General features: G+C 64.7%; 90 protein-coding genes, 1 tRNA gene and 1 pseudogene. 54 read left to right on the plus strand and 38 right to left on the minus strand.

What is annotated here, in order from left to right; genetic code table 11:
* Window positions 1-153 precede the first annotated feature (153 nt).
* Window positions 154-1,518 (minus strand): AmpG family muropeptide MFS transporter, encoded by a 1,365-nt coding sequence (locus EAV90_RS20875; RefSeq protein ID WP_129144546.1) that lies wholly within the window; start codon window positions 1,516-1,518, stop codon window positions 154-156.
* A 188-nt stretch (window positions 1,519-1,706) separates the two neighbouring features.
* On the minus strand, window positions 1,707-2,909 hold the full coding sequence (locus EAV90_RS20880; protein ID WP_122406010.1) for a DNA recombination protein RmuC: 1,203 nt from the start codon (window positions 2,907-2,909) through the stop codon (window positions 1,707-1,709).
* A 170-nt stretch (window positions 2,910-3,079) separates the two neighbouring features.
* Between EAV90_RS20880 and def the strand changes: the two genes are divergently transcribed.
* From def to truA, 3 genes are all read left to right on the plus strand, one after another.
* Window positions 3,080-3,607 carry a peptide deformylase gene (gene def, locus EAV90_RS20885; RefSeq protein WP_122406009.1) on the plus strand — a complete coding sequence of 176 codons (528 nt, stop codon included), beginning with the start codon at window positions 3,080-3,082 and terminating at the stop codon, window positions 3,605-3,607.
* Window positions 3,608-3,739: 132 nt separating this feature from the next.
* Window positions 3,740-4,663 carry a methionyl-tRNA formyltransferase gene (gene fmt / locus EAV90_RS20895; RefSeq protein ID WP_129144548.1) on the plus strand — a complete coding sequence of 308 codons (924 nt, stop codon included), beginning with the start codon at window positions 3,740-3,742 and terminating at the stop codon, window positions 4,661-4,663.
* A complete protein-coding gene (gene truA / locus EAV90_RS20900; protein WP_122406007.1) occupies window positions 4,663-5,400 on the plus strand; it encodes a tRNA pseudouridine(38-40) synthase TruA in 738 nt (245 codons plus the stop codon). The genes fmt and truA overlap by 1 nt, the downstream gene beginning before the upstream one ends.
* Window positions 5,401-5,569: 169 nt before the next feature.
* Here the strand turns inward: truA and dapE are convergent, their stop codons facing one another.
* The 11 genes and pseudogenes from dapE to rpmH form a co-directional block, all read right to left on the minus strand.
* On the minus strand, window positions 5,570-6,736 hold the full coding sequence (gene dapE / locus EAV90_RS20905) for a succinyl-diaminopimelate desuccinylase (protein WP_129144549.1): 1,167 nt from the start codon (window positions 6,734-6,736) through the stop codon (window positions 5,570-5,572).
* Window positions 6,733-6,822 (minus strand): annotated as a pseudogene (locus EAV90_RS40680) (DUF805 domain-containing protein); the annotation flags it as partial. The pseudogene EAV90_RS40680 and the gene dapE, both read right to left, overlap by 4 nt.
* Window positions 6,823-7,668 carry a 2,3,4,5-tetrahydropyridine-2,6-dicarboxylate N-succinyltransferase gene (gene dapD, locus EAV90_RS20915; protein WP_129144550.1) on the minus strand — a complete coding sequence of 282 codons (846 nt, stop codon included), beginning with the start codon at window positions 7,666-7,668 and terminating at the stop codon, window positions 6,823-6,825.
* A 237-nt stretch (window positions 7,669-7,905) separates the two neighbouring features.
* Window positions 7,906-8,598, minus strand: coding sequence for a pyrimidine 5'-nucleotidase (locus EAV90_RS20920; protein ID WP_129144551.1), 693 nt, complete (start codon window positions 8,596-8,598; stop codon window positions 7,906-7,908).
* A 14-nt stretch (window positions 8,599-8,612) separates the two neighbouring features.
* A complete protein-coding gene (locus EAV90_RS20925) occupies window positions 8,613-9,599 on the minus strand; it encodes a DUF1036 domain-containing protein (RefSeq protein ID WP_122406975.1) in 987 nt (328 codons plus the stop codon).
* Window positions 9,600-9,757: 158 nt separating this feature from the next.
* Window positions 9,758-10,645: an acetylglutamate kinase gene (argB, locus tag EAV90_RS20935; protein ID WP_122406003.1), complete on the minus strand. Its 888-nt coding sequence runs from the start codon at window positions 10,643-10,645 to the stop codon at window positions 9,758-9,760.
* Window positions 10,646-10,871: 226 nt separating this feature from the next.
* On the minus strand, window positions 10,872-11,237 hold the full coding sequence (locus EAV90_RS20940; RefSeq protein ID WP_162500660.1) for a DUF423 domain-containing protein: 366 nt from the start codon (window positions 11,235-11,237) through the stop codon (window positions 10,872-10,874).
* Window positions 11,237-11,890, minus strand: a complete 654-nt coding sequence (gene yihA, locus EAV90_RS20945) for a ribosome biogenesis GTP-binding protein YihA/YsxC (RefSeq protein ID WP_122406001.1) — start codon at window positions 11,888-11,890, stop codon at window positions 11,237-11,239. Before yihA ends, EAV90_RS20940 begins: the two co-directional genes overlap by 1 nt.
* Before the next feature lie 166 nt (window positions 11,891-12,056).
* A complete protein-coding gene (gene yidC, locus EAV90_RS20950) occupies window positions 12,057-13,913 on the minus strand; it encodes a membrane protein insertase YidC (RefSeq protein ID WP_129144553.1) in 1,857 nt (618 codons plus the stop codon).
* A 16-nt stretch (window positions 13,914-13,929) separates the two neighbouring features.
* Window positions 13,930-14,346, minus strand: a complete 417-nt coding sequence (gene rnpA, locus EAV90_RS20955) for a ribonuclease P protein component (protein WP_129144554.1) — start codon at window positions 14,344-14,346, stop codon at window positions 13,930-13,932.
* 26 nt (window positions 14,347-14,372) lie between these two features.
* Window positions 14,373-14,507: a 50S ribosomal protein L34 gene (rpmH, locus tag EAV90_RS20960; RefSeq protein ID WP_008542748.1), complete on the minus strand. Its 135-nt coding sequence runs from the start codon at window positions 14,505-14,507 to the stop codon at window positions 14,373-14,375.
* A gap of 349 nt (window positions 14,508-14,856) precedes the next feature.
* On the opposite strand from rpmH, the gene EAV90_RS20965 reads away from it, so the two are divergent.
* From EAV90_RS20965 to queD, 3 genes are all read left to right on the plus strand, one after another.
* Entirely contained in the window at window positions 14,857-16,356 is a 1,500-nt protein-coding gene (locus tag EAV90_RS20965) for a sensor histidine kinase (protein WP_122405998.1), read from the plus strand.
* A 362-nt stretch (window positions 16,357-16,718) separates the two neighbouring features.
* Window positions 16,719-16,795, plus strand: a tRNA-Arg gene (locus tag EAV90_RS20970).
* A gap of 84 nt (window positions 16,796-16,879) precedes the next feature.
* Complete coding sequence (gene queD / locus EAV90_RS20975) at window positions 16,880-17,236, plus strand: 6-carboxytetrahydropterin synthase QueD (protein ID WP_122405997.1); 357 nt, start codon at window positions 16,880-16,882, stop codon at window positions 17,234-17,236.
* 224 nt (window positions 17,237-17,460) lie between these two features.
* On the opposite strand, the gene rnk is transcribed toward queD, so the two are convergent.
* From rnk to EAV90_RS20990, 3 genes are all read right to left on the minus strand, one after another.
* A complete protein-coding gene (gene rnk, locus EAV90_RS20980; protein ID WP_122405996.1) occupies window positions 17,461-17,874 on the minus strand; it encodes a nucleoside diphosphate kinase regulator in 414 nt (137 codons plus the stop codon).
* Between the two features lie 9 nt (window positions 17,875-17,883).
* A complete protein-coding gene (locus EAV90_RS20985; protein ID WP_129144555.1) occupies window positions 17,884-18,369 on the minus strand; it encodes a GreA/GreB family elongation factor in 486 nt (161 codons plus the stop codon).
* A gap of 254 nt (window positions 18,370-18,623) precedes the next feature.
* Window positions 18,624-19,400, minus strand: coding sequence for an IclR family transcriptional regulator (locus EAV90_RS20990; protein WP_129144556.1), 777 nt, complete (start codon window positions 19,398-19,400; stop codon window positions 18,624-18,626).
* A 68-nt stretch (window positions 19,401-19,468) separates the two neighbouring features.
* Here EAV90_RS20990 and EAV90_RS20995 point away from each other — a divergent pair, with 68 nt between their 5' ends.
* Window positions 19,469-20,035, plus strand: coding sequence for a tripartite tricarboxylate transporter substrate-binding protein (locus tag EAV90_RS20995; RefSeq protein ID WP_245509574.1), 567 nt, complete (start codon window positions 19,469-19,471; stop codon window positions 20,033-20,035).
* Window positions 20,036-20,298: 263 nt separating this feature from the next.
* On the opposite strand, the gene EAV90_RS21005 is transcribed toward EAV90_RS20995, so the two are convergent.
* Window positions 20,299-20,835 carry a VOC family protein gene (locus EAV90_RS21005; RefSeq protein ID WP_129144557.1) on the minus strand — a complete coding sequence of 179 codons (537 nt, stop codon included), beginning with the start codon at window positions 20,833-20,835 and terminating at the stop codon, window positions 20,299-20,301.
* A gap of 210 nt (window positions 20,836-21,045) precedes the next feature.
* On the opposite strand from EAV90_RS21005, the gene EAV90_RS21010 reads away from it, so the two are divergent.
* On the plus strand, window positions 21,046-21,927 hold the full coding sequence (locus tag EAV90_RS21010) for a LysR family transcriptional regulator (protein ID WP_129144558.1): 882 nt from the start codon (window positions 21,046-21,048) through the stop codon (window positions 21,925-21,927).
* A gap of 74 nt (window positions 21,928-22,001) precedes the next feature.
* Here EAV90_RS21010 and EAV90_RS21015 read toward each other — a convergent pair whose 3' ends face one another.
* Window positions 22,002-22,328 (minus strand): hypothetical protein, encoded by a 327-nt coding sequence (locus EAV90_RS21015; RefSeq protein ID WP_122406974.1) that lies wholly within the window; start codon window positions 22,326-22,328, stop codon window positions 22,002-22,004.
* A 129-nt stretch (window positions 22,329-22,457) separates the two neighbouring features.
* On the opposite strand from EAV90_RS21015, the gene EAV90_RS40690 reads away from it, so the two are divergent.
* The 5 genes from EAV90_RS40690 (at window position 22,458) to EAV90_RS21040 (ending at window position 29,366) form a co-directional block, all read left to right on the plus strand.
* Window positions 22,458-22,778 carry a hypothetical protein gene (locus EAV90_RS40690; RefSeq protein ID WP_244607835.1) on the plus strand — a complete coding sequence of 107 codons (321 nt, stop codon included), beginning with the start codon at window positions 22,458-22,460 and terminating at the stop codon, window positions 22,776-22,778.
* 35 nt (window positions 22,779-22,813) lie between these two features.
* On the plus strand, window positions 22,814-24,955 hold the full coding sequence (locus EAV90_RS21025; RefSeq protein WP_129144559.1) for a GumC family protein: 2,142 nt from the start codon (window positions 22,814-22,816) through the stop codon (window positions 24,953-24,955).
* Entirely contained in the window at window positions 24,952-26,106 is a 1,155-nt protein-coding gene (locus EAV90_RS21030) for a glycoside hydrolase family 5 protein (RefSeq protein ID WP_244607834.1), read from the plus strand. Before EAV90_RS21025 ends, EAV90_RS21030 begins: the two co-directional genes overlap by 4 nt.
* 90 nt (window positions 26,107-26,196) lie before the next feature.
* Entirely contained in the window at window positions 26,197-27,723 is a 1,527-nt protein-coding gene (locus EAV90_RS21035; RefSeq protein ID WP_164937037.1) for a hypothetical protein, read from the plus strand.
* Between the two features lie 323 nt (window positions 27,724-28,046).
* Window positions 28,047-29,366 carry an aminotransferase class V-fold PLP-dependent enzyme gene (locus EAV90_RS21040; protein WP_129144561.1) on the plus strand — a complete coding sequence of 440 codons (1,320 nt, stop codon included), beginning with the start codon at window positions 28,047-28,049 and terminating at the stop codon, window positions 29,364-29,366.
* A gap of 29 nt (window positions 29,367-29,395) precedes the next feature.
* Here EAV90_RS21040 and EAV90_RS21045 read toward each other — a convergent pair whose 3' ends face one another.
* Both EAV90_RS21045 and EAV90_RS21050 read right to left on the minus strand, forming a co-directional pair.
* Entirely contained in the window at window positions 29,396-30,418 is a 1,023-nt protein-coding gene (locus tag EAV90_RS21045) for an LLM class flavin-dependent oxidoreductase (protein WP_122405989.1), read from the minus strand.
* 341 nt (window positions 30,419-30,759) lie between these two features.
* Window positions 30,760-32,295: a PAS domain-containing sensor histidine kinase gene (locus EAV90_RS21050; RefSeq protein ID WP_129144562.1), complete on the minus strand. Its 1,536-nt coding sequence runs from the start codon at window positions 32,293-32,295 to the stop codon at window positions 30,760-30,762.
* 384 nt (window positions 32,296-32,679) lie between these two features.
* Here EAV90_RS21050 and EAV90_RS21055 point away from each other — a divergent pair, with 384 nt between their 5' ends.
* The 5 genes from EAV90_RS21055 (at window position 32,680) to EAV90_RS21075 (ending at window position 37,065) form a co-directional block, all read left to right on the plus strand.
* Entirely contained in the window at window positions 32,680-33,954 is a 1,275-nt protein-coding gene (locus EAV90_RS21055; RefSeq protein ID WP_129144563.1) for an SDR family oxidoreductase, read from the plus strand.
* Entirely contained in the window at window positions 33,954-34,433 is a 480-nt protein-coding gene (locus tag EAV90_RS21060) for a DUF2269 family protein (protein WP_122405987.1), read from the plus strand. Before EAV90_RS21055 ends, EAV90_RS21060 begins: the two co-directional genes overlap by 1 nt.
* Window positions 34,434-34,710: 277 nt before the next feature.
* Window positions 34,711-36,024 carry an adenylate/guanylate cyclase domain-containing protein gene (locus EAV90_RS21065; protein ID WP_129144564.1) on the plus strand — a complete coding sequence of 438 codons (1,314 nt, stop codon included), beginning with the start codon at window positions 34,711-34,713 and terminating at the stop codon, window positions 36,022-36,024.
* A 365-nt stretch (window positions 36,025-36,389) separates the two neighbouring features.
* The gene (locus tag EAV90_RS21070) at window positions 36,390-36,605 is read left to right on the plus strand and encodes a dodecin family protein (protein WP_122405984.1); all 216 of its coding nucleotides are present in this window, start codon (window positions 36,390-36,392) and stop codon (window positions 36,603-36,605) included.
* A 160-nt stretch (window positions 36,606-36,765) separates the two neighbouring features.
* Window positions 36,766-37,065 carry a hypothetical protein gene (locus tag EAV90_RS21075; RefSeq protein ID WP_122406971.1) on the plus strand — a complete coding sequence of 100 codons (300 nt, stop codon included), beginning with the start codon at window positions 36,766-36,768 and terminating at the stop codon, window positions 37,063-37,065.
* A 525-nt stretch (window positions 37,066-37,590) separates the two neighbouring features.
* Here EAV90_RS21075 and EAV90_RS21080 read toward each other — a convergent pair.
* The 4 genes from EAV90_RS21080 to EAV90_RS21095 all read right to left on the minus strand — a co-directional run bounded on the left by EAV90_RS21080 (window position 37,591) and on the right by EAV90_RS21095 (window position 43,093).
* Window positions 37,591-37,812, minus strand: a complete 222-nt coding sequence (locus EAV90_RS21080) for a hypothetical protein (protein ID WP_129144565.1) — start codon at window positions 37,810-37,812, stop codon at window positions 37,591-37,593.
* Between the two features lie 352 nt (window positions 37,813-38,164).
* A complete protein-coding gene (locus EAV90_RS21085) occupies window positions 38,165-38,755 on the minus strand; it encodes a PAS domain-containing protein (RefSeq protein WP_164937038.1) in 591 nt (196 codons plus the stop codon).
* A gap of 397 nt (window positions 38,756-39,152) precedes the next feature.
* Entirely contained in the window at window positions 39,153-40,295 is a 1,143-nt protein-coding gene (locus EAV90_RS21090) for an MBL fold metallo-hydrolase (protein WP_129144567.1), read from the minus strand.
* Between the two features lie 776 nt (window positions 40,296-41,071).
* Window positions 41,072-43,093: a YgiQ family radical SAM protein gene (locus EAV90_RS21095; RefSeq protein ID WP_129144568.1), complete on the minus strand. Its 2,022-nt coding sequence runs from the start codon at window positions 43,091-43,093 to the stop codon at window positions 41,072-41,074.
* Between the two features lie 101 nt (window positions 43,094-43,194).
* Between EAV90_RS21095 and EAV90_RS21100 the strand changes: the two genes are divergently transcribed.
* A complete protein-coding gene (locus tag EAV90_RS21100; RefSeq protein WP_129144569.1) occupies window positions 43,195-43,479 on the plus strand; it encodes a hypothetical protein in 285 nt (94 codons plus the stop codon).
* 6 nt (window positions 43,480-43,485) lie between these two features.
* On the opposite strand, the gene EAV90_RS21105 is transcribed toward EAV90_RS21100, so the two are convergent.
* Entirely contained in the window at window positions 43,486-44,181 is a 696-nt protein-coding gene (locus tag EAV90_RS21105; protein WP_122405979.1) for a GntR family transcriptional regulator, read from the minus strand.
* A 7-nt stretch (window positions 44,182-44,188) separates the two neighbouring features.
* The gene (locus EAV90_RS21110) at window positions 44,189-45,601 is read right to left on the minus strand and encodes an FAD-binding oxidoreductase (protein ID WP_129144570.1); all 1,413 of its coding nucleotides are present in this window, start codon (window positions 45,599-45,601) and stop codon (window positions 44,189-44,191) included.
* A gap of 177 nt (window positions 45,602-45,778) precedes the next feature.
* On the opposite strand from EAV90_RS21110, the gene EAV90_RS21115 reads away from it, so the two are divergent.
* The 6 genes from EAV90_RS21115 (at window position 45,779) to EAV90_RS21140 (ending at window position 54,777) form a co-directional block, all read left to right on the plus strand.
* Window positions 45,779-46,663 (plus strand): dihydrodipicolinate synthase family protein, encoded by an 885-nt coding sequence (locus EAV90_RS21115; protein ID WP_164937039.1) that lies wholly within the window; start codon window positions 45,779-45,781, stop codon window positions 46,661-46,663.
* 181 nt (window positions 46,664-46,844) lie between these two features.
* Entirely contained in the window at window positions 46,845-49,166 is a 2,322-nt protein-coding gene (locus EAV90_RS21120; RefSeq protein ID WP_129144572.1) for a TonB-dependent siderophore receptor, read from the plus strand.
* Between the two features lie 5 nt (window positions 49,167-49,171).
* Entirely contained in the window at window positions 49,172-50,365 is a 1,194-nt protein-coding gene (locus tag EAV90_RS21125) for a PepSY-associated TM helix domain-containing protein (protein ID WP_129144602.1), read from the plus strand.
* A 71-nt stretch (window positions 50,366-50,436) separates the two neighbouring features.
* On the plus strand, window positions 50,437-51,669 hold the full coding sequence (locus EAV90_RS21130) for a rhodanese-like domain-containing protein (RefSeq protein ID WP_122405975.1): 1,233 nt from the start codon (window positions 50,437-50,439) through the stop codon (window positions 51,667-51,669).
* 125 nt (window positions 51,670-51,794) lie between these two features.
* Window positions 51,795-53,039 (plus strand): phosphoglycerate dehydrogenase, encoded by a 1,245-nt coding sequence (gene serA, locus EAV90_RS21135; RefSeq protein ID WP_129144573.1) that lies wholly within the window; start codon window positions 51,795-51,797, stop codon window positions 53,037-53,039.
* 76 nt (window positions 53,040-53,115) lie between these two features.
* A complete protein-coding gene (locus EAV90_RS21140; RefSeq protein WP_164937040.1) occupies window positions 53,116-54,777 on the plus strand; it encodes a tannase/feruloyl esterase family alpha/beta hydrolase in 1,662 nt (553 codons plus the stop codon).
* A gap of 39 nt (window positions 54,778-54,816) precedes the next feature.
* Here the strand turns inward: EAV90_RS21140 and EAV90_RS21145 are convergent, their stop codons facing one another.
* A complete protein-coding gene (locus tag EAV90_RS21145; RefSeq protein WP_430644738.1) occupies window positions 54,817-56,418 on the minus strand; it encodes a DHA2 family efflux MFS transporter permease subunit in 1,602 nt (533 codons plus the stop codon).
* Window positions 56,384-57,634, minus strand: coding sequence for an HlyD family secretion protein (locus EAV90_RS21150; RefSeq protein WP_129144574.1), 1,251 nt, complete (start codon window positions 57,632-57,634; stop codon window positions 56,384-56,386). Before EAV90_RS21150 ends, EAV90_RS21145 begins: the two co-directional genes overlap by 35 nt.
* A gap of 141 nt (window positions 57,635-57,775) precedes the next feature.
* On the opposite strand from EAV90_RS21150, the gene EAV90_RS21155 reads away from it, so the two are divergent.
* The 7 genes from EAV90_RS21155 (at window position 57,776) to EAV90_RS21185 (ending at window position 65,419) form a co-directional block, all read left to right on the plus strand.
* On the plus strand, window positions 57,776-58,387 hold the full coding sequence (locus EAV90_RS21155; RefSeq protein ID WP_312016188.1) for a TetR/AcrR family transcriptional regulator: 612 nt from the start codon (window positions 57,776-57,778) through the stop codon (window positions 58,385-58,387).
* 48 nt (window positions 58,388-58,435) lie between these two features.
* A complete protein-coding gene (locus tag EAV90_RS21160) occupies window positions 58,436-58,942 on the plus strand; it encodes a MarR family winged helix-turn-helix transcriptional regulator (protein WP_129144605.1) in 507 nt (168 codons plus the stop codon).
* Window positions 58,914-59,684 (plus strand): enoyl-CoA hydratase, encoded by a 771-nt coding sequence (locus tag EAV90_RS21165; protein ID WP_122405970.1) that lies wholly within the window; start codon window positions 58,914-58,916, stop codon window positions 59,682-59,684. Before EAV90_RS21160 ends, EAV90_RS21165 begins: the two co-directional genes overlap by 29 nt.
* Window positions 59,685-59,801: 117 nt before the next feature.
* Window positions 59,802-61,883 (plus strand): methyl-accepting chemotaxis protein, encoded by a 2,082-nt coding sequence (locus tag EAV90_RS21170; RefSeq protein ID WP_129144575.1) that lies wholly within the window; start codon window positions 59,802-59,804, stop codon window positions 61,881-61,883.
* Window positions 61,884-62,008: 125 nt separating this feature from the next.
* Window positions 62,009-62,947 carry a dihydrodipicolinate synthase family protein gene (locus EAV90_RS21175; protein WP_129144576.1) on the plus strand — a complete coding sequence of 313 codons (939 nt, stop codon included), beginning with the start codon at window positions 62,009-62,011 and terminating at the stop codon, window positions 62,945-62,947.
* 394 nt (window positions 62,948-63,341) lie between these two features.
* Window positions 63,342-64,742: a selenium-binding protein SBP56-related protein gene (locus EAV90_RS21180; protein WP_129144577.1), complete on the plus strand. Its 1,401-nt coding sequence runs from the start codon at window positions 63,342-63,344 to the stop codon at window positions 64,740-64,742.
* Window positions 64,743-64,825: 83 nt separating this feature from the next.
* Complete coding sequence (locus tag EAV90_RS21185; protein WP_129144578.1) at window positions 64,826-65,419, plus strand: hypothetical protein; 594 nt, start codon at window positions 64,826-64,828, stop codon at window positions 65,417-65,419.
* A gap of 3 nt (window positions 65,420-65,422) precedes the next feature.
* On the opposite strand, the gene EAV90_RS21190 is transcribed toward EAV90_RS21185, so the two are convergent.
* The 3 genes from EAV90_RS21190 to EAV90_RS21200 are packed head-to-tail and all read right to left on the minus strand — an operon-like array spanning window position 65,423 to window position 68,001.
* Window positions 65,423-66,121, minus strand: coding sequence for a DUF1045 domain-containing protein (locus tag EAV90_RS21190; protein ID WP_129144579.1), 699 nt, complete (start codon window positions 66,119-66,121; stop codon window positions 65,423-65,425).
* Between the two features lie 18 nt (window positions 66,122-66,139).
* Entirely contained in the window at window positions 66,140-67,333 is a 1,194-nt protein-coding gene (locus EAV90_RS21195) for an alpha-D-ribose 1-methylphosphonate 5-triphosphate diphosphatase (protein ID WP_129144580.1), read from the minus strand.
* The gene (locus tag EAV90_RS21200; RefSeq protein WP_164937041.1) at window positions 67,330-68,001 is read right to left on the minus strand and encodes an LbetaH domain-containing protein; all 672 of its coding nucleotides are present in this window, start codon (window positions 67,999-68,001) and stop codon (window positions 67,330-67,332) included. The genes EAV90_RS21195 and EAV90_RS21200 overlap by 4 nt, the downstream gene beginning before the upstream one ends.
* Before the next feature lie 174 nt (window positions 68,002-68,175).
* On the opposite strand from EAV90_RS21200, the gene phnC reads away from it, so the two are divergent.
* The 4 genes from phnC to phnE (EAV90_RS21220) all read left to right on the plus strand — a co-directional run bounded on the left by phnC (window position 68,176) and on the right by phnE (EAV90_RS21220) (window position 71,782).
* Entirely contained in the window at window positions 68,176-68,985 is an 810-nt protein-coding gene (gene phnC / locus EAV90_RS21205) for a phosphonate ABC transporter ATP-binding protein (RefSeq protein ID WP_129144582.1), read from the plus strand.
* Between the two features lie 60 nt (window positions 68,986-69,045).
* On the plus strand, window positions 69,046-69,981 hold the full coding sequence (gene phnD / locus EAV90_RS21210) for a phosphonate ABC transporter substrate-binding protein (RefSeq protein WP_129144583.1): 936 nt from the start codon (window positions 69,046-69,048) through the stop codon (window positions 69,979-69,981).
* Window positions 69,982-70,052: 71 nt separating this feature from the next.
* Window positions 70,053-70,937, plus strand: a complete 885-nt coding sequence (gene phnE / locus EAV90_RS21215) for a phosphonate ABC transporter, permease protein PhnE (RefSeq protein ID WP_129144584.1) — start codon at window positions 70,053-70,055, stop codon at window positions 70,935-70,937.
* Window positions 70,934-71,782, plus strand: coding sequence for a phosphonate ABC transporter, permease protein PhnE (gene phnE, locus EAV90_RS21220; RefSeq protein ID WP_129144585.1), 849 nt, complete (start codon window positions 70,934-70,936; stop codon window positions 71,780-71,782). Before phnE (EAV90_RS21215) ends, phnE (EAV90_RS21220) begins: the two co-directional genes overlap by 4 nt.
* Before the next feature lie 158 nt (window positions 71,783-71,940).
* Here phnE (EAV90_RS21220) and phnF read toward each other — a convergent pair whose 3' ends face one another.
* A complete protein-coding gene (gene phnF / locus EAV90_RS21225; protein ID WP_122405960.1) occupies window positions 71,941-72,669 on the minus strand; it encodes a phosphonate metabolism transcriptional regulator PhnF in 729 nt (242 codons plus the stop codon).
* Window positions 72,670-72,838: 169 nt separating this feature from the next.
* Here phnF and phnG point away from each other — a divergent pair, with 169 nt between their 5' ends.
* Genes phnG through EAV90_RS21270 form a run of 9 tightly spaced genes read left to right on the plus strand, consistent with a single transcriptional unit; the run spans window position 72,839 to window position 79,765 of the window.
* On the plus strand, window positions 72,839-73,252 hold the full coding sequence (phnG, locus tag EAV90_RS21230; protein ID WP_430644739.1) for a phosphonate C-P lyase system protein PhnG: 414 nt from the start codon (window positions 72,839-72,841) through the stop codon (window positions 73,250-73,252).
* A gap of 4 nt (window positions 73,253-73,256) precedes the next feature.
* On the plus strand, window positions 73,257-73,865 hold the full coding sequence (gene phnH / locus EAV90_RS21235) for a phosphonate C-P lyase system protein PhnH (protein WP_162500487.1): 609 nt from the start codon (window positions 73,257-73,259) through the stop codon (window positions 73,863-73,865).
* 3 nt (window positions 73,866-73,868) lie between these two features.
* Window positions 73,869-74,972, plus strand: a complete 1,104-nt coding sequence (locus EAV90_RS21240; RefSeq protein ID WP_122405957.1) for a carbon-phosphorus lyase complex subunit — start codon at window positions 73,869-73,871, stop codon at window positions 74,970-74,972.
* Entirely contained in the window at window positions 74,969-75,865 is an 897-nt protein-coding gene (locus EAV90_RS21245) for an alpha-D-ribose 1-methylphosphonate 5-phosphate C-P-lyase PhnJ (protein ID WP_122405956.1), read from the plus strand. Before EAV90_RS21240 ends, EAV90_RS21245 begins: the two co-directional genes overlap by 4 nt.
* Window positions 75,858-76,655 carry a phosphonate C-P lyase system protein PhnK gene (gene phnK / locus EAV90_RS21250; RefSeq protein WP_122405955.1) on the plus strand — a complete coding sequence of 266 codons (798 nt, stop codon included), beginning with the start codon at window positions 75,858-75,860 and terminating at the stop codon, window positions 76,653-76,655. Before EAV90_RS21245 ends, phnK begins: the two co-directional genes overlap by 8 nt.
* A gap of 8 nt (window positions 76,656-76,663) precedes the next feature.
* A complete protein-coding gene (gene phnL, locus EAV90_RS21255; RefSeq protein WP_164937042.1) occupies window positions 76,664-77,362 on the plus strand; it encodes a phosphonate C-P lyase system protein PhnL in 699 nt (232 codons plus the stop codon).
* A gap of 12 nt (window positions 77,363-77,374) precedes the next feature.
* Window positions 77,375-78,532: an alpha-D-ribose 1-methylphosphonate 5-triphosphate diphosphatase gene (locus EAV90_RS21260; protein WP_129144587.1), complete on the plus strand. Its 1,158-nt coding sequence runs from the start codon at window positions 77,375-77,377 to the stop codon at window positions 78,530-78,532.
* Complete coding sequence (phnN, locus tag EAV90_RS21265; protein ID WP_129144588.1) at window positions 78,529-79,125, plus strand: phosphonate metabolism protein/1,5-bisphosphokinase (PRPP-forming) PhnN; 597 nt, start codon at window positions 78,529-78,531, stop codon at window positions 79,123-79,125. Before EAV90_RS21260 ends, phnN begins: the two co-directional genes overlap by 4 nt.
* Window positions 79,126-79,153: 28 nt before the next feature.
* A complete protein-coding gene (locus EAV90_RS21270) occupies window positions 79,154-79,765 on the plus strand; it encodes a pyridoxamine 5'-phosphate oxidase family protein (RefSeq protein WP_129144589.1) in 612 nt (203 codons plus the stop codon).
* Between the two features lie 172 nt (window positions 79,766-79,937).
* On the opposite strand, the gene EAV90_RS21275 is transcribed toward EAV90_RS21270, so the two are convergent.
* Window positions 79,938-80,669 carry an SDR family NAD(P)-dependent oxidoreductase gene (locus EAV90_RS21275; RefSeq protein WP_129144590.1) on the minus strand — a complete coding sequence of 244 codons (732 nt, stop codon included), beginning with the start codon at window positions 80,667-80,669 and terminating at the stop codon, window positions 79,938-79,940.
* A 390-nt stretch (window positions 80,670-81,059) separates the two neighbouring features.
* Here EAV90_RS21275 and EAV90_RS21280 point away from each other — a divergent pair, with 390 nt between their 5' ends.
* Together EAV90_RS21280 and EAV90_RS21285 are read left to right on the plus strand one after the other, a co-directional pair.
* Window positions 81,060-81,305: a hypothetical protein gene (locus EAV90_RS21280; RefSeq protein ID WP_122406964.1), complete on the plus strand. Its 246-nt coding sequence runs from the start codon at window positions 81,060-81,062 to the stop codon at window positions 81,303-81,305.
* A complete protein-coding gene (locus EAV90_RS21285) occupies window positions 81,302-82,249 on the plus strand; it encodes an aliphatic sulfonate ABC transporter substrate-binding protein (RefSeq protein ID WP_129144591.1) in 948 nt (315 codons plus the stop codon). The genes EAV90_RS21280 and EAV90_RS21285 overlap by 4 nt, the downstream gene beginning before the upstream one ends.
* A gap of 14 nt (window positions 82,250-82,263) precedes the next feature.
* Here the strand turns inward: EAV90_RS21285 and EAV90_RS21290 are convergent, their stop codons facing one another.
* The 4 genes from EAV90_RS21290 to EAV90_RS21305 form a co-directional block, all read right to left on the minus strand.
* On the minus strand, window positions 82,264-82,767 hold the full coding sequence (locus EAV90_RS21290) for a DUF6496 domain-containing protein (protein WP_122405950.1): 504 nt from the start codon (window positions 82,765-82,767) through the stop codon (window positions 82,264-82,266).
* A 68-nt stretch (window positions 82,768-82,835) separates the two neighbouring features.
* Window positions 82,836-83,618 carry an alpha/beta fold hydrolase gene (locus tag EAV90_RS21295; RefSeq protein WP_129144592.1) on the minus strand — a complete coding sequence of 261 codons (783 nt, stop codon included), beginning with the start codon at window positions 83,616-83,618 and terminating at the stop codon, window positions 82,836-82,838.
* 4 nt (window positions 83,619-83,622) lie between these two features.
* Window positions 83,623-84,918 carry an O-acetylhomoserine aminocarboxypropyltransferase gene (locus EAV90_RS21300; RefSeq protein ID WP_129144593.1) on the minus strand — a complete coding sequence of 432 codons (1,296 nt, stop codon included), beginning with the start codon at window positions 84,916-84,918 and terminating at the stop codon, window positions 83,623-83,625.
* A gap of 253 nt (window positions 84,919-85,171) precedes the next feature.
* Window positions 85,172-85,972: an IclR family transcriptional regulator gene (locus tag EAV90_RS21305; protein ID WP_164937043.1), complete on the minus strand. Its 801-nt coding sequence runs from the start codon at window positions 85,970-85,972 to the stop codon at window positions 85,172-85,174.
* Window positions 85,973-86,111: 139 nt separating this feature from the next.
* Between EAV90_RS21305 and EAV90_RS21310 the strand changes: the two genes are divergently transcribed.
* From EAV90_RS21310 to EAV90_RS21335, 6 genes are read left to right on the plus strand one after another with little or no spacing between them, the layout of a single operon-like run.
* Window positions 86,112-87,077, plus strand: coding sequence for a Bug family tripartite tricarboxylate transporter substrate binding protein (locus tag EAV90_RS21310; RefSeq protein ID WP_129144594.1), 966 nt, complete (start codon window positions 86,112-86,114; stop codon window positions 87,075-87,077).
* Between the two features lie 3 nt (window positions 87,078-87,080).
* Window positions 87,081-87,698 (plus strand): flavin reductase family protein, encoded by a 618-nt coding sequence (locus tag EAV90_RS21315; RefSeq protein WP_122405945.1) that lies wholly within the window; start codon window positions 87,081-87,083, stop codon window positions 87,696-87,698.
* A gap of 52 nt (window positions 87,699-87,750) precedes the next feature.
* Window positions 87,751-88,611, plus strand: coding sequence for a fumarylacetoacetate hydrolase family protein (locus tag EAV90_RS21320; protein WP_129144595.1), 861 nt, complete (start codon window positions 87,751-87,753; stop codon window positions 88,609-88,611).
* A 3-nt stretch (window positions 88,612-88,614) separates the two neighbouring features.
* A complete protein-coding gene (gene hpaH / locus EAV90_RS21325) occupies window positions 88,615-89,418 on the plus strand; it encodes a 2-oxo-hept-4-ene-1,7-dioate hydratase (protein ID WP_129144596.1) in 804 nt (267 codons plus the stop codon).
* 22 nt (window positions 89,419-89,440) lie between these two features.
* Entirely contained in the window at window positions 89,441-89,836 is a 396-nt protein-coding gene (locus tag EAV90_RS21330) for a RidA family protein (RefSeq protein ID WP_129144597.1), read from the plus strand.
* 12 nt (window positions 89,837-89,848) lie between these two features.
* Window positions 89,849-90,724 carry an amidohydrolase family protein gene (locus EAV90_RS21335; RefSeq protein WP_129144598.1) on the plus strand — a complete coding sequence of 292 codons (876 nt, stop codon included), beginning with the start codon at window positions 89,849-89,851 and terminating at the stop codon, window positions 90,722-90,724.
* 166 nt (window positions 90,725-90,890) lie between these two features.
* Here the strand turns inward: EAV90_RS21335 and EAV90_RS21340 are convergent, their stop codons facing one another.
* Window positions 90,891-91,898 carry an LLM class flavin-dependent oxidoreductase gene (locus EAV90_RS21340; RefSeq protein WP_129144599.1) on the minus strand — a complete coding sequence of 336 codons (1,008 nt, stop codon included), beginning with the start codon at window positions 91,896-91,898 and terminating at the stop codon, window positions 90,891-90,893.
* Between the two features lie 110 nt (window positions 91,899-92,008).
* Here EAV90_RS21340 and EAV90_RS21345 point away from each other — a divergent pair, with 110 nt between their 5' ends.
* On the plus strand, window positions 92,009-92,494 hold the full coding sequence (locus EAV90_RS21345; RefSeq protein WP_129144600.1) for a Crp/Fnr family transcriptional regulator: 486 nt from the start codon (window positions 92,009-92,011) through the stop codon (window positions 92,492-92,494).
* Window positions 92,495-93,109: the final 615 nt, after the last annotated feature.

Below are 93,109 nucleotides of genomic sequence, written 5' to 3' on the forward strand. Positions count from 1 at the left end.
TGCGGATAGCGGCCAGTCCGTCGGAAGGATGATCGAGCAACATCGTCGTCTCCAGGTTGAATGGATTCAGCAACCCTCAGTCTGGCCTCAGACCTGGTCGCTATCCACTCCCCATGGAATCTTCGCTTCGCTCGCAAGACGGCGGGTAGAGCGTCAAACCCGCACCGGCCCCAGCGCCTCGAAATGCCCGCGCTTCTGCAGGTACGCCAGCAGGATCAGGCTCGGGATCGCCACCAGCACGCAGATCACGAAGAACAGCGCCCAGCCCGTGGTATCGGCCACGAAGCCGGCGCCGGATGACAGATAGGTCCGTCCCACCGCCGCGAGCGCGGTGAGCAGCGCATATTGCGTCGCCGTGTGCAGCGGGTTCTGGCACAGCGCCGAAAGATAGGCGACGAAGATCACGGTGCCGATCGCGCTGGTGAAGTTCTCGGCGCAGATGGCGAGCGCCAGCGCCCATTGATTGGTGCCGACCACGGCGAGCCAGGAGAAGGACAAATTGGCGAGCGCCTGCACCACGCCGCCGATCCAGAGCGAGGTCGCCAGGGAGTAGCGGCGCGCGACGAAGCCGCCGGCAAAGCCGCCGATCAGCGTCGCAGCGAGCCCGACGCCCTTTACGATCGCCGCATAGTCGTTGCGCGAGAAGCCGAGGTCGATCACGAACGGCGCCGTCATCGTGCCCGAGAAGGCGTCGGTGAACTTGAACAGCACCACGAAGGCGAGCGCAGCGAGCGCATCCTTGCGCGAGAGGAATTCCGAGAAGGCGCCGATCGCCGCGTGCAGCACGCGCGCGAACGCAGTCTCGGCCTTGGTCGCGGCTTCGGCGCGCACCGATTGCTCGGGCTCGGTCGCGATCAGCGCCGTGATCGTCCCGATCAGCACCATTGCCGCCATCACCACATAGCCCCACATCCACGCCGAGGTGCGGGTGATGCCGGTGCCCTCGAAGCCGGAGACGATGAACAGCGCGCCCGCGGTCGACACCAGCATGCCGATGCGGTAGGCAGCGACGTATGATGCCATGCCGGCGGCCTGCTCGCTCTCGGGCAGGCTCTCGACGCGGAAGGCATCGACCACGATGTCCTGCGTCGACGATGTCGTCGCCACCAGCAGCGCGCCGAGCGCGACGTAGAACGGCGACCGTGCCGGATCGGTGATCGCCAGCAGCAGGATCGCGACGATCAGCAGCAACTGCGAGAATACAAGCCAGCCGCGCCGCCGCCCGAAGACGCGGGTGAACAATGGCACATGCATCGCGTCCACCAGCGGCGCCCACAGGAATTTCAGCGTATAGGGCGTGCCGACCAGCGCGAACAGCCCGATGGTCTTGAGATCGACCCCGGCCTCCCGCATCCACACCAGCAGCGTCGAGCCTGACAATGCCAGCGGCAGCCCCGAGGAGAAGCCGAGGAACAGCACGATCAGCACCCGCGGCTGCAGGTAAACGGCAAGGCTGTCGCGCCAGGAGATGGCGGGTGCGGAAGTCGCGGCAGGGGAAGTCGCGTCGGGTGCGGTCATGGGGTGGTGTTAGCAGATTCTGGGGACGGGTGTCGTTCCTGTCGCCACAAAGGAGCTGTCGTCGCCCTCTCGGTGTCATCGTCCGCGAAGGCAAACGATCCAGTAATCACCAGCGTCTCGGTTCAATCACAGCCGCCGCGGCGTACTGGATGCCCCGCCTTCGCGGGGCATGACAGTGTGCCCTAATCTCACTCCCCCGCCTGGAGCTTCCGCGGAAACAGTTCCGGCGCAGCCGTCGCGACCAGCCGCGGGCCCTCCGCCGCCGCATCGCTCTTGCTGAAATCGAGCTCCTCGATTCTCCCCGCGCGCTTTTCGATCTTGTCGGCGGAGATCAGCACCTGGCGGACGTCCTCGTTCACATCGGCAAAATGTTTTTGCAGCTTCAGCACGCGGTCGCGCAGGCGGCCCAGGTCGTCGCCGAGCTTGATTACCTCGGTGCGGATCTGGTCGGCGGCGTCGCGCATGCGCGCATCCTTCATGATCTGCTGCATCACCTGGATCGCGAGCATCAAGAGCGAGGGCGACACCAGCACGATTCGGGCGCGATAGGCCTTCTGGATCACGTCGTCGAAGCCGTCATGGATCTCGGCATAGACCGATTCCGACGGCACGAACATCAGCGCCATCTCCTGGGTCTCGCCGGTGACGAGATATTTTTCGGCGATATCGCTGACATGCTTCATCACGTCGGCGCGCAACCGTTGCGTAGCAACGCGCCGCTCTTCGTCGGTGCGGGCGTCGTGCAGCGCCGTCATCGCCTCCAGCGGAAACTTCGCGTCGATGCAGAGCGGGCGCTGGTCGGGCAGGAACACGACGCAGTCCGGGCGCTTGCCGGTCGAGAGCGTGAACTGGAACTCGTAGGAGCCCTTGGGGAGACCGTCCTGGACGATCGCCTCCATCCGCGCCTGGCCGAAGGCGCCGCGCGACTGCTTGTTGGCGAGCACGTCGCGCAGGGTGGTCACCTGGGTGGTGAGGTCGGTGAGGTTCTTATGCGCGCTGTCGATGATGCCGAGCCGCTCATGCAGCGCGCGCAGGCTCTCCATGGTGTTGCGGGTCGAATGTTCCATGGATTGGCCGACGCGGTGGGTGACCGAATCCAGCCGCTCGTTGACCGCGCGCGCCATCTCGGCCTGCCGGCCGGCCAGCGCCTGGGTCATGGCGTCGACCCGGCCCGAGGCTTCGCTCTGGGCGCGCAGCACCTCGCTGAGGCGCTCCTCGAGCTCGTCGGCCCGGATCGCGTGCGCCATCGCGAGTTCCGCGCCGCGCCGCCCCGAGCGCGCGATCACCACCGCAATCACAACCAGCAGGATGAGGACCAGGGCGCCGAAGCCGATCAGCGCATCGACGGTGCGCACCGGCCAGTCGCCGAGCATGACAATGATCTCGTTCATGCCAGCCCTTCTAGCCGATTCGCGGTCGGGCACGAACGAAGAGGGAACGTCGGCGGTTAACAACTCCCTACCTTTTATGGTCAACGAAACCTGAAGCTTTTGGTCAGCGGAGGGTTAACGGGGTTCCTGGCCGCATTGACCGCACCCGGCGCGCAGCTTAAATCGCCGCCATGGCCCTACGAGAAATCATCATCCTGCCCGACAAGCAGCTGCGCCTGGTCTCCAAGCCGATCGAGAAGGTCACGGCCGAGATCCGCAAGCTTGCCGACGACATGTTCGAGACCATGTACGACGCGCCCGGCATTGGCCTCGCTGCGATCCAGGTCGCGCAGCCTTTGCGTCTGATCACCATGGACCTCGCCAAGCGCGACGAGAGCGGCGAGACCAAGCACGAGCCGCGCGTCTTCATCAATCCCGAGATCCTCGCTTCCTCCGCGGAACTCTCCACTTACGAGGAGGGCTGCCTGTCGATCCCCGAATATTACGAGGAGGTCGAGCGCCCCGCGAAGGTGCGCGTGCGCTTCACCGATCTCGACGGCAAGGTGCATGAGGAGGACGCCGAAGGCCTCTACGCAACCTGCATCCAGCACGAGATCGACCATCTCAACGGCGTGCTGTTCGTCGACTATCTGTCGAAGCTGAAGCGCGACCGCGTCATGAAGAAGTTCGAGAAAGCCGCCAAACGCGCGGCGGAATAGGCCTCTCTCACGTCGTCATGGCCGGGCTTGACCCTGCCATCCACGCCTTGCTTGCTTTGTCGCCGAGACCGTGGATGCCCGGGACAAGCCCGGACATGACGGAGAACCAGAGCTCTCACCGAACGCAGCCACATGCCCCTCCGCCTCATCTTCATGGGCACGCCCGACTTCTCCGTGCCGACGCTGCTCGAACTCGTCGCGCATGGCCATGAGATCGCGGCGGTCTACACCCGCGCGCCGAAGCCGGGCGGGCGGCGCGGCCTGCAATTGCAGCCGACGCCGGTCGAGGAAGCTGCACGAAAGCTCGGCGTTCCCGTGCTGACGCCGAAAACGCTGAAGACGCCGGAGGCGCTGGAAGAGTTCCGCGCCTTCGATGCCGACGCGGCCGTCGTCGTCGCCTACGGCATGATCCTGCCGCAGGCGATCCTCGATGCGCCCGAGCTCGGTTGCTACAATCTGCATGCTTCGCTGCTGCCGCGCTGGCGCGGCGCCGCGCCCATCAACCGTGCGATCATGGCGGGTGATGCCGAGAGCGGTGTGATGGTGATGAAGATGGATGTCGGCCTCGACACCGGCGACGTCGCCATGGCCGAGCGCATCGCAATCACCGACAGTATGACCGCGCAGGACCTGCACGATCGCCTGTCCCGGTTGGGAGCCGACCTGATGGTGCGCGCGATGGCCGCGCTCGACCGCGGCGGCCTCCAGCTCAAGAAGCAGAGCAAGGACGGCGTCACCTATGCCGCCAAGATCGACAAGGCCGAGGCCCGGATCGATTGGACCAAGCCGGCGCGCGCGGTGCTTCGGCACATCCATGGCCTCTCGCCGTTCCCCGGCGCCTGGGCCGAGCTCGAGAATGCGCGCGTTAAAATCCTGCGCTGCGAATTGGCAAAGGGCTCCGGCGTCCCTGGCGAGGTGCTCGACGATCTCCTCACCGTCGCCTGCGGCGACGGCGCCATCCGCATCATCGAGCTGCAGCGCGAGGGCAAGGCGCGCATGCAGGCCGCGGAGTTCCTGCGCGGCGTGCCGGTCAAGCCGCCGATGCGGTTTTCTTGATGCCCCGCTACAAGCTCACCATCGAATATGACGGCGCGCCGTTCTTCGGCTGGCAGGTGCAGGAGACGCTGCCCTCGGTGCAGGGCGCGCTGCAGGCGGCCGTGAAGGCGATGACCGGCGCGGATTTGCGGGTGCATGGTGCCGGCCGCACCGATGCCGGCGTGCATGCCCGTGGCCAGGTCGCGCATGTCGACGTCGACAAGCAGTTTCCGCCGGGCCGTTTTCGCGACGGCCTCAATGCGCATCTGCGCCCGCATCCGATTGCGGTGCTCGAGGCCGAGATCGTGCCTGATACGTTCGAGGCGCGTTTTTCGGCCGTCAAGCGCCACTATCGCTACCGCATCATCAACACCCGCGCCAATCTCGCGCTCGACGTCGGCCACGCCTGGCGCGTGCCGCGCAAGCTCGATGCCGACGCGATGCATGCGGCGGCACAGCGCCTGCTCGGCAAGCACGATTTCACCACGTTCCGCGACACCGAGTGCCAGGCCAAATCGCCGGAGAAGACGCTCGACCAGCTCGACGTGATCCGCGACGGCCGCGAGATCACGGTCATCACCTCGGCGCGCTCGTTCCTGCACAGCCAGGTGCGCTCGATGGTGGGCTCGCTGGTCTGGGTCGGCGAAGGCCGCTGGACCGCCGACGATCTCTCCGCCGCACTCGCAGCCCGCAACCGCGCCGCCTGCGGCATCGTCGCCCCGCCCGAGGGGCTGTATCTGATGAAGGTGGACTATTAGGCGAGCGGCGCACAGGGCACGCTCTTGCCAAACCCTCGGTGTCATGCCCCGGCTTGACCGGGGCATCCAGTACGCCGCGGCCTCTCGGCTCAATCGCTGCCGTCTCTGGAATACTGGATCGCCCGGTCAAGCCGGGCGATGACGGCGGAATGTTCGGCGATATCGTGCCTCAAGCAAAATACCTCGCCAAAATCCCGCGATACACCTTCGTCAGCTTTTCCAGATCCGCCACCGGCACGCGCTCGTCGACCTGATGCATGGTCTGCCCGACCAGGCCGAACTCGATCACCGGGCAATAGCTGGAGATGAAGCGCGCATCCGACGTGCCGCCCGAGGTCGACAGCTCGGGCTTGCGACCGGTGACCTCCTCGATCGCGGACACCGCAAGATCGGTGAACGGCCCCGGCTTGGTCACGAACACATTGGAGTTCGAGGGCTCCCAGACGATGCGGGCCTTGATGCGGTTGCCGCAGGCTTTGGCGAGACGCGTCTCGACCAATTCGCGCAAGGACGCCTGGGTGTGGTTGTCGTTGTAGCGGATGTTGAATTTCGCGCGGGCCTCGCCCGGGATGACGTTGAAGGCCTTGTTGCCGACATCGACGGAGACGAATTCCAGATTGGAGGCCTGGAATTGCGCGCTGCCGTGGTCGAGCGGCTCGTCGGAGATCGCAACGATCAGCCGTGAGATATCCGGCACCGGATTGGAGGCGCGGTGCGGATAGGCGACATGGCCCTGCACGCCGTCGACGTAAAGTGTGCCCGATTGCGAGCCGCGCCGGCCGACCTTGATGGTGTCGCCGAGCGTCTCGACATTGGAGGGCTCGCCGAGCACGCAATGATCGAATTTTTCGCCGCGCTCGGCGACCCATTTGAGCAGCTTGATGGTGCCGTTGATGGAGACGTCTTCCTCATCGCCCGTGATCAGGAACGAGATCGAACCCTTGCCGTCGCTGCGCGGCTTGCCGCCATTGGCGGCGAGATGCTCCAGCGCTGCAGCGACCGAGCAGGCAATACCGCCCTTCATGTCGACCGCGCCGCGGCCGTGCAGGACGCCGTCCTTCACCTCGCCCGAGAACGCGCCGACACTCCAGGCGCTCTCGTCGCCCGGCGGCACCACGTCGGTGTGGCCGGCAAAGGTGATGTGCGGTCCTTCCGTGCCGATCCGCGCATAGAGATTGTCGACGTCGGCGGTGCCTTCCTCGCTGAAGGTCACGCGGTGGCAGGTGAAGCCGGCGGCGCCGAGGGCTTTTTCGAGCACCCCCAGCGCACCGGCATCGGCCGGTGTCACCGAGGGGCAGCGGATGAGGTCACGGGCAATGGAGAGAGCATCGGTCATGCGCCCCGCTTAACATGCATGCCGCCGGGTGGGCTAGCGCTGGGCGGGACAATTTCGATCTCGCGGCTCTGGTCCCAGCCCTCCGATCAATCCCGCAGCAGCTCGTTGATGCTCGTCTTCGACCGCGTCCGCTCGTCGACGCGCTTGACGATCACGGCGCAGGCGGTGCTCGGGCCGATCTGACCGTTCTTCATCGGCTTGCCGGGCAGCGCGCCGGGCACCACCACCGAATATTCGGGCACTTCGCCCATGAAGACCTCGCCGGTCTCGCGATCGACGATCTTGGTCGAGGCGCCCAGGAACACGCCCATCGCCAGCACCGCGCCCTTGCGCACGATCACGCCTTCGGCGACTTCGGAGCGCGCGCCGATGAAGCAGTCGTCCTCGATGATGACAGGTTCGGCCTGCAGCGGCTCGAGCACGCCGCCGATGCCGGCGCCGCCGGAGATGTGGACGCGCTTGCCGATCTGCGCGCAGGAGCCGACGGTGGCCCAGGTGTCGACCATCGTGCTCTCATCGACATAAGCGCCGAGATTGACGAAGGACGGCATCAAGACGACGTTCTTCGCGATGAAGGCCGAGCGGCGCACCACTGCCCCCGGCACCGCGCGAAATCCGGCATCGCGAAAACGGTTCTCGCCCCAGCCCTCGAACTTCGAGGGCACCTTGTCCCACCAGGTCGCCTTGCCCGGGCCGCCGGGAATGACGCCCATGTCGTTGAGGCGGAACGACAGCAGCACGGCCTTCTTCAGCCACTGATTGACCTTCCACTTGCCGTCAGCGCCGCGCTCGGCAACGCGCGCCTCGCCCTTGTCCAGGGTCTCCAGCGCCTGGTCCACGGCCTCGCGCACCTCGCCCTTGGTCGTGGTCGAGATGCCGTCACGCGCCTCGAAGGCGCTGTTGATGGTGGATTCGAGGGCTGCAAGGGACATCGGGATTTCCTCTGGGGACGCGGGAATTTTGACGAGATTGGAGCGCTTTTTCGGGATTTGGAAGGGTGGAGTCAAGCATACTCTCCCGTCATCCCGCACAAGCGCGCCCTCAGGCGCGCGCAGTAACCACAGGGAGCGCTTTTGGCGAAGACTCGGAAGTTGCGACCTCGCGCTGCGACCAAATCCCGTAGTCATGGGGCCCGGGTCTGCGCTTATGCTCGCTCGGGACGGCGGCGGCTATTGTGGTGACAGCCTGCCCAAAAACCCCGCCAGATCATCCGTGACGTGATCGACATGGGCCGCGTCCCGACCCTCCAGCTCCCAGTCCTCGCGCACCACTTCTTTCGTCCCGTCCGGCACCACCAGCACCGTGGTCATGCCGAGCTGGTGCGGGACGGTGAGGTTGCGGGCGAGGTCTTCGAACATGGCGGCGCGGGTCGGCTCGACCGCATGCTGGCTGAGGAATTTCTGGTAGGTCTGCGGCGCCGGTTTCGGTTCGAACTCGGCGGCGATGATGTCGAACACGCCGTCGAAATGTCTGGCGAAGCCAAGCCGCGCCAGCACCGCATCGACATGGTCGACCGAGCCATTGGTGAGGATAAGCTTCCGGCCCGGCAGCTTTGCGATGGCTGCGCCGAGAGCCGGGTTCGGCTCGAGCGGCGAGTGGTCGATCTTGTGGACGTAAGCGAGATAGTCGTCGGCGCGGACGCCATGCAGCGTCATCATGCCGCGCATCGTGGTGCCGAAGCGAAGGTAATAATCCTTCTGGATCTTGCGCGCTTGCTCCGGGCCGACGTTCAGCCAGTTGCAGACGAACTCCCCGATCCGCGCATCGACCTGCTGCCACAGATTGACGTGATGCGGATAGAGCGTGTTGTCGAGATCGAACACCCAGGTGTCGACATGCGCGAAGCTGCGGGGAGTTTTCATGACAACCATCTCGATCACGGCACCGCGAACCGCAGCGTCTTGCCGCCGCTCGACATGTCGACGGTGCCAAAGCCCGTCGGCGTAAAACCGCGCGCGCCGCAATCGGTCTGCTCGCTGGTCTCGAACTTGGTCTCGCGCGTGCAGAGCTGCCTGTCGCCGCCCCAGTTCAGCGGCCGGTCCTTGAGCTTGACGACGCGGTTGTCGGCATCGACCGCTTCCGCGAAGCTGAAGATCTGCTTCGGCTGACCGGTCACGTCGGGGTGCAGGCAGGTCTTGGGATCGATGCGATACCAGCCGCGGCTCGTCACGGACTTGCCGTCATCGGTCGCGATCGCCGCCATCACCTTGTGCGGCGTGTCGTTGCACCAGGTCAGCCCGGTCGCGGAGGGCGTCTGCACCGCATCGACCATGGTCTTGAAGAAGGTTTGTGAGCCCACGATGTCCGACGACAGGCCGCGGCTCTTCAGGAAGGCGGCGAGCGCGGCTTGCGTCTTCGGCCCGTCGACTCCGTCGATCGGCGCTGCGTCGTAGCCGGCGATCACCAGCAGTCGCTGGATGCCGGCGAGGCGCGCCTGCTCGTCGTCATATTCGGAATCCTCGGCGAGGTAGGCAACGAGGTTGCCGTCCGCGCCTTGCGTCGGCGTCACTTGCGTGAACGGGACTTGCGTCTGCCCGCTGCGGCACTGTCGTGCCGCGGCGATGACGAAATTGTCCTGCGCCACGCAGAGCATGTCGCTGCCGCTTTGCGGGATCGGGGAGGCGCCGTAGACGCCGAGCGCGCGGGCGTTGAGCAGGATGCGGTCGGCGGTCAGCGTGCCCTGCACCACCACGCGGCAGGCGGCGGGATCGATCCTGAACCAGCCGCGCGTCGCGGTCGCCGCCTTGTCGTCGATGCCGATCGCGGCTTCGACGACATAGGACATGCGGTTGCAGATTTTGAGATCGGCCAAAGCCGGCGCGGAGGAGAAGAGGAACGACACGACCGCGGCCGGCACCGTCATCATGAAGCGGGTGAGGGACGAGCGGTGGTGTTGTCTCTGCTCTCTCCGCTCGTCACGCCCGGGCTTGTCCCGGGCATCCACGTTGTTGACGCGGGACGAAAGATCGTGGATGGCCGGGACGAGCCCGGCCATGACGGCTTTCCTTTTCCGCTCCCGCATCACTTGTGGATCAGCGTGCCCGTGCCCTGGTTGGTGAAGAGCTCGAGCAGCACCGCGTGCTGCATCTTGCCGTCGATGATGACGACGCCCTGCACGCCCTGTTCGAGCGCGTAGATGCAGGTCTCGACCTTCGGGATCATGCCGCCCGAAATGGTGCCGTCGGCGATCAGCTTTCGCGCGTCCTTGATCGACAGCTCCGGAATGAGCTTCTTGGACTTGTCGAGCACACCAGGCACGTCGGTGAGCAGCAACAGGCGCTTGGCCTTCAGCGCGCCCGCGACCGCGCCGGCAAAGGTGTCGGCGTTGATGTTCAGCGTCTGGCCGTCGTGCGACGTCGCGAGCGGCGCCAGCACCGGGATCAGCTCGTAACCGATCAGCTGGTTGAGCAGCGTGAGGTCGACCTTCTCGGGGTCCCCGACGAAGCCGAGATCGACCGCCTTCTCGATATGCGAGTCCGGATCCATGATGGTGCGCGTCGTCTTCGACGCCTTCACCATGTTGCCGTCCTTGCCGCAGAGGCCGACGGCCTTGCCGCCGGCCTCGTTGATGTAGCCGACGAGCTGCTTGTTGATCGAGCCCGCCAGCACCATCTCGACGATCTCGATGGTCGCGGCATCGGTGATGCGCAGACCCGCGGCGAATTCCGAGACGATGCCGAGGCGCTTGAGCATGGTCGCGATCTGCGGCCCGCCGCCATGCACCACGACAGGATTGATCGCGGTCTGCTCGAGCAGCACGATGTCGCGGGCAAAGTTCTTCGCAGTCTCCTCATCGCCCATGGCATGGCCGCCATATTTGATGACGATGGTTTCCTCGTCATACTGCTGCATGTGCGGCAGCGCTTCGGACAGGATGCGGGCCTGGTCGAGCGGGGAGATGTCGGTCATATCGCGGTCTCGCTGGCGGGTCGGTCGGTGCGCGTTCTATCCGATTGGCGGGGGCAGCGCAAAGCGATGTTCTTCCCCTCTCCCCTCGTGGGTCTCCTCGTGGGAGAGGGTGCCTTGCGAAGCGAGGCGGGTGAGGGGCCTCTCTCCGCGAGCACTCCTGTGGAGAGACACCCCTCATCCGGCGCTTCGCGCCACCTTCTCCCACAAGGGGAGAAGGAAGAAAGCATCACTTGCTAGGCACCAGCGCCGCCAATGTCACCGTCAGCCAGCTCAAGATCATCACCGTTCCCCCGGTCGGCGCCGCGTACGGAAACAGCGAGTGTCCGGCATATTGCCGCAAGGTGAGATCGCCCGCGAACAGCGCGGCCCCGATCACGAAGCCGAACGCCGCCACGAGTCCAATTCCGCCGTGCAGAAGGCCGCGCGCGAGCAAGGCGACGGTCGCGAGTATGGCCGTTGCATGAAACAGCAGCATGGCGCTCGCCGAGGCAAGCCGGCCGGCATCGGCGCCATGAGCGGAGGCGGCGGCCAGCGCAACGCCGGCGGCGCCCGTCAAACCGGCAAGCCCAAGCAACAGGCGGTGCGCGAGCATCACGGGGCCCGCTCTTCCAACAGCTTCGCCATCGCGGCGCGCAAGCTCTCCATGCCGGTCGAGCTGCGTGACGAGGTCGCGAGCACGGTCGGGAACGCGGCCGGGTGTTTGGCCAGCGCGGCCTCGGTCTCGGCGATGCGCGTTTGAAGCTCGGCGGCTTTCACCTGGTCGGCCTTGGTCAGCACGATCTGGTAGCTGACGGCGGAGCGATCGAGCGTCTTGAGGACTTCGAGATCGACGTCCTTGAGGCCGTGCCGTGCGTCGATCAGCACGTAGACGCGCGCCAGCGACGCGCGTCCCAGCAGGAATTTGTGGATCAGCTCGGTCCAGGACGCGACCTGGCTCTTGGGCGCCTTGGCGTAGCCGTAGCCGGGCATGTCGACGAGCCGCAGGTCGGTCTTGCCGGGGACCTCGAAGAAGATCAGCTCCTGGGTGCGGCCCGGCGTATGCGAGGTGCGCGCGAGGTTGTTGCGGCCGGTGAGCGCGTTGATCAGGCTGGACTTGCCGACATTGGAGCGGCCGGCAAAGGCGATCTCCAGCCCCGCCATCGGCGGCAGCGTTTCGATCGAGGGCGAGGCCCAGATGAACTGCCAGTCGCGGGCGAATAGTTTTCGCCCGGCTTCGATCAGTCGCTCATCGGTCTTGTCGTTCATCCGCTCGGTCTACCCTCTCGTCGTGGCCGGGCAAAAGCGCGAAGCGCGTCTTCCCGTTCAGATGTCCCGGCCATCCACGTCTGGCTGTCGAGCACCCTCCTAAACGTGGATGCCCGGGACAAGCCCGGGCACGACGACGTGGAGGCATTTGCGCCCGCAATGACGATTACGTCGCCTTCCTCGCGAACGTCGCCTTGAGATTGTCGAGCAGCTCCACCTTCACGCCGTTGCGGCGCATGATGTAGCTCTGCTGGATCACCGAGAGCAGGTTGTTCCAGGCCCAGTAGATCACGAGGCCTGCCGGGAAACCGGCCAGCATGAAGGTGAAGATCAGCGGCATCCAGTTGAAGATGATCTGCTGCGTCGGATCCGGCGGCGTCGGGTTCAGCTTCATCTGGAACCACATCGTGATGCCCATGATGATCGGCCAGATGCCGAGCGCGAGGTAATGGCCGAACACCGGAATCGTGGTCGGATCGAACGGGATCAGTCCGAACAGGTTGAACAAATTGGTCGGATCCGGCGCGGAGAGGTCCTTGATCCAGCCGATGAACGGCGCGTGCCGCATCTCGATGGTGACGAACAGCACCTTGTACAGTGAGAAGAACACCGGGATCTGGATCACCACGGGAAGACAGCCGGCGACCGGGTTGATCTTCTCCTTGCGGTAGATTTCCATCATCTCCTGCTGCTGCTTCACCTTGTCATCAGGGTAGCGCTCCTTGAGCGCCTGAAGCTGCGGCTGGATCGACTTCATCTTCGCCATCGAGGCGTAGGACTTGTTCGCCAGCGGGAAGAACAGCAGCTTCACGATCACGGTGACGAGCAGGATCGAGATGCCGAAATTGCCGAAGAAGCGGTAGAAGAAGTCGAGGCCGAGGAACATCGGCTTGGTGATGAAGTAGAACCAGCCCCAGTCGATCAACAGATCGAAATGGTTCAGCCCCAGCGCCTTGTTGTAGCCGCCGAGACCCGCAAACGGGAACACGCCGACGACGCCGGCTTCCTTGGCGCCGGCGAACAGCCGCGCATTGGCGGTCCCGGTGCCGCCGATCGCGATGGTGACGGGATCGAGCAGATAGTCGGTCTGGTAGGTGTGGAGATTGCCCGATGGGTTCGACGAGAATCGCGCCTGCAGCTTGGCGTTGGTGTCGGGCAGCAGCGCCGAGGCCCAGTACTTGTCGGTGATGCCGAGCCAGCCGTTGATGACGTTGTTGAAGTTCACCTGCTTGGCTTCGTCCACCTTCTTGTAAGCGTATTCCTGCAAGCCCTGGTCGCCGAGATAGCCGATCAGGCCTTCATGCAGGATGTAATAGCCCGAAACTTGCGGCGCGCCGTGGCGCGAGATCAGCGCGAACGGATAGAGCGTGACAGGCGCATTGCCGACATTGCTCACCTCGTCCTTGACCGTGAAGAGATAATGGTCGTCGACCGCAATGGTGCGGCGGAAGGTGAGGCCGTCGCCATTGTCCCATTTCAGCACCACCGGGCTCGTCGGCGTCAGGCTGCCGCTGCCCTCCTGCTGCCAGACGGTCTGGGCATCGGGCATCTTCGCCGTGACGCCCGTCGCCGCCACCCAGCCGAATTCGGCGTAATAAGGCTCGGCGGTGCCCGAGGGCGAATAGAGGACGATCGGCGGCGATTTCGGGTCGACGGTTTCGCGGAATTGCACCAGCGCGATGTCGTCGATGCGGCCGCCCTTCAGCGAGATGCTGCCGGCGATGCGCGGCGTGTCGATCTTCACGCGCGGGCTGGCGGCGATCGCGGCGTCGCGGCTGACGACCGGCTGCGCCTGCTGGTTCGCGGCCGGAGTGGACGGCTGTGCCGTGCTGCCGGGCTGCGGCGCGGCGCCGGGCGTTGCGGAGGCCGTCGGCTGCGGCGTGCTGCCCTTCTGGAGCTCGGACTGCGCCTGCTGCTGGGCGCGCTGCTTCTCCATCTGGGGCACATTGTAGAAATATTGCCAGGCGATCAGGACGAGGCCCGACAGAATGACGGCGAGAATGGTATTGCGATTGTCGGTCATCTCTAATGTCTCGTCATCAATCCGGTTTGCGGCTGGCGGGGGCGCCTGGCCTCTGGCCACGTGCTTTCGCGGGACCTTTGCTCGGGCCCTTGTCTGTCCCCTTGGCCGTATGCCGCGCGGGCTTAGAGAAGGCTATGCGCAGATCGTCGAGCATGGTGGCGAAGTCGCGCGAGAGCGCGTCCCTTCGGCCGACCAGGACATAATCATGATGGGGCTGCATCGACACCGGATCGAGCCGCTTCACCAATTCGCGAAGCCGGCGCCGGATGCGATTGCGCTCGGGGGCGTTGCCGTTCTTTTTGGTGACGGTGAAGCCGATCCGGATCGGACCGAGATCATCGCGGCGGCGGCTCTGCAGGACGAACGCGGGACTATTCACCCGCGCGCCATTGGCAACGGCGAGGAAATCCGCCCGCTGCCTCAGCCGATCCATGATGAAATCCCAAAAGGGGGTCCGGCTCAGGCGCTCAGACGCTTGCGGCCGCGGGCGCGGCGGGCGGCGAGAACCTTGCGGCCGCCGGCAGTGGCGAGGCGGGCGCGGAAGCCGTGACGGCGCTTGCGCACCAGTTTGCTGGGTTGATAAGTCCGCTTCACGGGTTTTTCTCCGCTGACCGGGCAATTTGCCTGTAGAATTGATGGTAGAGTCCGGAAGATGCGGCCCAAAACGGGCCCTTTTCGGCCCCAAGAGAGCCGCTCCCGGTGTCGCACCGGGTCATCGCGGACAATTCGCGCGGCTTATAAGGGAGCGCCTTCTTTTCGTCAACGCCGCACAAGCGCGCGATTCTCGTCAATATCGCTGTTTGCGCGGGGTTTTTAACTCTTGAGGTGGCGACTCGCGATATCAGCGCCTACATCCTACCTCGGTAGATTAGCGATCCGTAATTTGACCGCACTGCGGACGGGTCGCATCCTCGATCAGCCAAGGCCAACAGGGGCGAATTTCGTGGCATCCACAGATCGCCAGCCGATCCAGGATCTGGATCAGCCGGACCAGCCGGCGATGCGGCCCCGCGGCTCGCGCGGGCTCGGGCTATCTGGCAAGCTGCTGCTGCTCACCATTCCCCTGGTGATGATCGCCGCCGTGCTGCTCTACGTGCCCGCCATCGCCAATTTCTGGGTCAACCGGCTGAATGACCGCGTTGCGGCGGCCAACACGGCGGCGCTGGTGCTGGATGCGGCACCGCTCGGCATGGTGCCTGATTCGCTGTCGCGTCAGATCCTGAAAAGCATCAATGCCCGCGCCGTCGCCATCAAGATGGGCCAGCAGCGCCGGTTGCTCGCCAGCGACAACATTCCCTCCGCCATCGAGCATGACATCGACCTGCGCGACATGACCGCCTGGGAGGCGATCACCGGCTCGTTCCGGATGATGCTGGAGACCGGCAACCAGGCCATCCGCGTCGTCGGTCCCGGGGTCGGCAATGCCCAGTTCATCGAGATCGTCACCGACGAGCTGCCGCTGCGGCGGCAGATGTACCGCTTCTCCCGCAACGTCGTGGTGGTCGCGCTGATCATCGCGGTCTTGACCGCGGGCCTCGTCTATCTCGCTCTCCATTATCTCTTCGTGCGGCCGATGCGGCGGCTGACCGCGAGCCTGGTCGGCTTCCACGAGAACCCCGAGAGTTCGGCCGGGATCATCGTGCCGAGCCAGCGCAGCGATGAGATCGGGGTGGCCGAGCGCGAATTGTCGGACATGCAGCGCGATCTGATGTCGATGCTGAACCAGAAGAGCCGGCTCGCGGCGCTCGGCCTTGCTGTCTCCAAGATCAATCACGACCTGCGCAATCTGCTCGCCTCGGCCCAGCTGCTGTCGGACCAGCTCGCCAGCGTGCCGGATCCGCGGGTGCAGCGCTTTGCGCCCAAGCTCGTGCGCTCGCTCGAGCGCGCCATCGCCTTCTGCCAATCGACATTGTCTTATGGCCGCGCCCAGGAGGCCGCGCCCGACCGCCGCATGATCCTGATCGAGCCCGTGGTGATGGAGGTGCGCGAGACCGCAGGCCTCACCAACGACGCCTCGATCGCCTGGGTCGCTGCGATCGAGCGCGGGCTCGCGGTCGATGCCGATCCCGACCAGCTGTTCCGCGTATTGCTCAACCTCGTCCGCAACGCCGCCCAGGCGCTCGAAAGCCATGCCTCGGGTGAGGGCCGGGTGCAGCAGATCCGGATCACCGGAAAGCGCGAAGGCGCCGTCGCCATTATCGAGGTCTCCGACACCGGTCCCGGCGTTCCCCAGAAGACTCGGGAGCACCTGTTCGAGGCCTTCCAGACCTCCGGCCGCCCCGGCGGCAGCGGCCTTGGCCTTGCCATCGCCGCCGAGCTGGTCCGCGCCCATGGCGGCGACATCCACCTGGTCGAAGGCACCATCGGCGCCACCTTCCGCATCGTCATCCCCGACCGTCCCGTGGAACTGCTCTCCATCCGCAACGAGCGGCAGAGGGCCTAAAGCATGATCCGGAAAAGTGCGAAGCGGTTTTCCGGAAAGATCATGCGTAAACAACAAGCTAAAGCGCGATGACGATTCATCCAAATCTCATCGCGCTTTAGGTCGGCCAGAGGCCTACAGCCTCGCGTCATTCCGGGGCGCGCGTAGCGAGAACCCGGAATCCGAGGTTTTGCGCGACATTCCGGGTTCGATGCTGCGCATCGCCCCGGAATGACATTCAAACCGTTATCGCCCTGCAAAATCTCCCCATCCCGGACCTTGCCAACGCCGGCAAGAGCGGTTAGTCAGAGCGCTCTTTCGCACCCCCTCCGGCTCCGCCCGGGGGGCTGCTTGCGGGTCATGCCCGCGCTGTTTGCGAAAACGCGCCCGTAGCTCAGCTGGATAGAGCATCAGACTACGAATCTGAGGGTCGGACGTTCGAATCGTTCCGGGCGCGCCATTCTTCGGCGGAAGGTCAGGACAAGGCAGCATCTGGTCGCCAGACCGGCTCGAGACCGGATGGCCGCGCCGTGTGAGGAGCTGGATGAGGATATCGCAGGCGTTCAAGTTCGAAGCGGCGCATCGGCTGCCAAACGTGCCCGAGACTCACCGGTGCAGCCGGCTGCATGGTCATTCCTATCGGGTCGAGGTCCAGTTGGACGGTCCGGTGGACCCGCACACCGGCTTCGTCGCGGACTTCTTCGATATCGAGAAAAGCTTCGCCGACATCATGGCCGCGCTGGACCACCACTGCCTGAACGAGGTCGATGGGCTCGCGAACCCGACCGCCGAGAATATCGCGGTCTGGATCTGGGATCGGTTGCAGCCGAGCCTACGGCAGCTGTGGGCGGTCCGCGTCTACGAGACGGCGGACTGCTGGGCCGAATATCAGGGGCGGTGACGGCGGCCCTGCCCGGGCCTCACTATGGTGTCGTGCCCATCTTCGCCGGTTATGGCGCGGTTGCACTTCTTGCGCTGCTGCACCCTGGCGATCCGCGGCCCGTTGGCCTTCCCTGCGGAGCGACCACTCTATTCAGGGCTCTCGTCGGGGGCCGATGGGACGTGCCGTCGAAAATCCATTCTGTCATGGAAGCAAGACGGCGCCATCGGGTCGGACGAAGCCCCTCACTCGTGGACGGCGAGAACGGTCAGGCCTCTGGTGCGTTTGTCGGGCGTCTCGAATTCGATCCGCTGTCCGGCCGAGAGGCCGATCAGCGCCGCTCCGACGGGCGTCAGGATCGAGATCCGGTTGAGCTCGATATTCGCCTCGTGCGGATAGACGAGCACGATCTCCCGCCTCGCGCCGGTCTCGTCATCGCGATAGGTCACTTTCGACCCCATCCTGATCACGCCTTGCAAGTCGTTCTCTTCCGTGACCGTCGCACGTTCCAGCTCCCGCGCCAGGAATTGGGCGACACGGGGAAACAGATCCATCGTTGAATTCGCCAGCGCGCTGAGGCGTCGCGATTCGGCTTCTGCGATCTTGATCGGCGGCAACGCCGGCTGTTCTCGCCGAGTCCCGGCGTCGAAGTTGCGCATTGAACTCTCCTATGCTGCAGTTGGTCCAGGATCGTCATCGAACGGCTCGCCTCGCCGAGCCCTCCGGAAGAGGGGCACGACGTTCGGGCCTGATCGGGTCACGTTCTGAACCCTGACGACGTTCAGGCAGCCGGCAACGACGTACGGCATTTGATCGCCTGCCTTCAGTCCGATCAAAGCCGCCCCCAGGGGTGTCAGGACTGAAATGCGGGCGGGATCCGACGAGCACTCCTCGGGCCACATTAATTGCACCATGCCGGGCGGAGCGCCCCGGTTCGTGCAATAGGTGACCCACGATCCCACGGTCACCAGCGAGCGGAGATCGTCCGACTCGTCCGGCACGATCTCGGCCCGGTTGATCTCACCCATGAGGAAGATGCCGTCCAAGTCCCCTTTTTCGGCGGCACGGCGCGCAAGCTGTTCGAGCCGCGGATAGTCAGATGCGATGAGCGCGATTCTTGGAAGAGGGAGCACGGCACACTCCTTCGGCTTCAATACGACCTCTCGGGTGGAGGCCACGAAAGCTGGAAAAGAGCCCGGACGGCGCGAACACCGTCCGGCTAACCGCCTGCTTGGAGGCGGCCGGCGTGAAGACCAAAACGCGCGGTGCGCGCATCTATGTCGACGACATATGCCATGACATGCGCACTATAGTGATTCATTCCGCTGGAAACATTGCGGCGAAACCGCACAGCCGCAAGCGATTGCAGGTTCCAGTCGCGGCATGCGCCCACCGATGCCGATGTACTTCATCCGCTTCGCAGCACCTCCATGCACTTGGCCGCGAACGCGTTGAGGTACGCGCCAAGCTCGCTCGCCAGCGCGTCGGAGCGCTCGACGTTCTGCAGGCTCATGTTGAGTGCGTAGACCGGAAGCCCGTCCAGCACGATGGGCGTTGCGACGGCAAGAACGGCGGGCTGCCACGACACCGCACAATAGCCGTCGCGTTGGACGGAGCTGATCGATCTCCTGATGTCCGCAAGCAGCGCCTTGGTCGCGGCAGCGCTGCGCCGTCTGAACAGTTTCAGCAATCGCTCGCGCTCGGGCTCTGGAATGCCGGCGAGATAGGCGCGGCCGAGCGAGGTCAGCTCCATCGGGACCTGCTGGCCGGCGACGACGTTGCGCAGCGCCGCGCGCGGGCTGTAGCGGATCGACTCCAGATAAACCATCATGGTTCTATCAGCCGTCGCGAGCCCGACGTTCAGCCGGCGCTTGGCCGATTCCGCCCGCATCATCGGGCCGATCGCATTGAGCACGGGTGATCCCGTGCGCATGGCATGGCCGATGCTGATGACGGACGCCGCAAGGCGGTAGGTCCGCTGGCTGCGGACCTCGTCGAGCATTCCGGAATTGACCAGCGTTCGTGTCAACCGGCTGACCGTCGATCGCGGCAATCCGGTTCGCTCCGCAATCTCGCCGTTGCCCAGCGTGTCGACGCCGGGCCGGAAAGCCCTGATGATCTCGATGCCCCTTTCGAGCGACCGGTTGCCATCAACCCCGCCCGCATATCTGCGCATCTGTGCCACATCCATCCTCCCCGCCATTTCCACTCAGTGGAATTAAGGGGATGTCCGGGGGGTGCAAGCCGCTATCGGTGATCGATCCGACGCCAGCCACGGAGCTTGCCATGTCCTATCAGCTCATGTCCTATCAGCTCATCGAATTTTCCGTCGAGGCCGGTGTTGCGACGATCGCCTTCAACCGGCCGGAACGGCGCAATGCCATGAGCGACGACATGCGCGCAGGCGCGGCGCCTGCGATCAGCGATCTCCTGGGCGGGCAGATCGACGTGATGTTCACAACCGTGGCCAGCGCGGCCTCGCTGGTGGCTGCGGGGCAGCTCCGGGCGCTGGCCGTCACATCGGCTGAACGTTCAGCCGCGTTCCCGCAATTGCCGACCGTTGCTGAGGCGGGAGTGCCCGGCTACGCCGCCGAGTCCTGGTATGGACTGTACGCGCCGGCCAAGACACCCGCGCCGGTGATTGCGCGCCTGAACCAGGCGGTCGCGAAGGCCGTTCAGTCCGGCGCCTTCAAGCAGCTGGAGGCCAACGAAGGTCTCATCATGGTCGGCAGCGCTCCCGAACAGCTCGATCGCTATGTTGGGCAGGAGGAGGACCGCTGGCGCAAGCTGGTCAAGGACGCGAACATCGAGGTGCAATAGTCCAGGGGATTCCGTCGCCGGGAAGCGGATCGGAAAGGTTCCGGGGCCTTTGGGCGCAAGCCACCGCCCTTCGCCGACGAGCTGATCGTAAGCCTTGTGCAGGGGCGCCGCGTTCGCGCACTGCGGCGGACCGCCAGTTCAAGATGCGCTCGACACGACATCCCGAACGAGGGACCTCGCGACGTCCGGGTCCGCGTGGGCGATTGTGGCCATGACGAAAGCGACCGTCACGTCGACGATCAGCCGATATGACGAGGCTCAATCTATCCTTGCTGGATCGGGGATTCGGACGATCCCTCCGCCGCCAATTTTTCGACATCGAGCGGCTTGCTGACAATCTTCAACGAGCCGTCGGGATTGCGCGGCCACTCTTCCTCAGGTCGATCCCAGTAGAGCTCGACGCCATTGCCGTCCGGGTCGCGGAGATAGATCGCCTCCGAACCACCGTGGTCGCTCGCACCGGTGAGCTGGACGGCCGCTGCTCGGAGGCGGCGGAGTGCGTCGCCGAGCGCGGCTCGCGTCGGATAGACAAAGGCAACGTGGTGGAGGCCCGTCGATCCTTCAGGTGGCGGCGAACCGCCCCGGCTCTCCCAGGTGTTGATCGCGACGTGGTGATGATAGCCGCCGGCGGCGAGGAACGCTGCTTCGTTGCCAATCAGTCCGTGCAGGCCGAAGCCGAGCACCCCGCAATAGAACGCAAGTGATCGCTCGAGGTCCGCTACCTTCAGATGAACATGCCCGACGCGGACGCGCGGGTCGATCGGTTCGCTGTCGGCCACCGGCGTGATCAGTCCCGTCATCCTTCAGCTCCTTAAAGCATGATCCGGAAAAGTGTGCAGCGGTTTTCCGAAAGGATCATGCTCAAACAACAACCTGAAGCGCGATGGTGATTCATCCTGATCCCATCGCGGTTTAGGGCCTTCCCCGATCGAAGCAGATCGCAGAAGCCGTTTCGCGGCAAGTCAGGATAATCTGGAATTACTGTCCATAATTCTGCATAATGAACGGCAATGCGCATCGATGAGATCAGTGTCTTCGTCCAGGTGCTGGAGGCAGGCAGCTTTGCCGGCGCTGCCCGAAGGCTCCGCATGCCCGCCAGCACGGTGAGCGCAAAGGTGGCGGCGCTCGAACAGCGCCTCGGTGTCAGCCTGATCCGGCGTACGACCCGCAAGCTCCGCGTCACGCCGGCGGGCCAGGCTTATTTTGAACGGTGCCGCGCCGGGCTTCGTGAGATCGAGGCAGCCGAAGCTGCAATTACGTCGGAGGCGGGAAGCCTCAGTGGCCTCCTTCGGCTCACAGCGGCCGTCGACATCGCGCAAAGTCTACTGCCGCCCATCATCAGCACGTTTCGCGAAACGTTCCCGATGGTGAAAATCGAGCTGATTGTAACGGACCGGATCGTCGACATGATCGCCGAAGGCGTCGATCTCGCCATCCGGGTCGGCCCGCTGCGCGATTCCAGCCTGGTGACCAGGTCTTTTGTGACGGGCCCGTCGGGACTGTTTGCAAGCCAACACTATCTCGACCGACGCGGCGTCCCCAGTCATGTGGATGATCTCAAACACCACGACCTGATTGGATTCGGCAAGCCTTGGGCCCGTCCTCTGCCCATGCTGATGGGAAAGCGGAAGGTCAGCATCGATCTATCGGGCGACCTGACCTGCGATGACCTGTTGACGGTAAGAACCTTCGTCGCGATGGGACTGGGGATCGGATTCCTGCCGGCCTTTTTCGCAGACCAACAACGGCTAGTGCGCGTGCTGCCAGCTCTTCGCTCGCCCCTGACCGGACTCTATTTCGCCTACCCTGCGCAGAAATACGTGGCAGCGCGGGTCAAAAGGTTCATCACCTTTGCAGTCACGAGTGTGAGCCGCCTGCGCCTGCATCCGTAGTCTCGGCGGCGCGTTGATCGCTTCGATCGGAATGCCGGTGCTTGCCCAGAGCCTTCGCCGCGGGTGATCGGCCTTCACCGCAGGCCCTGTTCGTCGATCAGAATGCGGTGGATCTCGATGCGTTCGGGCAGCTCGATCAGGAATTCCGCGTCGCGTGCGAGATGATGGACCTTGGTCGGCTCGCCCTTGGTGAAAGCCGTCATGGCTGCGATGTCCGGCCAGTAGGAGATGGTCGTGAACCATGTCTCCTCACCGCGGTCCTCGCGCAATTGCTGCACACCGAGCGCGGTCTTCAGCAGCGGCGGAATGCCCTCCGCTTGCAGATAGGCCTGGTAGGCGTCGGCGGCGTCGCGGCGGGTGCGGCCGCGCCAGATGCGGGCGATGGTCGGTTTGGTCGGCATGATCGACTCCCTTGCGGGCGAACGCCGTGCTGCGCGCTCCCGTTCCAGCGTCTCCATGTCGCGGCCGCCGCCAGCCGCTCGGCATGTGGTGCCCGGTTGCCGCGGCGTATACCGGCGTCTTCACGCTCGGTGGCCGGTTCTTGGCGGCGCCGCCGCGAATATGCCGTGGTGTCGGAGAATTGCGTCACGCCCGTTCCCGCCTCGATCGATCGCACCAGCGCGCCGCTGCTCGGCTGCGCGGTGACGACCGCGCTCGGTGTCGTCAACAACGATGCGCAGATCGCCATTGGCGAAGCCGTCGTCGTTTTCGGGGCCGGCGGCGTCGGATTGAACATCGTGCAATTTGCCGCGATGGCCGGCGCCGGCATGGCCGAGCCGCGTGCCATGATGGCTTCGCGCGGCCGTAACCGGCGGTTAACCATGGATATTTACGGTGTGACAAGCCTCTGAGCTTTGACAGTCAAGTTGATTTCGAGTCCAACCCCATGGCGTTCGGTAGCCGCGCATCTCCGCGAAGCATCGCCCCGACGGAGCAAGCGGCTTCGTGGGAAGCACCGCGGGCTGCGAAGGCGAAGCCTGACGGCACCGGGCCGGCACTGATCAAGGGATCGCTGACGGTCTCCGGCACGCTCGCCTTTCTGCGCGAGAACGGCCGGCGCATCCTGACGCTGGCCCTCGCGCTGTTCGCCCTCGGCGTCGTCGTTCTGATGGTCCTTCCGGTCCGCTACGCCGCGACGGCTCTGGTCGTGCTCGATCCGCGCGAGCTGCGCGTGACCTCGGATCAGGACGTGCTGCCCGGCATCGGCCAGGATGCCGCGGCGCTTCAGAGCCAGATCGAGATCGCCAAATCCGACGGATTTCTCCGCCCCTTGATCGAGCAGCTCAAGATCGCGGACGACGAGGACGTCGCGGGCGGCTATACCGACATGACGCGCCTGCTCGAGAAATTCCGCAACCGCCTCGAGATCACCCGGCGCGGGCTCACCTACGTCATTGCGATTTCCTTCACCTCGAACCGCCCGGACCGGGCCGCCTATTACGCCAATGCCATCGCCGAGGCGTTCGTTGCCAGCCAGGGCCGCGTCCGCACCGAGGCGACGGACGAGGCCGCCGACTGGCTGAAGGACCGGCTGAAGACGCTGAGCGAGCGCCTGCGCGCGTCGGAAGACGCCGTCGCTGCCTTCCGTCTCGAGCACAACATCGTCAATGCCGGCAAGGAATCCACCACGCAGCAATTGCGGGTGACCGACCTCACGCAGCAGGTCTCCGCCGCCCGCGCGCGCACCGAGGAGGCCAGGGCGCGCTACGAGCAGGCGCAGCGCGACGTCAAGGCCAATGTCGAAGGGCCGGTGAAGCAGGACCTCCTGAGCATGCTGCGCGCGCAGCGCTCGGCCCTGAACGATCAGATCGCGCAGAAGAAGGCGGTGTATGGCGACCGCCATCCCGATCTCGCGATCTCCTACAGCCAGCTGGCGGACATCAACCGGCAGATCGAGATCGAGCGGAAGAAGAACATCGACACGGCCAGATCCGAATACGAGGCGCAGCTGGAGCAGCAGAACGCGCTGGAAAAGCAGCTCAAGGCGGTCGAGACCAAGATGCTGGTCGACGGCCAGGCGCTGGTGAAGCTGCAGGAGCTGCAGCGCGACGCCGATGCCAACAGGAACATCTACGAGCAGTTCCTGTCGCGGTTCAAGACCACCAATGAGCAGCGTCAGTTGCAGGCGTCCCAGACCAAGATCGCTTCGATCGCCATTCCGCCGCTGCGTTCGACGCGTCCGCCGCTCGCCTTGCTGCTCGCGGCACTGGCGATCGGCTCGCTGTTGACCTCCACCGCCGCCGTCGCAGTGACGACGAGCGTGTCGGCCGAAAAGCCCGAATCCGTTCAGGCGCCTGGATCTGTGGAAGCGGAGGAGGCGCTCGTCCGGGAAGTCCAGCGTCCGGCCGCCGCGCACCGGGCCGAGGCGCTGCCAAGCCTTCCTGTCTGGGCCCGCATTCCCGAGCTGGCGCCAGGGGCCGGGACCAACACTGTCTGGCAAAGACCGATCACCACGGCCGCCGAACTCGATCTCAGCCTCCATCTGCGGCCGCTGCTCGAACGCATCGACCGTGTGCCGGTGCGCGGCTGCAAGGTCGCGCTGGTGTTGTCGGTCGGCAAGAGCGCAGGCGGCAACACGGTTGCGTGCTCCCTCAATCGCGCCGCCGTGAATCGGGGCATGATGAGCGTGCTGATCCGGCTCCAGCCGGAATTCGCAGGCCACCAGCCGCCGGTGACCGAATGGCACGACGGCTCGACCACGGCGGGGTTGCAGTCGATCGACGAGCTCCTGAGCGCCGGCCGCAAACCCGATGCGAGGCCCGAGGACGATATTCGTTCGGAGTTCGACCTGATCATCGTCCACGCCAGCAATCTCGCCTTGCAGCCCGACGCCATCGCCCTGGCCGCGCACGCGGACCTGATCGTCCTGGTGGCGCGCGCCGGCGAGCTCGGCTCGTCCGCGATGCGCAGGGTGACCGCAGCGCTGTCGAAATATGCGGCCGTGCCGACCGGCCTCGTCGTCAATCATGTGCCCGCCGGTGCGGTGGCGCCTCACCCCGAGGGGGGCGCATTGGGTCTTGCGGTTTGACGACAGCATCGCGCCGCCGTCTGCTGATCGCGGCCATGCTGCTGTCGATCTCATTCGGCCCGCCGGTCTTCGCCGACAATTGCGTGTCCTTGCCGTCGACGGTCGCGCCGGAGAGGCTTGCTGCGCTGTCGCGTGGCTTCAATGCCGACGGCTGGATCAACGGTGCGCCGCCAAGCCGCGCGTTGCTGCAGCAGCTGCGCAGGGCGGGCATGAGTCATGTTCGCTTACCGGTGCCGGCGGAACGGGTGATGCCGCGCTTTGCCGCGAAGGCCGAGCGCGAGGCGAGCTTGCGCGTGCTCGACAGCGCGTTGAAGCAGCTCGCCTCGCTCGGCTACTCCACGTCCGTCGATCTTCATCCCGGCGAGCGCTTCAACCGTCTGCACAAGGATGATCCGGCTGCGGCGATGGGCGAGATGCAGGAGGCCTGGCGCGCTCTTGCAGAGGTCATTCGATTCCATCCTGCCGATCGCGTCTTCGCCGAGCTGCTCAACGAGCCCGATGTCGAAGCCGAGAGGTGGCAAAGGGAGGTCGAGGCGCTGGCCGCCTTCGTCCGCCGGCTGCTCCCCGCCACCACCCTGATCGTCGGTCCGGTCAACTGGCAGCGCGCGGATTCGCTGGCGGGGTTTCGTCCGCTGGCAGACCCCGACGTCGTCTACGCCATCCACTTCTACGATCCGATGGTGTTCACCCACCAGGGCCATTGGGATGAGCGGGATCCGCTGCACGACATCCGCGACCTGCCGTACCCGATCAGTGCCGCAGATCCCGCCGTGCGGGCGCTTCGCCGGGACTTGCAGGACAGAAGCGCGACCAAGGCGCTCGGCATACTCGACACCGCGATTGTGGCCGCCAAGGACAAGCCGGGCGCCGATCGCTGGCTCGCGCCCGCCTTCGCCTGGCAGCAGCAATTCTCACGGCCGATCATCGTCAACGAATTCGGCGTGCTGAAAGCCGCTGCGCCCAGGGAGAGCCGGTTGCGCTGGCTGGCGGAGGTCACGGCCTATGCCCGCGAGCATTGCTGGGGCTGGGCGCATTGGGAGCTGGCGCAGGGTTTTGGTCTGGTCGACGCCGCTACCGGCAAGGCCGATCCCGACGTGATGCGGGCGCTGCTCGGCGCGTCCCGAGCTCCCGCCGCGCGCCGCGATCGTTAACGAAACTTTACGCATCGCCCGGCTACCGTGCTCCTGCGCGATGATGAGGGACGATTGATGAGCGCCGGGTACTCACCGCAAGGTCGGAGTATGCAGGCCGGACCATCGCCGCCGGCCTGGCGCGAGCTGGTCCCGACCTTCTGCATCGCCACGGCAACGATCGGCTTTGCGCCGGTTCTGCACCTCGCCAATCCGGCGCTGGCTATCACCGTCGAGGTCCTCATCGGCATCGCCATCGTCGTTGCGGTCCCGACCTATGCGCCGGCCGTCGCGATCTTCGTCCTGTTCTTCCAGAATCTGTTCGTCTCGATCCTGTCGCCTCTCGTCCCGCTCCCGTCCGATCTCGACTTCATCAAGGGCTACAATTTCCTCGTCTGCTCCGTCATGTGGCTGGCGACGTTCGCTCTGTACGTGCTGGGCCGGTGGAAGCAGTCGAGCGACGTGAACAGGATCATGCGCTGGGGTGTCGCCACGCTCGCCGTGGTGTCGCTGTATTTCGCGATCGGCTTCGGCCAGAACGGACAGGCCGCCGCGGTCTATCTGCGCAACATCGTGCTTCCTTTATTTCTGTTTCAGGTCTCGCTGCTGACGGCGGCGACCTATGAAGTGCGCATCACGCCGTTCCTGGTGACGCTCGCGGTCATCCTCATTCTGTGCGGCTACGTCGAGCTCGCGTTCCGGGACGTCTGGCTGGCCATCACCAACGGTCATGCCTTCTGGGGCTTTGACGAGCTCAAGGCGACCCATTCGGGCGTCTGGGAGGCCCAGATGCGCGCCACCGGAAACGTGCCCGTCGACCTGAAGGACCGTTTCAGCTTCGACTTCCTGAACACGCCTCTGCTCGAAGGATTCGGCCTGTCGAAGATGCTGCGTATCCACGGCCCGAACATGCATCCGATCAGCTTCGCCTACGGGATCGGCTTTCTCGCCCTGTTCCTGTTCTCGGTGGGACGTCCATTCCTCGCCCTCGCGGCCTTGCCGCTCCTGGTCTTTTGCAGCGTGAAGGGAGCGCTCATCGTGGTGATCTTCGTGGCCGCGGCCTGGATGTCGACCCGCCTGCTCGGCGCCGTGGTGACGCTGTTGCTCGGCATCCTGGGCCTCATCGCGTTCGCGATTCTCGCGATTCGCGTCGGCCTGCAGATCGGCGACTATCACATCATCGGTCTCATGGGCGGCTTGAACGGATTTGTGGAGAGACCGCTCGGCCGGGGTCTCGGCGTCGGCGGCAATTTGTCGGAGAGCTATTTTTCGATCGATTGGGGCGCCGCGCAGGCGGCCGGGACGATTGACGGCGCGGTCGAAAGCGCGATCGGCGTCCTCCTGTACCAGATGGGCATCGCGGCCTTCGTGCCACTGGCCTTCTATTCCGCGATGGCCCTCAAGGCCTGGCGCCTCTACGCATCGTCAGGCTATCTCACACAGGGCCTCGCCGGCTTCGGCGTCATGGTCGTGCTGCTCAATGGATTGTTTCAGGAAGAGGCCTTGTTCGCGCCTCTCGCGCTGGGCCTGATGCTCTCGCTCGCTGGCCTCGTCATCGGCAGCCATGTGAGGATGCAGACGGTCGCCGGCGAGGAAGCCGGGCTCGAGCAGATCACGCGCTACCAGCCCGTGACATAGCTCGGCGCTCCCAAAGCATGATCCGGAAAAGTGTGCAGCGGTTTTCCGAACAGATCATGCTCAAACAATAACCTGAAGCGCGATGGTGATTCATCCTGATTCCATCGCGCTTTAGTGAAGCCCGACATTGGCCGAGCCGTCCCGATCATCGCATTGTCATGCTCCGGTCATCCTAGCTGCATCGTCCGTTGCTCTTTTCGCCGCGCGCCAGGGCCTCTTCCATTTCGTTGACATCGAAACGGGGCCCTGGATGATCGTTTGACGCGTTTTCTTGATGCGAGCCGGACGCCACGTCGCTCGAAAACGCTCTGGGGAGAGCTGACATGCAACTGATCAAGACGATTTCGGCTGACCGCCGCTCGATGCTCAAGGGCCTCGCGGCAGCAGCGGTGGCGCCGCTTGCGGCACCGGCTTTTGCCGCCGAGGGCCTTCCGGCGCAGCCGACCGGTCCGGCGGCCGCTGTCGCCACCGACAAGGCCTATTGGGCGGCCGTGAAGGGGCTCTATTCCGTCACGCCCGATGTCGTCAATTTGGAGAACGGCTATTGGGGCATCATGGCCGAGCCGGTGAGGCGCGAGTTCATCCGCCAGTCCGACATGGTCAACTATCAGAACACCTATTATGCGCGGCTGCGTGCGGGTACGGATTTCGAGGCCGTGCGCGCCAAGGTGGCGGAAGCGGTCGATGCCGCGCCCGATGAGATCGCGCTCACCCGCGGCGCGACCGAAGCGCTGCAGCTCCTCATCGGCGGCTACAACAGGCTGAAGCCCGGCGATTCCGTGCTCTACGCCGACCTCGACTATGATTCGATGCAATATGCCATGAACGCGCTGAAGGCGCGCCGCGGCGTCGACGTGGTCAAGTTCGACGTGCCGGAGCCCGCGACGCGCCAGGCGGTGCTCGACGCCTATGCCCGCGCCATCGAGGCGAACCCGAAGACGAGACTTCTGCTGCTGACCCATGTCAGCCATCGCACCGGCTTCGTCATGCCGGTCGCCGAGATCGCACGCATGGCGAAGGCCAAGGGCATCGACGCCATCGTCGACGCCGCCCATTCCTGGGGCCAGATCGACTTCCGGGTGAGTGAGCTCGAGGCCGATTTCGTCGGCTTCAATCTGCACAAATGGATCGGCGCGCCGCTCGGCGTCGGCTTCCTCTACATCAGGAAGGATCGCCTCGCGGCCATCGATCGCGACATGGGCGACGAGGATTTTCCGCAAGAGGACATCCGCTCGCGGGTGCATACCGGCACGGTCAATTTCGCCACGGTGCTGACGGTGCCCACGGCCGTGGCGCTGCATCAGCAGATCGGCGCGGCGGCGAAGCAAGCCCGCCTGCGCCATTTGCGCGACCATTGGGTGAGCCGCGTCCGCGGATTCAAGGACATCGAGATCCTGACGCCGGATGAAGCCGGCTCATATGGCGCGATCACGTCCTTCCGTCTTGCCGGCAAGACTGGCAAGGCCGACAACGAGGCCATCGTTGCGAAGCTCCGGGACAGCCACAAGATCATGACGGTGCGCCGGGCGGGCGTCGCCAGGGGCCAGTGCATCCGTGTGACGCCGGCTCTCTTCACCGACGAGACCGATCTCGACCGCCTCGTCGAGGCGCTGGCCGTCATCACGGGGACGAAGACGGGGTGAGAGCGGGGAAGGGCATCCTTCCCGTTATTTCACCGCCACCCCAGCGCCGGGGCCACATGCGTCAGGATCGCCTCGATCGCATGCGCGCAATAATCGACCCCGAGCTGGTTCGGAATCGTCAGCAGCAGCGTATCTGCTTCCGCGATCGCCTCGTCCTGCCGCAACTGCTCGATCAGCACATCCGGCTCCGCCGCATAGCTTCGGCCGAAGATCGCGCGCGTGCGCGGGTCGATGAAGCCGATCTGGTCTTCGCTTCCGCGCTCGCCGCCGAAATAGCCGCGGTCGCGATCGTCGATCAGCGCGAAGATGCTGCGGCTGACGGACACGCGCGGCTCGCGGGCGTGGCCCGCCTCCTTCCACGCGGCACGATAGGCGCGGATCTGCGCGGCCTGCTGCACGTGAAAAGCTTCGCCGGTTTCGTCGTTCTTCAGCGTCGAGCTCTGCAGGTTCATGCCGAGCTTGGCCGCCCATACGGCGGTCGCGTTCGAGCCGGCGCCCCACCAGATCCGTTCGCGCAAGCCCTGCGCATGCGGCTCCAGGCGCAGCAGCCCCGGCGGATTGGGGAACATCGGCTGCGGATTGGGCTCGGCAAAACCTTCGCCACGCAGGAGGTCGAGGAAGACCTCGGCGTGGCGCCGGCCCATGTCGGCATCGCTCTGGCCCTCTGCCGGGCGATAACCAAAGTAGCGCCAGCCGTCGATCACCTGCTCGGGCGAGCCGCGGCTGATGCCGAGCTGCAGCCGGCCACCGGCGATGAGGTCGGCGCTTCCCGCGTCCTCCACCATGTAGAGCGGGTTCTCATAGCGCATGTCGATCACGGCCGTGCCGATCTCGATCCTGCTGGTCTTGGCGCCGACGGCCGCGAGCAGCGGAAAGGGCGAGGCGAGCTGGCGCGCGAAGTGATGCACGCGGAAATAGGCGCCGTCCGCCCCTAACTGTTCCGCGGCGACGGCCAGCTCGATCGATTGCAGCAGCGTATCGCTGGCCGAGCGCGTCTGGGATTGCGGCGAGGGCGTCCAGTGCCCGAAGGAGAGGAATCCGATCTTTTTCATCGCGCCAAGGTAAGCATGATCACGGGAGTTTGCGATACCTCGCCCGGAGGAAAGTTGGGCAGACTGGAAAGGCGTGGACTCGCGAGGGCGGCTTCTTGGGGGGAAGCGGACCTAAGCAGACAGCGCCATCATTTCGCACCTTTCTGAGACGTGCGTGACGAACGGAACGTCCGCTTCGCGCCGACGGCGGACGCTCCCCGCTCTGACACGCGAACGAACTCGCCGATCCCGTTGCGCTGCTCCGGCAGGTGTGATCGAAGGACCACGCGTCCGTGGCGTGGATGGATTTGAGGTCGTGGGCTCCGGCCTGCGCAGCGCTCGCTCATGAAAAGCGACGTGGATCACCCCTGTTCCGAAGGCAGACTAAACAGAAACGCGGCCCCCCGCGGTTCATTCGCACGCGTCCAAAGTCGTCCTCCGTGCGCCTCGATGATCGATTGGCAGATCGACAAGCCCATGCCGGTGCCATCCGGCTTGGTGGTGTAGAAGGGCTCGAACAGGCGGTCAACCAATGCCCCGTCAAGTCCGGGACCGTTATCCCGCACGGCGACGACGACGCGACCCGAGGCATCTTCAGCCGTGCTGATCCGCAGCTCCCGTCCGCCAACGTCGAGGCAGTTCATTGCCTCGATCGCGTTGAGGATCAAATTCAGAACGACCTGCTGCAGCTGGACGCGATAGCCTTTCACGAGCGGCAAGCCCGGAGCGAGGTCGGTCTGGATCGAGACATCATGCTTGAGCAGCTCGCTCCGGGCTATGGTGATCACGTCCAGGATTGCACCATTGATATCGACGCTCTCCTTCGGTGCCGGAGTTTTCTTGATCAGGGAACGGATCCAGCCGATGATCTCGCCGCCTCGGTTGGCTTCCGCGACGATGGATGCGAGCGCCTGCCGTGCCTTTTCGAAATCCGGAGGTTGCGTTTCCAGCCAGCTGAGTGCGGCTTCTGCGTTGCAGAGCGTCGCGGTGATTGGTTGGCTTAGTTCGTGTGTCACCGAAGCCGTGACCTGGCCCATTGCCGCCGCGCGGTTGGCGCGGGTTAGTTCAGCCTGCATCTCGCGTAACGTCTCGGCGGTTCGCTTGCGTTCGGTTATGTCGCGGCTCAGACAAATGATCTGTGACCGGCCGCCTTCGCAGAATTCCCGCATACGGATTTCGACGGGAAACACAGTGCCGTCCTTTCGGCAATAGCGACTCTCGAGCGTAGCGATGCCGCCGGCCTTGAGGCGGTCGCGGTTGATCCGCCAGGCCGCTTGATCCATCTGCAGATCGAAGAAGGAGGCAGTTGCCCCGACCAGTTCGCCCCGGCCGTAGCCGAGGCTTTCGCAGGCATTTCGATTCACGTCGAGAACGCGACCGTCTTCGCTGTGGAGCATGAACATGTCGGTCGCGTGGTCCACGAAGGTACGGAAACGGGCCTCGCTCTCGATCAGCGCCTGTTCGGCGCGCTTGCGCTCCGTGATGTGGCGCCCGACACCGCGGTAGCCGATGAAGTGCCCGGTGTCGTCGAAGATGGGCAGCCCGGAGACGGACACATAACGCTTGCCGCCGTCGGGCGTCGGCCGCGCGAGCTCGAAATCGCGAAACGGAAGGTGGGCATCGAGTATCTCCCGGTGCTTGCGCCAGCCCTCTGCGTCAGGTTCCAGATAAGGGACCTCCCATCGTGTCCTGCCGATTTCGGAGACGGGCGGCTCGGCAAGTGTCTCAGCGAACTCCTGGCGGATGAAGCGATGCTGCGCGTCAGTTTCCCAGTACACATCGAAGGAGAATTGCACCAGCGTGCGAAAGCGCTCCTCGCTCTCGCGCAGCGCCTCCTCGGGGCGCTTGCGCTCATTCGAATCGAGCGCGACCGACGGCACTTGAATCGGATGTTGCATGATCACCTCTTGCTCACGAGCGATGGATCAGTCGAGGCACTTCTTCTACCGGAGTGCGGGCCCGTCTCTTGCCCGGAGTGGCAAACAGCGCTGGCGATCGCTACCGATGCACGGCGGGCCGAACCTGGCCTCGCAGCGCCCAATGATCGGCCAGGAATATGCCTCGTGACGATTATACTGACGTATACGGGCCGTCCCTGGCCGCCGCGACGGCCCACCCCGCGCGCTGACTCCGGTTCCATCAAATGCCAAATGAGCAGCCGCTCTCCTCAATTCACCAGTTCCACTGCGAGGAACGATCGCACCAGCCCCGCTTTATTCGTCTGCATCTTCAGAGTTTGATCGGCGGTTCGCGCTACCCCGCTGCCGGTCAAGGACGAGTCAATGCGCATCCTTCTCGTTGGCGGTACAGGACTTGTTGGATCGGCAATCTACGCGCGGCTGTCCTCCGAAGGGCATGAATGCACATTGGTGTCGCGCCATCCGGCGGCTGCGCCCGCCACGCGCCATATCACCCTGGACGTCGCTCGGACCACCGATCCGTCGAGATGGAAGAGACTTCTTGCAGGCATCGATGCCGTCATCAACGCGGCGGGAGCCTTGCAGGGACAGGACATTCAAGGCGTTCACGTCGCCGGCAGCGCGGCGCTTTATGCGGCATGTGAAGGCGCGGGCGTGCGCCGCATCATCCTTTTCTCGGCAATCGGCAGCAATCGCGGTGCCCTGACCGATTTTTCCCGCAGCAAGCAGGAAGGCGAAGCCGCCTTGATGGCAAGGGATCTCGATTGGGTCATACTGCGGCCTTCCGTCGTCGTGGGCCGGCCCGCCTATGGTGGCAGCGCGCTGTTGCGAGGTCTGGCGTCGCTCCCGATCCTGCCCGTCATGCCCGACACCGCAGCTGTTCAACCCGTGCATCTCGACGACGTGGTTGAGACGGTGGTGTTCTTCCTGCGACCGGGCGCGCCCTCCCGCCTCGCACTTGATCTGGCGGGTCCAGCGCGGATGGCCTTCAGTGACGCGGTGGCGCTGTTTCGCGGCTGGCTGCGCTGGAGGCCCGCTTACCGCCTGCACCTGCCGGCTTGGGCGGCCTCGGCCGCCTATCGCGCGGGTGACGTCGCGCAGATGCTGGGTTGGGCAACACCCATCAACACGACCGCGCAGGCAGAAATGCGACGCGGCGCGACCGGCGATCCCGAGCCCTGGCGTCAGCTTACCGGCATCAGACCGCGCGATCTCGAAGTCGCGCTCGCACGCGAACCCGCCTCGGTGCAGGAACGCTGGTTTGCCCGGCTATATGCGCTCAAGCCGGCAATATTCGCCGTCTTCAGCCTGTTCTGGATCGTCACCGGTATCATTTCGCTCGGCCCGGGCTGGGAAATCGGAATCTCGTTGCTGCGGGAAGGCGGGCTCCCAGAAAAGGGCGCGGCCCTCACCGTCCTCGCAGGCGCGCTCGCCGACATCGTCATTGGCCTTGCTATTCTTTGGCGGCCTCTGTGCCGCTATGGGCTGTGGGCAGCACTGATCATCTCGCTGACCTACGTCGTGATCGGCTCGGCGCTGGTGCCGCGGCTGTGGGCCGAGCCGCTTGGGCCAATGCTGAAGATCTGGCCGGTGCTGATGCTCAATCTGGTCGCCATGGCGATCCGGGAAGATCGCTGATGCTCTATCTCCTTGTTAAGATGGTGCACATCATCGGTGCTGCAGTCTTGCTCGGCACGGGTGCCGGCATCGCCTTCTTCATGCTGGTGGCACATCTGCGCGGAGACCCGCGCGAGATCGCCGGGGTTGCGCGGACCGTCGTGCTGGCCGACTTTCTGTTTACGGCGAGTGCCGTGATCCTGCAGCCCATCACTGGCACATGGCTCGCATGGTCGAGCGGGTATTCGCTTCGGGATGGCTGGATCGCGGCGTCCATCGCGTTGTATCTGGTGACCGGCGCCTTCTGGCTGCCGGTGGTGTGGATGCAGATGCAAATGCGCGATCTTGCCGTCGGTGCGGTCGCGACCAGCACCAAGCTGCCAGCCGGTTATCATCAGCTCTTCCGTTGGTGGTTCGTCTTCGGATTCCCGGCGTTCGCAGCCGTTCTGGTGATCTTCTGGCTGATGATCGCCCGCCCAGCTATTCCGTACTGGGATTAAATCGACTGCCATTCTAGGATTGAAGGCGTTCCACCAGCCGGAGGAACGAAGATGAGGTCCGGCGGCCCGGGCAATGAGTCATGTCCGAGATGGGGCACAAGCGCCGTTCGGAGGTTGGCCGGTCATTTCCGGTCTAACTCCCTGAGCCGACAACGCGGAATGCCGCGCGAACTTTGCATTCGGGCCAACAGGCGACACTGCGGACTTGCTGCTTTTCAATCGTCGGGTCAGGCTTCAGAATAGGCAGGGTAAATCCGGTCAAGCAGTGAGGACACCAATGCAACCGGCTACGCAATACGCCAAAAGCGGTGACGTTCACATCGCCTACCAGTTGTTTGGCAGCGGCCCGGTAAATCTGATTATGGTTCCGGGGTTCGTGTCGAACGTCGAGAATTATTGGGACGAGCCCGATCTCGCTCGCTTTTTGACCCGTTTGGGTAGCTACGCCCGAGTGGTAACTTTCGACAAGCGCGGGACCGGCATGTCGGATCGCGGCGGAGAGCTCCCCGGCTTGGACCAGCGTATGGATGATCTTCGAGCCGTCATGGACGCCGCCGGCATGGAGCAAGCGGCACTCTTTGGGATATCTGAAGGCGCGCCGCTGTCGGTCCTGTTTGCCGCAACCTATCCCGACCGGTGTCGCGCGCTGATACTTTACGGCAGCTTTTCACGATTTTCCTACTGGTTTCCGACCAAAGAGGCACTCGAAGCGTTCTTCGGCTACGTTGAGCAGGCATGGGGTACGGGCGGAAGCGTGCAGAAATTCGCGCCTTCGCGCGCAAACGACGCCGCTTTTCAACGCTGGTGGGGCCGCAACGAGCGTCTTGGTGCCAGCCCCGCCGCCGTGAAGGCTCTCATGAGCATGAACAGTCAAATTGAAATCAGCGGCATTCTTCCGGCCGTTCGAGTACCAACCCTCGTGATTCACCGGACTGGAGACAAAACTGTTAGTGTAGAAGGTGGGCGCGATGTGGCGGCGCACATTCCTGGAGCCCGTCTTTTTGAGCTGCCCGGAAGCGACCACATCTTCTACGTGGGAGAAAACGCAGACGAAATTTTCGATGCGATCGAAGAATTCTTAACTGGCTCAAGATCTCCGGTCTCGGTTGACCGCGTCCTCGCCACGGTTCTCTTCACCGATATTGTAGGCTCAACCGAGAAAGCCGCTGCACTTGGCGATCAACGCTGGCGCGACCTTCTCGACGGCCATCATGCGACGATCCGGCGCAACCTCGCGCGCTTTCGAGGCCATGAAGTGAAAACGACTGGAGACGGTTTTCTCGCCACCTTTGACGGCCCAGCCCGCGGTGTTCGCTGCGCTTGCGCTATTGTCGAGGAAATGAGACCGCTTGGGATCGAGGTCCGTGCTGGGCTTCATACAGGCGAGTGCGAAATGATCGGTAGTGATGTTGGCGGTATTGCTGTTCACATAGGCGCGCGGGTCGCCGCGCTTGCCGCCGGCAGCGAGGTTTTGGTTTCGAGCACAGTCAAAGATCTGGTGGCCGGCTCTGGTTTGCGCTTCAACGATCGGGGCACCCGCTCACTCAAGGGTATCCCCGGTGAGTGGCGCATCTATGCAGTGGAGCGATAGAGACGCCTATCGGCGTTACATGGTCTGCAATGGGTTCAAAAGCACCGCTTCGAGTTGGTAGTCCGTGAGGTCTCGGCACACGCCAGAGTCAGCCGTGCTGCTGATGCTTCCGCGGTGCCATCGCGTCATGGATCAGAACCTTAGCGGCAATGACGACGTTGGCGTGCAAAATTACACTCGGGATCCAGCCGCGTTGGTCCGGGCTGAAAATGTGAACGTAATCCACGACAGGACAACCCGAGTTCTTCTTTGGGTCGAACAGGAAAGTGACAGCCAATCGGACCCTTTCCGCGGCATCCCCGAGACGTATCAGAGTCGAGATCCTGGTGCTAGACTTCCTGCTCCTACCGATTAGGAGGACGAACATGCCCGATAGCGTCTACAAGGTCATAGAACTGGTCGGTACCAGCACCGACTCATGGGAGAAGGCGGCCGCTAATGCGGTCGACCAAGCTGCCAGATCTCTCCGGGATCTTCGCATTGCAGAGGTCGTCAAGCTCGATATGCAACTGGATGACAAGGGAAAAGTCGAGGCCTATCGCGCCAAGCTCAACGTATCGTTCAAGTTCGAGGGCTCCTGAGCCTCAGTACCTCGCCCCTTCCCGGGCGAGGATGGCTCGTTGGAAAAGGCGCATTGCGATCCGCCCAACCGGACGCCGTGGCCCATCCCGGAAGTTGGCACTAGTCCGACTAAGACCGAAATGGTTTGATGCGAAGGGGCGTATGGCACGTGGTGACTCCATGTACATGGTCATTCGCAAGTACAGCAAGGTTCGTTCGGTAGCGGACGCCGCTCGTCGCGCTAAGAGCGGCGTTGGTGAGATCCTAAGGCAATCGCACGGATTCAGATCTTATCATGTGCTGGATGCGGGCGATGGTGTCGGTATCGCCGTGATGATATTTGACGACCGCGAAAGCGCCAACGCAGCGAACGCCAAAATACTGGCATTTGTTCAAGCCAGTCTACCTGACCTCGATCTTGGAGTTCCTGAAATCGCTGCCGGCGAGGTTTTGGTAAACATAGAGCCTAATGGGTCCTGAGGCATCAAGTGGCCGAATACGCTGCCTGCTGCATGGCCTGCCGCCCGCTCATGACGCAGTCAACCTGACCCGCATCGCGTTGGCGACGATCGCGCCTGGCACCGGCGTTTGCCGGCAAAGACTTTGCGACTGCGCATATTTTTCAAGGAGCACACGGACATGAAGCAACACACCTCCGAAGCATTTTCCACTGCAGCGGTCGGCCGGACACTACTCATGCTGACGCGCATCGTGATGCCACCCAGGGATCCCGACGAAGACGAGGAGGAAACGGTCACGGCACCAAAGTTGCGGAGGAGATGCTCACGGGCTTTGAGCACAATCTAAAGACACTGCGTGAGCATCGAGAGATAGTCGTCAGAACGATTGAGCAGATCGACAACGGGCTGGCTTGATCACTGGACCTTACAAGGTCCGACCGAATCGGTTCCTTCTTTACCCATGCGGAGCCAACACCGACGGCCCATTGATGAGGTTGCCTTGAAGTCCCTCGTCGGCCTCCTCGATGGCCCTAACGATGAGTTCTCAGTGTTCGCGCATTACTTGGAGATTGGCCTCGAATACCCGCAACGTTTCCTCCGCGAGCTTCGTGTCTTGACCGTCGCGTCGTAGGTTCTCGGTCAAGGCCACTTGCTCTTCGATCACGCGTTCAGCTTTCGCTACGTGTTTGTTGGCAATTGATAGCTGTTGCCGCTCAAAAGATTGCCGCTCCTGCGCCTTCCTTTTTCTATCGACAGCTGCTTGCATCCGAAAGCCATCAGGCTGCTGAGGTGATGGTTTTTTGATCTCGTGCTGCGGGGTCTTTGGAATGTTGGGTCGAGGATTTTCCGATAGCACTTTGCGGCCCAGCGCAATACAATAGCCGCGCGTCCCGACGCCAAGTGACGAGCATCGTGCTCTTTGTCGAGAGACGAGAGACGGAAAAAGCGGAGACCTGGCAACACCATCCCGGCGTTCCCTGTGACAGGCGGAAGCGCGACCAGGTCCCGTTGCCAGGACGCAGAACCGCCGGCGACAAGGGCAGCTGGGGGCGGGGGCCAATAACGGAAATTACTGGACCGGCGGGAGATCGCCCCGGTTTGACCAGATCAAATCGAAATCATATTGGCTTCAACAACCTCCTAGAACGCACATAGTCCATTTCGGCGCGGGCTCTCAAAATGGCTTCCTGCGTTTTCCTTATGGTCTCTCCCGCTTCCAAAATTGCCTTATCGGCTCTTTGCAAGAGGTCTAAGAAACGTGCGTCTGAGCTCGTCCGAACGGATGCGGTCGCGTTGGTCTTTCGCATCAGAACGGCTGCGGTCGCGTCGGTTACATGATGGACGAGCGCGACTATCGATCCCTTTTCATCCACCACAGGCCAGTTTTTCGGAAGCCAATAGCGCACCTGCCAAGGCCGTCCGTCTGGTAGGATATCATACCGTTGCAGAGGCATCACGTGCCCGCGCCCTTCGTGGAGCACCTTCTCAAATGATGCGGCCAGATTACTTACCCCATCCGCGAGTGCGACATGCGGGTTGTCGGGAAATGCATCGAACATGTGCAGGCCAGCCAGCGCGTCCCGCGTACGCAATACCTCTCGAAGATAGCTCTCATTGGCATCCACTATCTTCAAGTCCGGCGTGAGCAACAGTACCGGGACAGGGGAATGCTCGAACAGCCGATGCCACGCGTCTTGTGCTTCAGCCATCAAAGCTTCCGGGGACCGGAAGTTCGGTTGCATAGTTCTCATATCTTTGGCTCGTGATTTCCGGGCAAAATGCCGTGCTCGGAAAGTAAGCCGTCGCAAACCCTTTGTGAATGGGTGGAACCATTGCGCCGCGCGGCGTTCCCTAAAGCATGATCCGGAAAAGTGCGAAGCGGTTTTCCGGAAGATCATGCGCAAAACAACAGCCTGAAGCGCGATGACGATTCATCCAAATCTCATCGCGCTTTAGAAGTGGCGGCGGCCTTGCGCCGGGCTACGCTGGGCTTTTGCAATGCAAAAAGCTATCCCACAGGGCGCGAGCCAATGTTGAGTACCCGCGAGCGGCCAGCAATTGCTCCCCGTTCGGCGAGCGCGCGAGGATTGCGTGTGTCCTTATCGCTCAGGCATGGAAGATGAAGCGTGTGCCCGTGTAGGAGCGCAGGAGCTTGTTCGGCATCTCGGCCTTTGCCATTTCGTAGAACGGCTCACCAGTGCAATGCAGTGGAATGACGTAGTCGATATCGAGACCCTTCAGCGCTGCGATCGTCTCGCGCACATAGTCCTCCTTGTAGGGTGCGAGGTGGAAACCGCCGATCACCGCATGAACCTTGCTAATACCCGAAGCCGCTTGGGCTTGTTTGATTGCGTTGATGACCCCCCGATGGCTGCAGGAGGTCAATACGATCAACCCGCGACCCTTCAAATTGAACGCGGTGGCGATCTCGTGCCGGAACTGGTCCGGGATGACAGCCTTCGTCCGTTCGTCCTCCGGAAGCTTGTCAGCATAGCATCCAATGCCGTGGTCCACGCCGATCTTCATGGCGCTGGGCGAGAGCAGCTTCTCGAAGCTCGTCTGACCGATAGGGCCGGTGGAGAAGCCGTGGTCGGCAACCGATGCCGGCCCTTCTACATACGTCACCGCAACATTGGCGTCTTCGAGTGCTTTTCGATCCAGGGCTCCGAAGTCGCCGCGCACCGGCGGAGCCGTCCATTCCCGCGAGCAGAATGCCTCCTCGCCGCCGATGTAAATCGGCAGCTTGGCTTTGAACTTGCCGTTGTTCTGCTTCAGGAAGCCGGCGAGGCCGCCGAAATGATCGTAGTGACCGTGGCTCAAGACAAGGGCGTCGAGCGCAGCCGGATCGATGCCGACGAGATGGGCATTATTCACCAGCGCATCAGGGGTGAAGCCGAAGTCGACCAGGATATTTCGTGTTTCGGCGCCACGCCGCGACTCGACATGCATCGACAGGCCGAACTCACTGATCAGCGTCTTGCCGGGCGGCTTGCCTTCGCCGATGCCCCAGCCGAAGTGCTCGATGTCGACATCGGCGATCTTCCGGCTCGGTGCCACAGCGAATTGGTAGCTGTCGACGACGACGCGCACTGCCACGCGCTCGATCTCCGGAACCTTGCCGGTGATCGTTTCTGCGCGCACCGGCTTCCCGCTGCCGATCAGCGTGGCCACAATGGCGCTGAACAGGGCCGCGCCGCCGCCGCACACGACGTCGCGTCGATGAATTGCGTTGCACGAGCAAATTAACATGGTCAAATCCTCACCTTGCGTCGCCTTCGCTGCCGCAAGGCGTCATGCGCAACCGCGCTCCGGGGCGGAGGCGTTGGGGTGCCGAACACGCCAGCGCCTGGCAGCCCGCACATGAGGATTGGACGCATCCTATCCCGCGCGGGATAGTGTGGCGAGTCGCATTGGTCTGCTCCGGGTCAATCGCGTCGACTTAGCTACATCCTCGGCGCGTCCGGTATGGCCTTAACTGCTGACGTGCCGGACGCGATCTCGATCTTCGCCTTAGCGCTACAGGCGACCTCAGCTTGCTCAGCGTGTGCGGCCCGGAGTCACCCCACCGGTACTCTGCGCCTTCGACGAAGCATCAATCATTCCGCCGCGAGTGCTCGGCTCTCATTCGGTCTCGCAAGGCGATCTCACCTGCAGCCGCCAAGTCTGCAATGGATTGCGAGCCTCCTATCACGCTGAAGGCGGCTGACTTCCGCGTAGCCTTGGAAACTCTTGATACGGAGCTGCGCGGGGCTCGCGCTATCCTGGTTCTTCCGATGCTGCCATCCTGCTCCTGTTTTGCCCGACGGTGCAACAGTTTCGTAAAATCAGCAGAATGCGCAGCGGCCTTTCGAAAAGATCATGCTTGATCGACGAGCGAAGGCGCGGTGGCGATCCATCCCATTTCATCGCGCTGTAAGCCGTTGATTTTGCTGCCCCCGGCTACTGTGCATGGGGTTGTTTTCGAGCTTTTTGTTTGGAGGTGCGAAAGCGCCACGCCGAACCGGACCTGATCCGGCCTTCGCCCGCTACTTCATCACCCTCAGCCCCTTGGTCGTGAACCGCTGCGTCTTGCCGCCCGGACGCACCGGCCGCCGCGTGCCGGCGGCCTTGCCGGTGCCGGGCGGCTGGTGGGCGGGGACGAGCTGGTGGGGCTGCGAGCCGATCAGGTCGGCGCGGCCCATCTCTTTCAGCGCCTCGCGCAGCACCGGCCAATTGTCGGGGTCGTGGTAGCGCAGGAAGGCCTTGTGCAGGCGGCGCTGGCGCAGACCCTTGATCGCCTCGACCTTGTCGCTGCCGCCGTGGCGCACGCCGCGCAAGGGGTTGACGCCGGTGTGGTACATCGCCGTGGCGGTCGCCATCGGCGAGGGCAGGAAGGTCTGCACCTGGTCGGCGCGATAGCGGTTCTTCTTGAGCCAGAGCGCGAGGTTCATCATGTCCTCGTCGGTCGTGCCCGGATGCGCCGCGATGAAGTAGGGGATCAGATAATATTTCTTGCCGGCGCGTTCGGCCGCTTCATCGAACATCCGCTTGAACTTGTTGTAAGCGCCGATGCCCGGCTTCATCATCTTGTCGAGCGGGCCGCGCTCGGTATGCTCGGGCGCGATCTTCAGATAGCCGCCGACGTGATGGGTGACGAGCTCCTTGATGTATTCGGGGCTCTCGACCGCAAGGTCGTAGCGCACGCCGGAAGCGACCATCACCTTCTTGATGCCCTTGGTCTCGCGCACCTTGCGATAGAGCCGGATCAGATCGTCATGCGAGGTGTTGAGGTTCGGGCAGATCTCGGGGAAGACGCAGGACGGCCGCCGGCACGCCGCCTCGACCTTCGGGTCCTTGCACGCCATCCGGTACATGTTGGCGGTGGGGCCGCCGATGTCGGAGATGACGCCGGTGAAGCCCGGCGTCTTGTCGCGGATGCGTTCGATCTCGCGCAGGATCGAGCCTTCCGAGCGGTTCTGGATGATGCGGCCCTCATGCTCGGTGATCGAGCAGAAGGTGCAGCCGCCGAAGCAGCCGCGCATGATCGTCACCGAGAATTTGATCATCTCCCAGGCGGGGATTCTGGCATCGCCGTAGGACGGGTGCGGGGCGCGCGCGTAAGGCAGGTCGTAGACCGCGTCCATCTCCTCGGTGGTGAGCGGGATCGGCGGCGGGTTGAGCCAGAGATCGCGGTCGCCATGACGCTGCACCAGCGGCCGTGCGTTGCCGGGATTGCTCTCCCGGTGCAGCACGCGCGAGGCGCGCGCATAGGCCTCGCGGTCCTGCTCGACCTGCTCCAGCGCGGGCAGCCGGATCACGGTCAAGCCCTTCTGGCGCGTTGCGCCTTCGTCGGCGGAATCGAGATCGTCGGCGTGCAGCTCGGCGTAATCCTGGGGGACCTTGCGGAACAGCGCGACGCCCCTGATGTCGTCCAGCTCGCGCGGCGTTTCGCCGGCGGCGAGGCGATGCGCCACCTCGACGACGGCGCGCTCGGCATTGCCGTAGAGCAAGAGGTCCGCCTTGGCGTCGGCCAGCACCGAGCGGCGCACCTTGTCGGACCAGTAATCGTAATGCGCGATCCGGCGCAGCGAGGCTTCGATGCCGCCGAGCACGATCGGGGTGTCCTTGAACGCCTCGCGGCAGCGCTGGGCGTAGACGATGGTGCAGCGGTCCGGCCGCTTGCCGCCTTCGCCGCCGGCCGTATAGGCATCGTCGCTGCGGAGGCGCCGGTCCGCGGTGTAGCGGTTCACCATGGAATCCATGTTGCCGCCGGTGACGCCGAAGAACACCCGCGGCTTGCCGAGTGCCTTGAACGGCTCGGCCGAGTGCCAGTCCGGCTGCGCGATGATGCCGACCCGAAAGCCCTGCGCCTCCAGCAGGCGGCCGATGATCGCCATGCCGAAACTCGGATGGTCGACATAGGCATCCCCCGTCACCAGCACGATGTCGCAGGCATCCCAGCCGAACGCATCCATCTCGGCGCGGCTCATCGGGAGGAACGGCGCCGGCTTGCGCGGCTGCGCCCGGGCCATCAGCGGTTTTTCGGCGGTGATCATCTGGGTGTCCATGGCGCCTACGCATAGGGCCCCGAGGCCACGAATTCAACCGATCGATGTGTCGCCGGGTGCGACGGTCAGCCGAGGGGTTCCGGTCGCAACGCGACGGACCGATGCGGTCCGAGGAACCAACCGCGCCTGCGAACATTCTGCTTGAGGGTTCGAAACGAGCCCGGGTCGCGTGCGCCCTCAATCTCGGCGTTCGTGACATCGCCTCTGGCGATGGGGGAATTGTGAGCACGGTCATAGAGAACTTGCTGACGCGGAAACAGAAGCTCGTTGAGGAACTCGAGAAGGCGCAAGCCGTCGAGGACCGCGACAGGATCGAGCATCAACTCGAACAGATCAACACCGCGCTGGATTTCCTGGACAGGCCGGGACCGAAGGATGGGACGTAGTGGCGCTTAACCGACCTTCAGCGCCTCTACCTTCAGCGCCTCTACTTTCAATGCCTTGGCATAGACCACGCCCGAATTGGTGATATGCGTCGTCATCAGGTCTTCGAAGGCGGCGAATTCGCCGCGTGCGAACAAATCGAGCAGCTTGCGATGCTCGTCGAAGGACGTGCGGGTGCGCACGTCGATCGGTGAGGTCAAATTGGTGCGGAGCGCGGCGACGCGGCCAGAGACGAGCTGATAGGATTCGGCGAGATAGCGGTTGCCGCAATGGGCGAACAGCGCCTCGTGGAAGGCGGCATCGGCGCGGCCATAGGCGATGTTGTCCTTCGCCGTGACCGCGGGCTCCATCGCCGCGATCGCTGCGCTCATCGCCGCAATCGTACCGTCGCGGTCGTGGCGGAAGGCGAGCTCGGCCGCCTTGGGCTCCAGCGCGATGCGGAAGGTGCAGAGCGCATTGATGTCCTCGGCGCTCGGCGTGAACACGAAGCTGCCGACCTGCGGCCGGATCACGACGAGGCCTTGCGCCTGCAACTGTCCCATCGCCTCGCGCACCGGCGTGCGGCTGACGCCGAAGGAACTTGCCACCATCTCCTCGGAGATGGCGGCGCCGAGCGCGAACTCGCCATCGATGATGGCCTGGCGCAGCCGCTGCATCACGCGCAGCGCCAGCGATTTCGGCGTATCGAGCTTGAGCGATCGCATGGTGCCCTCAGATCACCTTGCCGGGATTGAGCAGGTGATCGGGATCGAGCGCAGCCTTCAGGGTGCGCATCAGCGCGATCTCGGCCTCGCTCCTGGCATGGCCCAGCCACTGCTTCTTCAGCGTGCCGATGCCGTGCTCGGCGGAGACGCTGCCACCCATCTCGCGCACCAGACCGTAGATGATCGCGTCCATCTCCTCCTTCGGCTGCTGCGCGACGGAGAGGCCGGTGACCCAGGAGACGAGATGCAGATTGCCGTCGCCGATATGGCCGTAATAGACGCTCTCGCAGCCATTGATGCCGTCCGCGAGCGCGGCCTTGCAGCGCGTGACGAACTCGTCCATGCGCTTGACCGCAAGGCCGATGTCGTAGGAGATGTGCGGGCCCAGCACCTGGCCGAATTCCGCGCAGATGTCGCGCACGCGCCAGAAGGCTTGCGTCTGCGCCAGCGATTGCGCGACAGCGGCGTCGGCGAGCAGCCCGCGCTCCATCAGTTCTTCGAGCCAGCTTTGGAAGCGCGGCGCATCGATGCTCTCGTCGGTGCCCTGCGCTTCCACCAGCACGTAAAGGCCGTGACCTGCTGCGACCGGCGGCTTCACGCCGGCGCGCATCGTGATCACGTCCCAATAGTCCGGCCACATCACCTCGAAGGCCGACAGCAGCGGGCCGAGCCCCGAGCGCGCGGCATCCAGCAGCGCGATCACCGCGGCATAATCCTTCAGCGCGCAGAGCGCGGCCATGGTCGAACGCGGCTTCGGAAACAGCTTGAGCACCACACGGGTGACGATGCCGAGCGTGCCTTCCGAGCCGATGAAGAGATGCTTCAAATCGTAACCGGCGTTGTTCTTCATCAGCTTGTTGAGATTGGTGATGATGGTGCCGTCAGGCAGCACCACTTCCAGGCCAAGCACCAGCTCGCGCGTCATGCCGTAGCGGATCACGCGGTTGCCGCCGGCATTGGTCGAGAGATTGCCACCGATCGCACACGAGCCGCGCGAGCCGAGATCGAGCGGAAAGAAGAAGCCGGCCTCGTCCGCAGCCTTCTGGATCGTCTCCAGCGGCGTGCCTGCCTTCACGGTCATCGTCGCGGAGGCGCGATCGATCTCCTCGATGCCGGTCATGCGCTCCAGCGAGATCGCGACCCAGCCCGCTTCGGGCGAGGCGCCGCGGCATAGGCCGGTCAGTCCGCCCTGCGGCACGAAGGGGAGCCGCGCCTGCCGGCAGGTCGCGATGGCATCGGCAACGCCCTGCGCATCGAGCGGCCGGATCACCGCAAGCGGGGTTTGCGGCAGGCTCGCGCTCCAGTCGTTGCAATTGCGCGCCGGCACCTCGCTGCCGGTCAGTACCGCGGCCGCGCCGAGCCTGTCGCGCAACGCGCCGAACACTTGGTCAGGGCCTTCAATGGGGGTCACCATGTTCATGCGAGACCTCCTCTGGATTCGGCTGCGCCTCATGCGCGCCGTGACGGTGGAAAGGGTTTGCACCCGCCTTGTATGTAAGGTACAAGATCAAAAGTAAAGTAAAAACAGGGCTTCGGAAGCGCGGAAGATCATTGGGGATCAGCGGCTTAGTTCGGGGCGGCAGCAAAGGGCGGTGTGATGACGGAGGCAATTCGCGGGTTCTGGGTGGCGTCGGCGACGCCGCTGGCGGCCGATGGCAGTGTGGATCACGCCCGGCTCGCCGGCCATGCCAAGCACCTCTTCAGCAAGGGCGTCGAAGGCGTCGTCCTGTTCGGCACCACCGGCGAAGGCACCTCATTCAACGCCAGCGAACGCGTCGCAACCATCGAAGCCATGCTCAAGGCCGGCGTCGCGCCGGAGCGCATCGGAATCGGCGGCGGCTTCCCCGCCATCACCGACAGCATCGCACTCACGCGCGCCGTGCTCGGCCTCGGCCTGCGTCACGTGCTGCTGCTGCCGCCCTATTTCGACCGCAACGTCACGCCTGAAGGCATTGAGGATGCCTTTGCCGCGATCATCGATGGTGTCGCCGACGACCGGCTGCGCGCCTCGCTCTATCACATCCCGCAGGTCTCGGGCGTCGCGATCCCGACGACAGTTGCCGCCAGCCTGCGCCGGCGCTACGGCAAGATTGTCGCCGGCCTGAAAGACTCCAGCGGCGACTTCAAACAGTTCCAGGCGTTCCGCAATGCCGCGCCCGAGCTCGCCATCACCGTCGGCAACGAAGCCGACATCGCCCGCGCGATCGCCGCGGGCGGCGCCGGCACCATTTGCGGCATGGCCAATGTCGTGCCGGAGCTGGTCAAGGGCATGCTCGATGGCAGGGATGTCGAGGCGCGCATGCAGGCGGCGATCGACGTCGTGGTGAAGACGCCGTCTCTGGTCGCGACGTTGAAGGCGATCCTCGCCGTGCAGACCGGCGATAGGGGCTGGTTGCGCGTGCGCCCGCCGCTCCGCGCGTTGTCCGACGGCACTGCGTTCAAGCAGAAGCTCGACGCGTTGATCGCGCCTGCGCTCGCGTGAGCCTGCGCAAGATCGCGCTGCTCTCGGCGTGACGGCGATTGGCGATTGCCATTCAGCGCCGCCTATTCTTAGAACGATTCAACACTAGAGCGATTCAAGTCCGCTCACGGTTCTCTTCACGCATGGCGGCTGTTAGACGCGCGAGCTTCAATGCGGTGTCTGACCTGGAAGTGAATCGAACGTGCGTGCTCATCTGGGTGGTCGCGACAGCGGCCATCGAATTCGTGCCGGCAAGAGCCGTGCAGGTCTTCTCATCGGAGCAGCGGTGCTGCTCGCCGAATGCCCCTCCACCCCGACGACCGCGCAGGCGCAATCAGCTCTGCCGCCGGTGACCGTGGACGCGCCGGCACAGCGGCCGAAGTCAGCGCGCGCATCGGATCAGTCTTCACGCCGCACGCAAGCCGCGCGCCAGCCCAATCATAATCCCGCCCCCGCAGCGCCGACGCCCTCGGAGCGTGCCGCCGCGGAGGCCGCCGCACAGCAGGCCGCAAAGCTCGGCTACCGCGCGATGCCGAGCGCGACCACGCTGCGCAGCGGCGCCTCGCCGCTCGACACCTCGCAGGCCGTCAACGTCGTGCCCGAGCAGGTGCTGAAGGACCAGCTGCCGCGCAACATCGACGATGCGCTCATCAACGTCTCGGGCATCACCCAGACCAACACGCTCGCCGGCACACAGGACGCCGTGATCCGCCGCGGCTTCGGCGACAATCGCGACGGCTCGATCATGCGCAACGGCATGCCGCTGGTGCAGGGCCGCAGTCTCAATCCAGCAGTCGAGAGCGTCGAAGTGCTGAAGGGGCCGGCCTCGCTGCTCTACGGCATCATGGATCCCGGCGGCATCGTCAACACCATCAGCAAGCGCCCCGAACTCTATCAGCACGGCTCCGTCACACTGCTCGGCTCAGCCTACAATTCGTCCAAAACCGGCGCCGACGGCCTGCTCGACGTCACCGGCCCGATCGGCGATCAGGGTCTTGCCTACCGCTTCATCGGCTATGGCGTCAGCGAGGATTACTGGCGCAATTTCGGCCGCCATCGCGAGATGCTGATTGCACCGTCGCTCGCGTGGTACGGCCAGAATACCACGGTGCAGCTCAACTACGAGCATCGCGAGTTCATCACTCCGTTCGACCGCGGCACGGCCTTCGTCAACGGCGCGCCGCTGGCGATCCCGGCGACGCGCCGGCTGGACGAGCCCTACAACAACATGTGGGGGACGTCCGACCTGATTCAGGCCTCCATCGAGCATCGCCTCAATCAGGACTGGAAGCTTTTTGCCGGCTACAGCTACAACACCGAGACCTTCAGCGCCAACCAGCTCCGCGTCACCGGCGTCAACGCGAAGACCGGCGTCGAAACGCGCAGCAATGACGGCACGCAGGGTTCGCTCAGCAATTCGAGCTACGGCACATCCTACATCTCGGGCGGCTTCTGGCTCGGCGACATGCGCAACGAGGTGCTGTTCGGCGGCGACGGCCAGTATCGCACGATCTACCGCGATAATCTGATCCGGCAGGCGGCCCCGTCGTTCAATGTCTACAACCCGGTCTACGGTCTGATCGGGCCGGGCACGACGGTTTCGAATAGCGACAGCGCCCAGACCGACAAGCTCGGCCAGTGGTCGTTGTTCTTCCAGGACACGTTGAATTTGACCGAGCGTTTCGCGCTGGTCGGCGGCGTGCGCTACATGGATTATGATCAGCTCGCCGGGCGCGGAAAGCCGTTCAAGACCAACACCAACGTTTCGGCGGATGCGGTGCTCCCGCTCGGCGGCGCGATCTTCAAGCTCACCGAACAGATCTCGCTTTACGCGAGCTACACCCAGTCGCTGAAGCCGAACTCGACCATTGCTCCATTGAGCAATGGCGGTGGCGTCGTGCTCGGATCGAACATCGCGCCCGAAGAGGGCACGCAGTACGAGACCGGACTCAAGTTCGATCTCAACAAGCGCCTCTCGGGTACGGTCGCAGTCTACGACATCGAGAAGCAGAACGTGCTGGTCAGCCAGCTCAACACCGTAGCCGGTCTCAACGTGTACACCGCGGCCGGCAAGGTCCGTTCGCGCGGCCTCGAGATCGACGTCACCGGCCGGCTCTCCGACGATTGGAGCATGATCGGAAGCTATGGTTACACCGATGCGCGTGTGACCGAGGATCCGACCTATGCGGGCAAGCAGTTGCAGAACGTTGCGATGAACACGGCTTCGCTCTATCTGGTCTACGATCTTGGCACGGTGTTTCCTGGCCAGCTCAGGCTCGGCGGCGGCGCGCGCTATCTCGGCGACCGGCCTGGCGATGCGTCGAACACGTTCGTGCTGCCGTCCTATGTCCTCGCGGATATCTTCGCGACTTATGAGACGAAGCACCAGGCACTGCCGGTCATCTATCAGCTCAACGTCAAGAACCTGTTCGACACCGTCTACTATGCCTCCGCTCAGAACAATCTGGGCGTCGCCATCGGCGATGCAAGACGCGTATCGCTGTCGGCAACTGTGAAGTTCTAGCGATGATGCGGCTGCGTGGGCACACGATCAAGGCGGTCCTGCTCCAGGTCCATTCCATCGCGGGGCTCGTGCTCGCGCTGCTGCTCGCCCTGATCGCGCTGACCGGCGCGATCATGAGTTTCGAGGACGAGATCGTCGATCATCTGAACGCCGACATCATGCGCGTCATACCGCGCGAGATGCCGCCGCTGACGCCTGATGACCTGATCGCGCGACTGAAGGCAGCGCAAGACGTCGGCAAGGTCTCGGCCGTCACGCTGTCGAGCGATCCGGCGGCGGCCGTCCATGTCCGCTTCGCGCGCGACGAGCACGGCGGCCGGCCGGCCTCGCTCTATGTCGATCCCTACGACGCGCGCGTGCTGGGCCTGCCACGTGGCGAGGCGTTCTTCGCGACCGTGCGCAGGCTGCACCGCTGGCTGCTGATCCCCGGTGACGCCAGGGGCTGGGGGCGCCCGATCACCGGCACCGTCGCGCTCGGTCTGGTCATCATGCTGATTTCGGGTCTCGTGCTGCGCTGGCCGCGTCGCGCGGGCAGCGTCAAGACGTGGCTGAAGCCGAATCTCGGGCTCAGCGGCCGCGGCTTGCACCGCTCGCTTCATGCGGTGATCGGCACCTGGGTTCTTCCGGTCTATCTGGTGATGACGCTCACCGGGCTGTGGTTCTCCTTCGAATGGTACAAGGATGGGCTCACCTGGCTGTTGTCGCGTCCGCAGGTTGCTGCTGCGAAGATGCCGCCCAAGATGCCACCAAAACCGCCGCGTGGGGCCGACCGTTCCGAGCCGGCTCAGCCGATCGGATTCGATCGGGCATGGACGACGTTCCAGCGCGAGGAGGGGGACCGCTTCTCCAGGGCCTTGCTGACGCTGCCGGCCGGCCCAGGCACCGTGATTCGGATCCGGTCGTGGGGGAAGGACCGCACGCTCGAGGCCACGCGTGACGAATTTCGCATCGATGCGGCTGCCGGGCAGCTGGTCTCCGCCGAGCGCTACGACGACAAGAGGTTCGGCGAGAAGATCATCGCGGCGATCTACGACATCCATCGCGGCGCGATCCTGGGGTGGCCGGGCAAGCTCGTTTTCATGATTGCGGCAGTCTTGATGCCGCTGTTCTCGGTCACGGGCATCCTGCTCTATCTGTCGCGCCGCAAGCTGCGGCGCCCGGCACAGCGTCCGCTTGGGCGCCTCGTTCCCGGCGAATGAGCCGGCAAGGCTAGCCAACGCGCTCTCAATCGTTCAAAAGCCCATGGCCTGTCCTTCCCAGGGTCCACGCCATGAAGCTTCCGACCGTCACTCCCGCCGATATCCGCCGCGTACTGCTCCTGCGCGAAGAGATCGCGCTGCTCGATCTCAGATGCGAGGCGGCCTTCGCGACCGGCCATCCGCTGTTCGCCGCCAACATGGCGGCGGACCGGATCGCGGTCGAGGCGCAGGTGCGGCTGCCGCGCAAGGATGTGCCGATCGTGCTCTATGATGACGGGGAGGGGCTGGTCGCGACCGGAGTCGAGCGCCTGGCGGCGCTCGGCTACACCAATATCAGCACACTCGACGGCGGGCTGACGGCCTGGCGCGCTGCGGGCTTTGAGCTGTTCGAGGACGTCAATTCCTACTCGAAAGCGTTCGGCGAACTGGTGGAGTCGCGCCGCCACACGCCCTCGCTGAGCGCCGACGAGGTCGCAAAGCTCATCGCCGACAAGGCCAACATCGCCATCCTTGACGTCCGCCGTTTCGACGAATATGCGACCATGAACATCCCGGGCTCGGTCAGCGTGCCCGGCGCGGAGCTGGTGCTCCGGGCAGGACGAGCCGCACCCGATCCCGAGACGACGATCATCGTCAACTGTGCCGGCCGCACCCGCTCGATCATCGGCACCCAGTCGCTGATCAATGCCGGCGTGCCCAACAGGGTCCGCGCGCTGCGCAACGGCACCATCGGCTGGACGCTGGCGCGCCATGCTCTCGATCACGGCGCCGACAGGCGAGGCGCAATCGGTCCGTTCGAGGGTGGCCCGGCCAATGCCCGCGATGTCGCTTATCGCGCCGGTGTCCGCCACATCGGAGCGAACGAGATGTCGGCGCTTGCCGCGCAGACTCATCGTACGCTGTATCGCTTCGACGTACGCGATGCCGAGGAATATGCAGCCGGCCATCTCCCCGGCTTCCGCCATTATCCCGGTGGCCAGCTCGTCCAGGAAACCGACATGGCCGCGCCCGTGCGCGGTGCGCGCATCCTCCTGACCGACGACAGATGCGTCCGCGCCGACATGACGGCGTCCTGGCTGGCGCAGATGGGCTGGGAAGTCTATGTGCTCGAAGGCGGCTATGACGGTGCGCTCGAGGTCGGCCCGCCGCAACTCTTGCCAAAGCCGGATCCGGCACACCGCTACCGCCGCCCCTACGAAGGCACTGATGTTGCCGAAGCTGCGATGCAGGCCTATCTCGACTGGGAATACGGCCTCGTCGAGCAGCTCCGCCGCGACGGCACGCACGGGTTCTACGTGATTTGACCGAGTCGGTGGGATGCCAAGCCCACCCATCGCCTCGCCATCTTCTCCCCGTGTCCAAGCCCTATTGTGCTGCGCACCGCCCGCGGTCTATGAGCTGCGGCAAAGCTGCTATTTACGGAGATTCCATGCCAGCCCCAGGCCAAAGCCCTGAGCGAAGCGCCAAGGCGCTGCTGCTCGAAGGCGTCAATGACAGCGCCGTGGACCTGTTCCGGAGCGCGGGCTTCAGCAATGTCGAGCGGCTGACCAAGGCGCTGGACGGCGAGGACCTGCGGCGCACGCTCAAGGGCGTGTCGCTGCTCGGCATCCGCTCGCGCACCCAGATCACCGATGAGGTGCTCGCCGCCGCCGACCAGCTTCTCGCGGTCGGCTGCTTCAGCGTCGGCACCAACCAGGTCGATCTCTCGGCGGCGCGCAAGCGCGGTATTCCGGTGTTCAACGCGCCGTTCTCCAACACGCGCAGCGTCGCCGAGCTCGTGATCGGCGAGATCGTGATGCTGCTGCGGCGGATCTTTCCGCGCTCAGTGTCAGCCCATGCGGGCGGCTGGGACAAGTCGGCGACCGGCAGCCGCGAGGTGCGCGGCCGCACGCTCGGCATTGTCGGCTACGGCAATATCGGCTCGCAGCTTTCGACCCTGGCCGAAGCCATGGGCATGCGTGTGATCTATTTCGACCGCACCGACAAGCTTCGTCACGGCAACACCGAGCCGGTCGAGAGGCTGGAGGAGTTGCTGGCGCAGAGCGACATCGTCAGCCTGCACGTGCCGGAGACGCCGGAGACTGCAGGCATGATAGGAGAGAAGGAGCTGCGGGCGATGAAACCGGGCTCGTTCCTGATCAACAACAGCCGCGGCACTGTGGTCGATCTCGACGCGCTCGCGCGTGCCTTGCGCGACGGCCATCTTGCCGGTGCGGCAATCGATGTGTTTCCGGTCGAGCCCTCGTCGAACGCCGAACGCTTCAAGAGCCCGGTGCAGGGTCTGGAGAACGTCATCCTCACGCCGCATATCGGCGGCTCGACCGAAGAGGCGCAGGAGCGGATCGGCGGCGAGGTGGCGCGCAAGCTGGTCGACTATTTCATCACCGGCTCGACCATGGGCGCGGTGAACTTCCCCGAAGTGCAGTTGCATCTTCGTCCCTCCGGCGCGCGCTTCAGCCATGTCCATCGCAACGTGCCGGGCATGCTGCGGCGGCTGAACGAGGTTTTCCTCCAGCGCGACATCAATATCGCCGCGCAGTATCTGGAGACCGCCGGCGACCTCGGCTATGTCGTGCTCGACGCCGATCTCGGTGGTCAGGACTCCGGCGAGCTCCTCCAGCAGATCCGCGCCCTCGACGGCACCGTCGGCGCGCGGCTGGTGTTCGAGCACTAGAGGCTTGTTGACGGCCCTCGGGAGGTCGCATTCAATGTGGTCTCCTGACAGATCGAACAACAGCTGGGTGGAAACGATGACTCTGACGAGGGCGAAGCTGTGCGCATGGCTCGTGGGGACGGCAGCTGCGCTGAGCGCGAACGCCGCGCTCGCCGCGACATTGCCTGAGGACGCGGAGACCGTCTGCAAGGGGCTCAATGGCGGCACTGACGCCGTGAAGATCGATTCCGCAGCGTTGCAGGCACCCTCGCAGCTCGCCGTCGCCGAACGTGGGCCGACCCCGTCCGGGCGCATCACGCCCGTCAATCCAGCCTTTTGCAAGGTGCTTGGCCATATCGACCCCGTTGATCCCAAGACGCCGCCGGTCAAATTCCAGGTCAACCTTCCCGTCGAATGGAACGGCCGCTCGCTGCAATATGGCGGCGGCGGCTTCAACGGTGTGCTGATCACGGGCCTCGCGCTGCCGCCGGCCTATCCCTTCGACAAGCCATCGCCGCTCGCGCGCGGCTTCGTCACCTACGGCACGGACTCCGGCCACGAATCCAGGCCGGGCGAGCCGCCGCAGCTGTTCGCGCTGAACGACGAGGCTTTCGAGAACTTCGCCCATCGCGCCTACAAGAAGGTGCGCGATGCAGCCGTCGCGCTGATGCAGCGCGCTTACGGCAAGAAGCCGGAGAAGATGTACTTCATGGGCTCGTCCGAAGGCGGCCGCGAAGGCCTCACCATGGCGCAGCGTTATCCCGACGATTTCGACGGCATCTTCGCCCGCGTGCCCGTCATCAACTGGGTCGGCCTGCAGCATGCCGGCACGCGCTCGGGCCTCGTCAGCATGGGCGAGGGCTGGATCAATCCGGCGCAGGTGAAGCTGGTCGCCGATGCGGTGCGCGCGGCCTGCGACAAGGCCGACGGCTCCGACGACGCGCTGGTGCAGAACCCCGTCGCCTGCAAGGCGGCATTCAAGGTCGAGACGCTGCGCTGCGCGGCGGGCCAGAGCGGCGACCAGTGTCTCACCGATGCGCAGATCAAGGCGGTGAACACGCTGCACGCCACGTACAAATTTCCGTTCGTGCTCGCCAATGGTCTCGACGATTATCCGGGTTGGGGCGTGTCGGGCGAGGACACGCCGGCGGTCGGGCCGACCGGCGGCTGGGTTGCGTGGTGGCTCGGCACCGCGCCGCCGGCGCAGCCGCCTGCGCCGAACAACGGCATCGCCTGGATCTACGGCGCCGGCGGCATTCAATATGTCTTCGCGCGCGATCCGAAGCTTGATGTCACCACCTATAAGGTGGAGGACCACAAGGCGCGGCTGCTCGAGGTCTCCAGCCTGATGGACTCGACCGATCCCGATCTCAGCCGCTTCCGCGCGCGGGGCGGCCGGCTGATCATGCTCGAGCACATGGCCGACTATGCGCAGAGCCCCTATGCCGGCATCCGCTATTTCGAAAGCGTCGAGCGCAAGATCGGCAAGGCAGAGACGGCGGAATTCGCGCGGCTCTACACCGCGCCCGGCGTCGATCATGTCGGCTCCGGCGCGCCGGCCAATGTCGACATGCTGAGCGTGCTGGTCGACTGGGTCGAGAACGGCAAGGCGCCCGGCGACCTCGAAGTCAGCGAGCAGAAGGTCGAGGCGCCGTCCTTTGCGGTGACCCGCTCGTTGCCGCTGTGCCGCTGGCCGGCCTGGCCGCACTACAAGAGCGGCCCGGTGACGGAGGCGTCGAGTTTTGCCTGCGCGCCGTGAGTTTTCACCTCTCCTCGCAAGCGGGGAGAGGTGAAAAGCCTAATGCGCGCCACCACCGGCACCCGCCGCCCTTACCCGCCGCGTCAGAAGCACCGCGATCGCGGCGAGCACCAGCACCACGCCGATCACCGCAAAGGTGTCGGAATAGCCCATCACCAGCGCCTGGCGTTTCACCGTCTTGCCGAGCGCGATGATGGCCTGCTCGCGTGCGGCATTGGGATCGGGGACGCCGTGGGCCATGAAATAGTCCGTCATCTGCACAATGCGGCTGCGGACCTCCTCGCGGCCGAGCGTGACGGAATGGCCGATGATGTTGGAGTGGAATTGCTCGCGCTTGGTGACGATGGTGGCGAGCACCGCGGTGCCGATGGCGCCGCCGAGGTTGCGCATCATGTTGGAGATGCCGGAGGCGGCCGCCGCATCCTGCGGCGCGACGCTGCCGAGGCTGAGCGCCGAGAGCGGCGCCAGCGTCAGCGCCTGGCCGACCGCCCGCACGATATTGGGCACCAGGAACTGATCGCCGGAATAATCGAGCGACATCTGGATGTTCATGAAGGAACTCGCGGCGAATAGCAGCAGGCCGACGGTGGCGACATAGCGGCCGTCGAACCGCTGCATCAGCTTCGGCACCAGCGGAATCAGCAGGAGCTGCGGCAGGCCGGTCCAGGCCAGCACGTTGCCGATCTGCTCGGCATTGTAGCCCTGCACCTGACCGAGATAAGCGGGCAGGAGATAGACCGAGCCGAACAACGCGAAGCCGAGGAAGACAGCCGCGATCGTGCCGATGCCGAAATTCCACTGCGTCAACAGGCGCAGGCGCAGCAGCGGCTTCTCCACCACGAGCTCGTTGACGATGAACAGCGACAGGCTGACCGCGGCAATGACCGCGAGACGCACGATGAAGGGTGAGCCGAACCAGTCGTCCTTGTTGCCTTCCTCCAGCACGGCCTGCAGCGAAGCGAGGCCGATCGCCATGGTGGCGATGCCGAACCAGTCGCCTTCGCGCAGCAGAGTGAGGTTGAGCGGTCGGCGCTCCAGCGCGAAGAACAGCGTGGTCACCATCACCGCGGTCGGCAGCACGTTGACGAAGAAGATGGTCTGCCAGCCGTAATTCTCGGTGAGAAAGCCGCCGATGGTCGGGCCGATCGCGGGTGCGAACGTCACGGCGAGCGAGAACATGGCAAGACCGATCGGCTGCTGGCCCTTCGGCAGCTTGGTGAACACCAGCGTGAAAGCCATCGGAATCAGCACGCCGCCGAAGAAGCCCTGAAGACCTCGCATCGCGATCATCGACGGCAGATCGTGGGTGAAGGCGCAGGCGACCGAGAAGGCGGCGAACAGGCTCGCGAAACCCAGGATGATGTTGCGGAACGAGAACACCCGCGACAGATAGTCGGTCAGCGGAATGACGATGATCTCGCCGATCAGGTAGGACGTCGAGATCCAGGATCCGTTGTCGGCGCCGGTGCCGATGCCGCCTTCGATGTTGAGCAGCGAGGCGTTGGTGATCTGGATGTTCAGGATCGCCATGAAGGCGCCGATCATCGCCGCGAACACGGCGATCCAGATCGTGGCGCTGGCCCGATTGGGGTCGGCAGCGACGCGCTCAGGCGTCGCGGCCGGAATTGCTTGTGCTGGCATCGATATTGAGAGGCTGTTTGACATGGCACGACCCTCCGGAAACAGGTTTTGCTTTGGGCGTCGCTGCCGCCTGAGCGGTCGGCGCCGAGCGCGTTGCGATCGTCGGGATCACGGACATGCCGGGCCGCAGCTCGATCGCAGGCGCGGTCTCGGCGTCCAGCGCGATCTTCACGGGAATGCGCTGCACGATCTTGGTGAAGTTGCCGGTGGCGTTGTCGGGCGGCAGCAGCGCGAACTCCTGGCCGCTGGCCGGCGCGATGGAATCGACGTGCCCATGCACGACCTGGCCCGGGAACGTGTCGACCTCGATCTCGACGCTCTGTCCGGCGTGGACGTGGGTGAGCTGCGTCTCCTTGAAATTGGCGACCACATAGGCGCCCGTGGCTGGCACGATCGACATCAACTGCGTGCCCGCCTGCACATACTGGCCGATGCGTAAGGTGCGATTGCCGACGACGCCGTCGATCGGCGAGACGATCGTGGTGTAGCCGAGATTGAGCTCGGCCTGTTGCTGGACTGCGGCTGCGCGCGCGGCGGCGGCCCTGGCTTGCACGATCTCGGCCTTGAGCAGATCGACCTGCTTCTGTGCGGAGATGAGGTTGGCGTTGTCGCGCGCGATCGCGGCGTCCGCGCCGGCATCGCGCGCCTGCGCCTGCTGCGCATTCTGCACGCTGCCGTAACCGGTCCTGGCGAGATCGGTGTAGCGCTTATTCTCCTGCTGCGCGAAAATCTTCGCGGCGGTGTCGACATCGATGGTCGCCTTTGCGGCCGCGATCACCGCTTCCTGAACATCGAGCTGGGCCTGCTTGCTGGTCACCGTCGCGTTCGCGGCGGCGACGTCGGCCTTGGCCTGATCAAGCGCGACGCGGAAGTCGCGGTCGTCGATCCGGGCCAGCATCTGGCCGGCCTTCACATGCTCGTTATCGGCGACCAGGACGCGGTCGAGATAGCCGCTGACCTTCGGCGCGATGGTGGTGTTGTCGGCCTTCACATAGGCGTCATCGGTGGAGACGAGGAAGCGGCCGACGGTCCAGTAGTCGTAGCCGTACCAGCTCGCGCCGGCGAGCGCGATGGCGGCCACGCCGGCCAGCAACAGCTTGCGAAGGTTCAGCTTTCGGCGCGGAGCGGGGGCCGGCGCGGCGGGCAGGATGCCTTCGGGCGGGCTGGTTGGCACCACGATGGTTTCACTCTTGGACGGGTTGGTGTGCACGGTCATGGCCGGGTCCCTGAATTAGGAAACTTGACGATTTCCAAAATAGGACTAGCTTGGGGAGAGTCAATGGAATGACAGGCATCATCTAAAAACATGGCTCAGGCAAACCCGTCATCAGAAGGCCGTCCGCGCGGGCGACCGCCGGTGCGCAGCGACGACGAGACGAAGCGGATCGTGATCGAGGCGGCACGGCACGCCTTCGCCGTCGATGGCTACGCAGCAACCAGCACCGAAGAGCTGGCGCGTGGCGCCGGCATCTCCACCAAGACTCTCTATCGGCTGTTTCCGAGCAAGGCGGCGCTGTTCGAGGCGATGTGCGCAGATCGGCTCGACCGGTTGCTCTCCGACGTCAATCTTCACGCCAACAATCAGGCCGACATCGAAACGAGCCTGGCTGCCGTGCTTGTCGCCTGTGCCGATCTCGCGCTCGATCCGGAGGTCGTGGCGCTGCAGCGTATGGTGCTGCAGCAGTCGGCCACGTTTCCCGACCTTGCCGCGAATTTCTACAGGGACGGCATCTCCCGTACCGCGGCGGCGCTCGCGGGCTGGCTCCGCGATCAAGTTAAGAAGAAGCGCATCACGCTCGAAAACGTCGATGAAGCCGCCGGGATGATGATCGGCATGATGGTGTCGGCGCCGCAGCGTGCTGCGATCTATGCGAACCTGACATTGCCCTCGCGCAAGGAGATCGAGAAGCGGGCGAAGGTATGCGCCGCAATTCTGCTCGACGGCTGTCGCGGGCCGTTGGGCAACTAAGCGACGGCAGGTTTTGACAATCCGCCGGAGCTCGACTATATGTTTCGCATGCGAAATAAATCGCCAGAGGCGAGGCATCACCGGCTGATCTACCTGCTCAACGTCGCACAGCGGCGTTTGCAGCGCTGGATGGCGGCGCAACCGCAAAATGAGGTGACGCCGGCGCAGGCCGGGCTGCTGTTCATTCTCGGCAAGCAGGATGGCATTCTCATGGGCGAGGCGGGCGCGGCGCTCGACATGGGGCCGGCCGGGATTTCCGGGCTGGTTGATCGCAGTGCTGCGGCAAGGCTGGTCGAGCGCAGGGCCGATCGCGAGGACGGACGCGCCTTTCGCGTGTGGCTGACGCCGAAGGGATGGACCGTGCTGGCGCAGGCGAAAGCTGCCGCGGCGGAAGTCAACGCGGCGCTGACGGACGGATTCACGGCTGCGGAGATCGACATCGTCGCGCGCTGGCTGACCAGCATTCAGGACAAGTTTCCAAGATCTTCAGAAGCAAGACATTCAGACGAATGGAAGGAGCAGAGCCATGACCGAGCATGTCCGGATCGAGAATAGCGACCGAATTCTCACCCTCACGCTGGCGCGTCCCGACAAGAAGAACGCGCTGACCGATGCGATGTACGGCAAGCTGGCGGATGCAATCGAATCCGCCGAGTTCGATCCGTCCGCTCGCGTGATCCTGATCCGCGGCGAGGGCGACATGTTCACTGCCGGCAACGACGTCGGCGAGTTCGCCGCAGTTGCCGCCGGCAAGTCCGAAGGCAGCCGCAACGTCGTGCGCTTCATCCAGTCGCTGGCCCGCTGCACGCGGCCGCTGGTTGCGGCCGTGCAGGGCCGTGCCGTTGGCGTCGGCACCACGATGCTGCTGCATTGCGATCTCGTCGTGCTTGCCGAGGACGCGCAATTGTCGACGCCGTTCGTCAGCCTCGCGCTGGTGCCGGAGGCCGCGTCCAGCCTGTTGATGCCGGCACGCATCGGCTACGCCCGCGCCTACGAGATGTTCGCGCTCGGTGAGGCCGTTCCTGCCAAGTCGGCGCTGGAATGGGGCCTCGCCAACCGCGTGGTGCCGCTCGACAAGCTCGATGCCGAGGCGCTCGCGCTCGCCCAGCGTCTAGCCCGCCAGCCGGCCGGTGCCCTCATCGCGACCAAGCGGTTGATGCGCAACGGCGAGGCACTGGTCGCGCAGATGCAGGCCGAGGGCGAGCAGTTCGCGCAGCGCCTGCGTACCGCCGAGGCGCGCGAGGCGTTTACGGCGTTTGCCGAGCGCCGGCCGCCGGACTTCACGAAGGTGGCGTGAGCCGGCTGCCTAAAAAGGCGGCAACTCCGGGAGGCATATCACTTGAGATAAACCTTAACGAAAATTTGGCATGTTGCCGTGCAAGATGACTGCTCGCGACAAGCAGGTCTTCGGTCCATGTCAATTCTTAAGAAATCGGTAAGCACGCTTCTCCTGGTCTTGATGGCTCTGCTGGCGGCTGGCGCGCTCACCAGCACGGCGATCCAGATGGCCGGAGCATTCGGCCGCTACAGCGACAGTCTCGAGACGGCCCGGCTTGCCGCCGCCGACAAGGCGATCTTCCATGGCGTGGTCGCGCTGCGCAACAATCGCGGCGACGCCCAGAGTGCGTTGCTCGGCGAGGACGATCCACGCGCCAAGCTCGATGCCGCCGATAAGGCCGAACACGCCGGCTATGACGCGATTGTCGCTGCGCTCGCGACGGTCGAATTCGCCCGGCGCGACGAGCTCGCCAGCACGCTGAAGCAGCGCTGGAGCGAGGCTGCACCGAAATTCCAGCTTTTCTACGACGAGGCGAAGCAGCCGCGCGCCGAGCGCAAGCTGGAGCATACCAGCATCTGGTACGATTCCATCACCAAGGTGATCGATACCGCCAACCTGGTCTCCACCGCGGTGTCGAACCGCGCCTGGATTAACGATCCGTTCATCGCCCGCATGATTCAGGTCCGCCGGCTCGCCTGGCAGGTGCGCGACCGCTACGGCATCCCGTGCTCGACGCTGCGGCCGAACGTCAACACCAGCAAGCCGCTCGACGAAAACCAGAAGCAGACGGTGGCCGGCTGGAACGGAACCGTTGCCGTCGGCTGGACCGGCATGGACGAACTGCTGGCCGCGCCCGACGTGGCCGCAGATCTGGTCGAGGCGGCGAAGGAGGCGCGGGCAAAGACCGACGGCGCGCTCAAGAAGATGGGAGAGATCACCAGGAATTTCGACGGCAGCGGCAAGCCCGCGATGCCCGCTGCGGAGTGGAATGCGCTGTGCCAGTCACCCTTCGCATCCATCGTCGCGATCGCCAGCAAAGCGCTCGACCTGTCGATCGCGCACGCCGAGGCCGTGCAGGCGAAGGCCCTGACCAATCTCATCGTGCAGTCTTTCGCGTTCCTGCTCGCGCTGGCCGTGATCCTGGCCGCCGTGTTCGTGGTGCGCAATCGCCTCATGCGGCCGGTGCGCGCAATCCTCGACGCGATCGCGCGCATCAGCGCCCGCGACTATGCGACACCGGTTCCGCAATCCCGGCATCCCGACGAGTTCGGCACCATGGCTGCTGCGCTCGAAAGCCTGCGCGAGAGCGCGGCGACCGCGGAACGGCTGGGCCAGGAACGCGAATCGCAGCAGGCGCTTCAGCTCGCCCGCTCCGGCACCGTCGATGCGGCCTGCCGCAGCTTCGACGATACCGTGCAGGCGGTCATCCAGAGCGTCGTGGCCTCGACGCGGGAGCTCGACGCGACCGCGACCGGCGTACGCTCGCTGGTCCTGGAATCGAGCAGCCAGACCGCCGCGGTCTCGTCCGCGGCCGAGCAAGCCACCAACAACCTCGAGACCATCGCGGCCGCGACCGAGGAGCTTTCCGCATCCGTCGGGGAGATCTCCGCACAGGTACAGTCGAGCGCACGCGAGGCCCGCGAGGCCGTGGCACAGGCCGAGCAAACCAACGCCATCGTCGAGATCCTCGATCAGACCGCGAGCCGCATCGGCGAGGTCGTGAAGATGATCAACGCCATCGCGGCCCAGACCAACCTTCTGGCGCTGAACGCCACCATTGAAGCTGCGCGAGCAGGCGAGGCCGGCCGCGGCTTCGCCGTGGTCGCCGGCGAGGTCAAGAGCCTCGCCTCCCAGACGGCCACAGCGACCGAAGAGATCTCGCGCCAGGTCGAGGAGATCCAGGGGGCCACCGGCCAGGCCGTCACCGCGATCCGCTCGATCGGCGGCGCCATCAGTGGCATCGACGAGAAGATGACGGCAATCGCGGCCGCCGTCGAGCAGCAGCGCGCGGCCACCACCGAGATCTCGCGAAATTTCCAGCAGGCAGCCCAGGGCACCCGCCAGGTCACCGACACCATCGGCAGCGTCGCGAGGCTCAACCAGGAGACCGGCAACGCCGGCACGGTGCTGTCGGACTCCGTCAAGAAGATGTCCGCCGATGCCGATCGTCTCCGCGTCGCGGTCGAAGGCTTCTTGGGAGCCGTGAAGACGGCATAATCTCGTCGTCTCTTCATCAGGTCTCGCGCGGGGCATTGCCGCCGGTCCGCGCGACGGGTAGATGTGTCAGCCACGCCGCGCGAGCGCGGCGACGGACGTAAGACACATCAGGGATGGAGAGTTCGATGCCGGTCACCCCCCACAAGGCCCAGCGCCCGTATCGCGGCGTGTTCCCGGTCGCGCCCACCATCTTCGACGAGCGCGGCGAGCTCGACCTCGAGGGCCAGCGCCGCTGCATCGACTTCATGATCGATGCCGGCTCACACGGTCTCTGCATCCTCGCCAATTTCTCCGAGCAGTTCGTGCTCACCGATGCCGAGCGCGAGACCGTGATGCATACGGTGCTGGAACATGTCGCTGGCCGGGTCCCCGTGATCGTCACCACGACGCATTTCAGCTCGGCCGTGTGCGCCGCGCGCAGCAAGCAGGCCGAAGCGGCGGGGGCTGCCATGGTGATGGTGATGCCGCCCTATCATGGCGCGACCTTCCGCGTGCCGGAGAAGGGCATCGTCGAGTTCTTCAAGGTGCTCTCGGGCGCGATCGACATTCCCATCATGATTCAGGATGCGCCGGTGGCGGGCACGCCGCTCTCGGTCGAGCTGCTGGCGCGGCTGTCGCGCGAATTCTCCAACATCCGCTATTTCAAGATCGAGGTGCCGGGCGCGGCTTCGAAGCTCCGCAGCCTGATCGAGGCCGGCGGCAAGGATATCGAAGGTCCCTGGGACGGCGAGGAGGCGATCACGCTGCTGGCCGATCTCGACGCCGGCGCCACCGGCGCCATGACCGGCGGCGGCTATCCCGACGGCATCCGCCAGATCATCGATCCCTATTTCGCCGGCGATCGCGAGAAGGCGAAGGCCGCCTACGAACGCTGGCTGCCGCTGATCAACTACGAAAACCGCCAATGCGGACTGATCGCCTGCAAGGTCATGATGCAGGCCGGCGGCGTGATCAAATCCGAGATGGTACGGCATCCCTTGCAGCCGCTGCATCCGGCGACGCGCGCCGGCCTGCTGGAACTTGCCAAGGAACGCGACGCGCTGGCGCTGCGGTGGGGGAAGTAGCGGCGCCAGACATTCATTGTCGTCCCGGACAAGCGCGCAAGAAGCGCGCGCAGATCGGGGATCCATATCCACAGGGAGTGGTTTGGCGAAGACTTTGGGTTACCAGCTCGCGCCAAACTTCTCGCTGCGGATACGGGTCCTGGCTCCCGTGCGCAATTGCGCACCAGGCCGGGACGACACCGGATGTGAGCTACGAGCTCCGGCCGTATTCCGCCGGGCTGAAGGCGTCGAATTAGCGCGGCCCCAGGCCGTTTCCCGCAGCTCCGCGATGGCATATTGTACGCCCGCCAACCAGGCCCCACGGAGCAATCTCGAAACGTCGCCCAACACCTCTTCATTATGCCGTTATCCCGAGCCAAGTTGGCGCGAACCGACAGAACAGGGAGGCAGTGCCATGACGATGAGGCCGGATCCCACCTTTCACGCATCGCCCAAGCTTGCGATGGAAGCGCCTACGGAGAACTTTGCCTACACGTTGCTGCTCAGTCCGGATTTCTCGAAGCCGGATGCTCTCGCGGTCATCGACGTCAAGCCGGGATCGCCGACCTATAGCCAGATCGTCCACACCGTGACGATGCCCAACAAGGGCGATGAGTTTCATCATTTCGGCTGGAATGCTTGCTCCTCGGCCTTGTCGCCGCTCGCGGGACATGCCTTCATCGAGCGGCGCTATCTCATCATCCCAGGGCTCCGCTCGTCGCGAATCTACATCATCGATACCAAGCCCGATCCGACCAAAGCCAGGATCCACAAAATCATCGAGCCGGAGGAAGTCTTCAAGAAGACCGGCTACTCGCGGCCGCACACGATCCATTGCGGGCCGGACGGCATTTACGTGAGCACGCTGGGCGGCGGCGGCAAGGACGGCACCAACGGTCCTCCCGGCGTTTTCATCATGGATTGCGAGACCTTCGAGGTCCTGGGGCGATGGGAGATCGACCGCGGTCCGCAGACACTGCATTATGATTTCTGGTGGAACCTGCCGCGCGACTACATGGTGACGAGCGAATGGGCATTGCCGCCGCAGTTCGAGAACGGGATCGTCCCGGAAGATCTGCTGTCGAACAAATATGGCCATCGTCTCCACTTCTGGGATCTTCGCGCCCGTCGCAACGTCCAGACCATCGACCTCGGCGCCAATCATCAGATGGCGCTGGAGGTACGACCGGCGCACGATCCGGTTCGCGAGTACGGCTTCGTTGGCGTCGTGGTCGACACCACCAACCTTGAAGCATCTATCTGGACCTGGTGGCGCGAAGGCGGGACATTCCATGCCGAGAAGACGGCGAGGATCGCACCCGAGCCCGCGCCCAAGGAGAAGCTTCCGCCGCTGCTGCAGGGATTTGGCGCCGTGCCGCCGCTGGTGACCGACATCGACCTGTCGATGGACGACCGGTTTCTCTACGTCTCGTGCTGGGGCACGGGTGAAATGCGCCAGTATGACGTCAGTGATCCGCGCCAGCCGAAGCTTGCGGGCTCCGTCCACATCGGCGGCATCGCGCGCCGCACGCCCCATCCGAACGGCAAGCCATTTGCGGCGGGTCCGCAGATGGTCGAGATCAGCCGCGACGGCAAGCGCGTCTACTGGACCAATTCGCTCTATTCCACCTGGGACGACCAGTTCTATCCCGATGGCGTTCCGGGCGTGGAGGTCATGGCCAATGTCGGTCGCAACGGCGGCCTCGAGCTCGACAAGAACTATTTCGTGAGCTTCCCCGACGGATATCGTGCGCACCAGATCAGGCTCGAGGGCGGCGATTGTTCGACGGACTCCTTTTGCTATCCGTCGGTCTAGATTGGGGGCACGCGAGCCCGGCACTCGGCTGGCTGTGGCTCGCTCTTGTTGCGAGCGGTCTCTACCACGGGATCAATCCTGGCATGGGATGGCCGCTCGCCGTTTCGGCGGGGCTCATGGACAAGAGCCCGCGCGCGCTCCTCCGCGCCTTGTGGGCCCTCTCGGCCGGGCATCTCCTGGCCACGCTTCTCGTGCTGCTGCCATTCGCGTTCCTGCTCGTGCTGGCGGAGTGGCAGCGTCCGATCCAGCTGGTCGCGAGCCTTCTCGTCATCGGCTTCGGCGTCTATCGGTTGATCGTTCGGCGCCATCCCCGCGCGCTGGCACGAATCCCGCCGACGCAATTGGCGCTCTGGTCGTTTGCCGTCGCCATTGCTCACGGCGCCGCGTTGATGCTGGTGCCGATCTATCTCGGGCTTTGCCAGGCCTTCGAGCTCGATGCCGGCCATGAGGCGGCGGGCGAGTTGATGAAGGCGAGTGTCGGGATGGCGGTGCTGGTGTCCCTGGTGCACGTTGCCGCCATGATCAGCGCCGGCGGATCTCTGGCGTGGCTGGTCTACCGCTATTTGGGATTGAAGTTCGTTTCGCGAAGCTGGTTCAACCTGGATGCAGTCTGGGCGACCAGCCTCGTTCTGGTCGGCGCGGTGGCGCTCGCCTTCAATCTTGCGAGCTGGCGCTGAGGTCTACCGTGCCAGAGCCCATTCGCCGATGATGCGGAATCTTTCCTTTGCGTCGTCCTGCTTGAACAGCGCGATGCGATCGATCTCAAGCGCATCGAGCTTCAACGCCGCAAACCGCCCCCGCAGCATCTGCAGAATCGGCCCGCGCCGCTCCGCATCGAGCCGTCCCGTCAGCGTCATGTGGAAGCGGAATTCTTCCATGACGTAGGGATAGCCCCAGCGGTCGAGATAGTCGCGCTGTCGCTCGCCGAGCTTTTCGGGCTTGCGCCGTGCGCGATCTTCCGACGTCAGCGGCGCACGGAAAGCGTCGAAATCGCGGACGCTGTCGGCCGCCAGCTCCTGGAGCGTATCGACCGGCTCGGCCGGAATGACGGCGATGAAGCCGCTGATGGTATCGACGACGGGACGGATCACCGGAAGCGGCCGTGCCCTGCCGGCGAAGGCCGCACACGCGGCCATCAGCTCGGCTTCGGTCTTGCTTAACGCCAGAGTCATGGGCGCCTTCAGCGTGGCATGAAAGCCGTATTTGCGGGGATCTGCGCTGATGTCACGCCAGTCCGGCGCAATTTGCAGCGCCTCGCGCGGGAACGGCAGCTCGTCGCCGGTATAGGCATCGTAGCCGAGCAGCTCGGCGCCGAAGCGGGAGAGGGCGCTGTCGGCGCCTGCGGCAAAATAGACCGCGTAGCGGGGAAATCCTGTCATCGTCTCAGCATAGCGGTTTTACGCGGCGACGACAGCCTCGCGCGGCGCCGCCACGGCGGTGAGCAGCCGTGTGGCATCGGTGAGATGCACGAGCTTGCCGCCCGAGATCACCGCGATCAGCCGCGGCCGCAGCTTGACGCTGTCATCGACGAGGAGAATGTCGGCGCGGCGTCCCTCCGCGAGGGTGCCGCGATCGGTGAGGCCGGTCGCGCGGGCAGGACTGGCGGAGACCAAATCCCAGGCCTGTACCAGCGGCACCAAACCATCTGCCGCGAGCCGGAATGCGGCGAGCAGCTGTGCGGGATAATAATAGTCTGACGCCAGCACCGAGCAGAGCCCCTTGGCGATCATGTCGGATGCCCTGGTCCAGCCGGTGTGGCTGCCGCCGCGCACGACGTTCGGCGCACCATAGACGATGGCATCGCCGTGGCTGGCTGCCGCCCGCGCCGTCTCCTCGTTGATCGGAAACTCCGCGATTGTCGCGCCGAGCTCGCGAAACGCATGCCGCATCGCCGGCGTTGCGTCATCGTGCGAGAGCATCCGCACCTCCGCCGCGCGGGCAGAAGCGGCCAGGCGCGACACCGAAGCCGGCACCTCGTCGGCGCGCGAGATCACGCGCTCGACCAGCAGGTCGAATTCTTCGCTCGAAAGGCCGGTGCGCTCCACCATCCGGTTGCGCTTGCGCGGTTTGGCCATGTCGGCGACGGTGCCGTCCATGTGGTCGTTGAAGGCGAGCAGGTCGACCCGGCCTTCGGCGAGCCATTGGGCGATCTCGGCCTCCGCGTCGAGATTGTAGGTCTCGTGGCGCAGATGGAAGCGGGTGTCGGCGGCGAATTGCGGACGCTGCCGCTCGATTGCCTCCATCAGGCCACGTGCATTGTCGGCGCTACGCAGGCCCGGCTCCCACGAGCAGGTCGCGGCGTGAAACACGGTGGTGATGCCGTTGCTGATCGCCTGGCGGTCGCTGTCGGCGAGCGCGACGTCGATCGGAAAATCGACGCCGGCGCGCGGCATCATCTGTCGCTCGAAAGCATCGCCGTGCAGGTCGACGATGCCGGGCAGCAACAGCAGGTTACGTGCATCAATCGCCAGCCCCGCCCGGCCGCGAGAAGCGCCCACCTCCGCGATGTCTGTCCCGGACACGAGAAGTGAGGTTTCGATGAGCTCGGCGCCGATCAGGGCCCGGCCGCCTTCAAGGAATATGTCTGTCACGCGACTGCGCTTCGTTTCCTGGCAGGAGAATTGGTGAGAGAGCCCGCCCGTGCTTCGTATGCCGAAAGAAAATCTTCAATCCCGAGCTTGCGGAAATCGGGCAGCGCCTCGCGCAATTTGTCGTGATCCCAGTCCCACCAGGCGAGCTTCCCGAGGCGCCCCGCGATCTCCTCCGAGAACCGCCGCCGTACGATCCGGGCCGGATTGCCGGCGACGATGGTGTAGGCCGGCACGTCCTTGGTGACGATGGCGCCGGCCGCGATCACCGCGCCGGTGCCGATGCTGCGGCCCGGCAACACGATCGCGCCGTGGCCGATCCAGACGTCGTGGCCGACATGGACATGATGCTGGCGCCGCCAGTCGAAGAACTCGGCATCGTCGCTCTCGCCTTCGAAATAGGCGCTCGAACGATAGGTGAAATGCGCCTGCGTCGCGCGATGCATCGGATGGTTGCCGGGGTTGATGCCCGTCATCGCCGCGATCGAGCAGAACTTTCCGATCGTCGTGTAGGTGATCTGCGAATCGTTCACGACATAGGAGTAATCGCCCATCGCCACTTCATGCAGGATCGTGCGCGCGCCGACCTCGGTATAGGCGCCGAGCCTGGTCTCGTGCAGCTTGGCCGAGGGATCGATGGTCGGCTGAACCGAAAGGGCTTTCGCGGCCATGTTGCATCCGAGGTGCGAGGGCGGGCGTCTCTCTTCGAGCGGCTTGATGACGATATCATGACGCCGAGATGACAGCGGATGAGGTGTGTAGGATCGCCGCACCGCAACGGCGCTGTCACACAAGTGTTAAGCGCCGGCGTTAGCGGTTGGCCCCAGCTACTCTGGAGTCCCTGCATGCTGGTGGTGGATGGTCTGACGTGTCGCTTCGGCGCAAAAGCCGCGGTGGACGACGCTTCGTTTCAAGTGTCCCCCGGCGGCTTCGTCGGTGTGATCGGGCGATCCGGCGCCGGCAAGTCGACATTGCTGCGGACCATCAACCGCCTGGTGACGCCGACCGGGGGCCGCATCCTGTTCGACGGCGTCGACGTCACCTTGCTGCGCGGCAAGGAGCTGCGGCAGTGGCGCGCGCGCTCGGCGATGATCTTCCAGCAGTTCAACCTGGTCGGCCGGCTCGATGTTCTGACCAACGTCCTGATGGGGCGGCTTGCGACGATGCCCGCCTGGCGCTCGTTGTCGCAGGCCTGGCCCGAGCAGGACAAGGCGCTGGCGATGTCCGCGCTCGAGCAGTTCGACATTGCCTCGCTCGCCGCCCAGCGCGCCGACCAGCTCTCCGGCGGTCAGCAGCAGCGCGTCGCGATCGCCCGCGCGCTGGTGCAGCAGCCCGACATCATCCTCGCCGACGAGCCGATCGCCTCGCTCGATCCGCGCAACACCAAGATCGTCATGGATGCACTGCTGCGCATCAACAAGCATTTCGGCATCACCGTGCTCTGCAACCTGCATTCGCTCGATCTCGCCCGCACCTATTGCGACCGCCTGATCGGCATGGCCGCGGGCCGCGTGGTGTTCGATGGTGCGCCGTCCGCGCTGACCGATCATGTGGCGCGCGAGCTCTACGATCTCGAAGCCGCCGACGTCATGGGCGGCATGCCTGTACCGGCGCCCGAGGGCGTTCCGGCGCTGGGGACGGCCGCGGCGGCCTGAGCCTCGCCTGTTTAGTTCAAGTCTTTGCGTCAACCGACCTCAACCGATGAAGAGGGTACCATGATCACTCGCAGATTAATCCTTGCCGGCGCCGCCGCGCTCGCGTTCACGGCGTCCGCCTCGGCGAACGACTGGAAGGCCAAATATCCCGAACTGACCTTTGCGGTCGTGCCGGCCGAGAACGCCTCCGGCGTCACCGAGCGCTGGACCCCGTTCGTGGAATACCTCTCGAAGCAGCTGGGCGTGAAGGTCACGCTGCGCATCGCCAACGACTACGCCGCTGTGATCGAAGGCCAGCGCGCCGGCAACATCCACATCGCGAGCTACGGCTCGGCCTCGTTCGCCCGCGCCCGCCTGACCGGCGTCAAGACCGACGCGTTCGCCAACGACATCAATGCCGACGGTTCGACCGGCTATTACTCGGTGTTCTTCGTCAAGGCGAGCAGCTCCTACAAGAAGGTCGATGATCTCAAGGGCAAGAACCTGGGCCTGGTCGACCCGAACTCGACCTCGGGCAACAACGTGCCGCGCTTCGAGCTCGACAAGATGGGCATCCACGATGCCGAGGGCTATTTCGGCAAGGTCGTCTTCACCGGCAGCCACGAGAATGCGATGCTCGCGCTGGCGCAAGGCACGGTCGACGTCGCCGCCAACCAGTGGACCAGCGACGACGATTCCACGCTGGCGCAGATGCTGACCAAGGGCATGCTGAAGAACGCCGACGGCTCGGCGATGAAGAAGGACGATTTCCGCATCATCCACAAGTCGGCGCCGATCATCAACGGTCCCTATGCCTACAATTCCGACCTGCCTGATGACGCCAAGGCCGCCATCGCCAAGGCTTTCTTCGACGCGCCGGCCAAGGACAAGGCCGCGTTCGATCGCCTGTCGGACGGCCAGAAGAAGGGCTTTCATCCCGCCACCACCAAGGACTGGGATGGCACGATCGAGCTGATCAAGTTCGTCGATGCGCTCCGCAAGAAGAAGGCGTCCTGAGTCATCGGGACGATGCACCCGAGCCGGGTCCTAGGACCCGGCTCTTTCTTTGACGGGACCTGTTTCGACCGATGACGACAGCGGTTTCGATCCTCCCCGAGCAGCAGCTTGCCGCGCTCAATGCCGCCTATCGCCAGGCGGTCTCGCGCAGGCGGCTCCGTCTCCTGTTGGGGGCCGCGGTCTTCGCCGCAGCGCTGGTGCTCGCCGCGATCGGCGCCGAAGTGAATTTGCATACCCTGTTCACCTATTTCGGCAATTTCGTCAGCTATTTCGACCGCATCCTCACGCTCGACAGCGGCCAGCGGGTCTGGACCGATGTCGGCGAGTGGTTCTGGGGCTGGCGCAAATGGCTGAAGATGCTGGGCGAGACCCTGCTCATCAGCTATGTCGGAACTCTGATCGGCGCGACCTTCGCCTTCGCTCTCAACTTCTTCGCGGCCGAGAACACTTCGCCCGCGCCATGGCTGCGCTTCGTCGTGCGGCGCCTGCTCGAATTCGCCCGCACAGTTCCCGGCATCGTGTTCGCGCTGGTGTTCGTGATTGCCTTCGGCCTGGGGCCGATGGCGGGCGTGCTGGCGATTGCTATCCACTCCACCGGCGCACTGGGAAAACTGTTCTCGGAGATCGTCGAGAATGCCGACATGAAGCCGGTGGAGGGCATTCGCTCGACAGGTGCGAGCTGGCTCTCCTGCATGCGTTTTGCGGTCGTACCGCAGGTGACGGCGGGCTATGCCAGCTATGCGCTGCTGCGCTTCGAGATCAACGTCCGCGAAGCCTCGGTGATGGGCTTCGTCGGCGCCGGCGGCATCGGCCAGGAGCTCGTCGTCGCCATCCGCAAGTTCTATTACTCCGACGTCAGCGCCATCCTGCTCACCATCGTCGTCACGGTCTTCATCATCGACATCACCACCGGCTGGCTGCGCGGCCGCCTGTTCGGCGAGGAGGCGCGGACGTGACGAGGCCGCAGCAGGTCGATATCGCGCAAATTCGCGCGCGCTACCCTGACGTGTTCGACCGGCCCGCCTCGGCGCGGCTCGCCACGCCGGCGATGATCGTCGCGGCGTTGGCGATCCTCGCTTACGGCCTCGTCGATCTCGATTTCTCGCCGTCGCGCTTCTTCGCCGGCCTCAGCCAGCTCGGCTGGATCAGCCTGATGATGATCCCGCCGGATCCCGGCTCTTCGCTGCCGGTCTATCTGAAGGCGCTGGGCGAGACGCTGTCGATCGCGCTGCTCGGCACCACGCTCGCCGCGGTCTTCGCGCTTCCAATCAGCCTGCTCGCGGCGCGCAACGTCGTGCCGTCGAACATCCTGCGCTTTCCCGTCCGGCGCTTGCTCGATTCGATCCGCGGCATCGACACGCTGATCTGGGCGCTGGTGTGGATCAACGTGGTCGGGCTCGGCCCGTTCGCCGGCGTGCTCGCGATCGCCGTGTCGGATTTCGGTGCGTTCGGAAAGCTGTTCTCGGAGGCGATCGAGGGCGCCGACCAGAAGCAGGTCGAAGGCATCCGCGCCTCCGGCGGCAGCGCGCTGCACGAGATCCGCTTCGGCCTGTTGCCGCAGGTCCTGCCCGTCATCGCCGGCCAGGTGCTCTACTTCATCGAATCCAACACCCGCTCGGCCACCATCATCGGCATCGTCGGCGCCGGCGGCATCGGCCTCCAGCTCGCCGAGCAGATTCGCGTGCTGGAGTGGCAGAAAGTGTCGTTCCTGATCCTGATGATCCTGGTCGCCGTCGCCGCAATCGATTTCATCTCGGGCAAGCTGCGGTTTGCCATCATCGGCCGGCGGGCGGTGGCGTAGGCGGCTCTCTTCCTTCCTTGTGGGAGAAGGTGGCGCGAAGCGCCGGATGGGGGGTACGTGTCCTCAGTGCCGTAGGGTGGTCAACGCGTAGCGTGCCCACCGCTTCTGATGATCGAGAAAGATCGTGGGCACTCCCACAAGGGGAGAGGGGAAGAGGCCTACGACTCCACCAGAAACTCGACCCGCTCCGCGGCAAAGCGCGAATGCTTCGTCACCAGCGGCTTGCCCGTGAGATCGTGGTCGGTGGCATCGACCACCAGGATCGGCCGTCCCAGCGCAAGATCGAGTCTTGCGGCGTCGGTCGCGTCGACGATGCCGGCGGTGATCCGGGTCGCGCCGCGGCGATAATCGCGGATGCCGTAATGCGCGAGCAATTTCGTCATCGAGCGCGTCGCCGCGAACACGGCGCCCGCGTCCGGAAACAGCTCGGCCGACAGCCAGGTCGTGGACACGCAGATCGGCGTACGGTCGGCGAGGCGGATCGCCTCGATCCGCACCAGGGGCCCGCCGGTCTTCAATCCCAGCTCCCGCGCGAGCTCGCGCGTCGCGACGTCATCGGTCGCCTCGATCAGCCGGCCATGCGGCTCGCGTCCGCCCGCGCCGACGATCTCTGAGAAGCGCGTGCGCGAGCGCAGGGGATAGGCGAGCTTCTGTGCCTCGACATAGGTTCCGCTGCCGCGCTCGGCGCGCACCAGGCCGCGCTCGGCAAGCGCGGCCAGCGCGCGGCGCACGGTGTGGCGGTTGACGCGATAGGTTTCCGCGATCTCCATTTCGCCCGGCAATTTGTCGCCGGCCGCAAAGCGGCCGTCGGCGATGCCGCGCTCGATGCCGTCGGCAACGAGGCGCCACAGCGCGACTCCCGAGGAGGCTGTGTCCTGCATGCTCATGTCGCGGGAAACCTACTCCAGAAATCACATCATTGTCACGAAACAGTCATGGCGCGTCCGTATGAAGTTGTCTATTATCATAGACAACTTCGATCCGGCAAGTTTTCTAGAAGGTTCGGTGGACCAGGTGACGCAGCACAACAACCAGCAAGCCCAGCGCAAGGCCGCCATGGCCGTGCTGGCGCACGCGGAGGCGGGCGAGATCGCCGCTCGCCTCCGCAACTTCACCCTCCCGGCCCATCAGGATCTGCGCGCGCCCGAAAACGGGCTGGTCATGCTGCGCGGCCGGATCGGCGGCGACGGGGCGCCGTTCAATCTCGGTGAAGCCACGGTGTCGCGCGCGGCGGTGCGGCTTGCGAGCGGCGAGGTCGGCTTCGGCTACACGCTCGGCCGCGACGGTGAGAAGGCGCGGCTGATCGCGCTGTGCGATGCGCTGGTGCAGTCCCGCGATTTCGGCGGGCTCGTCGAGCGTGGCGTTATCGCGCCGTTGCGCGAGCAGCTTATGGTCAGGCGCAGGCAGGCGGCGGAAGAGACCGCCGCGACGAAGGTTGATTTCTACACCATGGTGCGCGGTGAGGGGTGAGATCATGACCACGATTGCGGAGCTGCCGCCGGGTTTCGCCGACAAGGTGTTGTCGGCGCAATCGACCTTTCGCTCGGTCATGGATGCCATGGCGCGGCCGGGCTCCGTCCAGCAAATCGTGCCGATGGTCGGCACGCCAGGGCCGATGATGCGCGGCACCGCCGCGATCGCGCTGACGCTGTTCGACCACGATACGCCGCTCTGGCTCGACGCGCGAATGGCGGAGAGCTCGGATGTGACGAAGTGGCTGAAGTTCCACACCGGTGCGCCGGTCGTGCAGGACGCCTCGATCGCGAGTTTTGCGCTGATCGGTGATGGCGATGCGCTGCCTTCGCTCGAGCGATTCGCGCTCGGCACCAGCGAGTATCCGGACCGTTCGACCACGGTGATCATTCAGGTCGATAGCCTGAACTCGGGGCGCAGCTTCGAGCTGCGCGGCCCCGGCATCGGTGGGGTCGCGACGCTGCAGGCGTCGATCAAGCCTCTCGATCTGTTCGAGCGGCTGCGTATGAACGAAGCACTGTTTCCGCGCGGCATCGATGTGGTGCTGGTCGCCGATGATGCCGTGGTCGCGATCCCCCGCACCACGCGCGTCGTGAGCAGGGGAATCTGAAGCATGTATGTCGCAGTCAAAGGCGGCGAACGCGCCATCGAGAACGCCCATCGCCTGCTCGCACATAAGCGGCGCGGCGATCAAAGCGTTGCGGAAATCTCCCTCGACCAGATCTCGGAGCAGCTTGGCCTCGCCGTCGATCGCGTCATGAGCGAAGGCTCGCTCTATGACCGCGAGCTCGCGGCGCTGGCGATCAAGCAGGCGCGCGGCGATCTGATCGAGGCGATCTTCCTGGTTCGCGCCTTCCGCGCCACCTTGCCGCGCTTCGGCACCAGCGAGCCGGTCGACACCGGCGCCATGCAGGTGCAGCGGCGGGTGTCCGCGACCTTCAAGGACATTCCGGGTGGCCAGATCCTCGGGCCCACCTTCGACTACACGCACCGCCTGCTCGATCCCTCGCTCGCGCAAGGCGTCGTGCCGCAGGTTCCGTCGACGGCCGAAGCATCCACAGCGCCGACGCCGCGCGTAACGGATATTCTCGGCCGCGACGGGCTGATCGAATCCTCGCCCGAAGCCGAGGACGGCGCCAGCGTCGGCGATCTCACCCGCGAGCCGCTGAATTTTCCGGCCGACCGCGACCTGCGCCTGCAAAACCTCGCGCGTGGCGACGAAGGCTTTCTCCTCGCGATGGGCTATTCCACCCAGCGCGGCTACGGCCGCAACCATCCTTTTGTCGGCGAGATCCGCTTCGGCGAGGTCGAGGTCGAATTTCTCGCGGAAGAGGTCGGCTTCGCCGTGCCGCTCGGCGCGATCGAACTCACCGAGTGCCAGATGGTCAACCAGTTCAAGGGGTCTGCGACGGAGGCTCCGTGCTTCACCCGCGGCTACGGCCTCGCCTTCGGCCAGAGCGAGCGCAAGACCATGTCGATGGCGCTGGTCGATCGTGCGTTGCGCGCCCGCGAGCTCGGCGAGGAGGTGCGTGCGCCGGCGCAGGACGAAGAGTTCGTGATGTCGCATTCGGACAACGTCCAGGCCACCGGCTTCGTCGAGCATCTGAAGCTGCCGCACTATGTCGACTTCCAGTCCGAGCTCGGCCTCCTGCGCAAGCTGCGCCAGGAGTTTGCCGAGGCCAATACGCCGGATGCCATGAAGGAGGCCGCGGAATGAACGCGCCCGCCTACAACTTCGCCTATCTCGACGAGCAGACCAAGCGGATGATCCGCCGCGCGATCCTGAAGGCGATCGCGATTCCCGGCTATCAGGTGCCGTTCGCCAGCCGCGAAATGCCGATGCCCTATGGCTGGGGCACCGGCGGCGTGCAGGTGACCGCAGCGCTCCTTGGACCGCAGGACGTCTTGAAAGTGATCGACCAGGGCTCCGACGACACCACCAACGCGATCTCGATCCGCAAGTTCTTCGCCAAGACCGCCGGTGTTGCCACGACGACGGCGACGGACGAAGCGACGGTGATCCAGACCCGCCACCGCATCCCGGAGAAGGCGCTGAACGAAAACCAGGTTCTGGTCTATCAGGTGCCGATCCCGGAACCCCTGCGTTTCCTCGAACCGCGCGAGACCGAGACGCGGCGCATGCATGCGCTCGCCGAATACGGCCTGATGCATGTGAAGCTCTACGAGGACATCGCCCGCTTCGGCCACATCGCGACCGCCTACGCTTATCCGGTCAAGGTCAACGCGCGCTACGTGATGGACCCGTCGCCGACGCCGAAATTCGACAATCCCAAGATGGACAATTGCCCGGCGCTGCAATTGTTCGGCGCCGGCCGCGAGAAGCGCATCTACGCGATCCCGCCTTATACGCAAGTGGTCTCGCTCGATTTCGAGGACCACCCGTTCGAGCCCTACCGCTTCAACGCGCCCTGCGCACTGTGCGGTGCGGAGAATTCCTACCTAGACGAGATCGTCACCGACGACCAGGGCGGGCGGATGTTCGTCTGCTCGGACACCGATTATTGCGAGGGCCGCCAGGCCGCCGGCCATCGCGGCAGCCTCAGCGCCGCGCCGTACAAGGAGAAGGCGCAGGAGGCCTCGAATGGCTGATCAGAATCTGGTCGAGAACGACGAGCCGCTGCTGGTCGCGGAGTCCCTCAGCAAGTCGTTTGGCCGCATTGCCGCCTGCCGCGATGTGTCGTTCTCGCTCTATCCCGGCGAGGTGCTGGCGATCGTCGGTGAATCCGGCTCGGGCAAGTCGACGCTGCTGCAAATGCTGTCGGGCCAGCTCGCGCCGGGTTCCGGCCATGTCTCGTATCGGATGCGCGACGGTGTCACCCGCGATCTCTCGACGCTGGGCGAGGCCGAGCGTCGCTTCCTGTTCCGCACCGATTGGGGCTTTGTGCATCAGGATCCAGCACAGGGCCTGCGCATGGCGGTCTCGGCCGGCGCCAATGTCGGCGAGCGGCTGATGGCGGTGGGCTGGAATCACTACGGCCGCATCCGCGACACCGCGTCGGACTGGCTCACCCGCGTCGAGATCGACACAGCACGCATCGACGATGCACCGCGCACCTATTCCGGCGGCATGCGCCAGCGCCTCCAGATCGCGCGCAACCTCGTCACCGAGCCGCGCCTGGTGTTCATGGACGAGCCGACCGGCGGCCTCGACGTGTCCGTGCAGGCGCGCCTGCTCGACCTCCTGCGCAGCCTCGTTGCCGAGCTGCATCTCGCCGTCATCATCGTCACCCATGATCTCGCGGTCGCACGCCTGCTGTCGCACCGCGTGATGGTGATGAAGGGCGGCCGCGTCATCGAGACCGGTCTCACCGACCAGGTGCTCGACGACCCGCGCGAGCCCTATACCCAGCTTCTCGTCTCCTCGATTCTGCCGCCATGAGTTTTCCAATGACCGTCATGATCGACGTTACCGATGCGCAAAAGACGTTCACGATGCACCTGCAGGGCGGCATCGAACTGCCTGTCGTGCGCGGCGTGACCTTCCACGTCAATCCGGGCGAATGCGTCGTTCTGTCAGGCCCGTCAGGCGCCGGAAAATCGTCGATCCTGAAAATGATCTTCGGCAATTACCGTTGCGATAGCGGCCGCATCGGCATCCGCCATCGCGGCGCGCTGATTGATCTCGCCACCGCCGAGCCGCGGCAGATTCTCAACATCCGCCGTTCCACCATCGGCTATGTCAGCCAGTTCCTGCGCGCGGTGCCGCGCGTTGCCACCATCGACGTCGTCGCGGAGCCACTGATCGTCAACGGCATGAGCCGGGCCGAAGCGCAGCAGCGCGCTGGCAGCCTGCTGCATCGTCTGAACATTCCCGAGCGCCTCTGGCAGCTTCCGCCCGCGACCTTCTCCGGCGGCGAGCAGCAGCGCGTCAACATCGCGCGCGGCTTCATTTCGGACCTGCCGATCCTGCTGCTCGACGAGCCGACCGCCTCGCTCGATGCCGCCAACCGCGCTGTCGTGGTTGAGCTGGTTGCCGAGAAGAAGCGCGGGGGCGTCGCCATGGTCGCCATTGTCCATGACGACGAAATCCGTCATCTGATTGCCGACCGTATCGTCGACGTCACCAGCTTTGCCGCCGCGGCCTGAAGGAAGAGGGAAATGAACGCCAAGCCGAAGGACACGTTGATCGCCAACGCCAGGATCGTGCTGGCCGACCGGGTGATCGAGCAGGGCTGGCTGGCTCTTGCCGACGGACGCATTGCCGAGATCGGCGATGGGACTGCGCCCGCCGGCGCCGAGGATGCCGGCGGTGACCTGATCATGCCCGGCCTGATCGAGCTCCACACCGACCATCTCGAAGCCCATTACGTGCCGCGGCCGAAGGTGTTCTGGAATCCGGTCGCCGCGGTCATCTCCTATGACGGCCAGCTCGCGACGTCAGGCATCACCACCGTGTTCGATTCGCTCCGGGTCTGGCGCGAGGACGGCGCCGAGGAGGTCGATGGCCGCGCCGGCGTGCTTGCCGCCGCGATCACCACCGCGCGCGAGGCCAGCCTGCTGCGCGCCCACCACTTCCTGCATCTGCGCTGCGAAATCCCGATGCCGAGCGTGGTCGAGGAGGCCAGGGAGCTGATCGACCGTCCCGACGTCAAGCTGATGTCGCTGATGGACCACACGCCGGGCCAGCGCCAGTTCCGCGACGAGGTCAAGCTGCGCGACTATTATCGCGGCAAGGGCGGCGGCAAGACCGATGCCGAGCTCGACGAGCTGTTCGCAAAGCGCTTCGAATACCAGAAGAAATATGCAGCGGCCAACATGCGCGAGATCGTGGCGCTGGCGCATCAGTACAACATTCCGCTGGCGAGCCACGACGACACCACCGAGGAGAACGTCGCCGACGCCGTGCGGGATCGTGTTTCGGTTGCCGAATTCCCGACCACGCTGGAGGCGGCGCGCGGCCTGCATCAGGCCGGCATCGACATTCTGATGGGGGCGCCGAACGTCGTGCGCGGCGGCTCGCATTCCGGCAACATCGCCGCGGTCGATCTCGCCCGCGAAGGCCTGCTCGACATCCTGTCGTCGGACTACATTCCGTCCAGCCTTCTCATGGCCGCGCTGCAACTGCCCGAGCATGTACCCGCGATCAGCCTGCCGGCCGCGGTTCGCACCGTGACCAAGGCGCCCGCCGAGGCGGTCGGCCTCACCGACCGCGGCGAGGTCGCGACCGGCAAGCGTGCCGATTTGATCCGCGTGCATGTCGCAGGGCACGTTCCCGTTGTCCGCAGCGTCTGGCGCGAGGGAAGCCGGGTCGCATGAGCAAGATGGTCACCACGGCGCAGGGCGAGGCGGGTAAGATCGGCCCCGGCCGGCTCGTGCTCGTGGTCGGCCCCAGCGGCGCCGGCAAGGATACGCTGCTGCGCCTCGCGCAGGCGGCCTGCATCGACGATCCCGAAATCGTCTTCCCGCGCCGGGTCGTGACCCGTGCATCGTCGTCCGATGAAGACAATATCGCGATGAGCCCGGACGAGTTCCGCCGCGCGCGCGAGCAAGGCGACTTCGCCGTGCACTGGGAGGCGCATGGGCACGCCTACGCGCTGCCGCTCGAAATCAACGATGACATCCGCGCAGGCCGCGCGGTCGTCGTCAATGTCTCACGCACCGTGATCGCCGCGCTGCGCGAGGCCTACGCTAATGTCGTTGTGGTTGCGATCACGGCGCCGCCCGATGTGCTGGCGCAGCGGCTCGCAGCGCGCGCCCGGCAAAGCGACGGCGACATCGCCGAGCGGTTGTCGCGCAGCGTCGATGGTTCGTCGGCGCAGGCCGATGTCACCATCCTCAATGCCGGCAGTGCGGACTATCACGGCCGCCAGCTCGTGCGCGTGATCAGGAATGAAGGCTGGCAAGATTAGTTGCGGGCAACAACAAGGAGAGAGTGGAATGACGGTGATCGAAACGGTCGAACAGCTGGAGGCCATCTACGGCGCCACCAATGACGCCTCGACCGTGAAAGTCGCCGACCACGTCACGCCGCTCTACCGCATCTTCATCGAGAAGGCACCGTTCGCCGCGCTCGCCACCATCGGACCGGAGGGCATCGACTGCTCGCCGCGCGGCGACTTGCCCGGCTTCGTCCGCATTCACGATCCCAAGACGCTGATGCTGCCGGACCGCCGCGGCAACAACCGGGTCGATTCCCTGCGCAACATCGTGCGCGATCCCAGGGTGTCGCTGATGTTCCTGATCCCCGGCTCCGGCAATGCCGTCCGCGCCAATGGTCGCGCGCATCTGTCGATCGATCCGGACCTGCTGGCCTCGTTCAAGGTTGATGGCAAGGCGCCGCGCAGTGTCATCGTGATGAACGTGGAGGAAATCTACTTCCAGTGCGCCCGCGCCATCGTCCGCTCCGATCTCTGGAATCCCGACAAGCGCGTCGATCCCAAGACGCTGCCGACGCCGGGTCAGATTCTCGCCGAGATGAGTGACAACAAGGTCGGCGGCGCGGAGTACGACCGCATCTGGCCGGAGCGCGCTGCCGCGACGATGTGGTGAGCGTCCGCTCTCTCGTCTCCCTCGCCCCGTTCTTTTGGGGGAGAGGGCGGGGTGAGGGCCTCTCTCCGCACGTGAGATCGCCGTGGGACCTGTATCCCCTCACCCGGATTGCATCTTCGATGCAATCCGATCCCGCAAGCGGGGAGAGGGGAAGCAAGCCCGTCGCTCCGCTTCAGTTAAACGCCATCCCGCCGCTCAGCGCGACGGTCTGCCCGGTCATGTAGGCATTGTCGACCAGCAGCATCACGGCTTTCGCAACTTCCTCGGACGTGCCGAAGCGGCCGAGCGGGATGCGGCTGACGAGGCCGGGTTGGCCGCTCATCATGTCGGTCTCGATCAGTGAGGGCGCCACCGCATTGACGGTGATGCCTTCCTTCACCAGTCGCGCCGCATAGCCTCGCGTCAGCCCCTCCATGCCGGCCTTGGACGCATTGTAATGCGGGCCGATCGCGCCGGCGCCGCGCGCCGCGCCCGAGGAGATGTTGACGATACGGCCCCATTTCCGCGCGCGCATCGTCGGCAGCACCGCCTGCGTACACAGAAAGGCGGATTTCAGATTGACCAGGATGGTGCGGTCGAAATCGTCTTCGGTGAGATCGTCGACGCTGCGTGTGATGGCGATGCCGGCGTTGTTGACGAGGATGTCGATCGGACCAAGCCCGGCCGTGACGCACTCGATCATGCGGGTCACGGCTTCGCGCTGCGAGACGTCGGCGGCGATGACGATGGCGCGGCCGCCCCGCTTGCCGATCTCGCTCGCCAGTTGCTCGGCCTGGCCGATTCTTTCGCGGCAGTTGATCGCCACCGCCGCGCCTGCTTCGGCCAGCGCGCGGCAGACGGCCGCGCCAATTCCGCGCGAGCCTCCGGTCACGAGCGCCGTGCGCCCCTTCAGAGCATCCGCCATGCCTGGAACCTCCCAATCATCCGCTTGCCGTGCATCGATCGTATCATGCTTGCAGTTCGCGCGCGTTGAACTCATCGCGAGATGAATCCGTCTGCCGGTGCTTGCGGCGGGAGAAACGCCCCAGCGCATGTGTCGCAAATATGGATAGCCATTTCATTGACCAATCGCGCCAACCGCTTGATATTCAGAGCGTCAAGACTGCTCCTCGAGCCCAAGCCGCACCATGACAACCGATCGCCAGCGCAATCAGAACGACATGCAAGCATGCATGACGCGGTGCTGCTTCTCGGTGGCAACGGGCGCCTGTTGTTGTTGCTGATCGTCTCCTGGCAACACCGCACACCGAAAGACGCAAAAGAGGAACGCCGAAATTCCGGCGAGCGAGCAGTCATGTCCCAAGCCCAATCCAACGCCTACATCATCGAAATCCACGACCGCGCCGCCGGTATCATCACGAGAGATGAGCGCGGCTTCCGCTTCTTCTCCTCCGAGCGCCTGTTCGACAGCCTCGAGGGCCGCCAGTTCCGCTCGGCGCGAGAGGCCGAGCGGGCCGCCCGTGCCGTGTTGTCCGAGCGTAGCCGTCGCGCGAGCTCGCAACCTTCGCCAACTGATCTCACCGAAAGGGCCGCATTATGATCACCCGACGAAACATCCTAGCAACGACGCTCCTGCTCGCGACGGCCTTGGCCGCGCGCGCCGAGGACAAGCCGGCGGAAATCCGCATCGGCACGCAGAAGGGCGGCTTCTTCCCGGCGGTGCGCCAGCGCCAGACGCTCGAAAACGCCTTCAAGCCGCTCGGCATCGAGATCAAGTGGGTCGATTTCCAGTTCGGTCCGCCGCTGCTGGAGGCCATCAATGTCGGCAGCGTCGATTTCGGCTATGTCGGCGACTCCCCGCCGATCTTCGCGCAGGCCGGCGGCGCCAAGATACGCTACGTCGCCGCGGTGAAATCGGACGGCAATACCCAGGCGATTATCGTGCCGAAGGATTCTCCGATTCACTCGCTGGCCGATCTCAAAGGCAAGCGCATCGCCTTCGGCAAGGGATCGAGCGCGCATAATCTCCTCGTTGCGGCGCTCGAAAAGGCCGGCCTGTCCTGGTCCGACATCACGCCGGCGCCGCTCGCGCCGGCCGATGCGACGGCCGCCTTCGTCAAGGGGTCGGTCGATGCCTGGTCGATCTGGGATCCGTATCTGGCGCTTGCCGAATTGAAGGAGAACGCGCGCGTCATCGCCTTCGACAAGGACGTACACAGGCCGAATGCGTTCTACATCGCCAACACCGATTTCGTGGAGAAGTATCCGGCGCTGGTCGCGAAGCTCAACACGACCTTCGCGTCCGAAGGCGTCTGGGCCAACGAGCACCACGAGGACGTCGCCAAAGCGCAGGCGGACGCGACCGGCGTCGACATCGAGGCCGTCAGGCGTTTCGTGGATCGCTCCAACTTCCGCGTCGTGCCGCTGGATGCCGAAATTGTCGCAAGCCAGCAGGCCGTCGCTGATCGTTTCGCAAAGCTCGGCCTGATCCCGAAGCCGGTCACCATCTCCGACATCGTCTGGAAATGGACGCCGGGCTCCTGAACCGGCGCGCCTGATCAACTCCGGCGGCGCGCCCTGGTGCGTGCCGCCTTCTTGGCGGCGGCGGAGCGGACCTTCGATCCCTTGGTGTGGCTCGCTTTCCGCGCGGCAGCCGAGCGGGACGCTGCGGTTCGCCGGCTTGCAGCCTGCTTGGCCTGCTTCGACAGCGCGCCGCGCGATGCGGTCGACCGCGGCTCCTTCTTCAACACGCCTTCGACGGCACGTGACACGCGCGGGCGGCGTTTCGCGGTGCGCTTGCCCTGGCCGACCTCATAGGCATATTTGGCGCTGCGGCGCGTCGCCTTCTTGGTGCGCCCTTTGCGCGGCGGCGGCAGATCGACGCCGGCGCGACGCGCTTCGGACAGGCCGATCGCGATCGCCTGCTTGGTCGAGCGCGCGCCATGCTTGCCCTTGCGAATTTTGTCGATCTCGTCCTTGACGAATTCGCCGGCCTGCGTGCTGGCCGACTTGCCGGCACGCTTGTCCCGCCTGGCTTTGCGAATGACTTCTTGTCTTGGCATGGTCGAGTTCCCCTTCGTGATTGGCAGGGATATCTGACGCAACGCGCAAGGGAGAAGATCGATCCGTTTTAGTTCCTCAGCGCGGCGAGCAACTCATCCGGCCGCTCGGCCATGATCATGTGGCCGGCGCCCTTCACCACGACGGTCTTTGCGTGCGGGATCGCGGCGGCGAGCGCCTTGCCGGCCTTGGCCGGTGTCATCATGTCCCGCTCGCCAAGAATGAGCGTCGTCGGCACCTTCACGGTTGCGGCAGCGGTCAGCGCATTGGCGTAGGCATTGCAGGCCGACAGATCCTTGAACAGGACACCCGGCTCGCAAGCCCTCAGCACCGCCTGCGCACCGCCATGCATCCACAGGCCCGGCGCGAGGCTGCCGCCGAGCTCGGCCTTGAAGCCGAGGCCCCAGATCGAGACCATGTCGTTGGCATCCTGCGAGTTGGCTTCGGCGGCCTTCAAGAGATCCGGGCCGACCGTCATGGTCGCGGCGGTGCCGATCAGGCTGAGCGCGGAGACCTTGTCGGGATGCCGCGCGGCGGTCTCCAGCGAGATCAGCGAGCCCATGGAATGGCCGATCAGATGCGCCTTCGCGGCTCCCGCCGCTTCGAGCAGCGCCGCCGTCCAGTCGGCCATCTCCGCGATGCTGCCGAGCGAAGGTCCGGCCGAGCGGCCGTGGCCCGGGAGGTCCGGCGCGAGAACGGAAAAACCATGATGGGCGAACCAGCGCGTATGCAGCGCCCAGGTCGAATGATCGAAGCCGGCGCCTTGGATGAAGACGACCGCGGGCAGGGACTTGTCGAAATCGCGGCCGCCGGTTGCGACGAATACCTCGGTGCCATTGACGGAAAGCTTCATGGTGTCAGGCCTTTTGCGAGATGCGCAGCGCTTGGTTGAGGTCGTCGATGATGTCGCTTGCGGTCTCGATGCCGACCGAGAGGCGCACCAGCTCCTCGCCGATGCCGGCGGCCTTGAGCTGCTCGGCGTCCATCTGCTGATGCGTGGTCGAGGCGGGATGGATCACCAGCGTCTTGGCGTCGCCGACATTGGCGAGATGGCTGATCATGCGCAGCGATTCGATGAACTTGCGGCCTGCCGGCCGCCCGCCCTTGATGCCGAAGGACACGATCGAGCCGGCGCCGCGCGGCAGCAGCGTCCTGGCGAGCTGGTAGTCGGGGTGGTCCTCCAGTGACGGATGCAGCACCCAGTCGACGGCCTTGTTGCCCTTCAGTGCTTCCAGCACGAGATGCGTGTTCTGCATGTGGCGGTCCATGCGCACCGGAAGCGTCTCGACACCCTGCAGCAGCTGGAACGCGTTGGTCGGCGACAGGCAGGCGCCGAAATCGCGCAGGCCTTCCGTGCGGGCGCGCATGATGAAGGCGGCCGTGCCGAACTGCTCGTCGAAGACGATGCCGTGATAGCCGCCGTAGGGCTCGGTCAGCACGCCGAACTTGCCCGATGCGCGCCAGTCGAACCGGCCGCCATCGACGATGGCGCCGCCGATCGCGATGCCGTGGCCGCCGATCCATTTGGTCGCCGAATGCATGACGATGTCGGCCCCTAACTCGATCGGCCGGCTGAGATAGGGCGTAGCGAAGGTGTTGTCGATCAGCAGCGGGATCTTTGCCTCATGCGCGATCGCCGCGACCTTGGGCATGTCGAGCACCTCGAGGCCGGGATTGCCGATGGTCTCGCCGATCACGAGTTTCGTGTTCGGCCTGATCGCCGCGCGGAACGCGTCGAGATCGCGTGGTTTCACAAACGTCGTGGTGATGCCGAAGCGCGGCAGCGTGTGCGCGAGCAGGTTGATGGTGCCGCCATAGAGCGAGCTCGACGCCACGATGTGGTCGCCGGCACTCAGCAGCGTCGCGATGGCCAGGTGCATCGCCGCCTGACCGCTCGCGGTGCAGATCGCGCCGACGCCGCCTTCAAGCGCCGCGAGCCGCTCCTCCAGCACGCCGGTGGTGGGGTTGGAGATGCGGGTATAGATGTGGCCGGCGCGCTCCAGGTTGAACAGCGCCGCGGCGTGATCGGAATCCTGGAACACGTAGGACGTGGTCTGGTAGATCGGCACCGCACGGGCGCCGGTCACGGGATCCGGATGCTGGCCCGCATGCAGGCTCAGGGTCTCGAAGGCAGGCGGCTTTGGCGCGGGCATGCGTGGCCTCGTTGGTCGGTCAGCGATGGCGGGCGTTGTGCCATAAAACGACGCACGAAGTCAGCCATTGACAGCGCCGCATCGCCGGTGCGCTCGCTCGCCCGTTCTTACGGGGAGAGGGTTGGGGTGAGGGGCTCTCTCCGCGAAGACGGTGGCAGTTGGACTCGCGGAGACTCCCCCTCACCCGGAAAGCTCCCGCAAGTTCCGGCCTCTCCCTGCAAGCGGGGAGAGGCGAACAGGTCCCGTCCGCGCTTCAGCCTCCGATCGCCTGCTCGATGATCCGCGCCTCCCGCAGCAATATCTCCGCGACCTCCTGCTCGCGGCGCGGGCCGAGCCTCGTCCGAACGGCGGAGACGGTCATCGCCGCGGCGGGCTGTCCGTCGGGAGTCTTGATCCAGGTCGAGATCGATTTCGTCCCCTGCACCAGGCCGATCTCTCTCATGCCGTAGCCCAGCCGCCTGGCAGCGGTGACCTCGCCGAGCACCGTCGCGACGTCGGTCCGGTAGGGCTCGAACCGCTTCTCGTTCGCCGCGACGATCTTTCGCGCCTCCTGCGCCGGCATCGCGGCGAGGATGGCGACGCCGGCGCTGGAAACGCCGAGAGGCCGGCGCGCGCCGACCTCGATCGACAGCACCTGGATCGGATAAACGCCGATCCGGCGATCGACGCAGAGCGTGTCGTTCCCGGTGCGCACCGTCAGGAACAGCGTGTCGCCGATCTCGGCAGATGCGCGCTGCAGCGACGGATTTGCGGCGACCAAGAGCCGCGACGGCCGCGGTCGTGCCAGTGCCAGCTCCGGCACCTGGTTGCCGATCGCGTAGCGGCCGCTCCTGCCATGTCGCTCGACGATGCCTTCCTCGATCAGCACGTGGACGATGCGATGCACGGTCGGGCGGGTGAGGCCCGTCGCCCGGATCACCTCGGCCAATGGCACACCTTCTTCACGACCTGCGGCAAGGATGCGCAGCACCGCGAGCGCGCGCCGGATCGCCTGCGCGCCCTGTCGCGGTTCCACGGCGTTGCGGACGGATTTAGGTGATCGTCCCTTGTCCATATTATGGACAAGAACGCCACAATTCACTCGACAGGGCAAGCGCGCATCTGAAGATTGCGCTCCGATCGGAATGCCTTGTGATTGTCATGCACGACATCAAGGATTCGACGTGAGTTGGAAGCGCCGCCGGGAGGTCAACATGAGATCAATCTGGATTGCCATAGCTGCCGCCACCGCGATGCTGGCTGCGCCGGCGTCGGGCCAGCAATGGCCGTCGCGCAACGTCAAGCTGATCGTGCCTTATCCCGCCGGCGGCAATGTCGATAGCGCCGCACGCATCATCGCCGACAAGCTCCAGGAAAAGCTCGGCCAGCCCTTCGTCATCGAGAACAAGGCCGGTGCCGGCGGCATGATCGCGGGCGAAGCCTTCGCGAAATCGGCGCCCGATGGCTACACCCTGTTCGTCGGAGCCAACGGCCCGGTGCTGTTCGCGACCGAGATCAACAAGCGCGACGCCTATGACTGGAAGAAGGATTTTCTCCCGATCTCGACGATCTCGATGACGCCGCTGGTGCTCGAGGTGCATCCGTCGGTGCAGGCCAACACTTTCAAGGAATTCATCGACCTCGCCAAGCGCGAGCCGGGCAAGCTGACCATGGCTTCGCCGGGCCCCGGCACCACCAATCATCTGCTCAGCGAGCTGATGCAGTCCAGCCTCGATCTGCAATGGGTCACGGCGCACTACCGCGGCAACGCGCCCGCCATCAATGACCTCCTCGGCGGTCAGGTGCAATTCGCGTTCGACCAGCTCACGGTCAGCTTGCAGCACATCAAGGCCGGCCTGTTCCGCGCGCTAGCCGTCACCAGTCCGCATCGCCTGAAGTCGCTGCCTGATGTGCCGACCTTCGCCGAGCTCGGCTACAAGGACTTCGACGGCCAGACGTTTACCGGCCTGTTCGCGCCCGCAGGCACGCCGGCGCCGATCGTCGACAAGCTGCACGAAACGCTCGTCGCGATCCTCAAAGACCCTGCGGTGATCGACAAATTCGAAAAACTCGGCGGCGAAGCCACCGCGATGACGCCGACCGAGTTCAAGGCTTATCTCGAGCGCGAGGACGCCAAGTGGATTCCGGTGGTGCGCAAGGCCAATATCAGGGCGGATTGACCGATGCGGATAGACCCCACCGAGCTCGGCGCCGAGCGCATCTACCGGCTGATGACCGGCATCGTGGTGCCGCGCCCGATCGCGTGGGTCACGAGCCTGTCGCGCAGCGGCGTGCTCAATCTCGCCCCCTTCAGCGCCTTCACCTTCGTCTCGCAGAAGCCGCCGATGCTCGCCATCAGCGTCGGCCGCAAGGGCGCCGACTACAAGGACACAGCGCACAACATCCTCGATACCGAGGAGTATGTGATTCATATCGCCGACACCCCGCTGATGTCGGCGGTGCACGACAGCTCCGTCGAGCATCCGCCTGAGATCAGCGAGGTCGAGCATCTCGGGCTCGAAACACTGCCTTGCGATCTCATCAAGGTACCGCGGCTTGCTGCCGCGCCGGTCGCAATGGAGTGTCGCTTCCGGCAATGCCTCGAATTCGGCGAGGCCAAGAGCCGGCTCATCGTCGGCGAGGTCGTGATGTTCCATTTGCGCGACGGTCTCGTGAACGACGGCAAGGTCGAGACCAAGGCGCTCGACCCGATCGCACGTATCGGCGGCCCGCGGTACGCCCGCCTCGGTGAGATCGTCACGCTCAACACCGTCTTCCAGACTCCCAAATCGAAGGACTGAGCGCGGGCCAGTCGTCGGCCAAGCTGCCTCAAGATCAATTGGAGGAAATACAATGCGTCTCCTGAGCTATCTCCTGGACGGAGAGCTGCGCTACGGCGCGGCCGTGGAAGGCGGCGTGGTCGATCTGACCAGCCGCATCGGTCGCAACTTCTCGGATGTCAAAGCGCTGATCGCAGCCGATGCGCTCGCGGATGCGCAGGAGGCGGTGGCCGGACAGAAGCCGGACTATGCGCTGGACGAGCTCGTCCTGTTGCCGCCGGTGCTGGCGCCGGAGAAGCTCTGGTGCATCGGCGTCAACTACGCCGAGCGCAATGCAGAATATAAAGACAATTCGGACCTGCCCAAATATCCCAGCTTGTTCGTGCGCAGCATGTCCTCGATGACCGGCTCCGAGCAGCCGATCGAGAAGCCGGGAGTCTCGGACCAGCTCGACTACGAAGGCGAGCTCGTCATCGTGATCGGGCAGGGCGGCCGTCACATCCCGCGCGAAAAGGCGTGGTCGCACATCTTCGGCATGACCTTGTGCAACGAGGGCACGGTCCGCGACTGGCTGCGCCACGGCAAGTTCAACGTCACGCAGGGCAAGAACTTTGACCGCTCCGGCAGCATCGGCCCGTGGATCGTCACGGCGGACGAGCTCGATCCGCGCGGGCCTCACGACATCGTCACGCGCGTCAACGGCGAGGTGCGGCAGCAGGACACCACCGAACGGCTGATGTTCCCGTTCGATTTCCTGATCTCCTATCTCTCCACCTTCGCCACGCTCAAGCCCGGCGACATGATCGTGACGGGCACGCCGACCGGCGCGGGCGCGCGCTTCGACCCGCCGCGCTGGCTCGAGATCGGCGACGTCGTCGAGGTCGAGTCCAGCCGCATCGGCGTGCTGCGCAACACCGTCGTCGCGGAGCAATAGAGCATGCTGGATAGCGCCACGATCGAACGCCTCGCCGGGCGGCTGGACGAGGCCGAGCGCAGCAAGACGCTGATCCCGATGTTCTCGAAGGACTATCCGGACTTCGGCATCGAGGACGCCTACGCCATCCAGCGCGCCTGGACAAAACTTCAGCTCGGCCGCGGCCGCGTCATCAAAGGGCACAAGATCGGCCTGACCTCGAAAGCCATGCAGAACGCGGTCGGCATCGCCGAGCCCGACTACGGCGTGCTGTTCGCCGACATGTTCTATGCCGACGCCACGCCCGTTCCGTTCGATCGTTTCCACGCGCCGCGCATCGAGGTCGAGCTCGCCTTCGTGCTGAAGGCGCCGCTGCGTGGTCCCGACTGCACCATCTTCGACGTGCTCAACGCCACCGACTACGTCACACCCGCGCTGGAAATTCTGGAGACGCGCATGCATCGCGTCGATCCCGAGACCGGCAAGACGCGAAAAGTCATGGACACGATCTCGGACAATGCCGCGAACGCCGCGCTGGTTCTCGGCGGCCGACCGATCCGCCCGATGGATGCGGATTTGCGCTGGATCGGCGCACTGCTGTTCCGCAACGGCGAGATCGAGGAGACCGGCCTTGCCGCCGGCGTGCTCAACCACCCCGCCAACGGCATCGCCTGGCTCGCCAACCGTCTCGCGCCGCATGACGAGCATCTCGCCGCCGGCGAGGTGGTGCTGGCGGGATCGTTCACGCGTCCGGTCGACATCCGCCGCGGCGACACGTTTCATGCCGATTACGGCGCCTTCGGCTCGGTGTCGTGCCAGTTCGTCTGAATCAACAACCAGGGAGCGCACCATGAATGGTCAAACGCGGCGCAAGAGCATCCACATTGGCGGCTTCAAGCACGTCAATCCGATTCCGAACGCCTGCCGCATCGGCAATCTCGTGATGTCGGGCGTCATCTTGGGGCGCGATCCCGCGACCAATGCGATGCCGGATAGCCTCGAGGCGCAATGCGCCAACATGTTCGCGCATATGAAGGCGACGGTGGAGGCGGCCGGTGGCTCGACCTCCGACATCATCAAGATGACGGTGTGGCTGAAGGATCGCTCGCAGCGCGGCCCGGTCAATGTCGAGTGGCTCAAGATGTTTCCGGACGAGCATTCGCGGCCCGCGCGCCACGCGCTGCCGATGGACAACATGGACGGCGGTGCGCTGGTGCAGTGCGACTTCACCGCCGTGCTCGATTGAGGAGTTTTGCGCATGCCGACCTATCTGCCGTTCGATCCCAATCCGCGCCGCCCGCTGAAGGCGCCGCCGCCGAAGACCATCGACAGCCAATTCCATGTGTTAGGTCCGATCGAAAAATACCCGGAGCGTCCCGGCGCCGCGTATCGGATGCCGACCGCGACCTGGGAAGCGGCGCTGCGCATGCACAAGACGCTCGGCATCGAGCGCGGCATCATCGTGCAGACCACGACCTACGGCGCCGACCATGCCGTCGTGCTCGACGGCCTCGCGGCGATGGGTCCGAACTATCGCGGCTGCGCCAATGCGCTGGTGTTTGCGGAGGCGAGTGATTCCTATCTGGCCAAGCTCCACGCTTCAGGCGTGCGCGGCGCGCGCTTCAGCTTCCGCCAGGAGCTCGGCGCGGTGCTGTCTGATGCCGATTTCGCCCGCGCCATCGCGCGCATCCGCGAGCTCGGCTGGTACGTCAAGATCCAGCCGGAGAAGGACGGCATCATGTCCAGCGTCGACAAGTACGAGAACCTCGACGTGCCCGTGCTGATCGACCACATGGCGCGTCCCGATCCGGAAGCCGGCAAGAACGATCCGAATCTGCGCAAGATGCTGGAGCTGCTCCAGAAGGGCAATTTCTGGGTCATGCTGTCGCTCGGCGAGAAGACCTCGAAGACTGGGGCTCCCTACGACGACGTGATCCCGATCGCGCGCGCCTATATCGAGGCTGCGCCCGACCGCTGCGTCTGGGCCAGCGACTGGCCGCATCCGGTGTCGGTGAAGCAGCCGCCGAACGACGCCGACCTGTTGGAGCTGATGTACCGCTACGCAGCGGATCAGGCGGAGCTGGAGAGGATTCTGGTGCACAATCCGGCGAAGTTGTTCGGGTTTGCGGATTGAAGGGGGCTGGCTTCAAGGTGACTTGAGAGGGCTGGGCGCTGAAGCCTCCACAGCGTCATGGCCGGGCTTGTCCCGGCCATCCACGTGTTGGCTCGGGCACAAGGACATGGATGCCCGGAACAAGCCCGGGCATGACGATCTTTAGAGAAGGTTCGACGTGCTTCGCTCACCCCGCCGGCTGCGCCGCCAGCCGATCCCGCACCTCGGCTGCGATCTCGAACGAGCGCAGCCGCGCGGCGTGGTCGTAGATCTGCCCCGTCGTCATCAATTCGTCCGCGCCGGTCTCGGCGATCAGCGTCTTCAACCTCTCTTCCACCACATCGGGCGAGCCGACCGCCGAGCACGACAGTGCTTGCGCAACACCGGCCTTCTCGGCCGGCGACCACAGCGCGTCCATGTCGTCGACGGGCGGCGGCAGCGGCCCGGGCGTGCCGCGGCGCAGATTGATGAACTGCTGCTGCAACGATGAGAACATCCGCTGCGCCTCCGCCTCGGTGTCTGCCGCGAACACGTTGACGCCGATCATCGCATAGGGCTTGTCGAGCTGCGCCGATGGTTCGAACCGCGCGCGATATTCGCGCAGCGCCGGCATCATCATCTGCGGCGCGAAATGCGAGGCAAACGCAAAGGGCAGGCCGAGCATCGCCGCAAGCTGCGCGCCAAACGTGCTCGATCCCAGGATCCAGAGCGGCACCTTCGTCCCCATGCCGGGCACGGCGCGGATCGTCTGGCCGGGCTGCACGTCGCCGAGCAGCGCCTGCAACTCGAGCACGTCATGAGGAAAATTCTCGGACGTGGTGGCGAGATCGCGCCGCAGCGCTCTTGCCGTGAACTGGTCGGTGCCCGGCGCGCGGCCGAGGCCCAGATCAATCCGTCCCGGATAGAGCGATTCCAGCGTGCCGAACTGCTCGGCGATGACCAGCGGCGAATGGTTCGGCAGCATGATCCCGCCGGAGCCGACGCGGATCGTCTTGGTCCCGCCCGCGACATGCCCGATCACCACTGAGGTCGCCGCGCTCGCGATGCCCGTCATGTTGTGATGCTCGGCCAGCCAGAAGCGTCTGTAGCCCCATTTCTCGGCGTGCTGCGCGAGATCGAGCGAATTGCGAAACGCCTGGGCGGCATCGCCACCCTGGCGGATCGGTGCGAGGTCGAGGATGGAGAAGGGGATCATGTGGAGAACCGGTGAGGGGCGCGATGCGCGCCGGGGTTCACATATAGGAGCCGCGCATGGGAATGTTAGCGTAGCTTGTCGCAGATGATGATGAGGCGTAGCTTTGCGGGATGGCTGTCAGCGCTCCCGATCTGAAAGCGTTCCTGCTCGCCACGCCCTTCTTCGGCGGTCTCTCCGACCCAAGCCTCGACTTCCTGATGTCGATGCTCGTCGAACGCCGCTTCGATGCCGGCGCGACTGTCGTTGTCGAAGGCGAGCCGGGACGTTCGATGTTCATCGTCCGATCCGGCCGGTTGGCCGTGAGCAAACGGGCGAATTCGGGAATCGTCATCCCGATCTCTGTTCTGGAGCCAGGCGATTTCTTCGGCGAGATGACGCTGATCGAGATGCAGAACCGCTCCGCTACGGTGGTCGCGGAGGCGACGACGGTGCTGTACGAACTCACGGCCCAGAAGCTTTACGCGTGCTACAAGGCCGACATCCATGCCTATGTGATCGTCCTGCAGAACATCAATCGCGAGCTTTGCCGGCGGCTGCGCCGGGCGGACGATCGTTTCGCGGCACTGTCGGTGGATGACGGCGATGATGTTGCGTAGGGACAGAGCAGTTGCGAAACCATCATGTTTCGCCACTGAGCAAAGCCTCGATGGGACTCAGCGATCACGACTTGTCGTGCGCGTATTTCTCCAGGACCAGCCGATTGTACTCGTCTCTCACGGCTCTCCGCGAGACATGCCCCTTCCGGTCTTTGGCGATTTTCAGAAGGTCAGGGTCGGTCGGTGCCCGTGATTTCCGCCTAAATCTCGCAAAGAGGGGGCTCGCAGGCTTCGACATCCTTCCAAACAGCCGGTCAAACCATCCCATGGTGTCCTCCCGGACAGGCCGCGAGCCAGAAGACTATCACCATGAAATTAGGTGTTCAACGCACAGTGTGACCGCACCTTTTCGTAGAGGCGGAACCGAAAGCCGATCGATCGCAACGCTTCTGACCCGTCGGGCAAAATACCCACCTCGCAACCAAACCCGTCAACCCCCTTTCGATGCTCGCGCTACCTTAACGCCTATGCGGCCTTCCCTGCGCCCTTGTGTCCCCGAAATCTGCCAGAATGTGGCAACGGGCGGTTGGATCAGAACCGCCCGTTGCCGGAACTGAGCCCGTTGCGCCCAAAGGCGACAGAGCCTGCTAAAGAGCAAGGGACAGCTCCGGTGTC

Origin of the sequence: Bradyrhizobium vignae (genome assembly GCF_004114425.1) — a bacterium.
Taxonomy (GTDB): Bacteria; Pseudomonadota; Alphaproteobacteria; order Rhizobiales; family Xanthobacteraceae; genus Bradyrhizobium; species Bradyrhizobium vignae.

Excerpts from the sequence above, each read along its gene's own strand:
- EAV90_RS20875 (WP_129144546.1), bottom strand. The coding sequence starts at position 1,518 with ATGACCGCACCCGACGCGACTTCCCCTGCCGCGACTTCCGCACCCGCC.
- EAV90_RS20880 (WP_122406010.1), bottom strand. The coding sequence starts at position 2,909 with ATGAACGAGATCATTGTCATGCTCGGCGACTGGCCGGTGCGCACCGTC.
- def (WP_122406009.1), top strand. The coding sequence starts at position 3,080 with ATGGCCCTACGAGAAATCATCATCCTGCCCGACAAGCAGCTGCGCCTG.
- fmt (WP_129144548.1), top strand. The coding sequence starts at position 3,740 with ATGCCCCTCCGCCTCATCTTCATGGGCACGCCCGACTTCTCCGTGCCG.
- truA (WP_122406007.1), top strand. The coding sequence starts at position 4,663 with ATGCCCCGCTACAAGCTCACCATCGAATATGACGGCGCGCCGTTCTTC.
- dapE (WP_129144549.1), bottom strand. The coding sequence starts at position 6,736 with ATGACCGATGCTCTCTCCATTGCCCGTGACCTCATCCGCTGCCCCTCG.
- dapD (WP_129144550.1), bottom strand. The coding sequence starts at position 7,668 with ATGTCCCTTGCAGCCCTCGAATCCACCATCAACAGCGCCTTCGAGGCG.
- EAV90_RS20920 (WP_129144551.1), bottom strand. The coding sequence starts at position 8,598 with ATGAAAACTCCCCGCAGCTTCGCGCATGTCGACACCTGGGTGTTCGAT.
- EAV90_RS20925 (WP_122406975.1), bottom strand. The coding sequence starts at position 9,599 with ATGACGGTGCCGGCCGCGGTCGTGTCGTTCCTCTTCTCCTCCGCGCCG.
- argB (WP_122406003.1), bottom strand. The coding sequence starts at position 10,645 with ATGACCGACATCTCCCCGCTCGACCAGGCCCGCATCCTGTCCGAAGCG.
- EAV90_RS20940 (WP_162500660.1), bottom strand. The coding sequence starts at position 11,237 with ATGCTCGCGCACCGCCTGTTGCTTGGGCTTGCCGGTTTGACGGGCGCC.
- yihA (WP_122406001.1), bottom strand. The coding sequence starts at position 11,890 with ATGAACGACAAGACCGATGAGCGACTGATCGAAGCCGGGCGAAAACTA.
- yidC (WP_129144553.1), bottom strand. The coding sequence starts at position 13,913 with ATGACCGACAATCGCAATACCATTCTCGCCGTCATTCTGTCGGGCCTC.
- rnpA (WP_129144554.1), bottom strand. The coding sequence starts at position 14,346 with ATGGATCGGCTGAGGCAGCGGGCGGATTTCCTCGCCGTTGCCAATGGC.
- queD (WP_122405997.1), top strand. The coding sequence starts at position 16,880 with ATGAGGATATCGCAGGCGTTCAAGTTCGAAGCGGCGCATCGGCTGCCA.
- rnk (WP_122405996.1), bottom strand. The coding sequence starts at position 17,874 with ATGCGCAACTTCGACGCCGGGACTCGGCGAGAACAGCCGGCGTTGCCG.
- EAV90_RS21005 (WP_129144557.1), bottom strand. The coding sequence starts at position 20,835 with ATGACGGGACTGATCACGCCGGTGGCCGACAGCGAACCGATCGACCCG.
- EAV90_RS21010 (WP_129144558.1), top strand. The coding sequence starts at position 21,046 with ATGCGCATCGATGAGATCAGTGTCTTCGTCCAGGTGCTGGAGGCAGGC.
- EAV90_RS21015 (WP_122406974.1), bottom strand. The coding sequence starts at position 22,328 with ATGCCGACCAAACCGACCATCGCCCGCATCTGGCGCGGCCGCACCCGC.
- EAV90_RS21025 (WP_129144559.1), top strand. The coding sequence starts at position 22,814 with ATGGCGTTCGGTAGCCGCGCATCTCCGCGAAGCATCGCCCCGACGGAG.
- EAV90_RS21035 (WP_164937037.1), top strand. The coding sequence starts at position 26,197 with ATGCAGGCCGGACCATCGCCGCCGGCCTGGCGCGAGCTGGTCCCGACC.
- EAV90_RS21040 (WP_129144561.1), top strand. The coding sequence starts at position 28,047 with ATGCAACTGATCAAGACGATTTCGGCTGACCGCCGCTCGATGCTCAAG.
- EAV90_RS21045 (WP_122405989.1), bottom strand. The coding sequence starts at position 30,418 with ATGAAAAAGATCGGATTCCTCTCCTTCGGGCACTGGACGCCCTCGCCG.
- EAV90_RS21050 (WP_129144562.1), bottom strand. The coding sequence starts at position 32,295 with ATGCAACATCCGATTCAAGTGCCGTCGGTCGCGCTCGATTCGAATGAG.
- EAV90_RS21055 (WP_129144563.1), top strand. The coding sequence starts at position 32,680 with ATGCGCATCCTTCTCGTTGGCGGTACAGGACTTGTTGGATCGGCAATC.
- EAV90_RS21060 (WP_122405987.1), top strand. The coding sequence starts at position 33,954 with ATGCTCTATCTCCTTGTTAAGATGGTGCACATCATCGGTGCTGCAGTC.
- EAV90_RS21065 (WP_129144564.1), top strand. The coding sequence starts at position 34,711 with ATGCAACCGGCTACGCAATACGCCAAAAGCGGTGACGTTCACATCGCC.
- EAV90_RS21070 (WP_122405984.1), top strand. The coding sequence starts at position 36,390 with ATGCCCGATAGCGTCTACAAGGTCATAGAACTGGTCGGTACCAGCACC.
- EAV90_RS21075 (WP_122406971.1), top strand. The coding sequence starts at position 36,766 with ATGTACATGGTCATTCGCAAGTACAGCAAGGTTCGTTCGGTAGCGGAC.
- EAV90_RS21080 (WP_129144565.1), bottom strand. The coding sequence starts at position 37,812 with ATGCAAGCAGCTGTCGATAGAAAAAGGAAGGCGCAGGAGCGGCAATCT.
- EAV90_RS21085 (WP_164937038.1), bottom strand. The coding sequence starts at position 38,755 with ATGGCTGAAGCACAAGACGCGTGGCATCGGCTGTTCGAGCATTCCCCT.
- EAV90_RS21090 (WP_129144567.1), bottom strand. The coding sequence starts at position 40,295 with ATGTTAATTTGCTCGTGCAACGCAATTCATCGACGCGACGTCGTGTGC.
- EAV90_RS21095 (WP_129144568.1), bottom strand. The coding sequence starts at position 43,093 with ATGGACACCCAGATGATCACCGCCGAAAAACCGCTGATGGCCCGGGCG.
- EAV90_RS21100 (WP_129144569.1), top strand. The coding sequence starts at position 43,195 with ATGCGGTCCGAGGAACCAACCGCGCCTGCGAACATTCTGCTTGAGGGT.
- EAV90_RS21105 (WP_122405979.1), bottom strand. The coding sequence starts at position 44,181 with ATGCGATCGCTCAAGCTCGATACGCCGAAATCGCTGGCGCTGCGCGTG.
- EAV90_RS21110 (WP_129144570.1), bottom strand. The coding sequence starts at position 45,601 with ATGAACATGGTGACCCCCATTGAAGGCCCTGACCAAGTGTTCGGCGCG.
- EAV90_RS21115 (WP_164937039.1), top strand. The coding sequence starts at position 45,779 with ATGACGGAGGCAATTCGCGGGTTCTGGGTGGCGTCGGCGACGCCGCTG.
- EAV90_RS21125 (WP_129144602.1), top strand. The coding sequence starts at position 49,172 with ATGCGGCTGCGTGGGCACACGATCAAGGCGGTCCTGCTCCAGGTCCAT.
- EAV90_RS21130 (WP_122405975.1), top strand. The coding sequence starts at position 50,437 with ATGAAGCTTCCGACCGTCACTCCCGCCGATATCCGCCGCGTACTGCTC.
- serA (WP_129144573.1), top strand. The coding sequence starts at position 51,795 with ATGCCAGCCCCAGGCCAAAGCCCTGAGCGAAGCGCCAAGGCGCTGCTG.
- EAV90_RS21140 (WP_164937040.1), top strand. The coding sequence starts at position 53,116 with ATGACTCTGACGAGGGCGAAGCTGTGCGCATGGCTCGTGGGGACGGCA.
- EAV90_RS21145 (WP_430644738.1), bottom strand. The coding sequence starts at position 56,418 with ATGCCAGCACAAGCAATTCCGGCCGCGACGCCTGAGCGCGTCGCTGCC.
- EAV90_RS21150 (WP_129144574.1), bottom strand. The coding sequence starts at position 57,634 with ATGACCGTGCACACCAACCCGTCCAAGAGTGAAACCATCGTGGTGCCA.
- EAV90_RS21160 (WP_129144605.1), top strand. The coding sequence starts at position 58,436 with ATGCGAAATAAATCGCCAGAGGCGAGGCATCACCGGCTGATCTACCTG.
- EAV90_RS21165 (WP_122405970.1), top strand. The coding sequence starts at position 58,914 with ATGACCGAGCATGTCCGGATCGAGAATAGCGACCGAATTCTCACCCTC.
- EAV90_RS21170 (WP_129144575.1), top strand. The coding sequence starts at position 59,802 with ATGTCAATTCTTAAGAAATCGGTAAGCACGCTTCTCCTGGTCTTGATG.
- EAV90_RS21175 (WP_129144576.1), top strand. The coding sequence starts at position 62,009 with ATGCCGGTCACCCCCCACAAGGCCCAGCGCCCGTATCGCGGCGTGTTC.
- EAV90_RS21180 (WP_129144577.1), top strand. The coding sequence starts at position 63,342 with ATGACGATGAGGCCGGATCCCACCTTTCACGCATCGCCCAAGCTTGCG.
- EAV90_RS21185 (WP_129144578.1), top strand. The coding sequence starts at position 64,826 with ATGGGATGGCCGCTCGCCGTTTCGGCGGGGCTCATGGACAAGAGCCCG.
- EAV90_RS21190 (WP_129144579.1), bottom strand. The coding sequence starts at position 66,121 with ATGACAGGATTTCCCCGCTACGCGGTCTATTTTGCCGCAGGCGCCGAC.
- EAV90_RS21200 (WP_164937041.1), bottom strand. The coding sequence starts at position 68,001 with ATGGCCGCGAAAGCCCTTTCGGTTCAGCCGACCATCGATCCCTCGGCC.
- phnC (WP_129144582.1), top strand. The coding sequence starts at position 68,176 with ATGCTGGTGGTGGATGGTCTGACGTGTCGCTTCGGCGCAAAAGCCGCG.
- phnD (WP_129144583.1), top strand. The coding sequence starts at position 69,046 with ATGATCACTCGCAGATTAATCCTTGCCGGCGCCGCCGCGCTCGCGTTC.
- phnE (WP_129144584.1), top strand. The coding sequence starts at position 70,053 with ATGACGACAGCGGTTTCGATCCTCCCCGAGCAGCAGCTTGCCGCGCTC.
- phnF (WP_122405960.1), bottom strand. The coding sequence starts at position 72,669 with ATGAGCATGCAGGACACAGCCTCCTCGGGAGTCGCGCTGTGGCGCCTC.
- phnG (WP_430644739.1), top strand. The coding sequence starts at position 72,839 with ATGGCCGTGCTGGCGCACGCGGAGGCGGGCGAGATCGCCGCTCGCCTC.
- phnH (WP_162500487.1), top strand. The coding sequence starts at position 73,257 with ATGACCACGATTGCGGAGCTGCCGCCGGGTTTCGCCGACAAGGTGTTG.
- EAV90_RS21240 (WP_122405957.1), top strand. The coding sequence starts at position 73,869 with ATGTATGTCGCAGTCAAAGGCGGCGAACGCGCCATCGAGAACGCCCAT.
- EAV90_RS21245 (WP_122405956.1), top strand. The coding sequence starts at position 74,969 with ATGAACGCGCCCGCCTACAACTTCGCCTATCTCGACGAGCAGACCAAG.
- phnK (WP_122405955.1), top strand. The coding sequence starts at position 75,858 with ATGGCTGATCAGAATCTGGTCGAGAACGACGAGCCGCTGCTGGTCGCG.
- phnL (WP_164937042.1), top strand. The coding sequence starts at position 76,664 with ATGACCGTCATGATCGACGTTACCGATGCGCAAAAGACGTTCACGATG.
- EAV90_RS21260 (WP_129144587.1), top strand. The coding sequence starts at position 77,375 with ATGAACGCCAAGCCGAAGGACACGTTGATCGCCAACGCCAGGATCGTG.
- phnN (WP_129144588.1), top strand. The coding sequence starts at position 78,529 with ATGAGCAAGATGGTCACCACGGCGCAGGGCGAGGCGGGTAAGATCGGC.
- EAV90_RS21270 (WP_129144589.1), top strand. The coding sequence starts at position 79,154 with ATGACGGTGATCGAAACGGTCGAACAGCTGGAGGCCATCTACGGCGCC.
- EAV90_RS21275 (WP_129144590.1), bottom strand. The coding sequence starts at position 80,669 with ATGGCGGATGCTCTGAAGGGGCGCACGGCGCTCGTGACCGGAGGCTCG.
- EAV90_RS21280 (WP_122406964.1), top strand. The coding sequence starts at position 81,060 with ATGTCCCAAGCCCAATCCAACGCCTACATCATCGAAATCCACGACCGC.
- EAV90_RS21285 (WP_129144591.1), top strand. The coding sequence starts at position 81,302 with ATGATCACCCGACGAAACATCCTAGCAACGACGCTCCTGCTCGCGACG.
- EAV90_RS21290 (WP_122405950.1), bottom strand. The coding sequence starts at position 82,767 with ATGCCAAGACAAGAAGTCATTCGCAAAGCCAGGCGGGACAAGCGTGCC.
- EAV90_RS21295 (WP_129144592.1), bottom strand. The coding sequence starts at position 83,618 with ATGAAGCTTTCCGTCAATGGCACCGAGGTATTCGTCGCAACCGGCGGC.
- EAV90_RS21300 (WP_129144593.1), bottom strand. The coding sequence starts at position 84,918 with ATGCCCGCGCCAAAGCCGCCTGCCTTCGAGACCCTGAGCCTGCATGCG.
- EAV90_RS21305 (WP_164937043.1), bottom strand. The coding sequence starts at position 85,972 with ATGGACAAGGGACGATCACCTAAATCCGTCCGCAACGCCGTGGAACCG.
- EAV90_RS21310 (WP_129144594.1), top strand. The coding sequence starts at position 86,112 with ATGAGATCAATCTGGATTGCCATAGCTGCCGCCACCGCGATGCTGGCT.
- EAV90_RS21315 (WP_122405945.1), top strand. The coding sequence starts at position 87,081 with ATGCGGATAGACCCCACCGAGCTCGGCGCCGAGCGCATCTACCGGCTG.
- EAV90_RS21320 (WP_129144595.1), top strand. The coding sequence starts at position 87,751 with ATGCGTCTCCTGAGCTATCTCCTGGACGGAGAGCTGCGCTACGGCGCG.
- hpaH (WP_129144596.1), top strand. The coding sequence starts at position 88,615 with ATGCTGGATAGCGCCACGATCGAACGCCTCGCCGGGCGGCTGGACGAG.
- EAV90_RS21330 (WP_129144597.1), top strand. The coding sequence starts at position 89,441 with ATGAATGGTCAAACGCGGCGCAAGAGCATCCACATTGGCGGCTTCAAG.
- EAV90_RS21335 (WP_129144598.1), top strand. The coding sequence starts at position 89,849 with ATGCCGACCTATCTGCCGTTCGATCCCAATCCGCGCCGCCCGCTGAAG.
- EAV90_RS21340 (WP_129144599.1), bottom strand. The coding sequence starts at position 91,898 with ATGATCCCCTTCTCCATCCTCGACCTCGCACCGATCCGCCAGGGTGGC.
- EAV90_RS21345 (WP_129144600.1), top strand. The coding sequence starts at position 92,009 with ATGGCTGTCAGCGCTCCCGATCTGAAAGCGTTCCTGCTCGCCACGCCC.